The sequence below is a fragment of the Algibacter mikhailovii genome (assembly GCF_014651495.1).
Taxonomy (GTDB): domain Bacteria; phylum Bacteroidota; class Bacteroidia; order Flavobacteriales; family Flavobacteriaceae; genus Algibacter_E; species Algibacter_E mikhailovii.
This window is the reverse complement of the sequence record NZ_BMWZ01000001.1, coordinates 692,059-807,401: the sequence shown is the minus strand read 5'-3', so window position 1 is coordinate 807,401 and position 115,343 is coordinate 692,059. Positions and strand designations below refer to the sequence as shown.

The following is a 115,343-nucleotide window of genomic DNA, read 5'->3' as shown; positions in this document are numbered from 1 at the left end:
AATTGTCTGGCTCTGCCTCCAATAGTGTTGTTTTTTTCAAAGATGGTAACGTCATAGCCGTCTTTAGCTAAGTAGCAGGAAGCGGCTAATGAGGAAAAGCCAGATCCTATGATATGCACTGTTTTTTTCATATTATTGAGTAAATAATTTTGACTGGATAACTGCAAACGGATTTAAATTGTTAGATGTGCTCCATCAAATTTTTTATGGATGAATATGTACTAACCTGTTTTGGTAAATCACCTAATTCAATGGTTTCAAGTTGTCTACCAAGAATTTGTAATCTTGTATTAGTATTCTGAAGTAAAAGTTCATTAAAGTCATTAATATATTCGATAAGCTCATCTTTTAGCGGGTATACTGTGAAATAAGAAATGAACGTAACATCCTCAAAAAACTCTAATAAATCAGTTAGACTAGCCATGGGAACACTTTCTCCCAAAAATATGGTATGATAACCTTTACTTCTCAATTGGTAATTGATAAAAAGTAACCCGATATCATGAATTTCATTGTCCGGAAGAAAAAGAACAAACGTTTTAGATTTGGGTTTAGGCTCTAGTAGTTGAAGGCGCTCAATATTAATGAGAAGTTTTTGCTTGATGTGAATAGATAAAAAATGCTCATGGGCAGGTGTTATCGTATCGGTTTGCCACAATAATCCAATTTCGTTTAGTAGTGGGAGAAATACATCGTAGAAAATTTCACTAAAGGTTTTGCTTTCTAATAAGTTGTTATAGGTACTGTAAAATAAGACTTGGTCAAAGTTAATCATGGCCAATTTTAGGGCATTGATAGAATGGTCTTCAATCTTTGCTCTAGAAGCTATTTCCCGCACTTTAATAGGGATTTCTTCCTCCTTTAATTGTGCGATTTTTGAAATTTTTAAACCATTATTATTTAAATAGGAAATATTTAATAGTTTTTGAAAACTGACAAGGCTGTAATTTCTAATGTTAGTATCACTTCTATTTGGAGAGAGTAAATTATAGCGTTTTTCCCATATTCTTATGGTGTGAGCTTTTATACCGGTAAGATTTTCTAAATCCTTAATGCTAAAACTTACTTTTATATTGTTCATGGTTTTGTGAATTATATTAAACAAAAATACGTATAATATTTAAATCCGCAATGTTAATATCCCTAAATGCTTAACTTTACTGTGTTTTACGTCTGATGGGGCTTTTTTTATTGTTTAAACAATATTTAGATATAGTATACGAAATTGTCCTAAAAAGGAACATATTTAGACGTCTGAAATACAATTTTGACTTGTATTTCAATGTGTTACCAAGGAATTGATAAAGCGAACGCTTTTTGAAAAACTACAGCTAATCATGATATAAATAGGGGTTTTATTTAATGACCATATGGCTAATTAATAAACTTAGTTATTAAGGGGGGTAAAGTCATAAGTTTTATTTAGAAGAGTTAATTTAGGTTTTGACATCAAAGCATAGTAGTAATTTCTTACTCTAAAACGCTTCTTCTTTCTCAACAAAGAAAGAACCCTGTAATAGTTACAAGTCTATTACGACAATTATATAGTCCATTGAAAAAATTAAACTCAATAGTAATTTCAAATGACTTACTTAAAGTGCCTTATAACTCAATAAATTAATCCTCTAAATTATAGGTGTTTAAAACGTGTTGTAAGTCTTTAGCAAAACCTTCAACAGCTGGTTGAAAAAACATATCAGAGTGATTACCCGGAACCATATGCTTTCTAATGCCTTTCGATGCAGCACTTTGCCAACCCAAATATTTATAATCGTGTGCAAAATATATATCTTCAGTAGATCGAAATAGATCCACTTTAATATCTTGAGCATCTAGATTATATTTGGAAAATGCCAAACTTTGCATTTCATCAATTTTTGCAGTACGATTAAACTGCATTTGGTACTGTTTTTCTTTACCATGCTTAAACCTTAATTTCAAACCTGTAAATTTTATTTTTAGCAAATCATACCTCCTGTTAAAATTCTTTTTACTGCTAAACATGTTAAAAAGCATAAAATTTAATTGGCAAATATTATACAGTTTTCTAATTGATTTTTTAACTAATGTATTTTTGTAATAGTAGTGTGGGTAAACATAGCTGTCAAAAAGTGCCAGGTTTTTAACCGTTTTTCCCTGAGCTCGCAGCTGTTTGGTCATTTCAAAGGCGATAATACCCCCAAAAGAAAAACCGGCCAATGCATAAGGACCTTCTGGATTTATAGTTTGAATTTCTGTAATATAGTGAGCTGCCATGTCTTCAACAGAACTATGAGGTTCGTCTTCCCCACTAAGTCCTTTAGCTTGGAGCGCATAAACAGGTTGGTCTTGATCCAATTTCTCTGCTAAATTCTTGTAAATTAATATGTTGTGATTTGCTCCGTGCACTATAAAGAGAGGTGTCTTGGTGCCATGGGGATGTAAAGGCACTAAGGAATCCCAGGAAATAAAATTTTTGTCCATATAGGCCGCTAATTTTTGTACCGAGGGTTGCTCTATCAAAGAAGCTAGAGGTAATCTGTTACCCGTTTGTTTCTCTAATATTGACATTGCTTTTACCGCTAACAATGAATGACCTCCTAATTCAAAAAAGTCACTGCAAATATCTATTTTGTCAATTTTCAAACACTCTTGCCAAATAGCAGCAATAATTTGTTCTGAATTAGTTTCAGCCTCATTAAATTCTTGCTCCTTTTGATTTATTGATAAAGAATTGGTTAACGTTTTACGGTCTATTTTACCATTGAGTGTCTTGGGGAACTCGCTTAACAAATTGAATTGCTGAGGAACCATATGAGGAGGAAGTTGTGTTTTCAAAGTATCCTTCCAAGCCCGTATTTTTTCTTCATTTTGATTTTCTAAGTCCGAAGGAATGAGGTTGGCTACTAAATTATCTTTATAGAGCACTACGACTGAAGTTTGAACCCCAGGTAGGGAATCTAAAGCCTCTTCTATTTCTCCTAACTCGATACGATGGCCTCTAATCTTTATTTGTTGATCGATACGTCCTAAACATTGTATTTCTCTCGAAGGTAATAGTTTAGCAAGATCGCCGGTACGATATAGTATGGGACCTAATTCTTGTTCAAAAGGGTTATTGATGAACTTTTCATTGGTTAAGTCTTCCCTGTTCCAATAGCCTTGAGCAACACCATCCCCCGCAATACATAACTCTCCAGTCTTGCCTTGCGCAACCAGATCATTTTGTTCATTAATAATATATATTTGAGTATTCGCAATTGGACGACCAACGGTTATCAAATCATCAGACTTAGAAATTTGTTTCACAGAAGACCAAACGGTTGTTTCTGTTGGGCCATACATATTCCAAAGCTCATCGACACGTTGTAATATGTTTTTTGCTAATACCATGGGTAATGCTTCACCACCACATAAGGCCTTTATTGGTAATGCTTCTTCCCAGCCAATATCTAATAGCATTTGCCAAGTAGTAGGGGTAGCCTGCATAATAGTTATGGCCTCATCTTTCATTAAATCTAACAATAGACGACTATCTCTAGCGGTCTCTTCATTGGTCAATACCAAAAGAGCACCTTTTAAAAGGGGAGTGAATAACTCTAAACCAGCAATGTCAAACGAAATGGTGGTTATGGAAAGCAGTTTGTCTGATTCCTTTATTCCAGGCTCTTCTATCATGCTGTAAAGGAAGTTGACAAGATTCTTATGAGTTACGGGTACACCTTTAGGCTTGCCTGTAGAACCAGAAGTATAAAGTAAATACGCTATGTCATTATTACTAACCGCTATATTTGGTTGTGAATTTGGATATTCTGATAAATTTTCAAATACCTCTTCAAAAAGTAAGATTTCGGAATTTGTATTTAACGAAGACAATAGATTTTTACCAGTAATTAAATATTTGGCATCTGAGTCTTCTAACATAAACTCTAATCTATTGCTTGGGTACTTTGGGTCTAATGGCAGGTAAGCAGCGCCGCATTTCATTATCGCAATTAAAGTGACTACAAGCTCTATTGATCGGGGCAAAGAAACACCAACATAATCACCATTGCCAATCCCTTTTTCAATTAAATAAAGCGATAATTGGTTTACTTGTTTTTCAAGATTTTCATAAGTAATTTGAGAATCACCAATTTTTATGGCATGACTCTGAGGAGTGACAAGGGCTTGATTTGAAAGTAACGCGTGCAAAGGTGCTCGCGGATACGATACCACGGTTTTATTCAATTCAAGGTAAGCGGAATCATCTATTTTTATAATATCCCCAATCTTTACATTGGGATTACCCACTATGGCCGATAAAACTTCCTCAAAAGAAGTCATCATCTTTTTTATAGTTTCAGGTTTAAATAGTGCGGCGTTGTAAGACCACTCAAAAAGGAGTTCATCATCTGTCCCTGTTGCATTTAAGAAAATCTCAAATGTTTCACATGATCTTCGATTACTTTCTTTCTTAAAGGATAAACCAGAAAAAGAAACTTTATTAGTCATGCCCATCTCAATATTGAATACAATGGGAACTAGTGGTACTCTCGAAGGATCTCTCGCTATTGATAATTTTTTTAATAATTGACCAAAACTAAATTGTTGGTGATCGTAGGCATCAAATAGCTCTGTTTTTCTTTTTTTCAAGTATTCAGTAAAAGAACTTTCCGTATTAAGTTTGCTGCGTAATGGCAATAAGTTAACGCAATGCCCTATTAATCGCTTTTTTCCGTTTATAGATTGACCAGCTGATGGTAAGCCAACCACGAGGTCGCTTTGACCTGTTTGACCGTATAAAAATACTTCGAATGCAACTAAAAGTGTGGTAACAAAACTACAACCCGCCTGAACCCCTGTTTTTTTCAAGGCGTCTGCTAAGACACTATCTAAGCTGAAATCTAAACGATCACTCTTAAAAGTTCTTAATTGAGGTCTAGTAAAATCAGTAGGTATATTTACCTGGGGTACTGAGGAATTATATTGCTTTAACCAAAATTGTTCGGTATCTCTAGATGCTTCACTTGAAACAAATTCTAATTCATCATCTGCAAAAGAACTAAAGGTTTCCGCGTCAGGTAAGACATGTTCTTTTCCTTCTACATGTGCAGAATAAAGACTACCCAATTCCTCAAGCATTACACCAAAAGACCAACCGTCACAAACAACATGATGGGCTGTAAGTACAAGTCTATGTTCTTGATTTGAAAGTTTTAGTAAACCAATTCTTAATAAAGGGCCTTTTTCTAAATCAAAAAGGGAATTTGCATCTTCAGACAGGTAAGTATTTACGGTTTTATGTTTCTCTTTTTCGCTGAGTTGCGAAATATCTTTTATAATAGGATTTGGCGAAAGCTCTTTAAAAACAATCATAAATCGTCCATCCGCACTAAAAACAGACCTCAATGATTCGTGGCGTGCAATCAATTGTTTGAGCGCAGATTCTAAAGCCAATAGGTTAAGGTCTCCATCAAAAATTAGAGAAATAGATATATTGAAAGCTCTATTCGCGTCCTCTCCGCCTAGCTTACAAGCTGCCCATATTTCCTCTTGGGATTTAGTGGTATATACTACTTTCTGAATCGAAGGGCCTACAAAAGGATCAATCAAATTTTTAGTTTTAATCATGATTCAAACTTATAATTGAATTATTAGGGCTGTTTTAGTGTTTTGCTAATCTATAAAATTGGTTTGATTTCTGGCAATTCAATTTTAATGTACTCGCCGTCGTTTTCTTTACAAGGTATAAACCAAGCTGGATTTCCAGATTCGTCCATGCCTAATCGGGCGCCTAGGACTGGTGGGGTATTTAGTTTTTCTGTAGGCGATTTTTCAACTTGGGTTATACGATTCTTTATTTCTGATTCGGATGTTGGATTTACAACAGGTTTTAAACCATTAACTATGGGCTTCTTAATTAAGCTTGAATCTACGTTAGCAGCTCTAATCAGCTCTAACTCTTTTGATAATAATTGAATCTGTTGTGCTATTAAATCTAGAGTCAAATTATTATTATGTGAGGTCGTATTGAATTCTTGGGAATTAATAGGTACGCCATGATGTCCATTATGTTTCGCTATTTCGGGCGTTGGATTAATTACCGGAATAATCGGTGCAAAATGCTCTGGAGCCAATGTTTTGTCTAAATAATGTGCTAAAAGTTCTGGTGTATTAAACTCAATATTTAGCTGTCGAAATGTGATAGGTATTTTAAATTCGTTTTTACAAGTAATGGCCATTTGAGTTAAAACCAGGGAATCAAGACCAAGCTCCAGGAAACTGTTTTTGTAGTCAGATGATTCTAACTCCATTCCTGAAGTGTTTATAATAATCTCTGATATTTTTTCCAATATAATGGTTTTCCGGTTAGGGTTAGATACATTATTCATTGGAGTTAAAGCTTGGTTCTTATTTGAGGCCTGTGACTTATTAAGATGTTGGATAGAAGTACCATTTAAAGTCTGGTCATCAAGAGGCTGGTCTAACCAACATGGTTTCCGATCAAAAACATAAGCTGGCAGTATTATTTTTCGTTTAGACTCTTTATAATAAAAGGCGTTCCAGTCTGGTTCTATACCCTTAAGCCAAAGATTACCTAGGGCAGTTAATACGGTATGAAAGGCATTTTCATTATCACCAGGAATAACCAAACTAGAAATAGAACTAGCTGATTTGGATTTCTTTTTTTGTTGTGATAAGGTTGTGAGCGCGCGACCAGGACCTACTTCTAGTAAAACAATATCTTCTAAGGCAAGGGCTGTGTCCATGGCCTCAGAAAATCGTACTGTGGCCCTTAAATGATTGCTCCAGTATTTTGGATCAATAGCTTCTGCTTCACTTAGCCATTTTCCTGTTACTGAGGATACAATAGGTATGCGAGGTGCTTGTAATTTTAATTTTTTCACTTCAGCTTCAAATGCATCTATCACAGGGTCCATCATTGTAGAATGAAAGGCATGACTCGTTAAAAGTATCCTATGAGGAATTTCCTTTTGTTCGAGTACTTTTGCAAAGGCTTCAATATCTTCATCTTCACCCGATGCAACGCAAAGCTGATCAGAATTTACGGCAGCTATGGATAACTTTTCTGGTAGCAGTTCAGTCAAAATTTGGTATGTTGTCCTAACGGATAACATACTACCCCCAGGCAGTTGACTTACCAATTTACCGCGTACCGCAACTAATAACAAGGCATCTTTTAATGCAAATATACCGGCTAAATGAGCTGCCATAAACTCTCCAATACTATGCCCACAAAGAAGTGTAGGTTGTATGCCCCAACTCATCCAAAGTTGTGCCAAGGCATATTCTATTACAAATAGGGCCGGTTGGGTGAATTGCGTATCTTTTAAACGTTTTTCTGCAGCGGGATTTTCCTCATTGGGGTATATAATGTTTCTAATATCATATTGGTAAGCGTCTAATAATATTTCAGCACATTCATCAACCGCATCTCGAAAGACATCCTCATAATCATAAAGCGCCTTTCCCATTTGTAAATATTGGGCGCCTTGTCCTGGAAATAGAAATGCAAGATTATCAGGTAAAACCTTTAAATCAGAAGACTTTATAGAGGCAGCCTCATCACTAGAAAGTTCCTTTGCTGCATTTTTGGAGTCAGTCGCCAAGGTAAAACTACGTTTATTAAATACATCTCTTGTCGCGCTCAGTGAATAAGCTACATCTGCAATATTAAGGTCATCTGAGGAGGCTGTGAATTTTCCTAATGCTGCTTTATAACCATCAAGACTCTTATCGGTTTTTGCCGACCAAGTTAGTAGCTGTATTGGTCTATTATCAAATGAATCGGGCTGCTTTCTGTCAAATTCCTCAACTACAATATGTACATTAGTTCCTCCAACACCAAAGGAGCTAATACCTGCTCTTCTTTTGCCTTCCCAATTCCAATCTCTAAATGTATTATTTACATAGAAAGGACTGTTCTCAAAATTAATGGCGGGGTTTGCTTGTTCGTAACCTAAAGAAGCTGGTATTTTTTTATGCTTTAAGGCTAATATTGTTTTTATAAATCCTGCAACTCCGGCAGCAGCTGTAAGATGTCCCATATTACTTTTTATGGAACCTATTGCACAATAATTATGTTTGTCTTGTTTTCCGAAAGCTTTATGGAGACCTTCCATTTCTATGGGGTCACCTACAGGTGTTGCAGTACCATGAGCTTCAATATAACTTATTTCAGAGGGTTCAATATCGGCATCTTGGAAAGCCTTAAAAATGGCTCCGGCCTGTCCTTCAACACAAGGGGCAGTGAAGCTACCTTTATTCCCCCCATCATTATTTATTCCGTATCCTTTAATAACACCATGAATAACATCACCATCCCTTTTTGCTTCTTCTAAACTTTTAAGAAGGACTGCACCAGCACCATCACTAAAAACAGTTCCATTGCCGTCTTTATCAAAGGAACGGCAGCTGCCATTAGCACTGAGCATGGAACCTTCTTGGTATAAATGCCCGCTATACATTGGAGAAGTAACACTTGCACCTCCGGCAATAGCCACATCACATTGCCCGCTTCTGATAGCCTCAACGGCTTGTCCAATAGCAAGCAAGGACGTTGAACACGCAGAATGTACACTTACAGCAGGTCCTTTAAGATTAAGGTGATAGGCCGCTCGTGTAGCTACATACCCCTTATCATTGGCTATGTTTACTAGAAAGCTTCCCAGTTGATTTATGATGTTTTTATTAGGAATGACATTATTGGTGTAATACGAATTAGCACCACATCCTGCGTAGACCCCTACATTACCTTTGTAATGTTTGGGCAAGTACCCTGATTGTTCTAAAACCTCCCAAGCAACTTCTAAAAAGAGTCGTTGTTGCGGATCCATGGCCTCTGCTAATTTGGGATTTATTCCAAAAAATTTAGCATCGAACCCTTTTGCAGAAGGAACAATGCCTCTAGCTGCTACATAAAGGGGATCGTTACGTAAAACTTCTGGGATACTTTTATCAAGTTCTTCTTTGGAGAAGAATGAAATGGTTTCCTTACTAGCTTTAAGAATATCCCACAATTCTTGAATGGAATCTGCACCAGGAAACCTGCCTGACATGCCTATAACTGCAATATCATTAACGGCTCTTTTCTCTTTCTTTTTAGTCGTTTTTAAAACATCAGCTATGGGTTCTTTTAGCTTTAAAAACTTAGATATATCCGCTATAGTAGGGAATTCGTAAAGTTTTATAACTGGGATTTCTAAATTCAATTGAGCTTTTAAACGTGCGGATACTTTTTGTGTCAATAATGATGTTCCACCCATTTCAAAAAAGTTGTCGTCAATACCAACTTCTGTTATACCTAAATATTCAACCCATATTTTAGCGATTTCCTTTTCTGTTTTATTCCTTGGTTTTCTTAATATTGGAGAAGAATCAGGTCTAAGGACAATGGGGTCAGGAAGGTTTTTTCTATCAATTTTACCATTAGGTGTTTTCGCGAATTCATCAACAATAATGTATAATAAGGGTACCATGTATTCCGGAAGAACTTCCAATAGTTGTTCTCTTAGAGATAGTTGTACATCGTAATCTTCTATATACTGAATGTATGCCACAAGGCGTTTTTCTTCTACATTAAAGTCACTCGCTACAACTACAGCTCTTTTTATACTGGGTAATGCGTTAAGGGCAGATTCTATTTCGCCCAATTCCATCCTATATCCGCGAATCTTTACTTGATCATCTTTACGTCCAACAAACTCAATATCTCCATTTGCTAGCCATTTAGCATAATCTCCAGTTCGGTATATTTTTTTCTTCGAGTCAAATGGGCTGGTAACAAACTTTTCAGCGGAAAGCTCAGATAGATTCATATAACCTCGTGCTAATCCATGACCTTCAATACATAATTCTCCAGTCTCACCTATAGAAACTAATTCTAGGTTTTCTGATAATATATGCACTCTAGCATTTCCAATGGGTGTACCAATGGATAGCGTGTCTCTGTCTTTGTCAGCTTCAGAATATTTATGTAAAGTTGTGGTTACGGTTGCCTCAGTAGGACCGTATTTATTATAAAAATTGCACGTATTTCCTAATTTGGCCGCCAATTTTACAGAACAAACCTCACCCCCAGCTATAATTCTCTTAAGACTTGAAAGTTCAGAAAGGTCGGGTAATGTTTCTAAGTAGCTTGGCGTTGCATGTAAATGCGTAATCTTATTCTTAGCAATAAATGACGGAAGCACATGGTTTGTTAAGGCTTCTTTACCAATAATATATAATGCTGCGCCATTTAGTAAAGACAGGAAAAATTGTTCTACAGAAGCGTCAAAAAAATAGTTAGAGAACTGTAATATTCTTTCTGATTCATTAATTTGAAACAATTGCGTTTGATAATTAATAAGATTGATTACCGACTTATGTTCAATCATCACGCCTTTAGGTGTGCCCGTGGTACCTGAAGTGTATAGCACATACATAAGGTCATTAGCCTTTAGTTTTACGTCTAAGGGTATATGCTGGGCATATGAATCTTTTTTTGTTTTAAAGTTATCAATGACAGCCTTATCTATAATAATTTTACAATGACTATCTTGCTTAATATAGTCCTTCCTTTTTTGCGGATAATCAGTTGATATGGGCACATAAGCTGCACCTGTTTTTAGGATACTTAATATTGCTATTGCTAACCACTCACTACGATCAATCATAAGACCTATACAGTCTCCTTGCTTAATATTAAAGGTGTCAATCAAATAATCTGCAAATTGGTTAGTACAGCTGTCTAGCTCGCCGTAGGTTATTTCACAACTTTCATAGACCACTGCAAGGTTATCAGGACTCTTTTTTACTTGGTCAAGAAATAAATCAATAACTGATCTGTCTTCATTACATTCAGCTATATCTTTATTAAATGTATTAAGTAGAAGTTGTCGTTCTGCGCTTTTTAGATAGTTCATTATTTCAACACTTTAGTTTGGGTTCTTCTTCACTTCAGTTAAAAGATTTTTGTCATCTCTACTTATAATCTATTCATCCAATAAACTCTTCTGAAAATTACTAATCCTGTCGTAGTAAGTTAATTTGTGCATTTATAATCAAATTAGTTGGTTATCAAGATTTCGTGCCATGAATAATAATCACAGTTTCAATTGTTAATTTGTTATTATAAGTCAAATTGATTTTAATTGAGGGAAGATAATTTAACAAAACAATGATAATACATATGAGAAGGGAAATCAGCAATTTTTCTATTATTTACTCTTAAACTCGATGAAATACATTTTTCATAAAATTGGTAATATTAAAGAATATGACTACAAAAAAACTATTTTAAAAGGGGTCATATAGGTGTTTTTATTGTCAATATATTGCCCTTTCGAAGAAAGACAACTTCTATTAAATATGAACCTGTTTATGTATCCAACGGCATTGAAGTGCCATTGTTCTAATTTGGTTGCAAGGGCTTAATTAAAATGAAATTGGAAATGGTAAAATGGTGTTGCATTTCTCGATTTAGCTAAACATAAAAAAATAAAAAGAATTAAGCTAAGTTATGTGAAGAGTATGCCAATGACAGTGCTATGAAAAGTGTTCATAATTTAAAAGTGCGCACGAGAAGATTCGAACTTCCACATCCTAAAACGGATACTGGCCCCTCAAGCCAGCGCGTCTACCAATTCCGCCACGTGCGCTTTTTTCAGCGCGTAAATATACAGAAGTTTTAAATTTGACAAGCTGTATTTCAATCTTTTTTACAAGGGTAAGCGCGTTTTGATAAAGAACGATTTGAAAATTTATGGCGATAGGGCATATCTGTATTTTCTCAAAGTTTAAAAAACTATAAACTAAAGTAGTTCTATGAATTTTCTATTTTGGAATCTGTTTTTGTTCTGAGTGTGATTTAAAATTTAGAAAAGATTGTTTTCTAGTTTGAAATTTGGCAGTATTTGAAGGGTTTTTTAAATTGAGACAAAAGCTTTGTAATTAAATTTAAAACTATAAAAAGAATTCAATTAAAACTCTCAGTTTTATGTAAAGCCTTAATTGTTGGTTGCAAAACTGAATTTAAAAAAGAGGCAGCTGATGCCATCGGTATTTCTAATATAACACGTTCGATTGAAAAAGGAAAAAGGCAGATTTAGTAATATTGGAAAAAAATCTTTTTGACATGCAACCTAACAAAATATCAACGGTAGAAGTACTTTCAACAATGCTTAATGGGAAATATACCCATCAATTAAATTAGAATTTAAAAAAAAATATTTTATATTAGGGATTTAGAATGTAATTCCTGCTTTTCCTGGGCCTCCAAGGTAGCAGTCTGACCAAAAAAATAGAATAATATAAAAAACGAGATGACCAATCTCTGTGACATTGCTTAAGGGGTTTAGAAAAATTTTATCTTCTGCACAATGATTACAAATAAACAAAATAGTTCTTAATATAAAACAGTAAAATCAATGCATATCCCAACCTAACAAAAAGCATTTGTATATCTTTTTTTTCGTCAACAAATTTAAAAAGGGCATTATTTAGTGTTCTGAGTAGGCCTTAAAAAAACCTTTTAATATTAGTAAAAGGTTTTTTTCCAACCACTGAAGATCAGAGTTTATGTATCATTCAAAAAAAATATTATCGCATGTCTGTTTTAAATTTTTGCCCACCTATTGAAGCTTCGTACATTAAGCCCCCTTTAGCATGAGTAAAAATTAATAACCCATCACTATAATCAACATCAAATGAAGCCCCTGCTGTTAGAGCAACAGCTGTTGCTTGTGCAGAAAATTCAAACTTATCCCCAGTAAATCTATCAAAAGCACTTTTATTTTGAAAAAATATTATTTCAGAATATGATTGACCTCCCGCTTGAAGACCAATTGTTAACTGAGACATTTTACAATCTCCAACAACTGAACCTCCCCTATAAACCGTTCCGTTTCCTGTTGCTCCACCAACACCTAACCCGCCTTTACCTATAGACGGAAAAACCGCGTAACCATAGGCGCTTGAAAAATATTTGTTGATTTTATTGTTTGTTTTCTTAAATTCTGATATGGCTTCAACTGATTTGCTTGAAACATCTTTTTGAGCAAAAGAATTTAAAGAAAAGGCTACTAAAAGTAGCAGCATAATTGTAGTTTTTGTTTTCATCATAAATTTATTTTAATAATTATTACTAAATCATTTTAATTTTAAAGTTCAAGATAACTAATATAATGCATTTGAAATATAAATATTTATTTTCATAAAGGACTATTTGGTACTGATTATCAAAGTCTTATAGGTTAATCAAAAAAATATCAATTTTTATTTAGGGTTTTTCGAGGGTCTTTGCCCTGTTATATATGAAGGGCAAAATATAATAAACAGAACCTTTATAAAACAAAACATAAAAATTTAATAATAACTAAAATGAAAACAATTAAAAAATTATCAATCGCAGCATTAATCGGAGTAGGAGTTTTAAGTGCATTTACATTACCCAACGCAACAGATTTAACTAAAGACAACAACACAATGAAATCAGAACACGTTATTCGTAATAACCACGAATGGGATCAATTAGAAGAAGTGGTAGTAGGAAGATGGGAACAAAACTCATTTAACACACCTGAAGTAAATAAAGATTTAAAAGATTTCTTTCCTTATATAACAGACGCCTCTTTTAATTATATGAAAAAAGCAGAAAATAAACCATTAGCTGAAGTCTATCCAGAGGATGATAAAATGTATCATGAAGAAACTGAAAATTTGGTTAAAACATTAGAAGGTTTAGGTGTTAAAGTAAGAAGACCAGATGAGATGGAATTCTCTGTAACCGCAACAACACAAATATATTCTCGCGATCCAATTGTAACCATAGGAAACAAATTCATATTAACAAATATGTATGCAGAACAACGTAGACAAGAATCTGCTAATTACAGAAGAATTGCTTTAGATCTTGCAAAAAAATACGACGGAGAAGTGATTAGTATGCCAGCAAATAAACCTGGATACCATAAAGACAATGTATACTTAGAAGGCGGAGATTTATTTGTAGATGGTTACAATATTTATGTAGGTGTCAGTGGAAATGCATCTAATGATAAAGGCATTGCATGGTTACAAAACGAACTTGGAAACGAATACACCGTTCATAAAATTCCATTACATAAAAATGTTTTACACCTAGATTGCGCTATGATGTTGATCAATGAAAAGCAAGGTATTATTTGTAAAGAAGACTTCGTAGACTTTGAAAATGTACCTGATGGTTTAAAAAATAGAGAATGGGTTGAAGCTACACCAGAAGAAGCACAAATTATGGCAACTAACGGCGTGGTAGTAAATAAGAAAACAGTAATCTTATCTGATGCTTTCCCTCACATTGCTAAAAAGGTAAGAGACATGGGAATTGAAGTACACGAAATTCAATACAAAAAAGGAAATTACTTTGGCGGAGGATTAAGATGTAGTTACCAACCAATAACAAGAAAATAAAAAGTGAGTTGGATATTTTAAAAAGTCCCTTCAAATATTTGAAGGGACTTTTTTTGGTTTAGATCATTCTCTTAAACAACTACAAAACAGAGTTTAAAATTTTTTAAAAAAACAATTAGGGTTTTTGAAGGGTCTTTGCACTGTTATATATGAAGACAAATAATAAACTAGAGAAAATTAATAATATGAGAACTTTAAAAACTTTAATAATCGGAATTTTAATTACAATATCATATTCTGCACATGCACAAATGCAGGGAAGTCTAACGCCTCCAGGCTTAGGAGGTGGTACAAATGCAAACGCTGCTGTTTATTCAGGCGATGGCGTAACTCTAGGTACTATGGGCATGTTTACAAGTAAATATAATTGGACTGGAGCAGTATTAACTTGGAATACGGGATGGGATTTTTTAGGAGGAAAATATTCTATGGGTATTTCACAACCTGTAGTTTTTGATGCAGAGTTTAAAACAGCTATCAATCCTGCTACCGGATTCAATCCCATTCAAATCTCATGGGATTTAAATCAATTAAAATTGCAAGGAAACTACACCTTTTTACTAGGGAACAAATTACCTTTAAACGGACACAATTTCACACTTAGAGCAACACAATATCTGAAAAATGGAGGATATTCTTTAAACGGAAGTATGGTTTATGAAGTAAGAATAGAAAAGGGAAGTGCTGATCGAGAATATGGAAATGCTTTTGTACTAGAAGGTAACTTTTCAAAACATTTTAAAAAGGGACAAACTGCAGGCCTAATAGGGCATTATAATAGTAACGTTACTCCTGAATACTTTGGCGGAATAGAATTGTTAAACGATAAATCAATGACAGCCGGAATTGGTTTGGATGCAAGTACCCCAATTGGAAAAAAAGTATTCTTAAATGCTAAATATGTGTACGATCTATCTCCAAATGATGTCATAAGAGCAAACAAAGCCGTACTGGGGTTGTTCTATAAATTTTAGAATCAATTAAGTAATAAAAAAAAGCCTTATATAAAACATATAAGGCTTTTTTTGTTTTGTAAATAGCTGAAAACACAATTCTTACCAATTAATCAAAAAAATATCAATTTTTATTTAGGGTTTTTCGAGGGTCTTTGCCCTGTTATATATGAAGGGCAAAACTTGGTCTTCTTAAATTCTAAAAACACTATTAAATTATTCATTACTAAAAAAAAATATTATGAAATCAATTAGCAAAAAACACTCAAAGAAATCACGATTAGATGGTTTAAAAAAAGTATTCGCAATTATGATGACTGTACTTATTCTATTGCCGCAAAATGCATCAGCATGCTCCTTTTTCTTTTTCAATACACCGCAAGGAAACCGGATTGTAGGTAGAACAATGGAAGGCCCTATTAGAATGGATGAAAACATATTTATTGCACCTAGAAACCATAATGACTTTAATGGTGTTACAGGACCTTATGGTTATGTTGGAATTCGTCACGGAGAAACAGAATGGGTTTCTACAGGAATTAACGAGCATGGGTTAAACGTTGAGTCATTAGGCCTTGGAGCAAACGGTGGTATTACTAATTATTTACCTGCGGGCGAAGGCGATTATAATCAACAAAATTTATTACCTTTTATTTTAGCAAATGCTAAAACGGTTGATGAGGCTATTGCTTTAGTTAAAAAAACCAAAGTAGAAACTTCAGAACTAGAAGTGGCGCACAATATAGAAGTTGGTTTGCACTTTTCAATTACAGATTTAAATAAGGCGATTGTAATAGAATACGTTGACGGTTCTGGATACCCTGTAATTTATGAAAACAAATTGGGTGTAATGACTAATGAACCTGAATATCCAGTACAAGAAGCACTAGCTTCAGATGTTATTGGAGGGGAATCATATGATGTTGCTCATGCTAAATATTCCGATACTGAATTCAGACCCTTTTCAAGAACTTCAACAGGGCGTTTTCAGCACTTAGTATCTCTGAATTATGTTGCTGATTACACAAGAGTACAAAATGATTTTCAAGCTGTAAATTACGCTTGGTCTATGTTAAATACGTTAGATATTCCACAAGGTGTGTTGTACTGGAAATGGTTAGATGAGAACCCTCAAATGGTAGGTTATTCAAATGTGGTTGATTTAAAAAATAAAATTTACTATGTACGTTCCTATGATAATCAAAGTATTCAACAAATAGATTTGAAAAAAATTGATTTCGCTAAGACAGAATACAAAGAGGTTTCAATTTTTGATCAAGCAAACCAATATAATGAAGTGGCTTTGTAATAATCAAAAACAATTAGTACTCATCTTCTTTTATCCTTAACAAGAAGTAAAATAATAGTAAGTTTTTCATATAAAATGTTTGGTTAGTTTAACCGCTCAGTCCTCTAAAAGATTGAGCGGTTTTTTTTGTATTAAAAACTAATTACGTGTATGATTACAAATATTTAAAATTTTAATTAGGGTTTTTTAGGGGGTCTTGCCCTGTTATAGATGAAGGACAAAATATGATGTTCTTAAATTTTAAAAACACTATTAAAATAAACAATTATGAAAACTAGAATAACAACCTTTTTAATCGCATTTTTATTCATCCTAACAGCAACTGCTCAAAGTATACTTGTTAATAAAAGTGATGGTACTTCAGAAAACATAGCATATAATCATAAGACCCTTTTAAATAAAGGTTTGCAAAATGATAAAGGAAGTATTATCAACTTTCAAGAAATTAGCGCCATTAGTACTTCAGATTTTGATGCTTACGATGAAATATTAAGAAAAACCCAAAGAAGAGCCTCTCATGTAAAGGTTGAGTTTACAGGAGATATGAATAAGTATTCTGCACGTTTAGAAAAATTAAAGCGTAATAGAGACGGTGCAGATGTAACTCGTGGGGTAGGCGGTATCATGTCAATCATTGGCGTTTTATCTGGAGACAGGGAGCTAACGGCAGCAGGCATCGCTGTTAATGGCGTAGGAAGTATAGCAAGAGACATCAATGATGATAGGACTGCAGATACACAAACGGCAATGTTAAATGAGCTTGATAATCGTACCAAAAAGCCAGAAAAACAGACGGAATCGGAAGAGGATCAATTACGTAAAGATTATGGAGAGGAAAACGTTGATGGATTAAAAGAATTAATTAGTCGTAATTATGAAAAAGCAATGGCTTATGCCAATGTAGGTGAACTTTCAAAAGACGCCAACCATAGATTAGCTGCGATGTGGTTAAAAGCTATGATTGCTACCGATCAAAATCTAGAGGTTGCAGCAAACAAAGAGTATAGCAAAATAGTCACGTTTGATCCTGAAATAAAAGACATAAAGGACGCACAAAAGGAAACAACGCATTTATTGAATGAACTAGAAACATTGAGAAGATAGTGTTGAGCAATTACTAAGGAAAAACTTAAAAAACAGTTGGTTTGTTTGAACCGTTCAATCTTCTCAAAGATTGGGCGGTTTTTTGTATTGAAAATTTAAAAACTAGTTTTAAGATTAAAAATATTTGAATTTTAATTAGGGTTTTTACAGTGCTTGTACCCTGTTATATATGAAGGCACATTAGAAGGTCTAAAAACTAAAATAATAATCATGAAAACAATAAAAAATTTAAAAACTAAAATAGTAAGCTTATCAATGATGATGGTATTAAGTATTGGAAACATATCAAACGTTTTTGCAAACAACATGGATCCTGTACTAACGACTAGCAATATTAAAGAACCGGTAAAACTGAATGCGTCCAACTTAATTCAAAGTGCCAGTAAAGCATTAACTTATACCATTAAGGCATCAAAAGAAAGTAAAGATTCAAGAATAAAAGCAGACAATAAAGATGCAGCTCCATATTGGCAGGCACTTAAAAATTTAAATAGCCAACTAGACAAAGCAGAACGAGGTGCTATGTTAAAAGATGAATCCTTTTTTTTAGCAATGGCAGCTGCAATAACCACCTCTGAGGAGCTAAAAATAGCTTATCAAATGACCAATGTTTCTGATAATAAAATTCAGGAAGGGATCACAAAAACGTCTGATGCCATTCAATTACTATATGTTAACTTCTCAAAAGAAGGGCAAGATAAAGACGCAAACAAACCGCTTAACAAACAAGAACGTGAGCAACTGGAAAAATTAAAAGAGAAGCAAAAAGAGTTACAAGTTAAGCTGAATGACATGGAGAAAAAGATGGGTAAAAACTCTAAAGGCGTAAAAGAATTGCGCGAAAAATCTAAGGAATTAGAAAATGCAAAAAACAACCGTCACGATTATTTCTGGGCGATGCATTCATTCCATATGATGCATGGATGGATGATGGGATGGCACTGGTATTGGGGCCCTATGGGCGGATGGTGTTCAGGGTTTTCCGTAGTCATTTTTGATAGCTATTATGACTATTATGCTTGGGACAGTGGTTATGACTGGGGTTATTTGGATGCTGTAGTAGACATTGAATATGAATTAGAAGTAGAGTTAGATGATTTGGAAGTGGAATTGTATGATGATTATATTAATGATTATGAGCTTATTGAGCAGGATTATATGGATACTTATGATATGCCAGAATCTTTAAATGACACGTATGACAATGGTGGTTTAGATGTACAGTCTATGGATTTGGAACAAGATAATTACGAACAGTATGATCTTGACATGCCAGAACTTGATTATAATGACCTTGACTGGTAAAATTCAATAATAAATGAGTTCGCAATAAACGGCTTCGTCATTCATTTGATGAAGCCGTTATTTTTAGGTGTAATAAATTTTAGCCTAAAAACGCTTTAATTAAAAAAAGTTGTAAAACAATTAGGGGTTTTTGAGGGGTTTTGCCCTGTTATTTATGAAGGACAAAATGAAAACAAATAAAACCTTTAAAAATAAGTCTAAATAATAAAATCAAATAATCATGAAAACACTAAAAAGAATAATCAAAAATGTAATTGCAATTTTATTTGCAGTGCTGTTTTTAGCAACCAGCATAGCTGCTAAAGCACAAAACCCTTCTTATTCTCATGAAGAGCTAGCATTTATGCCCGCAACCCAATTAATTGAACTTTACAAACAAGGTGTCGTTTCGCCTGTAGATGTGGTTAACGCGCAAAAAGCGCAATGGGTAAAGACTAATGGCACTATAAACGCTACAACTTTTGTTCACTTTGATGATGCTTTGAAATTAGCAAAAGTATCAGAGAAAAGATATCAGAAAGGAACCAACAGAGCTCTAGAAGGCATTACAGTGGGCGTGAAAGATGAGCACCACGACAAAAACTGGGTGGTTACTTTTGGATCTAATGTACATAAGCATGATCCGGGAGCAGAAGATGCCGATCCTATTGTTGCAAAACTTAAAGAAGCCGGTGCAATTCCTATGATTCAAACAACGGTGCCAGAATTGTATTTAAATTTTGTGACCTCAACAAAAGCGTGGGGAACTACACGTAATCCATGGAATAATGAGTATGCAGTAGGTGGTTCTTCAGGAGGGTCAGGAGCAGCTTTAGCAGCAGGATATTGCACAATTGCAACAGGATCAGATATGGGAGGTTCTATTAGAATTCCTGCCGCATTTAATGGGGTTTATGGTTATAAAACTACACCAGGAGAATTACACACAGGGAACCCCCATAGTTATTTTGCAGCTTCAGGGCCAATGGCACGTAATTTTACTGATATGACTTTAATGCATAATGTGATTGCTGGACCAGGAAAATATTCAACAAACGTATTCAAACATCAGCCACTTGCTACTGAATATGAAAATCTTGAAGGTGTTAAAATTGCATATGTTGGAGGTATGGGTATTGTAGAGCCAACACAAGAGGTGGAAGATGCTATGCAAGATGCAATAAAAACGTTGCGTGAGGCTGGTGCACAAGTTGATGTGGTTAAATTAAATATTGGATTAACACCAGATGAAATTGCACATACCATTAGCAGTTTGGCCATTGCAGGTCCAATGGGAGGTGGTTTCTCAGCATATGAAGAGTCAATCCCTGAAATGACAACTTACGGCGGTCATTTTATTGCCAAATCGTTAAAAGGTGAGTATACTAATAAAGATTTGTTACAAGCGGAATTAAAAGTTAAAGAAATGTATAAGAATATTGTGGATCAAGTATATGAAAAAGGCTATGATATCATTTTAACCCCTACAATGCCAACAAGTCATATTCCTGCCGATTACGATTTCACACAAGGAAACTTAACGGTGGATGGCACTGAATACCCTGCTTTTATTGGAATGCAATATACGTTACCATTCAACTTTTTAAACTGGATGCCAATAGTAAATGCACCAGCAGGAATTAGTTCTGAAGGGATGCCAATAGGCATGCAAATTATTGGAAAACCTTATGAAACAGAATCGGTATTCAAAGTGGCTTTTAACTATAACAAATTGGGAATAAAACTTTTTCAAGGTAAAGATATGCCAGTAACAAAATAACCCCAAATTGATTAATAGTGATTAAACCGGAGCGTAAAGCTTCGGTTTTTTTGTTGCAAATTTTGCCATCAGTTTTCTGAAAGAAATTTATAAGCTCCTTGGGGAAATATTACGATTGCAAATAATATTATGTACGCATAACTTCATGCGCTTTTACTAGCCTGAAATGCAAAAAAAAAAGATTCAATCAAAATAATTACTAATACATTAATAATAAGGAGATTAAATTGTGTTTTTAAATACAAATTATAATGTTCTAATAAGATGATTTTTGTTTTGTTTTCGGTAATTTCGTAAAAGATTATATTATTTTAATACTTCATAAGGGTTTAGTTCATTTTACTCCCTTTTACTAATAGATTAAACATTATGAAAATAATACAATTAGTACTTACGGTCGTATTATTAACGGTACTAGTTGCTTGTAAATCAGAAGCGAAAAAAGAAGCGGCTGATACCGTTTTTACTAACGGAAAAGTATATACCGTAAATGACGCTCAGCCCTGGGCAGAATCTGTGGCAGTAAAGGACGATAAAATTGTTTTTGTTGGATCTACAGAAGATGCACAAGCTTTTATTGGCGATCAAACTGAAGTGGTTGATGCTGGAAACCGATTGATTTTACCAGGATTAATAGATACCCATTGTCACTTGCGTATTGCAGGTCAAGCCAATTCAGTGATGTTAAATTTATTTGAATCCATGACTGAAAGCCCGGAGGTGGTTAAAGAAATTATCCGAAAACATGCTGAAACTTTAGGGCCAGATGATTGGGTTTTAGGAACAGGTTGGGGGAAAGCCCAGTTTCCTAACCCTACAAAAGAGGAGTTAGATGAGCTAACTGGAGGACGCCCTGCTATTTTGGCTGATGATAGTCAGCATAACGGTTGGTACAATACAAAAGCTCTAGAATATTTCGGTGTTGATAAAGAGACACCAAACCCACATGGCGGAATAATTACGCGTGATGCTAATGGAGAAGCCACAGGATATATGGTTGAAAAAGCACATATATCATTAGGTTTTGGCGAAGTGCCAAGGCTGTTTACAAAAGATCAGCAGGAGTTAGCCGTAAGAACAGGAATAGAATTAATTAATCAACAAGGTATTACTTCAATTATTGAAGCGGCTTCTATTACAAAAGATGGCGGAGATGATGTTTATAAACGTGTTTTTGAAAAAGGCGAATTAAACGCACGCGTTTCGGTAAACGCTGTACACCTATCGCCTTTAAGTGATGAAGATAATGCGAAGGCACTTGAAGGTCGTCAATTTGATGAAGGTGAAATGTTGAACCTAAGAACAGTTAAATGGGCTGTAGATGGTATTCCAGGAACCATGGCATTCATGTCTGAACCTTATTTGGATGGCACACATCCACCAGCAAATTATTCTCAAGAGGGTTTAAATCAAGAGGTTGAAAAATAGACAGAGCAGGGTTACAGAATGATGTTCCATGCTCAAGGAGATGCCGGAATTGAACGCACAATACAAGCTTTAGAATATGCCAATACCAATGGAAACCCTTTAGGAGAAAATGCTCGACATATCATTACGCATTTAGATCATGGAAATAGTGGTCAATTTGAGCGTATGAAAAAGCTAAACATCATTGCTCAGGTACAAACACATTGGCCTGCACCAAATGATTATAACAGGGCCAGTTTATTCAAAAATGTAAATCAGAAATTAGTAGATGGTATGTATAATTTCAGAGGTATGTTAGATACAGGACTAATGATTTCAGCTGGGGCCGATTGGCCAACGTCGCCAGAATGGACACCTTGGGAACTTTTTCAGATTGGTGCTACAAGAATGAACCCTAATGGCGAACATGGTGTATTTCCAGGAGAAGTATTAACTCTTGAAGAAATGATTCCAATGATGACTATTAATGGTGCTTATACCATATTTAGAGACGATATTATAGGGAGTCTTGAAGTGGGTAAAAAGGCAGATTTGATTATTTTAGATAGAGACATTTTCGAATTAGAGAAAACCAATAAATTAGACATTCACAATACAAAAGTGGTCTTAACTTTAATGAATGGAGAAGTTGTTTGGGGCGGTGCTAATTTTGAAAAAACAGTTGAAGGAAGTTCTGCAACTGTTGAATACGGAGACTATGTTGAAAATGAGCATATCTGTTTACCAGGAACTTGGAGTTTAAAAGAAGAAGAATAAAAATTATTAAAACAAAATCATGAAAAAAATTCAATTCACGCTTTCAGTATTATTTATTACCCTTTTAATCGGTTGTAAATCAGAAACTAAAAAAGAAACTGCTGCAGATTCTGTTTTCACTAACGGTAAAGTATATACAGTAAATGAATCGCAACCTTGGGCAGAAGCGGTAGCTGTAACAGGAAATAAAATTGTATTTGTTGGCTCAACCGCAGATGCACAAGCCTATATTGGAGAAGGCACTGAGACTACAGATTTAGCAGGAAAAATGATGCTTCCTGGTTTTGTTGATTCTCACAATCACTTAATCGCAGCAGATTGGATTGGTCAAGGGATTTTGTTGTACGATGCAACTAATAAAGAAGAAACTTTAAAAATGGTTAAGGATTACGCTGATGCTAATCCTGATTTGCCAGTTATTTATGGTGCAGGCTGGGCAACACCTAAATTAGGAGGTTTGCCAACAGCTGAAGATTTAGATGCTATTATTCCAGATCGTCCTGTTTTATTAATTGATTATACAAGTCATGAAGCTTGGATGAATTCAGCTACAATGAAAGATCAAAATATAACTAAAGATACCCCAGATGCCATTCCAGGCACTACCTATTGGGTACGAGATGATGCGGGTAATCCAACAGGTGTCGCTATAGAATTTCAATGGTTGCAGATTTATTTAGGATTAGGACTTTGGCAACCTGATACAATGATGAAGGAAAGTATCCTTAAATTAATGGGTGAAGCCTCATCCTATGGTACTACATCCGTATTTGGTCCTGGTCTGCTGAGTCCAACCTTAACTATTGTAGATGAGATGTTAAAAGATTATGAAACAGCTATGGAAGTCATTGACCAACTCATTAAGGATGGTAAAATGCCATTAAGAAGCTTTTCAATGCCTGCCTTTAAAACAGAAGATGCCACACCAGATGTTTTTATTTCATTTACTAAGCGCATGAAAGAGAAATATAATTCGGATATGCATGGTGTAACTGGAATAAAGATTCATCCAGAGAGTGGCATTATTAATTATGGTGCGCCGCTTTTAAAACCGTATGAGGGTACTGATTCAAAAGGTGGATTTGGGGTCACTCCTGAAAGAACAATGGAGTTAGTTATGGCAGCAAACAAAGAAGGTTTAGACGTAGCAATTCACACCGAAGGTAGTGCTTCTACAAGAGCAGCAATTGATGCTTTTGAAGCTTCAATCAAGGCTGGTAATACAAATGTTAGAAATCAATTACATCATTATATGTTAGTACATCCAGATGATCACCAACGTGTTATAGACAATAAAATGTTGGTTAATGCCACACCAAGTTTTACAAATACCTTCGGAAATCAAGACAAGGATTATGAAAAAGTATTAGGAAAAGAACGTATTAACGAAATGATGGGTAGATATCCTGATTTAGCGCATGCTGGTTTACCTGTTGGTTTGGGTTCAGATTACCCAGGTACGCCTATAAGTATGCAAGCCCCACTTCAAAACATTCAAGCTGCAGTTACCATGACAGATCCATCAAACCCTGATGCGGTAGCTTACCCAACAAATAGAAAACCAATGACTTTAGAGCAAGCTATCCGTTCATTTGCAATTGATGGGGCTTTATTCATGCATATGGAAGATAAAATTGGTTCGATTGAAGTTGGGAAATTGGCCGATTTAGTGATTCTTGAGAAGAACCTCTTTGATGTAGACAAAAGTGAAATTCAAAATGTAAAAATAATGGCTACTATTTTGGATGGAAAGTATATGAACAGGGCAGATTAAAAATAATAAGAAATGTCATTAGGGATTAAGTTCATTTTAAACCCTTTTACGAATAGATTAAACCTTATGAAAAAAATACCATTAGCACTTACGATCGTATTAGTAACATTACTGGTAGCTTGTAAATCGGATACGAAAAAAGAAACAGCTGAAGCCATTGACGTATTAACTTCTGAAAAAGTTGAAACATTGAGTGAGGCTCAAATAGAAGCAGCAGTTTTGGCCGCGGCACATGAATCTTGGGAAAATGCTCGTAAAGCCGATTTGGACGCCATGCTAGCACCCATGATACCTACCAACAAGGGCGCCTATGGTATGCAGGGGGAGATGCTGTGGACCACAGAAGCCGTAGCAGAAAGTTATGCAGCTGGGTTTGTCGGTGTTGCTAAGCAAGACATTGAAATGGAGCGAGAAGAAATAACCGTGCTGTCGTCTACCAGTGCTCTTTATGCAGGGTACGGACTTTTTCGCCAGTACGATAGTGCTGGGGAGCTTTTAATAGAATCTCCTCAAGCCATATCCATAGTATACGTGCTGGAAGGCAATGCATGGAAAATACGCCATATGCACCAGTCTTTTCCTGGTTCATCTTCGGTTAAATAATAGATAAAAATATTGGGCACAATGCTCAAATTCATAATAAAAAATAAAAAATAGATATCATGAAAAAGATTCAATTCATCCTTTCCTTTTTATTAGTTGGCCTATTGATAGCTTGTAATTCAGATGGAAAAAACAACAGTGCTTCTAGTGCAGCTGAAATAGTTGTGGCAGATAAAGTGCTTCAAAACGGTACTATTGAAACTATGAATCCAGATCAGCCTACAGCAGAAGCTGTCGCTATGAAAGATGGAAAAATAGTATTTGTAGGGTCTAACAATAATGTGAAGGATTTTGTGGGTGATAACACAGAGGTTATTGACTTAGGTGGTAAATACGTAACACCAGGCTTCATTGACGCACACACACATGTTATTGCATCTAGTTTTACAACATCAGGAGTAAATGTTCAAGCCGCGCAATCTATAGATGAGATGCTTGCAATAATTAAAGAATATTCAGATAAAAACCCAGATTTAAAAGTGGTACAGGCTGTAAGCTATCGCCCTGCTGCTTTGGGTAGAAACCCAAGTGCGGCCGATCTTGATAAGCTTGGACTAGATAAGCCAGTTGTAGCATTAGGGAACAGTTCTCATGATGGGGTTTTTAATACCGTGGCATTAAAATTGGCTAAAATTGATAATAATGTTAAAGATAATGTTCCGGGAGTAGTGTATTGGGAAAGAGATGCTAGTGGTAACATTACTGGTGCAGCCATTGAGACGCAATGGATGCAAACCTATGTAGATATTGGGGCATGGATTCCAGAAATTATGGTGCCAGAAACCATGAATTATATGCAAGGCTATTTGGCTAGTCAAGGAGTGACATCAGTGTTAGTTCCTGGTGTTATCACACCTAATTTTGGGATTAGTTCTGAAGCAACGCGCCAAGATTTTGAAGATATCATGAAAATTCTAACCACTAGAATAGAATCTGGAGAAGCTAAAATGCGTATTAATACCATGCCATTTATGAAATTACTGGATGCAGATCCTGATGACTATGTGCCATTTGCAGTGCGCATGAGAGAAAAATACAATAACGATATGCTACGTGTTAATAGCCTTAAAATGCATGCAGATGGTCATTATAACGACCGTGCCATGAGCATGTCTGAACCGTATAATAAAGATGAAGGCGATGATCTTCCTTATTTAGCACCTTTAGCAATGAGTGCAGATGTGATTCATGCTACGATTATGAAAGCCACATCAGAAAACATAAATGTGGTTTTACATGCCGATGGAACCCGAGTGATTCAAACCGCAACAAATTCTATTATTGCATCAAAAAAGGCATATCCTGAGGCAACAACACGTCATCGTATGGATCATATTAGTTTTATAAATCCTGAGACTGCAGCTCAAATTATGGAGTACAACATTCCTTTAAATGCGACACCTATTTTTACAAATGCGGTAGAAAACGGAAAAGACGGTGAGGCTGTTCTTAAAAAATATTCAAAAGAAACGGTTGAACGTACCATGGGATTATATATGGAAATGGCTCAAAATGGAGCGAATGTTTCCTTGGGTGGAGATCCTCCAGGATCTGTAGTTGAAGAAGCGTATCCGGTTTGGTTATTTCAACAAGCTATGACACTAGAACAACCAGGACGTCCTGAATTAGGTGCATTCCCACAAAACAGAAAGCCATATACTATAGACGATGCGCTTAAATCTATGACGGTTAACGCAGCTTGGCAATTACAAATGGAAGACAAAATTGGATCTATAGAGGTTGGAAAGTATGCTGACTTTGCAGTGTTCAATAAAAGTCTTAGAGATATTAAACCTGAGAATTTAGTGGAAGAAGCTAAATGTGTTGGAACCATGCTTTATGGAGAGTATACTCATAATGATGGGATGTAATTATTTTATTTAGGGTTTTTCGTTAATAATTGCCCTGTTATAAGTAAGAGATAAAAAATAAAAAAGTATCATGAAAAAAATTCAATTAACACTTTCAGTATTATTTATAACTTTACTTGTAAGTTGTAAGTCTGAAACAAAAAAAGAAACAGCCGATATGGTTTTTACCAATGGCAATGTCATTACCGTTAATGAAGGACAACCTTCAGCAGAAGCAGTGGCTATAAAAGATAATAAAATCGTGTTTGTAGGGTCTTCTGAAGATGCTAAGGCCTATATAGGCGAAGGTACAGAAACTAGAGATTTGGCAGGTAAAACTATGATGCCAGGCTTTGTTAGCGGGCATGATCACATTATCGCCTCACAATGGACCAAGCAAGGCCTTGATTTAAACGGAGCTACTAATAAAGAAGAAACATTTGCATTAATTAAAAAATATGTAGAAGATAATCCAGACATGGAATATTATACCGGAATGGGATATAATAAAAACTTGATGGGTGGCTTTCCAACAGCAAAAGAGTTGGATGAAATTATTCCTAATAAAGTTGCTATTTTCCTCGATTTTACTATTCACGATGCTTGGTTAAATTCAGCAGCGATGAAGGCTGGTGGGATTACAAAAGATTCACCTGATGACGTTCCTGGAGTAACCTACTGGGTAAGAGATGCCACAGGAACCCCATCAGGTGTTGGAGTAGAATTAGCCTGGTTTCCAACCTATGCGAAAGTGATGTGGAATCCTGAAAACATGATAGGAGATAGCCGCGAGTTTCTGCATAGCAGAGCCATAGCAGCTGGTTATACTACAATACTGACTCCTGGAGTAGTAACCCCAAATTTTAGTAATACGGATGGGATGTTTGATGATTTAGAGGTTACTATGCAAATACTTACAAAACTTGATAATGAAGGGAAATTAGGTATCCGGTCATTCGTCCAACCCGCTTATAAAGATGCCAATTCTGATCCTGTAGATTTTTGCAAACGTGTTAAAGAATTTGCTAATAAGTATAATGGTGATCATTTAAGGGTTCATGGTATTAAAATCCACCCTGAAGGCACATGGAGTTCAGGAGGTGTGCTTATGGTTGAACCATGGGAAGGTACTGATGATTATGGCGCTTCGGCTACTTCTCCAGACCGAATGAAAGAAGTCCTTCTGGCAGCTAATCCTCTTGGATTGGATGTATTTACACATGTTGAAGGATCAGGTTCTGTAGCTGGTAAAATTGACGCTATTCTTGCTTCAAGAGAAGCCGGTAATACCGATGAAAGAAATGCGTTACATCACTTTCAAATCGTGACCCCTGCTGATTTACAAAGAACCATTGACCATAACATCCCTGTGAATGTCACTCCAATTTTCTCGACAGATTGGGCAAGTCAGGATAAGGACTATCTAAGAATGTTAGGTAAAGAAAGAACAAGTACGCATGTGGCAAGATATGCTGATGTAATAGGTGCTGGGAACAAAGTGAGTATTTCAGCAGATATACCTTCATCACCTGTAGAAAGTGTGGGCGCTTTAACACAAATTCAGACCGCCGTAACTTTCAGAAATCCATTAGATTTTGAAAATTCTAAAAAATTTCCAGCTGATGCTAAAACCCTAACAGTAGCCCAAGCTATTCAAGCGGTTACAATTAACCCGGCATGGCAAATTAGAATGGAAGATAAAATTGGTTCCATTGAAGTTGGAAAATACGCAGATTTTGTAATCCTAGAAGCAAGTCCTTATGACGTGGATGAAACTAAAATTAAGGACATTAAGGTTATCGGTACTATTATGGATGGTAAATACACTTATGAAGCAGATGATAGACAAGCCGTATTGACAACAGAACCTGAGAATTTTGTACCTATGCCAGCAGCGCTAAAAGGTTGTAAACATGGGTCTCATTTATAATAGAACACGACCCGGTTATGAATGAGGGTAATTAAGATTCAAACTAAAATTAACAAAACTAACTATGAAAAAATTACAATTAACACTTTCAGTATTATTTATAACCATACTTGTAGGTTGTAAGTCAGAGGCAAAAAAGGAAGCCGCAGATATGGTTTTTACCAATGGTAAAGTTTATACGGTTACTGATGCTCAGCCTTGGGCTGAAGCGGTGGCTATAAAAGGTGACAAGATTGTTTTTGTTGGATCAACAATTGATGCTGAAGCATATATTGGCGACAATACAGAAACTACAGATCTTGCTGGTAAAATGATGTTACCAGGATTTGTAAGTGGGCACGATCACTTAGTCGCCTCTAACTGGACCAAAGCCGGTGTCAATCTTTTTCCTGCGAAAAATAAGGAGGAATATTTGGCATTGATCAAGGCCTATGCAGATGCTAATCCTGATGAGGAGTTTATTTATGGATATGGTTGGAATTATACGTCTTATGGTAGTGAACGACCAACGGCTGCCGAATTGGATGCCGTAGTGCCAAATCAGAAGGCCATATTATTTGACTTTACGATACACGATGCATGGTTGAATAGTAAAATGTTAGAGGCCGGAAATATTACAAAAGAAACTGAGGATAAACAACCTGGATTTAGTTATTGGGTTAGAGACGATGCAGGGAACCCCACAGGCAACTCTGTTGAGCTTTCCTGGATGGATGCCTACATAAGCGCTGGTGCGTGGGACAAAGATGTTTTATTAGTAAATAGCCAAAAAGAATTATACGATAATGCTGCAAGCCAAGGTTGGACTTCTGTATTGAATATAGGATTAGTGACTCCCAATATTTCAACTTTTGAGCAGTACATTGAGGATAATGATTATGCGATGAAACTTTTAAAGGACTTGAATGACAAAGGTGAACTAAAGCTTAGAACATTTGCACATTACCTTTTTAAGAATGGAAATATTCCGGTAGAAGATATTATTGCAGAAGCGAAAAAATTTCAAGCCACATATAATTCTGACATGATCCGAATGCAAGGCATTAAAATTCACCCAGAGGCCAATTGGGGTACGCATACTTCATTAATGCTAGAACCTTATACAGATAGACCAGACTACGCAGGGATAGATGGAGTAAGTCCTGAGATTGTACAAGATATGATTGTTAAGGCTAATGAGCAAGGATTAGACGTATCAATACATGCTGATGGCAGTGCCACTATTAGAACTACTATTGATGCTATTGAGTTCTCCAAAAAAGCAGGACACGCAGATGCTAGAAACTCATTGCAGCATTTCGCCGTGGTGCATCCTGATGACATGAAACGAGCAGGAGAATTAGATATTCCAGTAAATCTTACACCTATTTGGAGAACAGATTGGGGAAATACCTATGCCTTGGCTCAAGATAAATTAGGACAGGAAAGAACTGAAAATTATTATCAGCAAATAAAAACAGCGTTCGATATTGGCCTCAAGGTTAGTATTTCGGCTGATGTACCTTCTACACCTTCCAATGAAGCCGGAGCGCTTTTTCTAATTGAATCTGCGATGACAAGGATGAATCCTAATGATCCAGATTCAAAACCCTTCCCTCCAGCATCTCAGGCTATTACCTTAGAACAAGGGATTAAAGGGGTTACTGTCTTTCCTGCTTGGCAAGTCCGAATGGAAGACAAAATAGGAACTATTGAAGTAGGTAAATATGCAGATTTGGTTATTCTTGAGAAGAACCTTTTTGATGTGCAATCAAACGAAATTGCTAAAGTTAAAGTGGTGTCTACAATGATGAATGGTAAATACACACATAAATCAAACTAGTACAATTCAAAAAAGGAGCAAACCTTTTAAGTGGTTTGCTCTTTTTTTGAAATTTAATTAGGGTTTTTATGAAGGTCTTGCCCTGTTACAGATAAGAGACCATAAAATCATATTAAATTAAACAAAATTAAAATGAAAAACTTAAAACTATTAGTATTTGTAATTGCAATGTCTAGCTCCTTTTTAACCTTTGCTCAGGATGATGAGCAGTCAAATACAAATGAATCCACTGAAACTTTAGACACCTCTAAACCCACAAACTTTTATTCTTTTTTGGATAATACTTTGGAATATTCAAGTCAAGAAAATCAAAATGTATATGGATATAGAGGCAAATTAACCTTAGCCCTATCTGAGGCACATATGGTATTAGTTGAGGCACCATTATTATATAACGATAGGACTTCAAAATTTGGACTTGGAGATTTAAGAGCAAGATATTTCTTTCTACCTTATAAAAATTATGATAAGACTATAGGTGCTTTTGGAGCGTCTATTGATGTTTTTGCACCAACAGGTAGTTTTGAAAACGGATTAGGATCTGGACGCTTTATTGTATCTCCGGGACTAACAGTGGGTATTATGGCAGCAGATTGGATTCAGTTTTTTCCAATAGCATCATACCAATATGCTAGTAAACCAACTTATAATAATCCATCTCCTGCGGCTGATGTAGCAACACACGGATTTTCTTTTCAAGTGATTACACCAATAATATTCTCTGAAAAGTTTTTTATGCAAGTAACGCCAGTCCTTAAGCTGAATAATTTTAATGATGAGCGTCAAGACCGGTTTGAGCAAGAAGTTTTTGCAGCCTATACTTTAAATCCAAAAATGCAGCTTACAGCTTTTTACAGTGGTAAATTTGAAGATAAAAACCACACCGTAAGTGCTGGGTTATCCGTTTTCTTTTAATCAGATGACATCATAATAAAATATAAAAATGCTTCCCTGTTATATTAGACTCGGAAGCGTTTACATTCAAAAAACCAAACTATTTAAGTTATGAAATTGAATCTTTTTATCATTGTATTTGTATTAATAGGTTTTACTAAAGTAGATGCGCAAGTGGTTTCTGGTCATTATGGACCTGGATTATTTGGATTAAGGTCAGCACATGGGTTTCCTATGGATTGGTCCTATGTGAATGTGACCCATATTTACTATGCTGCAGAAATGAAAGATAATGATGGTAATATTTCAACACTTTCAAAGCCTATTAACGTTATCGCCAATATTAGTGGTGGAATTTGGGGAACTAAAATAGATAAGATAAAAGCGAATTATAATGCCGCTGTTATTCTGCCATTTACCAATCTAGCGCCGAACCCCGAAACTTTAGAGCTAGATCCTGATAATATTGGTCTGGGTGATATCAAAGTGATTCCTTTAATGCTAACCTGGAATTTTAAACAGTTTGCGATAAATACCAGATATGCATTTTGGGCACCAACAGGTAGCTTTGATATGAATTCAAAATCTAATAAAGGTAAAGGGTTCTGGTCACACAATATTGGACTTGGAGGTACTGTATATTTAGATGCTAAAAAATCATGGAATGTAAGCTTAATGAATACGTTTGAGTTTAACGGAAAACAAAAAGGCACTAATATTAACCCAGCATCTACTCATGTCATGGAATATGGTATTGGGCGTACTTTTGACGAGGTTTTTAATATGGGGATTATTGGGTATAGAACCAAACAAATTGGTGACCAAAAAGGAGTAACTCTACCTGCAGGTTTAAATGATTATGAGGTGAGTGCCGTCGGTATGGAGTTTAATTATCGTACCAAAAGTAATTGGGCTTTTATTACCCGTTGGTATTTAGAGTATGATGGCGTAAACAGACCAGAAGGTTCGGCTATTCGTTTTATTTTCTTAAAGAATTTTTAATCTATGAAATTGAAATATTGTATATTTTTTTTAGCAACGTTTAGTTTAATTAGTGTATTTGCTCAAGAAGGGGAAGAAGGCATGGTTGAAAATAATATGAAAGCCATTTATGATAAAAAAGATCAAGAAGAAATTTCAGAATTAAAAGATCGTTTTGACAAATGGGCCTATTCGAATAAAAAGCATGCACCTTTCGTGTATTTTTCGCCTATGTATCAGTATGGTACAGGATCTTCAGCTAGTGCGAATAATTTGCATAGTGATTTAGGTATCATATATAAATGGCGCGCTATTAAGAAGGAAAAATGGAAGATGAATATTCACGGTTGGCTAGAACAAACAAGTTTTTGGGCAGGAGAAACCACCAGTGATTTTGCTAAAAAACTGAATATGATAACCACACCCAATGCATCTTCAGAATCTGATCATGATTTGAGCCTTGAACAATTGATGGCTGAATTCTTCTTTTTTAATCAAAAATTAGATGTTTCATTCGGTAAATTTGACCCTTTATTTTTAACCACCTTTACGGACTATTCGGGATGGGATAAGTACAATTACTTTATGAAAAGTGCGGCGTCAGATCCTGTTCCCGATATAAGTGCAGGCATGGGAATCTATTCAGAATATCATTTCACAGATAATTTTAGTTTTGGTGGGATAATTTCAGATAATGATGCTCGAAATAATTATTTGTATATACCAAAATTCAGTAATACTTCTTGGAATTACATGGGGTTTTTACGATTTAAGATTGGCACAGGAAAAGGATTATATTCCAGTCATAATTTAGTTTATTATAGTCAGGATGCAAAAGAAGGTCAACAATCAGGGTCTGGTTTTGTTTATACAGCCAATCAAGGGCTAACTGATAATTTAATTTTAGTGCTAAAGGCGTCAAACGGAAGTGGTCATATTGATAAATTGAATTCTACATTTGTTGCTGGCCTGACTTTTAAAAAGCCGTTAAATAGAATTCAAGACCAAGCGGGTTTTGCTTTAGTCATGAATGAAAAATCTGGGAATTATGAGTACGGCATAGACACCTACTATCGTTATTTCATTAATGAATATATTAATGTCGCTCCCAATTTTCAATTAATTAGTACTGTTAATGACAAAGTCAACACCGTGTTTGGTTTACGATCATTTATTATGTTTTAAAAAAATAGTTAAATTTTAATGTTATGTTTTTAAATAGTAAAAATTATAAAATAAGCCTCTTACAAGTACAATTACTAGTGTGTTTTTGTATTCTTTCAAATGCTTTAACCGCACAATCGTTTAAGGAAAACTTTATTTCTGAAGAAGATGGGGCCGTTGATGTGAGCGGCTTTCTGAATTCAACAACTGGCTTTCTACCCGTACCCATAATAATAACAGAACCTGCAGTAGGTTTTGGAGGCGGATTGGCTATAGCCTATTTTCATAAAAAGAGAGATGATAAAGAGGCAAAAGGCTTATCTCCTACAGTAAGTGTTTTAGCAGGTGCATTAACGGATAATGGTACTTGGTTGGCCGCCATAGCGCATCAAGGGTCTTATGCTAAAGACAGAATCCGGTATTTAGGATTTTTAGGATATGTAGCACCTAAACTGTCCGTTTATTTTGGTCCTAATGATATACTGGAAGGTAAATTTGATTTTGAAATGAATGGATTGGCTACTATGCATGAATTTTTGTATCGCATAAACAAAGACGTGCCATTTTTTGCTGGGTTAAATTATAGTTTTTTTACAAATAATATAGCATTTGAAACAGGTATAGATGACCCTGACTTTAGTTCTTTAGAGACAGACACGAATTTAGGAGGCATCAATGCTTCATTTTTGTGGGATAGTAGGAATAATTCATTTACCCCTACAAAAGGGATTATGAGTGGTTTGGAACTGGGTAGGTTTGCGACTTTCTTGGGCGGTGATACTGATTTTTGGAATATTTCCTCAAGAACCTACGCGTATTTGCCAGTTGTAAAAAATAAACTATTTTCAGGATACCGTTTAAGTATTGAGTCTAAGTCTGGTGATGTTCCTTTTTACGCTCTACCAGATATAAGTTTAAGAGGCATACCTATGTTAAGGTACCAAGGGCCCAATACATATACCGTTGAAACAGAATGGCGTTGGAATTTTTATAAACGTTGGAGTCTCATTGGTTTTGTAGGGATGGGTGAAGCTTTAAATGATTTTAGTGATTTAGGTAAGGAGATTAAAGCCGCTGGAGGGGGTGGCTTTAGGTATTATTTGGCGAAAGACTATGGCTTACATGTAGGAATAGATGTTGCAAGAGGACCCGAGATTTGGGCATGGAATTTAACAATTGGCAGTAATTGGTTTAGATAGTATGGTTGTACAGAGGGAAGTATTAGAACGTATTGAAATAAAAGGACTAAGGGCTGGTGTTTTTGCCAATATATTGATGTCTGTTGCGGGTTGGTATGCCTATTCTATTACCAATTCAGAAGCCTTATTGCTGGATGGTAATTTTTCGTTTATCGCAGCTATTTCCACTTGGGTCGCCATCTTGATTGTAAAAATGAAACATAAAAAAACTCATGTGTTTCCTTTTGGTAGATATTTTCATGAATCCTTTTTTGTGTTTTTTAAGGGCTTACTTATTTTAGGAGTTACTATTGGTGCCTTATTTCAAAACGCCATAAAAATCATTGACTATATAAATGGTGAAAAATTTCAAACCTTAAACCCTAAACCTATATTATATTACAGTGCTGTAATGGGGGTTATTTGTTTTATCCTAGCGTTTTATTACAACAAGAAAAACAAAGAACTTAATGGGATGAGTTCTATTTTAAATGTAGAAGGTAAAACGGCTATGATTGATGGTTTTCTTTCAATAGCGGTAGGTATTGCTCTGTTTTTAACAACATTAGTTCCAGCAGAATCACAATTTAGTTTCTTATTATACATTGGAGATGCCATAGTCGTTCTTATTTTGGCACTTTATCTTTTGGGCATTCCCGTAAAGGTGATTAAAGAGGCCTTTGTTGAAATGGGAGGTGGAGTCATTCAAGATAAAGCTATTAAATTGGATATTTTGAATGTACTAGAACATAATTTACCGCCTGAGTTTGAGATGACCGCCCAATACATAAGTAAGACGGGGAGTGGATTTTTTGTAGTGATGTATTTAAACCCGAATTCAGAAATGGTTTCCGTAACTAAAATAGATGCCGTAAGACGTTCTATTCTAACAAAACTAAGGGACAAATATCACAATGTTGAGGTAGAACTTGTTATTGGACAAGAGGCAACCTAATTAAATATAGGACTTAGATATAAGACTAGGCGTTTGGGAAAGGTTAGCCTTTAATCTGTTTTCTACACACTATTTTTTTTCGAATTCATAATGTCATTCTGAAGTTTTAGAAATAGAACATTGCTATCCTAAATTATTTTTTCTTAGAATTTGGCTATACTGTCATTCAATTTTGGCGTGGTTCAAAACGATAATCAATAATTCAAAAAATCAATAAGTCTTACCAGACTAGTTTGAAGGTGATTTTGGCCATTAGTCCTATGATTTAGTGTTTTTGTTCTATCTAAGTGCAGCAATCCATTTTATCTTTATCATTGTTAAACAGGTTGTTTTTTTAGTTTATAAAGCAATAAATTTTAAATGGATATAGAATAAACATGGGTAAAAAATTACACACTAAAAAGCGATATAATATTTTGGCCATGCTTTTTATTACAGTGGTCATAAACTATTTAGACCGCAGTAATATTTCTATAGCAGCCCCAGAATTGAGAAAAGACCTCGGTATAGATACCATTCAAATGGGCTATATTTTTGCTGCTTTTTCTTGGACTTATGCTTTGTTACAAATACCTGGAGGAATTATAGCTGATAAAATAAAATCAAGGGTATTATATGCTTTTGTATTAACCTTTTGGTCCATAGCAACTCTACTACAAGGTTTTGCTAATTCTTTTGTTTTGCTCATTGGTTTGAGAGGAAGCATAGGTGTTTTTGAGGCTCCATCCTATCCCATTAATAACTTGGTTGTGAGTAGGTGGTTCCCTGAAAATGAACGTGCTTCTGCAATTGCTATTTATACCTCGGGACAGTTTTTAGGTTTAGCTTTTTTAACACCACTATTAGCGGCAATTCAAAATTATATGGGGTGGAGAGGTTTGTTTATTGTATCAGGTATTATAGGTATTGTATGGGCGGGTATTTGGTATTATTACTATAGAGATCCTAAAGATCATAAATCTGTAAGTGAAGCAGAGTTAAATCTTATCCTTGAGGGTGGAGGGATTACAGAAACGAACAAAAAGCATCAAAACGCTGAAAAATTTAATTGGGGTGATTTGAAATACGCTTTTATCTACAGAAAGCTATGGGGTATTTATATTGGTCAGTTTTGCTTAGGTGCAACAACTATGTTTTTTTTAACATGGTTTCCAACCTATCTTATTGAATACCGCGGATTAAATTTTTTAGAAACCGGATTTCTGGGTTCCATTCCATTTCTAGCCGCTTTTTTTGGCGTACTTTTATCTGGTTTTACTTCTGATTTTTTAGTAAAAAAAGGATTTTCTGCCGAAATTTCCAGAAAAGTGCCGATCATATTTGGGATGCTGCTTTCCACTATTATAATTGGTGCAAATTATACCAGTGATACCTTTTTTGTGATACTGTTTTTGGCCCTTGCTTTTTTCGGCAATGGGTTAGCTAGTATTGCCTGGGTATTTGTGTCGTTACTAGCACCGGCAAAGCATTTAGGGCTAATAGGTGGTACGTTCAATTTTATTGGTGGACTTTCTGGTGTTGTGGTATCTATAGTTATTGGATTTTTGGTTGAAGATGGCGATTTCAGACCAGCCTTATTCTTTGTAGGGGCCATTGCCCTATTAGGGTTTTTGTCCTATACATTTGTTGTTGGGAAAGTTGAACGCATTGAAATAAAAGAATAACAGGTTTAAATAGTATACAATATGAAGATTACTAACATTATTCCTTATCCTATTAATGTGGGCTCAGGAAGTCAATTAGTGGTAAAAGTAGAAACCGATTCAGGAATTTATGGTTGGGGCGCCTCAGGATTATCGGGACGAGAACTTGCTGTAGTTGGCGCTATCAATCATTTTAAGCGTTTTTTAATTGGCAAAGATGCCAGACAAATTTCGGCCATTTGGCAAGACTTATATAGAGGTCAGTATTTTGAAGGTGGCCGGGTCCTTACTGCGGCAATATCCGCTATAGACATCGCATTGTATGACATTAAAGGTAAAGATCTTAATGTACCTGTTTATGACTTACTAGGTGGCAAGCAACGCGATTATGTTGAATGCTTTGCCTCCGTAAGATTTACCACGCTTGAGGAGTTGATTGATTTATCTAAAGGCCTTGTAAGTAAGGGATGGGACATGTTGCGATTGGCACCAGCTGAATTTGAAAGTGCAACAGGCAACAAAACACTTTTTAATCCAAGAACCTCCATCTCAACAATAGCCAATTGGGTGACAAAACTTCGTCAAGAAGTAGGTACAGAAATAACTATAGGTATTGATTATCATACAAGGTTAAGTATTCCGGAAACTTATTCGTTTATTAAGCGCATGGCTCCTGGTACTATAGATTTTATTGAAGAACCCATACGCGATGAAAACCCTGAAGCCTATCAAGAATTGAGAAAGCTTATTGATGTACCTTTCGCCATCGGTGAGGAGTTTTCTAGTAAATGGCAGTTCTTACCTTTCTTAGAAAAAAACATTACCCAATACGCTAGAATTGATGTCTGTAATGTTGGCGGTATAACAGAGTCTATGAAAGTAGCAGCCATGGCTGAAGCTCATTATATTGATTTAATGCCTCACAACCCATTAGGTCCCTTATGCACAGCTGCAACGATTCATATTGCGGCTGCCTGTCCTAATTTTAGCTGGTTAGAGGAGGTTAATACTGGGGCGCATGTTAACACCAATGATCCAAAATTTTATCCCGTGCAACCCAAATTGGAAGGGGCACGATATCCAGTACCAGATACTCCAGGGCTTGGTGTTGAAGTAGATGAAGCGTATATTAAAACTCAAGTTTTTAAACCTGTGGAAATACCAAGGTTAAAAAGAAATGACGGTTCTTTTACTAATTGGTAACCCTTTAATTTTCAAGCTCCTTTGTTATTAAAAGATTCTAGTTTAAACATATGTTTTAATGAATAAGTCATAAGTATTAATAAAACACAGAGGTAAGTCAGATATTTGATTAATCAAAACATGAAGTTTAAAGATTAAATAAACACCATAGTGTAATTTCTAAAATATGATTAATAAGTTTTATATCGTTCTTGTATTTATTGTTTTTTGCTCCTGTCTTTCAACAAAGGAAGAAACGAAGAATACACCACCAAATATTGTGTTCATTTTTACTGATGATCAGACTTATTCCTCGATACATGCCTTAGGTAATAATGAAATCATTACACCAACTTTAGACAAACTTGTTCATGAAGGGACCACGTTTACCCATGCCTATAATATGGGGTCTTGGAGTGGTGCCGTATGCGCTGCCTCAAGAGCGATGATGATATCAGGCCGATATGTATGGCGCGCAAATGCATTTCGGCAAAATTGGATTAAAAATGATTCTATTGATAAGACATGGGGAAAAATTCTTGAAAAGCACGGTTACGATACTTACATGACTGGTAAATGGCATGTTGATGCTCCGGCGGATAAGGTGTTTGAAAATGTGGTCCATATTAGACCAGGAATGCCGAGTGATGCCTGGGATCATGAAACAATGGTGGCCAAATTTGATGCCCTTCCTGAAATTAATAATGCGAATTCAGAAGCCATAATGCCCAATGGTTATAATAGACCAAAGAGCAAGGATGACCATTCTTGGTCACCTACTGACATGTCCAAAGGCGGTTTTTGGGAAGGAGGTAAGCATTGGAGTGAAGTTTTAAAAGATGATGCCATTAACTTCATTGACCAAGCCAAAACTAAAGCAGAACCGTTTTTTATGTATTTGGCGTTTAATGCGCCACATGATCCTAGGCAGGCACCCCAAAAATATATAGATATGTATCCACTAGAAAACTTAACTGTTCCTAAGAGTTATGTGCCTGAATATCCATTTAGACATGATATAGCCAATGGAAATGATTTGAGAGACGAAGCCTTAGCCCCATTTCCCCGTACTGAATTTGCTATAAAAGTGCATAAACAGGAATATTATGCCAGCATTTCACATGTTGATGCACAAATAGGTTTAATTCTTGAGGCTTTAGAGCAATCTGGAAAAATGGATAATACATATATTTTCCTCTCTGCCGATCATGGCTTAGCTATGGGAAGACACGGTTTATTAGGGAAACAAAGTTTATTTGATCATAGTATGCGACCTCCTATGATATTATTAGGACCGGATATTCCTAAAAACAAAAAAATTAATGCTGATGTATATTTACAGGATATTATGGCAACATCCTTGGAACTCGCTGGAATAGAAAAACCTAAATATGTTGAATTTAATAGTTTTTTGAAATTGGCCAAAGGCGAATCACAAGAAAGTTCTTATGACGCTATTTATGGCGCTTATTTAAACGTACAACGTATGATTAGAAAAGATGGCTATAAGCTCTTAATTTATCCAGCCATTAATAAAACGCTTCTTTTTGATATGAATAATGACCCCGAGGAAATGCATGATCTTTCAGAATTACCTGAACATAAGGAACGCCTAAAATCATTGTTTAAGGATTTATTGCAACTGCAAAAAGATATGGATGATCCGTTAGATCTAAACCAGTTATTTCAAAATTTATAAAAAAGGAACATGACCATTGCTTCTTAACTTATAGGTTGGGACGGGTATAATTTAAAAAATCAATTAGAATGTCTAAAATAGTTTCTATTATTATCATAGTGTTTTCCATAAGTTTATGTGCTCAAACTAATGACTGGGAAAACCCCCATGTAAATCAAATAAACAAACTTCCCGCAAGAGCTACCTTTTATTCCTATAATTCTGCGGAATTAGCGCTAGCTAACATAAGAGAAAACACAAGTGATTATAAATCCTTAAATGGGGATTGGAAATTTAATTGGGTTGCAAAACCAGAAGAGGCTTCTAATAATTTCCAAGACGAAAATTTTGATGCCTCAAAATGGGATGTGATAGATGTACCATCCAATTGGGAAATGAGAGGTTATGGCAAACCCATTTACACGAATTCTACATATCCATTTTTTAGTGATTTTCCATACATAAATCATAATGATAATCCTGTAGGTCATTATATAAAAGTTTTTGAGTATGAAGAAGCTTGGAAGGATAAGGACGTTACTTTGCACTTTGGAGGGGTGTCTTCGGCATTTTATGTTTGGGTGAATGGGAAGTTTGTAGGTTACAGCGAAGATACGCGGTTGCCATCAGAGTTCAACATAACGAATCATCTTAAGGAAGGGACTAATACGGTTGCTGTAAAAGTGTATCGCTGGGCGGATGGTAGTTATTTGGAAGCGCAAGACCATTGGCGTTTAAGTGGTATAGAACGCGAAGTTTATCTGCAAGCCCTACCAAAAGTTAGAATTTCAGATTTTGCTGTAAGAACGTATTTAGATAAAAATTATGAAAATGCATCGCTCCAAGTACGTCCTGAGATAATGGTGAATATTACTGATAAATATATAGAGAAAGTAGGCCATTTTGGAAATGCCCCATTGAAAACAATAGTTGATAATTGGACGCTTTCTACACAGTTATTTGATGCAAATGGAACTCCTGTTGGTGAAGAAAATTCTATAACATTAGGAGCGATTTTAGGAGAGAAATATCCACAGCGTGATAATGTGCGGTTTGGTCTTATGAAGACCATTGTAGAGCATCCCAAAAAATGGTCTAGCGATGCCCCTTATTTGTACACCTTGCTATTTGAACTTAAAGATGACAAAGGAAAGGCAATACAGTATACGAGTACTAAGGTGGGATTTCGGGAATTAGAAATTGATGATAGAGGTCGGTTTTTAGTTAATGGTAATCCTGTAAAAATGATAGGTGTCAATCGTCATGACCATCATCAAACCAATGGAAAAGCGCTATCAAGAGCTGACATGGAAGCAGATGTCAAACTATTGAAACAATTTAACTTTAATGCGGTGAGAACGTCACATTACCCAAATGATCCTTTTTTCTATGATTTATGCGATAGATATGGGTTGTATGTTATGGATGAGGCTAATTTAGAAACCCATGGTGTTCGCGGGGAATTGTCAAATGTTCCAGAATGGGGAAATGCCTATTTACAACGGGCCATAAGAATGGTTGAACGAGATAAAAATCACCCAAGTATTGTGTTCTGGAGTTTAGGAAACGAATCTGGTACTGGGCCAAATCATGCTGCGATGGCGGCATGGATAAAAGATTTTGACCCCACACGTTATATACACTATGAAGGTGCTCAAGGCATGCCTACTCACCCGGACTATAAAGAAGGGTATTTTAGTCATGGCACAGGAAATCCTTCTGATAAACCATGGGTGGATATGGTGAGTAAAATGTACCCAAGTACCGAAGAATACCAGAGTTTAATTGATCAGACAGGGGAAGTTGATAATAGGCCGGTTATCATGTGTGAATATGCACATTCTATGGGTAATTCAACAGGGAATATGAAAAGCTATTGGGATATAATTTATAAAAACGACAGAGCTTTGGGTGGTTATATTTGGGATTGGATTGACCAAGGCCTAATCAAGACTGATAAGAATGGCAAAACGTTTTTGGCTTATGGCGGCTCATATGGTGATACACCAAATGATGGGAGTTTTTGTATTAACGGGATTATTGCCTCTGATAGGACACCAAAACCAGCTATTTATGAATGTAAAAAAGTAAATCAGCCCGTAGTTTTATCCACAAAAGATCCGTTAAGTGGGGTCTTTGATATTCTAAATCGTCATCATGCTACGGATTTGTCTCAATATGATATATCTTGGAACATGACAGAAAATGGTAAAATTGTGCAAAAAGGGGATTTAGGTTCATTAAATACAAAACCATTTGAAACAAGCCAATTTAATCCTAATTTTAAAACGCCTAAACTCAAGGCTGGAAGTATATATTATTTAAACATAACAGGAAAACTAAACAAAAACACATTATGGGCCAATTCAGGTTATGTCGTTTTTGAAGAACAGTTTAAATTGAATTACAATATAGAATCCCCCGCTTTGTTAAAGAGCAGTAAGGCTTTAAATGTCATAGATAGCAATAATAAAATTGCTATCAGCAACCAGACTGTAGTAATGGAAATAGACAAGTCAACGGGCTATATTATGGCTTATAAGCATAAAGGGGTTTCTCTTTTAGAGTCAACCTTGAAATTGAATTTTTGGAGAGCTGAAACAGAAAATGATTTAGCCTACCGAAAATCTTTAAAATTACAATCAGAATTAAAATGGAGGCATGCCGGTGATCATTTGAAGGTTGATGATTTTTCAGTGAACACTGAGCAAAAGGGCAAAGTGGTGGTTTCGGTTAAAGGACATATTGAGAGTCCGAAAACTGAAATTGTTCTAAATTACACCTTGTTAGGGGGTGGGGAAGTGAAAGTAGATTGTAAAGCCGTTATTGATAAAAGCGCACCTAATGCGCCTAGAATTGGTATGCAGTTTGACATCGCTAAAACTTATGGTAAACTGACTTATTTAGGAAAAGGGCCGCATTCCAATTATGCCGACAGAAATTACGGATCGCATATCGGGCTATATTCAGGAAAGCCGGAAGTTCTTAATTACATGTATGTTTTTCCTGAAGAATATGGGAACCATACAGAAACAAGCTGGTTTAAACTCACCAATACTGCTAATAAAGGAATTCTTGTAAAAGGGGAGCAGCCACTAAGTTTTAGTGTGGTGTCTTACAGTATTGATAATTTACAAGAAGCTAATTTTACTAACGAGCTTGTTGAACGGGATATTTACTCAGTGAACATTGATTTAAAACAGCAGGGTGTAGGCGGAGACGATACTTGGTCTAAACGTGCACAAGCTTACGAGGAATTCACAAATAAACCAGGAACTTATGACTATTCTTTTTATTTAGTTCCCTCTAATTCAAAGGTACATGCAGAAAAGATTAGGTTTTAATCAATACGTCTTGACATCTTGAAAAAGTACAAGCTAAAGAAGAGGATTAGGGGTATAAGTAAGGGGCTAATTTGAGAACAGCTAGAACACATCTAAAACCCAATATATCTATTAATAATAGCATTATGATAATTGGGCAAATCTATGTTTTTAGGCTATAGGGCAACTTGTATAACTTGTTTGTTTTTCTTTTTTATTGAAATAGAGTCTACTATTACTTTTTGAGACCCTTCGCCAACTTCAATGAGGTAATTGCCGTTATGAATAACTTTAGGTTGATAGGTGTTTCCTTTGATTCTAATGGACGAAATAACCGCCTTAGTATACTTGTCTTTTACTGTTACCACTTGGTCTTCCTTGGATATTTTTAAAGTTGGTAATTGAAAACCATCTGCAATTGTAAAATTATCTTCTTGGGATATTGTTATAGGCCAACCAGGATATTGTTGAGCATTTGGTGCATGAATATCAACATTTCTTGCCCAGGCTTCAAAGGTGATTTTTCTACTTGGTTTATTATAACGAATAACTCCAAAACCTGCAGCTCTAGTAGATAAATAGCCTCCTTCTTTAATTTCTGGTAATGTTGGGTTTGCAACGGCTTTAACCGTTATTTTGTTATGAAAACCATCTAAGAATTCGCCTGTATAGGTTGGTGAATTTTTCGCTCTGTTTTTACCCGGTATTTTTGGTTGCCACCAACGTAACCAATAATTTGCTATTGCTGGAGTTGTAAAATTATATCCAGCATCACCCCAATTATCAATTCCCATTTTAGTAACGGCACCTAAATGTGTATCTCCAGTAATTGTTGGTGAAAAACTTTTTCTTATAACTTTTAAAGCCTTGTTTCGTCCTGATTGTGGCCACCCGTTTGAATCAAAATCAGCAATAAGCTCTCTATCATATTTACCGGTATAATTATCTACCATAGCCAACGCAGTTTGAGATAATACCGTTTTCATTTCTGCATTTTCCCAATCGGTCGTCCATGCTTCCAGAAATTTTAATTGTTTATCTCCAAGTAATTTAGCGCCTTCCATGTCAAATTGTTTTGTGTCTACTTTCGAATTGAAAATGGCTTCATAAGGGCCTTTAGGAAAAACATCGGGATGCGCTTTTGCAAGTTTTGTTAAACCTGTTTTAAATTTTCTATCTTCTATAATAGCAAAACTAATACCACCCCATGTCAAATCAGTATAATAAACTCCAATTCCACGTTCAATTGGTGTTGGGTCATAAGGGTCTGGAAGGTGACTCGTTTGTGCTCTTTCTACCTCTTTAATATATTCTATAGGCATATAATAACCTCCAGAAATTCCTCTTCTAGAATCTGCTTTTTTTCCATTTTCTCCCCAATAATTGCCTTGCCCAATGTCGTGATCATCGGGCGTTATTACAACAGGCGTATTTCTAAAAATTTCAGAAAATTCTCTGCCAAATTTTAACCAAGCTAAATAATGCTCGCTATGTTCATATACCTGATCTCCAGAAAAGAATATTAGGTCGGGGTCTAATTTTAGAATATTTTTTACAATATCGTCTTTAGGTAAATCACCGCCATGTTCTGGGTACATAGAATTACATGTTAAAGCCACTAAAACAAATTCATCCTTGTCAACAGGATTTTTTTTGATAATGCCTTCGTAAAATGCTTCATTATTATAAGCTATACGATATTTTTGGGCTTTCGTGTCGTCCCAGTTGTCGATTCTAAAAGGCGCTGTGTAACCCGGGTAAATGATATCCGATTCAGCTTTTTTTACCCATTCTCCATTTTCCTCTATTTCTAAAGTTGCAGAAAACGGGGAGAAATTTTTTATTGGATGAAATTGAGCCGTTATTTTTACGGTATTCTCATGCACGGTATACATTGCAAATGCAATACGGTCTTCTGGCTTAATATTATCGGGTAACCGTATAATACTTTGATCTTGTGCAATACAAACAGCATTATATAAAAAAAGGATAATTGCTATTGTGTTTTTTAAAACTTTCATTAGAAATAATTGTTTTGTGAGGTATAACATTAAAATCATAAAAAATAATGCTTAGCAATAAAGAAGCATTACTGAATAAAAAATAATATATATTACAAATGATAATACATTAGCTTTTAGAATAGTTTAATTGATGGTTACAAGAAAAGGAATATTAATTGAATTAGACTTCGTGAATTTGGTTTTTTAATGCCTGTTTAGTTTTTGTCAAGTGTAAATAATGTCTATTAAATTCATATCTATATTTAACCTCAAATTCAGTGTTTAAGTCAAGGTTTTGTGATAATACTTGTGACTGCCTTTATGTCTTTAAACGGATGGTTGACAGCCGTGGAATGAGTAAATACCAGAGTTAACTTGGCACGTATTTCAAACTGAAAATCCGCTAGGATATTCAGAAGAGGGCAAGAACTAGCCATGACCTTAAGGGAATGTTAGATGGCGATTACTTAGAATCAATTCTTATTAAATCTAAATCTTGGAAATCAAAACTAAAGTCTATATTAGGTGATATCCCTTTCATTTTTATACGTTGCGCTTTACCTTCTTCATTTAAAGAAAACATTACAAAAGCATCAGCATTCATGTCTTGATATTCCCACTTAACGGCAAATGTATTTGCTTTATAAAAAAACATTTCTCCATTAAGTTTTGGAGATTTATGTGATTTCAACCACAGCTTATCACCTTTTAAAAAAACTTCCACCTGACCAAACCAAGCATCTTTATAAATACCTATATAATCCTCGTATTTTACGTTTGAGTCTTTAGCACTGTCAACCACTTTCCATACTTTTTGAGTAGCAGCATCTCCTTTTTCTTTTCTCCTTTTAAAATATGCAACATATCTATCAATCCACCCAAAATCATTTAAACCTAAATAGCGATCTACAATTGTATTTGAAACGGCACTAAAAATACCCGCACCATCATCACTTGTGTTGGTTAAGATAACAACACCTAATTTAATATCAGGAATCATAATTGTTTTTGATAACATGCCTGGCAAACCACCTGTATGTGAAACACTCATATTGCCTTTAATATCAGTTAGAAACCAACCTAATCCATAACCAGAAAAATGGGAATTGTAACGTGGGTTTCTGTCAACATCAGTTACCGTGTGTATTTTCCACATTTCACGTTGTGCTTCTTGTGTGTACAGCTTGTTTTCTAGACTATCGCCATACTTTCCATTATTTAAATGCATTAGCATCCAATTTGAAATATCATCAACATTGGAATAAATTCCACCCGCAGCACCATTTATCATTTCTTGATAATCGGGGAGCACCTTTAATTCTCCTGAATTCGCATCATGAGGTTTTGCTAAGTTTTTTTTATCTTTTATTCGATCAAAAGAGGCGTATGAATTATCCATATGTAGCGGATTAAAAATTCGCTCTTTAATAAAATCTTCCCATGACATACCCGATACACGTTTAATAACTTCACCAGCGACTAAATACAATAAGTTATCGTAATCAAACTTTGTGCGGAAAGCAGATACTGGTTCAAAATATTGAAAACTAGTTAATATATCATCTAGCGTAAAACTTGAGCCGTCAGGAAATATCATTAAGTCGCCAATACCTAAACCAAGTCCGGATCTGTGGGTTAGGAGGTCTTGAATATTGAAGTGTTCAGTGACATAGGGATTATACATCTTGAACTCCGGTATATAATCCTTAACCTTGTCTTGCCATGTTATTTTTCCTTCATCAACTAAAATAGCCAGTGCTGCGGTAGTAAAGGCTTTACTGTTTGAAGCAATTGCAAAATTAGTATGATTATTTACAGGGCTTTTTGTGACAGATGATGTGATACCATAGCCTTTTGAATGGATAATATCTCCATCTTTTACTATGGCAACTGCTACTCCGGCAACATTGAATTTGTCCATAGCATCGCCCATAATAGAATCAATTTGTTGGGAGTTGTATTGACCATAGCAAATAGTAGAAATGAATAAAGAGAATAGAAGACTTTTAAAGATTGTTGTTTTCATAGCGCGTTGGTTTTTATAGGCCTCTAACATCTGAGTTATGACTAGTTGGTGCTTAAACAACTAATTTAGCAAATGCCGACCAATTAGAAAATCAGCGAGGATTTTGTCTTAGTAGGCTAAAACTAGTAATAAATTATAGATGGAGCTATGAATCGTTATTTTATTTCAATTATTCTTTCCTCAATATTTATGATTTCTTCAGCGGTTATTTTTTTCGTCTCTATACTATATATAATCCAACCTGTTTCTCCGTGAATTCTAGATGCCGTATTGGTTTCATTTGATATTGAAGGGAAATTATTTCTTGCTGGCAATTTGTCACCAAATGTTCCTAATTGTTTTAAATAGTTATAAGTGGCATCAGTCAATTCTTTTGAATTTATGACTTCGTTAGATCTTAATATTGAATTACCATCAGTTTCATTTATGTCGTCCAAACTGTATTGAACATTGGTCTCAAATGGTTTTCCTCCATAGTTATTTGCGGTTTCTACTTGTCCTGTTAAGCTTTCTCCAAGTTTATATTTTACACCGTGAAATTTATAGAACTGTAAGGCATCCTTAATTGCATTAGCCTCTATGGATGCTTTACTAGAGTATACATTCATAACATTTGCAATTATTTTTATACATTGTTAGTAAACGTTTTAGGTTTTTAGTGGCTTTTATTATATTGTCTAAGTCGTACTTTATAGTATCGAGAGTTACCATTTATTTTTTCAATATATCCCTCATTTTTTTTGTTTAATCTTAATCTATAATATTTAATATAAGACTTAGAAGAAGTTGTTATCATAGAATATTTGTTGGTACTATTTTCAATATAGATTTCTGATTGACTTGTACTTGGGATTATTAAATCTATTCTTGAACTCTTTTCTAGTTTATGTATTTTGCCATTTACAGTTACCCGTATTGCATTTTTTGTTTCATTTTTGGACTCTCTAAATAAAACAATTTTAGCTGAATCCTCATCGATATTATTTTTACGTTGTGAATTATTTTTAAATTTTCTAGAATTATAATCGTTGATTAATTTTAAAACTATTGGTAACTCCCCTTTTTTTTTAATACTCTCTAACTTTTTAAGAGCTATTTTGTCATCAGAAATCACTTTTTCTAGAATATCTCTATTTGAGAGTGAATAGTGTACCTCACGCATTCCAAAATGAGTGTTTCCAACTCCAGAACTAAAGACTTTTTCAAATAAAGAATCTTTCTCAATAAACCAGTGTGCGTATTGAGTGTCAGTACCATACGTTGTATTACCAGCAGCAATGAAAGAAGTGCCATTCTTTAAACTTCTGAACAGTTTAATATCTCCTTCTATAATAAGTTCGGCAAATTCTTTTTTGTTTTCATAAAAGGCATTCTCTTTCTCGCTGTAGAAGCCTTTTATTTTATCTAGTTCGATTTCAATATTTTTTTTTGAGTTAACAGGTTTATACTCAAATTTGCCTTTTGAAATAGAAAAAAAATTAGTGTATACGGTATCATTTTTTTTAGTGACAAAAAAGGATTGGCAATAAATATTTAAGGACATAATTAGAAATGTCCAAACTGAAAATCTTAATCTCATATTTTCTTAATGTTTGCTAACTGGTTATATCCTAGAATTATATACTGTTTATCGTCTTCAGCTTCCGGATAAACGTAATAAGGGATTAGATTTTACTAACCGCAAAAACAGTCATCATAATTAGGTTAAATTACATGCTCAAATATATCCAATTACCATGTTTTTTAATATTATTCTTACGTTTATTTGAGGTAATTTACCGTTCATCGAACAAATGATTTTCTGATGAGCTTTGTAGGATTAAGCTAATAGCTTTCCACTATGGTTTTTCTTGTTCTTTATTTGAAATTAGGGGTTTTCAAGAGGTTTTACAAAACTTCTGATTCTCATGCCGTTACTATATAGTTCTTTTTAGTTAGGAGTAATTTCAGGGGAGGGGAAATTTGAATTTTATGATAAGAACCCCAAATTCGTATCCTAAATAAGTATAATTTATAATACATCTAGGATACGGAAAGCTAAAATTAATTCATAAAAAAAAAGACTGCCTTTTTAGACAGCCTCTTTATAGTTTTCTTATAACTAATTTCTAATACTTTTAAATTTTTACCCATCTGTGAGTTAAATATTGATAACACAAATGAAAGTGCTATTCTAGTTAAAATAGTATTGAATCTAAATAGTTTGGATTAAATCTTATTTTATGTACTTACAACATTGGTTAAGTTAAAACAAGCTATTGTTTGTAGAAGATGTTATGCAGAGTTATTATTAAAAAAGGTAGTAATTTCTTCGACAGTTTGTTTCGCAGTTTTTCCAACACCGTAAATAGTGGCTGATGCAAAACCAGTCCAGTTACCATATCCAACTAGCCAGAGTCCAGGTTCACTAATCGATTTGGTATTTTGTGTTTTAATCCTATTGTTTTGGGTGATTCCTAACTTTTGTAAATGTTTTAAATTCGCCTTAAAACCAGTGCACCAAATCACTACATCGAAGGATTCTTTTGTATCATCACTCCATATAACCCCATGTTTATAAAATGCTTTGAATGGTCTATAGTCCTTGTAAACACCATTTTCTAAACCTTCTTTGACACTTTGAATTTGAACGATATTACTCAAAGAAACTTTTTGTCGATATTCTTTCGTTTCTTTTTTGAAGTAACTATTATTCGCTTGGACAAATAAATAACGACCATCAATATGTTCTGGTAAGAAGATTGGAGGTTCAGAAGTAACCCATTTTGTGGTTGTAACTTTTGAAACTTCAGCTAAAATTTGCGCTCCAGAATTTCCCGCACCAACTATGAGTACTTTCTTATTATTTAAGTCATTAGTATTCAAGTAATCTACTGAGTGTATTTGTCTTCCATTAAATTCATTAGAGTTTGGATATTTCGGGATATATGGAGACATTGCTGTGCCAGTAGCACTTACTAAACTTTTGCATAAATAATTACCGTTATTAGTTCGTAATTCAAAAACATCTTTTTCTTTTGAAACTTGAATTACGCTAGTATCTCTTTTAATGGGAAAGTCATATCTTTTTTCATATTCTGATAAATAATTGATCAACTCTTTTTTTGTAGGATATTCATTTTGACTAGATGGCATTTGCCAGCCGGACAGTGAGCTATATTTTGCAGGTGAGAATAGTTTCAAACTATCCCAAGTGTGAAGCCAGGCGCCTCCGGGTTTTGATTGATTGTCTAAAATTAAATAATTCAAATTGGTTCTTTTCATAAAATAGGCAACAGATAGGCCTGCTTGACCACCACCAATAATGATTGTATCATAAATTTAAAGTGCTGATTTTGTATCCATCTTTAAAAGTTTATTGAATTTTCTTTATGTTGACTCCTGAAAAATGGCTTCAGGATAAAATTAAGATTAAACCGATTTTTTGAACCCAGTGTAAGGTGTTTTATAGTCTAAAGATAAATGTAATCTTATTTTTTTTGTATCGATTAACTACATTTTTCTATCTGGTTTCTTTTCTGTTGCAGTATCAAAGGTTTGTCCCAATCCAAGAAGAATTATGATTAAAAACTTCTACTTTTTCTAATTTTATCAACATCTGAAATGGTAATGGAGTCTTTATGCCCAGTAACTTGGCGAATAAAGTTTATTAGTGTTTTTATTTCTTCATTTGTAAGTCTATCAGCAAACCCAGGCATGACATCATTATATTTTACCTCTTGTACTTCAATTTCTCCAGACATTCCAAAAAGTACGGTTTCTATAAATTTCTTCTTGTTAGCGACTGTCTTAGAATTTGTTAGTGGCGGGACAAAATTAGGAATGCCTTCACCTCTTTTCATATGACAGGATGCACAATAGTTTAGGTAAAGGATTTTTTCAGGCGAACTCTGAACATGCATCTTAGTAGGTATTTTATCTTCAGTAAACACAGTTAAATGCGCGTATTTTTCCTCTTCATAATCTTTCAATACTGAAATTTTAAGGATACGGTCATTACCGTCCTCAGGCACATTATCATACATCCATTTGTATCTAGGAATATGCCAATCAGAGTTACTTGTAATCAAATAAATGTCTCCATTAGACGATACGCACAGATCTCTTAGACGACCGAACTGTTTTTGCAAATAGATTTTTTTATTGACAATTTTATCACCGGCTTCATTAAGTTCAAGAAGCCATAACGCACAGCCTTTTAACGTTGTTAGCATTAAGTGATTTTTCCATTCTGGGATGTCTGTGTGGTTATAATAGTCTAACCCAGCTGGAGCGATAGTAGGTGTCCATGTATAAATAGGTTCAGTAACCCTTATTGAGTCACAGAAAACCTTTTCCTTATCCGTGTCGCAGAAGCCTTCAACAAATGGCCAGCCATAATTGCTCATGGGCCTTATTAGGTTGATTTCATCATCGTTGTCTGGTCCATGTTCTGACGCATAAATTCTCCCATTAGCTTCTACTAGGCCTTGCGGGTTTCTGTGTCCCATTGAATAGAGGTAGCTTTCAGGAATGGGGTTGTCCTCCGGAATACTGCCGTCAAGATTTATTCTAAGGACTTTTCCTGGAAGGGTAGAAGTGGATTGCGCATTTTTAAAATCCATAGAATCGCCTAATGCAAAAAGTAACTTGTTATCGCTACTGATGGTTAATCTTGAACCATTATGGGCTCTATAACCTGGAATATTTGGCAAAATTGATTCTGGATTAATAAGCGTGTCTTTCTGAAAAGAATATTCATACCGCATGACCGTAGATCTGTAAATATTAGTATTCCCTCTAAAATCCAACAAACTTGTATCAGTTGAGTCTATGTATGTATAATGCAAGTATAGATGTGGGCTGTTCTTGAAATCTGGATGCAACACCATGCCCAATAAACCAGGGGTTAAGCCTTCAGAATAAACTTCTTTTATATGAAGTACCGTTTTGACAACTCCGGTGATAGGATTCATACGCATGATATTTCCTTTTTTCTCGGTAAACCAAAGATGTTCATCTTGTCCCCAGGTTATTTCCCAAGGTTCATCTAAATCACGCATAACTTCACTTACAAGCAGTTGTGTATTGTCTAGCTTAATAATTAGTTTTGGTTTTTCTATTAAAGGACGTTTTTCGTGTTTTGAACTTTCACAACCTAGAATTGAGCAAAAAATCAGAAGTAATATTTTATTCATAATTAAATAATCAATTCATGGACAGTTCCATAATTGGTGAAACTTAACACGTTCTTCACTTAAGTATTATCCTATGGTATTCAGCCCCAGGTCAAAAGCTATTCAATATAGCCTAATTTTTTTATAATATACATATATAATTTTCTTTAACTTTCGCTTTACCAAACTTATCTTTTAAAGATTTTCAGTTTGAAAGCTTCTGAATACTGTTTGTTACTTTGTCATTTCTGTACATAATGTCTAAAATTATGTAGCCTTTATTAAGGACGGGTCAGTATTCCTGGTATGGGTGTTAAAACAGTCTTGTTTTTAATAGTTGTAACCGATGGATTTAAGAAGTTTGAAACAGCATCACAATTATGTAGTTATGTAGGAATCACACCAACCATACGAGCCTCGGGTACCAGCGTAAGAGGGCGCAGTCGGATAAGTAAAGTAGGTAATAAGAAGTTAAGGAATCTATTATTTCTATGTGCCTTTTCGGCCTGTAAACATAATAAGGCCTACCGAGAAATTTATGAACGATTAGTGGCGAAAGGAAAGAGTAAAAAATTAGCCTTAATAGCCGTGGCAAATAAGTTATTGAAACAGGCATTTGCAATTGCAAAAAGCGGTTTGCCTTATGATGAAAACTTAGTTTCAAGAATAGCTTAAAATCACTTGTTTTTAACTCAGTTCTTTGTTATCCAACGTTTTTTATTTCAGTCAACTTTCCATACGTGATGACTTATATAGTTTATCTTTAACTAAATAAGAATGCTTTTTAAATCGTAAATATTAATGAAACTCTATATAAAATATATGGTAAGCTTAAGATGTAAGCTTTTTGTCAAATATGAGTTAGAGAAACTGGGCTTACATCATACAAGTGTTGAGCTTGGAATGATAGAAATAAAAGAAGATATTTCTGAACTTCAAAAACAAGAATTAAAATCAAATTTAGCTATATCAGGGTTAGAGTTAATAGATGATAAACGAAGTATTCTTATAGATAAAATAAAAAACGTGATTATAGAAATGATTCATTATTCTGATGAAGTTCCAAAAGTTAATTATTCAGATTATATAGCACAAAAATTGAATTATGATTACACGTATCTATCAAACTTGTTTTCTGAAGTAAAAGGAATTACGATTCAGCATTTTATTATTAAGCACAAAATAGAAAGGGCAAAAGAATTGATTCTTTATGATGAACTTAATCTCACTGAAATTGCCTATAAATTAAATTACAGTAGTGTAGCTCATTTGTCTAACCAATTCAAAAAAGTTACTGGACACACACCTTCATTTTATAAAAAAATAGGAAAAAAAAGAAAGAGCAATTTAGAAGACCTGTGACATGTGTAAACATATATGTCTGTTCTGTAACACATTTCGGGGTATTAGTCCTCATCTTTGTGATAGTAGTACAATTAAGCACTACTTTAAATACATAATTATGGAAACCAAGAACAAAGAAGGTGAGAAAAAGACAAGTGAGCTATTTAAATTTAGTGGTGATTGGGACAAACAATCAAAAGCATTGAAAGTAAAATATCCAAAATTATCTTCTGAAGATGTAAAATTTGAAAGTGGTAAAGAATTAGATTTAATCAAGAGATTAGAAAACAAGTTACATAAGGAAAGAAATGAAGTTATAGGTATCTTGAAATCAAATTTTAAAAGCGTTGCAAGTGCATTCTAAAATATAAGTTGAGTCTACTCATTAAGAACAGTTTTTTAATAAACTGTTTTTTTTATTTGCAAACTTTAAATCAGTGATTTATGTAACTATCGCAAAAAAGTGTATAACAAATTATATTAACTCATAGTTATCTTTGTAAGGCTATTAATCAGTCAGGGAAGTCCAGATGATTTATTTATCTGGAATTAGAAAAGCAGACTTAAAGGTCTGCTTTCTTGTTTTGGTTAAACAAATGATGCATAAAACTGTCCTTGTCAATTAAATAAACTATTACTTGTTATTATTTAATATTTAAAAATTATAATCATGTCAAAAGAAAAAAGTGGTAAAGCTAAAAACAGCAAAACAGCACCAACTAGGACAGCTAAAGAAAAGAAACAAGCTAAAGCAGAAAAGAGACGAATCAAAAATAACGAGTAAATAGAATTTGTGTTATGAAGAATTATGAATTTGAAAACCTTAAGGCATTCAATATTAGCGATAAGCTGAAATATGTTTCAAATACTATAATTGTTAGACACATCTTAAATGAAAAAACAGGCAATATAATGGCCTTAGCGTTGGATTATGGCAAAGTTTATAAGCCTAAACAAACACCTTTTTCAACATTTGTAAATGTAATTGAAGGAAAAGCAGAAATTGTAGTAGACAACATATCTACATATTTACAAAAGAATGAATCTATTATTATTCCTGGTCATGTTTTATATACAATAGAAGCAAATGAAAGATTTAAGATGCTTTCAATTATTTTAAAAAGTGGTTATGAAGATTTAGAGCCATAGAGCAAAATCAAAAAAGATAAGTAATTTATTTAAATCAGGTGATATAGTGTGTGCAAAAGTTAATCCTACAAAATCTCTAAAAGTTAGAATTTTTGCAAGAAAAGTATAGTATTGTGATGTATATAATCATCCAGAAGAAAAAGAAGAAGTTTATTTTGAAAGAGAAATTGAATTTTATAATAATAAAAACTAGAAAGTTGAATTCGTAACGTTCTTTTGGTAATGTTGGGTAACGTTGTTATATATGGAAAGTTGCGTGTTTCCGTGCGAGGATTTTCCGAAGGAAAATCAGACGTAACAAAACCGCAACGATCTTTGATTAAGCATAATGTAGCAATTATTTTTATACATCTTAAGTTTGTCTTTCACTATCTTTTTTTGTTGATGAGCTTTCAAAGCATATTTTTTATTCATTAGCGGACATCATACTTATAGTTGAGTTATCAGTAACCACTCCTCGGACGCATATTTTTTTAGAACACATAAGTGTTTTATTAAAACTTATGGCGCTATTCATTATTTCAATTATATAAACATATGAAGATTAATTCAGACACTCTACAGGGTGAAAACCGTATCACTACAGTATTATTATTAGCAGCAGGGCGTGGGAGTCGACTTTTACCGCTTACCAATGAGTCTCCAAAATGTTTAACACTTGTAAACGAAGTTTCCATACTTGCTAGACTTGTCGAAAATTTATCCTCTCAAGGAATAAAAAAGTTAATTGTAGTTACAGGACATCTTAGTACTTCTATAGAGGAGTTTCTAGGAGATACATATGACCATATTAGCATAGAGTATATACATAGTCCACTTTACAAAACAACCAATAATATATATTCTTTGTGGATGGCTAGAGAAATTGTGAAGGAACCATTTATTTTAATAGAAAGTGACCTTGTTTTTGAGCCTTCACTTTTAAATGAAATGATGTATCCTGATAGAATGGCGGTTGCTGGAATTAAGGATTGGATGAATGGAACTACTGTTACCATGAATAAAGACAAAAAAGTATTAGGTTTTAAGACTGACACTACTTTTAGTAATGATGCTACAAAATACAAGACTGTTAACATATATAGTTTTTCCTTGTCTTCATGGAAAATTATAAGTGAAAGGTTAGATACACATATTAAAGAAGAAAAGGTAAACGGATACTATGAAACTGTTTTTTCTGAATTAGTTGATGAAGATCTTCTTTCTTTAGAGGCTGTTTCTTTTGACGAAAAACCATGGTATGAAATAGATACTTTAAAAGATTTAACAGAAGCGATGAAGTTATTCCCTATAAAGAGATTATTAGGAGAAATTAATAATATAAAACCAGCCTATGCCATCGGATAATACTATTATAACTAGAAAGGAGAATAAGAACGCACTAGAGGCTCATAAACTTAAAGAAGCTTTAGCAACTAGTCAATTAAGTATGTTCAGGTTTATTTTTGATTTACCAAATATAGTTACTCTTTTAGGACTATTGAGTGCTTTGTTAGGTATTTATGCTGCTATATTAGGTGAGATTTATATAGCTGCTGTATTTGGTGCTTGGTCGGTAGTGTTCGATTGGTTAGATGGTTTAATCGCTAGTAAAATGAAAAATAGAACAAATGCTCATAGAGTATTTGGAGCTCAATTAGACTCTTTGATTGATATGGTTAGTTTTGGTGTTTTACCAGCCATTATTTTAATGAGTTACTCCGATTATAACCCTTGGTATATACCAGGAGCATTTGTTATTATTTCAGCTTGTGCTATACGGCTTAGTTATTTCAACATTTACGGACTTACTGATGGAAAGACCTATACCGGATTAGCGGTCGACTATAATGGACTTGTAGTGTCCTTATTTTTTTTAATTGAAAGTTTTTTTGGATTTAGTTTTTTTCCAGAAGCTCTATATCTTCTTTTGTTTCTTGTTGCTTGTTTAAATTTATCAACTATTCAAATTCCTAAGTTTCCCAAAACAATATTAATCGGAATAGTAATATATGTTATAACATTGACTATAAAGTTAGTTTACGTATAGTAATTAAAATTGTTTGTAATATGAGGCATGTTTTTAAGGTGAAAAACCATGAAACCTAACGTGTTTGTGTAAGGATAGTTGCGTGATTAAGGAACTAACTTAATAAAAATAGAGCGAACCAGAGGAAAATCCGCAGGATTTTCCGAGTAGGCAATAACCAAGAAATTGTTTTTAAACGGTGTTGGAAGTAGTTGTTGTTTTAATACCTTAAATTTTCTATTACCTTTGAACTTACCCAAAAGATATCTACATTTTCAAAATCTTTTGAACCTACATTTCTACTAAAGAAAAGGTGTTTGCCATCGGGAGTTATGCTTGCAGAAGCTTCCCAAGCGTTGGTGTTTATTTTATCTCCCAAATTAATACCATTACCCCAAGTGCCATCTTTTTGTTTAAAACTTATATAAATATCAGATTCACCAAAACCATCTTCCCTTTCAGCATCAAATAATAAATACGATTCATCAGGAGCTATAAATGGATGGCTTAAAAAAGTTCCTGTGTTGATTGCCTCGGGTAAAGCTATAGGTTCTTCATGCTGTCCATTTATCAACCGTGAATAGCGAATTGGAAAAGTTGAATCATTCTCTTTATAAGTGTCAAAATAATATGTACCATTTGCAGATGACGAAAGACGCATAATGTACATAGAATCATTACTTATAGTAGGTGGGGCAAGATTATGTAGTTCAGACCATCCAGATGCTGTCCTTTTTAGAAATCTATCACCTAAATGCATTGTTTCTCCATCAGGAGCTATTACTGGTCGTCCTATCCAAGGAGATGCTATTTCTGATTTTTCCCATGTTCTATTAATTTCATTGTATTTGTATTCATAAAAAGCTGATTCCTTATTTTTTTCTCCTCTTCTAATAAAATAAAACGCCTTCATATCAGGGGTGAAAGCACCGTCGTATTCATAAATTTCTGTACATACAAGACCTGGAGCAAATGGTATAGGTTTTAATCCTGGTGGTTTTTGACCAAGATAAGGATTTTGTATGTTCAAAGAATCATGTCCTATTTCCTTGGATTTCTCAGTTTTACAAGTACTTAAAAATACTAAGGATAGTAATACGGAAAAAATATTCATGATTTTTTTCATTTCTTAGATTAATTTAACTACTTACAACCGTCTTATGTATGGTTCTGTTACATGGTTTAAAAACTAAAATTAGCAAATAAATCAGAGATAAAAAAACCGGGAGAACTTTTGTAAACAAGCTATAAATAGCAATATTTATACACTTTGTTACCGGCAGCACGTACTATTAATTCAGTTTAAAGGTGTATTCACCTAACTTTTTCCAAATATCATAAAATTGACCAGGGCCTTTTTCATCATCACTATTTGTATTTCGTATTAAATATCTCCCTGTTTTGGTTTCTTTATCAAAAAACATAAAAGATACAACTCCAGCATCTCCTCCTGTATGACCAATATACCCTTTGGCACTAAAGCCCATAAAAATGCCGGTGTTATACTCATCGTTATAAGGGTTTTGTTCATTACGGGTATCGAAGTTATCTTCACTTAAATAGGGCGTAAATAATGCTTTGTAATTTTTTTTGTTGAGCAGAGTGCCATTACCTGAGTATCCCTTAATTAATTCTGTTAAATATTTTGCCATGTCATTACTGGAAGAAATAAGCATTCCGTCTGGATAAGTTATCGCCGCATAAAATGGTAATGGTATATTCAAATCATAATACAATCTTGAATGCTTGGATATATCAACGTCCTCTAATGCCCAACCTGTAGCGTTCATTTCTAAGGGTTGAAGAATGTATTTCTTTGTAAATTCATTAAACGGTATCCCAGTTGATTTCTCTATAATCAAGGCAGCCAGAGTTGCTCCGATATTAGAATATTCAAATTTTCCACCAGGTTTGTTCTTCAAAAAACCATTTTCTTTATCATAATATTTGCCTTTAACCGTAAGAAAGTCTTTCAAAAAACGCTCCATTGATATTTCTGTAGTTGAAGGATTTAAACGCTGATATGGATAATTTTCATAGACATTTGATAAATCTTGATTAGGTGCTATTATCCAAGCATTTTCCATATAATGTTTTGTGTCTACAATTGTTGACGTATGAGTAGTTAAATGTTGTATCGTAATCTTTTCATTGGGGTAATTAGGATTTGACACATCAAATAAAAGGTATTTGTCTATAGGGTCATCTAATTTTAATTTTCCTAATTCGTGTGCCTTCATTAATGCTAATCCGATAAAGGTTTTAGAAATAGAAGCAATATGTTGAATTGTATTTTCGGTATAAGCAATATGATTTGCTTTATCAGCCCACCCAAATCCATTGCTATACAATGTTCCTTTTTCATTAACTATAGCAACTCCAAAACCGTTTGTGAGTCCTTGTGCATAAATATCTTCCAGTTCTGTTGTTAGAGAATCTCTAACGATTTGCATAGGGTCTAACAACTCATTTGTATGACGTTTTTTTTTATTACAGGAAATACAAATATGCACTCCTATAATTAATATTATAATTTTTTTCATTTTCTTTAACTTTACTTGCTTGTAAAGTGTTTTTGTAGAGTTAGTTGCGAGTTTGTGTGCGAGGATTTTCCGAAGGAAAATCAGAAGCAAGCAAACGAGCAACTAACTTTGGTTTAGCTAAAACTAGCAATTTTTTATGTACGGTGTTGGCAGTTGGAGTTTTTCTACCGTAACGCGGTTTATTATTTTAATCCAGTCCATAAAAATACGCTTGTTAAATATATCCAAAATATCGTAAATACGATGTGGATTGTTGTTTCAAAGGTCTTGCCTTTCCAAAGTTTTGTTGAATACACAAAGAGTTGAAAAATTAATCGGGTTGCCCAAAAAAATCCAAGTCCGAGTGCTATTGTTCTTCCAAATTTGGTTTGAGTTAAGTCTGTTGCAGATGTCAGACAAAGTAAGCCCATTAGAAATACCACAAAGGCAATGAAAAAGGTATGAACTGTCATCATTTGTCGGTTTATCAAACTCAAGGATTTTAGTTCTTCTTTCCAGCTGAAATATTTTGGAAAAAAGACGTGAATTGACGCTAAAGCCATTAATAAAACTCCAATAATTTTTAAGTGTACCTCCATTGTTATTTAGACTCGAAAATTGACATAAACGGTGTGAATTTTGTTTCGTTGATTGATGTAAAACCAGCTTCTTTGAACGCCTTAACCCAAGTTGTTTTTGAAAAGAAATGTGTAAAGCCGATGGTAAAAGCAAAAAAGTTAGGTAAATCCCTTAAATGTTCTACCATAATTACATTTCCATTGGGTTTGCAAACCCTTCTGCATTCTTTTAAAAACTGTATTTTTTCGTCTTGTTTCCGTATTTCGTGGATAGCTGAAAGTAAAAAAATGTTGTTAACCGAATTGTCTGATAGTGGAATTGTATTTGATTTTATTTGTTCGGTGTTTGGATAGACCAAACTGACTTTTCTTGCTCTGATTATTGCAGGTTCTGTATGCTGTTTGGCATTGTAAAAATCATAAACTTGTAATTCTGATTTAGGCAAAACGTTTTTTATGATATAGCTTGTTTCATCAAAACCGGCATTGATATTTAGATTAAGATTTTGTTTTGAATCGTCAAGATTTATTTTTTTTAGCCAGTCGAAATGATAGAAACCTGAAAAATCGTAAACGTAGGCGGAAACGATTAAGGGCATTGTAAGACCGTAGATAAACCCACAAATGACCAACCAAAACAAGTTATTATTCCAGTTGAAAATATATTTGCTTCCAATAATTAGCACCAAAGCAATTAGTCCAAACACGTAAAAATGCCTGTTGAAACTTAAGATATTAAGAACTCCCTGAAATTTTCGTCTGCTTATTTCCATTTTTCAATTTTACCTTTTTCCCAATGATATGGTATATTCTTAATCTCAAAAGCATTTGCCAGAACTATGTTTTGAAGTTTCAAACTGTTCAGAAAATCAAAATGGTAACTTTCCACTTTTACAGGTTCGGGTTTCCAATTTTGTCGAACGCCCAAAATAGTAAGTATGGTTTTATCTTTTTTGTTAACGGTAAAAGTATGAGGCAAAGGACCTGCAAACTTTCGAGCATCCTTCCAGTCGGTAAACGGGGAGTTTTCAGGGATTTTTATTTCGTTGTTAGTTTGTTCAACTGAAATTTGAAATTTTGATTGTTCGGATTTAATGGTTCGTAAATTTCCGTTTGTTGTTTTTGTGATGTCAGTTGTAGTGTAATTGTAATGTGTGAATATATTACCAAATAATTCCATTTTCTTTTTGTCAGTTTGCGATTTGATGATGTACAAACCTCTTAATCGTTTTCCCGCGTTGTTGGTGTAGCGGACAAAAATTCGATAACCGATTAAGAAGAAATCATTACCCATAAATTTTGGAAAGCCCTTTGGTTTAAGCCCTTTTGTCTGAACCATTGCAATTGCTAAAAAAGCCCATTTGTCTTGAAAAGTGTCTAATTCCAAACATTTAGGAATGAAATTTTGAAGTTTTTCTTTGGGCACGGCAAAAGTCATAACCAACGAACTTTCAAAAAATGCTTCAACGGCAAACGGATGGTTTTTTAGGAAGTTCATATTGTGATAGGTGAGTTAGGTTTTTTGTTTAAAACAAATTCGTTGTAGTAAACAAGTCCGATGAATAGGAAAGCAAAAATAATATTTAGTTTTCCCCAGAGAAGCAAGTCAGGAACAGCAATAAATTCAATGATGTTCATTGTTGCAACAACTACCATTTGAAATATGGCGTTTAGTTTTGATTTAAATTTTGTCAAAATCCAAATTGCCATTACAATTTCGGCAAGTCCGATGAGAATTGTTAGTAGTCTAGAATAATCGTTTCCTAAAATTCGGGCAACAATTTCTTCGTGTCGGGGAACGAGGTTTAACACTTTGCAAAAAAGCCCGTTCGCTATCCAAATGGCTGCAATAAGATAAATCAGTATTCTACTTTTTTTTTCGTTTGTCAATGTTTTTCGGAGTTTTCCTTCACACTTACTGCCAACGGTTAGTATATGAAAAGTAGGGCGGTTGATAAGCAATTACTTTCAGTTTTGTACGTAGCCATACTTTTCATTTTATTTTTATCTTTTCGTTTTCTAAAATACAAATTAAAAATATGGCGAACTTTGCAAATCAGCACAAACCTTTGGTTTAGCACTTTTTGCCCTATTTTTTATATACATTGTTAGCTTGCGTTTTTCTTCAGCTGTTCTTTATTTACTAAAATCAAAACTCCTCCAATAATAAATCCGCTTATTAGTCCTCCAAAATGGGCTGCATTATCAATACCGCCTAAAAACCCGAATAATAGACTTACTCCTGCATAAAGTCCCAACAACATCCAAGTCATTCCTCTCATATAATTTGGGTAAATTTTGAAAACTGTAAACGCTAAAATCAGTCCATAAAGTCCAAAAATTGCTCCAGATGCTCCGACACTAACTGTGTTTTCGTGCCAATAAATACTCGCTAAACTCGCGAGTATTCCGCAAATAACATAAATAACTATCAGCTTTACTGAACCGAGTACATTTTCTAATAAACTACTTCCAAGCCCAAGACCTATTAAGTTCATAAACAAGTGTAAAAGTCCACCGTGAATAAACATAGAAGAAAATAACCTCCAATACTCGCCATTCATAACTTCAAATCTTCTATTACCTCCAATTTCGAGTAATTCTTTTGGTGTAGGCGAAACTATGTTTAGTCCGTCAAATGTCATAATTAGAAAAACAATAATATTTAGAAGCAATAAAATTGCTGTGGCTTTATTTTCGCCCATTGGATTTAAAAAGCCAATCATATCTTTTAAATCATCTTCCTTTAGTGGTTTGTTCTTTTTAAAATCGTTTAATTCCTTTTCGTCAATTTTTGGAATTACTACCATTAACAAAAGAGCTAATGCTCCAATTCCAAAAGACCCAAAAATCCAAGGAAATGAATTGCCGAGTCTTTCTTCAAAAACATCATTTTTAGGTACAAGTATTATTTGTTCCTTTTCGTTTAGATTAGCGTTTCTTTCTTTTATTGCTTCTATAAATCCATCTCTGTCGTCTGAATATCCTAGCCGTTCAAAATATTCTACATCTTGAAAATTATAGGTTTTAAATTCTTGTTCTGATTTGTTTAAAAAAGTTCTGTATTCTGAATTTTTCCTTTGTTCATTAATACGATTACTTAAATTCTTTTTATACTCAACTCCGTACCAAACAGAGCTCGTTTCTTCAAACGGACAAGCGAGATATAAGTAAAAGTTCAGATTATCATTATTTCGACCAGAAGTTCTAGCAGTTACATAAGGAAGACTTGAGTTATGGTCAATATTAAATGAGCTTATTTTAAAATATTTTTCGTTTTTTAATTCTTTAATTTTTGAGATTGAAGATATTTCGTTTAAGTCAAAAGAACTTTTCTCAATGTAGTTTTGACTTATTATTATTGGTACAGCCATTGCTGCTGCCATAGCAAATTGATATCCAAAATACCCATTACCTCTTTTGCCTCTAACATTTAAAATTCGAATTCTTCTTCGTAACCAAATAAGTATTGGAATCCAAGGAAGAGCGAAAGGAATCCAAAAATTCAATAAGTTTTCTTTTAAGGGTAAAATTCCGAGTTTGATATCTAAAGTCCAACGAAAAATGTTGTAAAAAAGAATAGTTCCTATCGAAACTATTAAAAATGGAATATATACTTCTTGTAGTTTTGTTTTAATATTGTTCAATTCTCGATGTTGGTTTTAAATGCAAGCTAACTGGTTATATCCTAACATAATATACTATTTGTCGGCGTCAGTTTCCAGATAAACGTAATCAGGGTTTGGTTTATCTAATTACAAAAAGGTACTTCGACATTAGGTTAAATTACATGCCCAAATATATCCAATTACCATGTTTTTTAATATTATTCTTACGTTTATTTGAGGTGATGTACCGTTCATCGAACAAATGATTTTCTGAATAGCTATATAGGATAAAGCGAACTGGTTTCAACTGTTGTTTTCATGTACTTTCGTTGAATTTAAGGGCTCTTAATGGGTAGAACCTCTTAGTTTTGTGAAGTTTCAATGTAGTTGCCTGTATATTACGGTTTTATTGATGGCATGTAGTGCTAGGGATTTAATGTTAAGATACCCAAATACGTATCGCGAAGAAGTATTGCACTTCAAGGAAGTTAAACCTGCATATTTTTTTGTGAGCAGCTATTGGCAAAATCACGCTCTGCACATATATAAAAATAAAAAACCTACAATTTTCATTGTAGGTTTTTTTGCGGAGAAAGAGGGATTCGAACCCCCGGAGGTGTGACCCTCAACAGTTTTCAAGACTGCCGCATTCGACCACTCTGCCATTTCTCCTTGAGTGCCTCATCAGGCTATTTGCCTGAATGCGGGTGCAAATATAAAACCCTTTTTTAATTCATTCAAATAAATCTTCACTTTTTTGTAAATAATTTTGGTAGCCTAGCTACGGTCTATTTTTTTCCTTCATTCTACTTAGAATCCAATTTACATCCCTTATTTTTGCAGGGTAAAATTAAAAAGAACAATGGATACCATCAAGCAGCTTAAATGGCGCTATGCTACAAAAAAATTCAATGCTGATAAAAAGCTTTCACAAACTCAGTTGGATGTTGTGAAACAGGCATTTAATTTGACAGCGACCTCTTTTGGCTTGCAAACCATTAAGCTCATCATTATTGAAGACAAGACTATTAGGGAAAGTTTGGTGCCTCATTCCTATTATCAAAAACAGGTTTTAGAGGCGTCGCATCTATTGGTATTATGTATTCAAAATGACGTCATTAAGGAAGATGTAGAGGCCTACTATGATAATATTCAGGAAATTAGACAAACTTCTGTTGCCATATTAGACCCCTACAAACAAGATTTAATTAAAATGATGACGAGTATGACACTTGAACAGCGTCAGCAATGGTCCACCAACCAGGCTTTTATTGCATTGGGTAATTTAATGACAGTCTGTGCTTTTGAAGGTATTGATTCTTGTCCAATGGAAGGATTTGTGCCTTCTAAGTATGACGAGATACTTCATTTGGAGGATAAAGGCCTGAAGTCTGTGTTGCTTTTGCCTATAGGGTATCGTGCTGATGATGATATGTTTGCCGATTTTAAAAAGGTTAGAAAACCCTTAAAAGAAGCGGTTATTGAACTTTAAAATATAATTAATAAAGCGTTAGAGCCAATTTAGGTGCCCGGTGTGTTTCAAGCAAAGTGCATAAATTAGCATTAAGGTCAGCGCTAAAAAGGATACAATTAAAATAAAATATAAAAATTATGCCAGGATTTGAGTTAATTGGAGATTTAGAAAGAAAAGAAGTAAACGATGTGTTAGATAATGGTGTTTTTATGCGCTATGGATTTGATGGTATGCGTAACGGTCACTGGAAAGCTAAAGAACTAGAGGCTGAAATAGGCAAGCAATTGCAGTCTAAACATGTGCAGTTAGTGTCTAATGGAACGGCGGCGGTAACTGTTGCTTTGGCAGCTTCTGGAGTAGGTGCTGGTGATGAAGTTATTATGCCTACATTTACTTTTGTGGCTAGTTTTGAATCTATAATGATTCTTGGCGGCGTACCTGTATTAGTAGATATTGATGATACCTTAGGTTTAGATCCAAAGGCGGTAGAAGCGGCTATCACGCCCAAAACCAAAGCCATTATGGTCGTGCAGATGTGCGGTAGTATGGGACGAATGGGTGAGCTTAAAGCCATTGCTGAAAAGCATAATTTATTGCTCATAGAAGATGCTTGTCAAGCTATTGGGGCCACATATAACGGTAAGCCATTAGGGAGCATTGGTGACGTAGGGTGTTTTTCTTTTGATTTTGTAAAAACGATTACAAGTGCAGAGGGTGGAGCCGTGATTACAAATAACGAGGACTTTTATGTGAATGCCGATCATTATACCGATCATGGTCATGACCATGTTGGCAATGATAGGGGGGCAGAGACGCACCCATTTTTGGGCTATAATTTCAGAATTTCAGAACTGCATGCAGCTGTTGGTTTGGCGCAAGCCAGAAGATTGCCAGAATTTCTTAGTATTCAAGAAAAGAATTTCATGATAATTAGAGAGGCATTAGCAGAAATTCCTGAAGTAACCTTTAGAACGGTTCCTGAAGGCGGCGTTGAAAATTATGGGTTTTTAAGTTTCTTTCTGCCAGATCTAGAGACCACAAATAAAGTTGCAGCTGCGTTTAAAGACAGTGGGGTAGATGCCTGTTTCCATTATTATAATAATAACTGGCATTATATCAGACGTTGGGATCATTTAAAAGAACTGAAATCCTTATTCCCAATTAGTAAGGAAGTTAAAGACGGGTTGGCCTATCTTAAAACTGCTGAATATCCACAATCTGACGACTATATTGCAAGAAACATTTCTTGTTTAATAAAGTTATCTTGGACGGAAGAACAGGTAAAGGAGCGTGCTGCTAAAATGGTAGAAGCTATTAAAAGTAGTTTGTAACCCGAAAGCACATTAGTAAAGGAATAAAAAAGCCCAAATAAGTCTATTATTTTAGACTTATTTGGGCTTTTACTTTTAAGTATATAACTATTGTATGTTTATACTTTAGAAATACTGCATTTCGAATGCATAGAGAGATACATAAGGTTTTCCCCGTTAATAATTAACGTATTCTACAATTTCTAAGCCGTAACCTATTAAACCAACTCGCTTTGTCTGTTTGGTGTTAGATATTAAACGAAGTTTGTGGATATTAAGGTCATGTAAAATCTGTGCACCTATTCCAAAATCTCTATTGTCCATATTAATTTTGGGGGCTTTCACTATGTCATGAGCAGATTGATTATCTTTTAAAAAGGCCAGTCTACTTAAGATATTCATAGATTGAGATTCCTGGTTGATAAAAATAATAGCGCCTTTGCCTGCATCATTGATTACTTGAAACATATCATCAAGTTGCTTATCTGCATTATTGGTTAAAGTGCCAAGAATATCATTATTTACTAAGGTCGAATTTATACGCGTAAGTACTTCTTCTTGCTCACGCCACTGTCCTTTTGTTAGAGCTATATGTATTTGATTATTAGTGGTTTGCTTGTAGGCTCTTAATCTAAAGCTTCCAAAACGTGTTTTGATTTCAAAATCTTCTTTTTTCTCAATTAAGGAATCGTGTTGCATTCTATAAGCCACCAAATCTTCAATAGAGACAATTTTCAAATCTAACTTTTTAGCTACTTCAAATAATTCAGGCAGACGTGCCATACTACCATCTTCATTCATGATTTCAACAATAACGCCTGCTGGATTTAATCCTGCTAAACGCGCAAAATCAATAGCCGCTTCAGTATGTCCTGTACGTCTTAAAACACCACCTTCTTTCGCTACTAGAGGGAAAATATGACCTGGGCGCGCTAATTCAAAAGGTTTGGTGCCATGATCTATTAAAGCTTTTACTGTTTTAGCTCTATCACTGGCTGAAATACCTGTAGTAACACCATTACCTCTCAGATCTACCGACACGGTAAAAGCAGTCTCCATAGGATCGGTATTGTTGCGCACCATCATGTTTAATTCTAACTCCTTACATCGGTTTTCCGTTAGAGGAGCACATATAAGGCCTCGGCCATGCGTGGCCATAAAATTAATCATCTCGGGGGTTACCTTATCAGCGGCTGCTAAAAAGTCTCCTTCATTCTCACGGTTTTCGTCATCAACAACAATAATAACCTTACCGTTTCTAATGTCATCAATAGCCTCGCTAATGGTATTTAGTTTAAACTCCTGAGTGCTTTTTGTAATCATAGTATTTGCTATCATGTTGCAAAGATATTGCTTATTTTAAAACATTCTTAATAATTAACTCTTAAGTCTTCCTTAATATTTTTCATTAAGAACAAGTCTGGTTACAGATTCTAAATGGCGAAATTAGTTTTGAGCAGTGCTTCCTTGTATAAGCCTTAATTGACTCTTTTGACGTTGTTAGTCTTCTTAAGTATTAGCTTTCCGTTTTATCAGCTAGATGAATGTTTTTGTTTGCTTTTCTCATTTGGATGATATACACAACAAAATTTAATGGCAAGCCAATCACGATAAACAAAACTGATTTTGTTAAGGAATCTTGACCTATATGTTTGTTGAATATAGAGCCACTTATAAACGATCTTAAAAAGGCAAAGAAATATATTACGCCAAATCCGATGCTTACTTTAAATAAGGGGGTGCCAAAAGAATCATAATAATTGTTTTCTAGAATTTTTCCAGTGATAGCCAGTATTGCAAAAATGGTGTATAGGATTAAGGCAAGTTGGGAGTCCTCCATGAAGACATTCTTTAACCTTAAGGCTTCTTCGTATTTCTGGTTTGTAAAATGTCCAGCAAATTTTAACTGTTGGTTCGTTATTCCTCGGCTATTTAGTATTGTTAACGCTGTATTTTTATAGGTTATTGAATAATCATATTCCCTATAGTTTTTTATGATATCTATAAGTCTGTTATTGTCAAAATTATCTAATTCCAGATAGTATTCGGTTCCTGGTTGGTAAAAAGAAACATCTGGATCGATACTTGCTTTTTTCAATCCCAACACTTTTTTAAGCGGTTCAAAAATACCTTGTCCTTCAAATAATCCACGATCGGCAGTTGCTCTTTTCGTTAAAAACACACCTAGTGGGAGCATGATTAATGTTGAGAACCAACTGGCAAGAATAGGATTGAATCCGTCACTTTTAGCACTATTGGTGGCAAAAATACCAATGAAATGATAGGTTAAAAATAAAACTATTGCAATAACCATTGGTAGGCCTATCCCACCTTTTCTAATTAAAGCGCCTAAAGGAGCACCCACAAAAAATAGAATGATACAAGCAAAACCTAAAGCAAATTTCTCATGAAAAGAAATGATATGACGGTTAAGCCATGCCTTAGCATTTTTAGTTGATGTTTCTTTAGATTGTAATATTTGTTTTGAACTTTTTAAACTTTTCAGACCAAGGTCTACTAATTCAATTTTGTTTTTAGTTTTAAAAATATCAATAAGCTCACCGGAATAGTCTTTTTTGGGTTCAATGGCTTTTCGTTTTTCATTTTTGCTTATTGGAGATTCGGCATTAAATCTTAAAAAGCCAGACCGTTGAAACAAGTTCTTAGAAACAGATTTATGGTCATTTTCACTGCGCTTAACCAAGGAATCTATGGTGTAAGTTAACCCTACAACACTCAGCATATTGTATTTATCGGTTTGAGATTGTTCATCGAAATCGACGTCGTTTAATTTTGATAAATCGATATTAATAATCTTTTTTTCAAACGAACTTTTTATAAAGGGTTTTTTGATTTTGTCTTTTGTTTTCTTAGGCACTAACGCACTATACTGATAACCATCAAGTAATATAAGTTTTAAAACATTGGAGTCTTTTTCACTTGCCAGTTCACCGGTTTTAGATTTAATAACGGTAGTATTGGTTCTGCCGTCGGCACCTTTAACGTGTATAGTGACATCTTTTAAAAATTGATCTCGATCGCCGCTTTTATCTGCAAATTTGATGTTATATGTGCCCACCTCATTAAACTGCCCTTCAGCGAGTAACATAGCTGGTTTTAATTTGGCGATATTCCGTCTTAGGTTATACGAATTAAGTTCAGCCCAAGGAATGACGTTGTTTGAAAAGAAAAATGTGACAATACCCAACAAAACAATGAAGAGGCTTAGACCCGTCATGGCTCTCTGTAATGAGATGCCGGTAGATTTCATAGCGGCAAATTCATAGTTCTCAGCAAAACTACCAAATACCATAATGGAGGCCAACAAAATGGTTAAAGGCACAACTAAAGGAATAAGTTTTGGCATGAAATAAACCAAAAACTTTACAATAACGATTATGTCTAAATCTTTACCCGCAAGCTCCTTGATATACAACCAAATGGTTTGCAAAATGAATATCAGCATAAGTATTAAAAATACGCTGATAAATGTTTTAAGGTAAGAGGTTAGTATGTAGCGGTCTAAGATTTTCACACCTAAATTTAGTCAAGATTATTAATGTAATAATCTGCATATTTATTCGCGTCAAAAGTAAATAAAGTTTCAGGTAACGGTTGATTTGTTTCAAAAGAATTAACAGTTAATGTTGTCTTGGTACCGTTTTTACCAATTTGAATTAAGTTATAAATGTGTTTGGTCTGCGCATCTATACCCAATAGAAGTTCTTTGATTTCAGAGTTAGAGTCAATGGGAATAAGTTTGACATATTGTATTTTTCTGCCCTTTATATCCTGTTCTATATCCAGTTTATAGGTGTAGCCATCTTCATAAAATGATAACATGCTACTTGGTGTTATTGCATTGCTGTCTTCATCAATATTCGTGGTGATACTAACTTCTTCGTCTTCTGTACTAATATTATACAGTGTTTTGCCGTCAAAAAGTCTTGTGATACCAAGAATGTTTAGCCTATACTTATCGCCTTGCATGACCACATCGCCTTTTGTCTCTTGTTTGATATTTTCAGCGGTGTTTTCCAAGGTATATTTAAAGTCTAAAGCAATATTATCATAACTTTTTACTTTTGAAGAAACTTCATTTAAAAGGGCTTTAGCCTTGTCCTGAGCCATGAGGTTTGCAGAACAGGCAATGATTAATAATAGAGTTAGTATTTTTTTCATGTTTTTAAAATTAAATTTCATTTTCTAAATGCTGATCTAAGGCTATTAAATCTGGAATTAAAACTTGTCTAGCTTTACTGCCTTCAAAAGGGCCTACAATACCTGCAGCTTCCAATTGGTCAATTAAGCGTCCAGCTCTATTATAGCCTAGTTTTAATTTCCGTTGTAATAAGGACGCCGACCCTTGTTGCGCGGTAACCAATACAATAGCGGCATCTTTAAAGAGTTTATCGCGATCAGAAATGTCTACATCAAGACTTGTGCCACTCTCTTCACCCACGTACTCAGGGAGTAAATAGGCATCTGGATAAGCTTTCTGTGAACCTATAAAATCGGTTATTTTTTCAACTTCAGGTGTGTCAACAAACGCACATTGTACACGAATTAAGTCATTGCCTTGGGTATACAACATATCACCGCGGCCAATAAGTTGGTCTGCCCCTGAGCCGTCTAAAATGGTGCGAGAATCAATTTTAGAGGTTACTCTAAAGGCTATTCTGGCAGGGAAATTCGCTTTTATAATACCAGTAATAACGTTAACAGATGGACGCTGGGTTGCAATTATTAAATGAATACCAATGGCTCGAGCTAATTGTGCTAAACGGGCAATAGGCGTTTCTACTTCTTTCCCAGCGGTCATAATTAAATCTGCAAACTCATCAACTACAAGTACAATGTAGGGTAAAAATTGATGCCCGTCATTTGGATTTAATTTTCTTGATTTAAACTTGGCGTTATATTCCGCAATGTTTCTACACATGGCATTTTTAAGCAGTTCATAACGGTTATCCATTTCAATACAAAGGGAATTCAAAGTATTGATTACTTTAGTATTGTCAGTAATAATAGCATCTTCACTATCTGGTAGTTTTGCCAAATAATGACGTTCTATTTTATTGAATAGCGTAAGTTCAACTTTTTTAGGGTCAACCAAAATAAACTTAACTTCCGCCGGATGTTTTTTGTAAAGTAATGAGGTTAAGACCGCATTTAATCCAACGGATTTACCTTGCCCAGTAGCACCGGCCATTAGCAGGTGGGGCATTTTTGCAAGGTCTACTACAAAAGTTTCATTACTAATGGTTTTTCCTAAGGCAATGGGTAATTGCATTTCAGAAGTTTGAAATTTCTTAGAAGCAATGACAGATCGCATGGATACAATAGTAGAATTCTTATTAGGAACTTCAATACCTATGGTTCCTTTTCCTGGAATAGGCGCAATTATACGGATACCTAATGCCGATAATGATAATGCAATATCATCTTCTAAGTTTTTAATTTTCGAAATCCGGATACCGGCCTCAGGTACAATTTCATATAAAGTGACTGTTGGCCCAATAGTCGCTTTAATACTCGCAATACCTATTTTGTAATTGCTTAGCGTGTCAACAATACGATTTTTGTTTTCTTCAAGTTCCTCTTGATTAATTTTTATGCCTTCTGTATCGTATTTCTTTAATAAGTTTAAGTTGGGAAATTGGTATTTCGCCAATTCAAGCGTGGGGTCAAATAGCCCAAAATCTTCTACCAATTTATTGGCTAGATTATTAGTTTCAGAAGTTTCCTCTGTAACATCTTCAACTTTAATTTCTAATTCTGGCTCCGCTTCAATTTCAGGTTCTATTTCAATTTGCGGTGTTTCAACCGTGATTTTTACAGGAGCAGGTTCTGTTTTGGGTTTTACTTCCTTATTTTCCTGTTTTACTTCTGGTTTATCTAATGGGATTTCAAATGCTGATTTAATAGCTTCAGCTTCTTCAGATAAGTTGTTGTCTAGGGGAACAATAAGGTCATCTTTTAACTCTGTAAGATCTGTTTTAATTTCTCTTTTAGTCGATTTAAAAACCTTGATGATACTGTCAAACGTAACGTTGAAACGCATGGCCAAGTAGGTAATAAGACCAAACAATAATAATAGTGCGGTTCCAATTTTGCCCACGTAGTCTTGCAGGTAGGTATTCATTTCAAAACCAATAGTGCCACCAAGAATAGCACTTTGATTTCCAAAAAAGCCAAAGAACAAAGACAGCCAAATGATAATCAAAATTCCCCAAAACCAATGTTTGAGTAATTTGGCTTTATTTAAATTCATTAAAACATAAACTCCGGATAGAAAAATAAGTCCCGAAAATATAAAAGAGGCAATACCAAAGCTACGTTGTATGAAAAAATCACTTAACCAAGCTCCAGATTTACGAAGCCAATTTTGAGTTTTAATTTCTCGCGAACCAAATTCCGTTAGTGTACTTTGATCGGCTTCGCCTGTAAATAAAAAGGAAATGAAGGATATAAAGAGTAGTAAACCAGCAAGCACTAAAAAACTACCCATTACAAGTTTTTGTTGACTTGATAGCTTAAAACTAGGTGCTTTTAATTTTTTTCTAGGTGCTTTTTTAGTTTTGGGTTTACGCTTGGCCATTAATGGATTGTTGATTCAAATTAAGATGCATAAAATATGTTCTTGATTGAATTGTTTTCACAATGCAACAAAAATACAAATTACAAACGTTTATCCTAAAGTAATAGTATTTTAAAAAATCTTGGGGAGGTATATAATAAGCCCAATGATTGAAGCAAATACAGAGGCTATAAAAACAGCCCCTGCAGCTATATCTTTGATTAAACCTATTTTGTTATGACGTTCTGGATGGATAAAATTGGCAATTTCTTCAATGGCGGTATTCATACCTTCCATACTCATCACCAAACCAATGGCTAAAAGTTGTAAAATCCATTCATTTGAAGAAATTTGGAAATAAAATCCTGCAGTAATTACAATCAGTGAAATAACCAATTGCACTTTAATGCTGGCCTCAGTTTTTAAAAGCAAAAGCGCACCTTTAAAGGCGTACCCTACACTTTTTAATCGGTTAACAAAAAAAGGTTCTTTTTTATGCATTGTAAAGCGCTTCTAAGGCAGCTTTATAATTTGGCTCTTCACCAGTTTCGGGAACTTGTTCTGTGTAGATTACTTTGCCTTGGGCATCTACAACAATAACGCTTCTTGAAAGCAAACCGCTAAAACCACCGGTTTCAAAAATTAAACCATTGTTTTTTCCAAAATCGCCAGTTTTAAAATCAGATAGCATGATAACATTATCTAAGCCTTCGGCAGCACAGAATTGATCTTGAGCAAAGGGCAGGTCTCTCGAAATACATAGTACTTTAGTGTTCTCTAATTCACTCGCTTCTGTATTAAACTGTCTTACCGATGCCGAACACACTCCAGTGTTTACACTTGGAAAAATATTTAAAAGCAATTTACCGCCTTCAAAATCTTTTAGTGTTTTGGTAGATAAGTCAATAGCAACCAATTCAAAGTCTTGTAATTCAGAGCCTATTTTAGGTAATTCTCCTGATGTTTTTACGGGTGTTCCTCCCAATGTGATATTAGCCATAGTATATTTTTTAAGATTTTAAAAGTAGCAATATTTATTTGATTCGAAAATAATTTAAGAATAGTTTGATTGTTTTTTTTAACATTGGGCTTACTTCCTTTAAAGACTAAAAGATTGGAATATCCATTTGGATTAAAAAACAGATGTTATGCCTTTGATTTTAAGGCTAGTTAATCATCGAAAAGCAGCAATTGCTTTTTTGAATGCAATAAAAATGTACCAAGATTAGGATTTAAAGTTATCTTGGAAATAGCCCTTGGATGTCTAATAAGCTGGATATAAATTCATTAGATATTTCGGAATCAAATAGTTTATCAATAATTTCTTAATTAACAGAGATTTAACTATTTTTAAGCAGATAGCTCGCCCTTTCTTCTACTTTTTTGAGATTAATGTAAACAGGTTTTCTTGACCTTATTGATTATGTTTTTGCATTATTAGTCGTGTATTTTAACCAACTATCAATAAATATTTTTTAAATTATGAAGACAAAATTAGTATTAGTAATGCTTGCAATTGCTCTAACCGCTTGCCAGCAGCCAAAAGAACGTTACACGCAACAGTCACCTGAAATAGATGTTGTTAAAACGCTTATAAGCGAATATAACGCCAAGAATTACGATTTCAGTGCAATGGCTGATACTTGCAAAACCTACTTCAATTCAAAAACCAAAGCCATGTCTAATGACGAATTATTGGCATATCATAAAGGCAATGAAGCTAATTATTCAAGTCGTAAATTTTTAGATAAGGATCAGGAATATGAAATGGTTGTAACAGATGACGGTGAGACCTGGGTAAATTGTTGGCTAGATTGGCAATGTAAATTAAAAGGAAGTGAGCAGGTTGTGGATGTTCCTGTACATTTAACATATCGATTTGCCGAAGGCAAGATTGTACGACAAGTAGGCATGTGGAATAGTTCGGAGGTTATTGCCGCTATGCAAAAAATGGCAAGTGCATCTTCTGGGAATTCCGCAAGCGCTGGAAGCGAAGAGAGTGACAGAGCACAAGTGCAGCAAGTTTCTGAAATTAAGGAAATGCCTAAAGCAAGCATGTCTGATAGTGCCAAAAAAGACGAACAAGACTTGTCAGAAACTATTGGTGAGTTGCTTCGTAATCCTGATTTTGCTGTAGATGAAAATTCTAAAGGTCAAGTGAGATTAACGGTGAACTCTGCTAACCAAATTATTGTTTTAGGCATAGAAACTGAAAATGCAGATGTTAAAAAGTTTGTTCAAGACCGACTTAATTATCATCAACTTGATTTTGATTTTTCTGAAAAAATGAAAGTGTATACCATAGCTGTGAAAATACAATCAAGTTAATTTAATAGAGAATCCTTAGAATAGGTTATTATATTGGATATCTAAGACCTATTAAAATTGAAATTATAAAAGTGCTACTTTATAGGTAGCACTTTTTTTAGGTTTAGTAATAGTCTGTTTTTTTATTTCATAAATATTATCAATTGGCAAATAATGTTAAGAAATAGAGAATTGTTTATTCGTGACTATTAAATGATTAAATTTAGTTCATTAAGAAATTTAAAAACATTATAAGATATGGATGATAAACATAACGGCCAAAATGGCGATTTAAGTAAATGTCCTTTTTTTTCTGGTAAACAAAAGGAAACCGCAGGTAGTGGAACAAGAAATAGAGATTGGTGGCCCAATGAGCTTAAACTTAATATTTTAAGACAGCATGATATAAGTTCTAATCCTATGGGGGAAGATTTTGATTATGCTCAGTCTTTTAATAGTATTGATTTTGATACTTTAAAGCAAGAAGTTATTGATTTAATGACCGATTCTCAAGATTGGTGGCCTGCTGATTATGGTCATTATGGACCGCTTATGATTCGTATGGCTTGGCACAGTGCCGGAACCTATCGGGTAGGAGATGGTAGAGGAGGAGCAAATACAGGAAATCAACGTTTTGCACCTCTTAATAGTTGGCCAGACAACGGAAATTTAGATAAGGCGCGTTTGCTGTTGTGGCCCATTAAAAAGAAGTATGGTAAAAATTTGTCGTGGGCAGATTTAATGATACTGGCGGGTAATTGTGCTTTAGAGTCTATGGGATTTAAGACCTTTGGTTTTGCTGGAGGACGCGTGGATGTTTGGGAGCCTGAACAGGATGTATATTGGGGGTCAGAAACAGAATGGTTAGGAAATAAAGATCGATTTGAGGAAAAAGAATTAGAAGGACATTTGGGTGCGGCACATATGGGTCTTATCTATGTGAATCCTGAAGGTCCTAATGGATCATCCAATCCGCTTGGTTCAGCGCAACTCATGCGTGAAACGTTTGGCCGAATGGCAATGAACGATGAAGAGACGGTGGCATTAACGGCTGGCGGACATACTTTTGGGAAAGCCCACGGTGCAGCAAATCCTGATGAGTATGTGGGTGCGGAACCTCAGGGTGCTCCTATTGAAAACATGAGTACAGGATGGAAAAATAGTTATGGCTCTGGTGTATTAGATGATGCTATTACCAGTGGACTAGAGGGGGCTTGGACGCCAAACCCAACAAATTGGGATCATGATTATTTTGATGTATTACTGAATTATGATTGGGAATTAACAACAAGTCCAGCAGGTGCCAGTCAATGGACACCTACGCAAGCTTCTCAAGCTAAAATGGCTCCAGCGGCTGGAGATGCTTCAAAACGACAAGCCTTAATGATGACCGACGCAGATATGGCTTTGAAATTAGACCCTGAATATTTAAAAATATCAAAGCATTTTCACGAGAATCCAAAAGCGCTTGAGGATGCATTTGCCAGAGCATGGTATAAATTAACGCATCGCGATATGGGACCTATCTCTAGGTATTTGGGACCAGAAGTACCTGAAGAAGAATTATTATGGCAAGATCCTATTCCTGCGGGTAATGCTGCTTTATCTAACGCCGATATAACTTCATTAAAAGGGATGATTTCAGCTTCAGAACTTAGTGTTTCTCAGTTAGTAAAAACAGCTTGGGCATCAGCATCAACATTTAGGGGGTCTGATATGCGTGGTGGCGCAAATGGTGGTCGCATTCGCTTGGCGCCACAAAAAGATTGGGAAGTTAACAACCCGTCAGAGCTTGCTGTGGTCTTAGAAGTTTATGAAGGCATAAAGAAAGCATTTAGCGGGGAAGTATCTATAGCAGATTTGATTGTGTTAGGAGGATCTGTTGGTGTTGAACAGGCAGCGAAAAATGCCGGTCATGCCATTGAAGTGCCATTTACACCGGGAAGAGGAGACGCTTCACAGGAACAAACCGATATAGAATCTTTTGGTTATTTGGAGCCTATAGCAGATGGTTTTAGGAATTATATGAATGCTAATCTAAATGTGGCGGCAGAAGATGTATTGGTTGATAAGGCCAATTTAATGACGCTTTCTGTTCCAGAAATGACTGTTTTACTTGGTGGTCTACGTGTTTTAGGGACAAATTATGATGACTCTAATTATGGTGTATTTACACAAAACAAGGGGAGTTTAACAAACGACTTCTTTGTTAATATTCTTGATTTTACATATACTTGGAGTGCTACTTCAGAAGATGATAGCTTGTTTGAAGGTCGTGATCGAAGAACGGGGGCATTAGCATTTACAGGAACACGTGCTGATCTGATTTTTGGTTCGAATTCAGAACTGAGAGCAGTAGCCGAAGTATATGCAGCAAACGACGGACAAGATAAGTTTGTTAATGATTTTGTTGCGGCGTGGACTAAAGTTATGAATTTAGACCGTTTTGATTTAAAATAAATAGATTAATAAAAAGGGGTGCAGGTTTAATATATGCATCCCTGTTTTATTTAAATGACTTTATGAACGATAGCGCTCTCTTTTTTAATACCATACAATCTGGAAGTCTAGAACAACTTAAAGCCCAACTAGATAAGACCTCAGGACTCATTAAGGTTAAAGATACAAGGGGGTTTACTCCTTTAATTTTTGCTGCTTATTTTGATAAAGAAGCCATAGTCAAAATTTTAATAGCACAAAAGGCGCCTGTAGATGATGTAGATGCTATGGGTAATACAGCTTTAATAGGTGTGTCTTTTAAAGGGAATCTCCCAATTGCCAAATATTTGATAGAACATGGAGCCCAAATAAACGCACAAAACAATCTGGGATATACCCCCTTAATTTTTGCTTCCATGTATGACCAAACTGAAATGGTAGCCTTATTATTAAAACATGGTGCAGATAAAACAGTGACCGACAAGTCCGGTAAAATAGCAGTGGACTATGCAAAAGATAAAGGATATCAAAAACTTATTGGTCTTTTAGAATAAAACCGGCTAGTTTATTTTTTTTTAAATTCAATGACTATGATTTTTATACAGGTCAATATATTTTTCGTCTAACTCAGGAGCGTCTTTATATTTTAGCCTTAAGTCTTTTAATTTATGTTTCAATTCCGCAACGATATTCGCATACGCAGGATTATTATATTCATTATGCATTTCTTGTGGATCTTTCTTTCTATCGTATAGCTCCCATTCGTCAACATCATAATAAAAATGCGCTAATTTGTATGCTTTGGTTACCATGCCATAATGACGCTTTACCATATGCACCGAAGGATATTCATAGTAGTGGTAGTAGACCGCGTCACGATTCCACTGTTTGTCATTGCCCCGCAGTAAAGGCATTAAGCTTTCTCCTTGCATATCTTCAGGTGCTTCTATTTGAGCGGCCTCTAAAAAGGTTTGGGCAAAGTCTAAATTTTGTACCATTTCATCATTCGTAGTTCCTGGTTTTATTTCATTTGGCCAACGAATTAATAATGGTGTTTTAAAAGATTCATCGTAGATAAAACGTTTATCAAACCAACCATGTTCCCCAAGATAAAAGCCTTGGTCTGAGGTGTATACAACGATGGTGTTTTTTGCCAACGCACTGTCATCTAAATAATCTAAAACCCGACCAACATTATCATCTACAGAAGAAATACAACCGAGATAATCTTGCATATAGCGCTGATATTTCCACTTCATTTTTTCTTTATCATTCATGGTAAGCCAATGGGTTTTGAACCGGCTATTGATGGAATCAATTATAGGGTCATATAATTCTTTTTGTTCTTTATTGGCTCTACCATAAGGTCCTGTAAATCCATCTATTTTACCCCATTTTATTGGCGCTACGTATGGCTGAACCGATCCCATGGCTTCAATGGTTTCTGGTCTTATTTTTGAATCATGTCCGTAAGTCATGTGGGTGAGTAAATTCATCTCAGCAGTTTTAGCTGCAGTCCCTCTATTGGAATAATCATCAAAAAGTGTGGCAGGTTCAGGAAATGTTTTTTGGGTGTATTCTTTAAATTTTTCAGGACTTGGCCACCAAGGTCTATGTGGTGCTTTATGTAAATACATCATCATAAAAGGCTTGTCCTTATTTCGCTTTTTGTCGAGCCAGTTAATGGTTAAATCCGTAATTATATCCGTAACGTAGCCCGTGATAGTAGTATCACCATCTTTAGTAATAAACTTAGGGTTTATATAATTACCCTGCCCGGGTAATATCATAAAATCATCTACACCTTTCGGGTTATTTCCAAAATGTAATTTACCATACATAGCCGTTTCGTATCCTGCATTTTGGAAGAGCTGCGGAAACGTAACTTGGGTAGTGTCAAATGGCATTTTATTATCAATTTTTCCATTTAAATGGGTATGTTTACCGGTAAGAATCGTTGCTCGCGATGGCGCGCATATGGAATTGGTAACACAGGCATTTGTAAATAAGATGCCTTCATCAGCAATTCGGTCAATGTTTGGCGTCTGAATTAACCTATCTGAATATGCACTGATAGCTTGGTATGCATGGTCATCAGACATGATAAATAGGATATTAGGTTTTTTGCTTTTTTTGGACGCTTGCTCATAATCAGCAGTTTTTTTACAAGAATGTATGAAAGCAAGTATAAAAAAGCATACAATAAATGGATTAAGGTGTTTGTTGTGTGTCATGGTTCCGTGGTATTTATTGTCCTAATAGTATTCTTTCCAAGTGTGTATTATCAGTGCAATAGAATCTATTCTGGAGAAAGTTATGGATAATAAAAACAAAAAACCACTTTGCATACACAAAGTGGTTTTTTTAAGATCCATTTTTCTTTTTCAATTATGTATCTATTGAGCCCATAACTCTGCCCATAAAACTATTTAATGCTTCTTTTTTAGGCGTACCATCTTTAGTCATTTTGTTAACTTCAATGGCGCCATACATATTAGAGATAAGCTCACCAATAACGTCTAATTCTTCATCCTTAAGGGATGATACTTCTGTTAATGCTTCCAGAGTTTCAATAGTTTCAACTACAAAATCTTCGTCATTATCGTCAATAAATTGCGTTAAATGCTTAATTACTGGTAACTTCATTTACTAAGTCTTTTAAAACATCAAATTTATTAGTCTGAACTTGGTTTACAAATGCCCCATTTTTAAAAGTGGCAAAAGTTGGTAAATTATCTACCGTAGCCAGTTTTCTGCTTTCAGGAAATTTTTCCGCATCAGCAATGATAAAAGTTACGTCTTCTAACTCAGACGCCAACTTTTTTACTTTTGGTTTCATGATTCTACAATTACCGCACCATGTTGCTGAATATTGTACAACAACCGTATCATTATCAGCGACTAAGCTTTGTAGATTGTCTTCGTTTAATTCTTTAACCATAACTTATATTTTATTGTCATTGCGAGAGAAATGAAGCGATCTTACTAAAATTGAACAGATTGCCACACTTTGCCCGCAATGACCTTTAGGTTTTTAGTTTGCATGAGCTGCTAAATACTCAGCCGTAGCTTTTGCATTTGCATTCATAGCACTTTTACCTTCTTCCCAGTTTGCTGGACAAACTTCTCCTTTTTCTTGTACGTGCGTTAAAGCATCAACCAAACGAAGGTACTCTCCAACGTTTCTTCCTAAAGGCATGTTGTTTATACTTTCGTGTTGTACAACACCATCTTCATCAATAATATATGTAGCTCTGTATGTTACATTATCGCCTTCAACTTGAACTGTACCAGTTTCTTCATCAAAAGTTTCGTTTGTAATATCAAGGATACCTAAAACACTTGATAAATTTCTGTTGCTATCTGCTAATATTGGATAAGTAACACCCTCAATACCACCATTATCTTTTGCTGTACTTAACCAAGCAAAGTGCACCTCTGGTGTATCACAAGAAGCACCTATAACAATAGTATTTCTTTTTTCGAATTCACCTAAAGCCGCTTGAAAAGCGTGTAATTCAGTTGGGCAAACAAAAGTGAAATCTTTTGGGTACCAAAACAATACTACTTTTTTCTTATTGTTAACAGCTTCTTCAAGAACGTTTACTTTAAAAGTATCGCCCATATCATTCATTGCGTCAACGTTTAAATCTGGAAATTTTTTTCCTACTAATGCCATTTTTATATCTTTTTTAATGTTTGTAAATTTCGAATGCAAATATAGAACTCAGTGTTAGTTTTGGCAGAAATAGAAATTTTAATTTCTTATTAATCCATAGATTTTGTTTATCATGATTGCAGGATTGAATAATATGAATTGATTCTTAAAATAATTCTATAATCTGTCAATATAATGGGGTTAAATTTTCATTTTACTTAAAATTGATGTTATGTTCGAGTCACAAGACATTTGAAAATAATTCAAAAAAAATCAGGCTTCCAAAGTATGTTATGAAGGCCTGATTTAATTAATACGTTCTATATTACCAAAGCATGATACTCACGTTGGCACCAAATGAATAGGAGTCGTAATTAGTGGTTTTACTTTCTTTAGGAAAATAAATTGGATTTCCATTATTAAAGTCGTCCATGTAGGTTACATCATATTTTACATCAGCCCAAGCATAATCAAAATAAGCGCCAACAGATAAGTTTTTATTCAGTACGCGTCTATAATAAATACCTGTGGCGTAACTAAATGAACTTTTTGGGTCATAATCTGCATAAACATATTCCTGTGGTGCATCTTCCTTCAAGTCAAAAGTTTCTTGGTTTTCTCTAACAAAAATTTTGGTATTAGGACCTGAAATTAGCCCAGCATGCAGTTTTGTTCCAACGATATTCTTACCAAATGGAATTTGATAATACGGACCAAAGTAATACAGTCTGTTACCTGAGGATTGTGGCAGTACCTCAAAACCTTCATCAGCAAATTCTTGTTTTAAAGCGTCACTTATCGTATTGGGGAAACTTTGAAACCCTATCTCACCACCAACACCTAAGTTTCTATTAAAGAAATAGGCCCCTTCAAATGATATTTTAAAACCTTCTTTGGCTTCTAATCCAGGTTCATTTCCATCGGTAGAATTTACTAAACTGGCATAACCTACTTTAACCCCTAGGAAAGACGGTTTGGATTCATTAATGACTCTATTGGTTTCTTCAATCTCGTTAATACCTTTCTCTTTCCACCAGCCATCATTCAAAAAATAGGCAAGTTCTGTTGTTCCAATACCAATACCTGCACCAGCAAAAACATCAGAAATCCAGTGTCTGTCGTTTAATTGTCTCATAACACCTGTAAAGGTTGCTAAGGTATAGGCTGCAATACTATAAAATGGGCTTCTGTGCTTATATTCTTTATGAAAGATATGCGCTCCCATAAAAGCAGTTGCTGTATGTCCTGAAGGAAAAGAATTATTACTAGAACCGTCTGGTCTTGGCTCTGCAATACTATACTTTAAACCTTGTACTACAATTAAATTTATACCTATTGCCGTACCAATGGTTGATATTTTTCTATATGTACTATGTTGACTTTTTATACCAGCAGCATCTAGAGCAAATACTGCAGCGTAAGGGATGTATTGGGTGTAATCATCAATCGCATTATGGAAATCTGGCAAATAGCGATTGATTTCATCTTTAACACCTACTTTAAAATCGGTATTAAAGTGCATAATAGTACCTGCAGTAATTAAACCACCTGCTATAATTAAAGACGTTCCTGTATCTGTTTTGTACCATTTTTTCTTAACCGCTGTAGAATCTTGATACATCATGTAGCTGTGAGATGATGTGTTTAAGTTTGAATTAGCGGCGCTAAGATCGTTGTTTTGGTAATTGCCATTTTCATCTAAATATAATTGAGAGAAATTTACCTTTGGGGAAGGTAGTACATTTGTAGTTACACTTCGGTAGTTAGAAGCATAACTATTGGCATGGTTTGGGCTTACGGCATATTGTGCAAAACCAGTGGTTATGGTTAAGACAAATATAAAAGCTAATGATATTCTCATGATTGAAGTTTTTGTTTGGTTTAATATCAGTAATTTCATGTATTTAGACTTTTGAATCTAAGTTTAAGCGTTAGTTTTTTTCTTTGGTGTTTAAGCTTGAAAATTTCCCCACTAGTATAGCTACAATAACGGCTACATAAAATTGGCCTGTTACCGCAATAAGCATAGATAAGGACTGCGCCAATGGCAATTGCGGGGTAATATCGCCATACCCAGCTGTGGTTAAGGTAATCATAGTATAGTATACCAGTTCCATTTTAGAATCAGCAGTGCTATTGTAGGACCCTGGAGCATAAAGGTCAACAAAAGCAACAAGGCTACAAAACATTAAGCCTATGAGCAAATAACCATTAATAGCATCGACTAAGGCATATATGTCCACCTCTTTTCGGTGCAATAAATCCAAGATTACCCGAATAACAATATAAATAAAAAAAATATTTGTAAAAAGTTCTGCAAAATAATTAAGATAAATAAAATCTGTTGCACTCGTAGAGAGTTCAACCAAGATGGTGGCAATAGCAACCTGTGTCACTCTTGTGCTTATGGAATAACCGGCTAAGAGAATGATTGCTGACAATAATACAACCGAAATTATATGGGCTCGGAAAGTAAATAGCGGTATCAAAAAAATAAAAACAGCAAGACATAGTAACAATAGCACAGAGGATATGGATTTGTTATTTATTATATCACGCATGTCCTTCATCAGAAATGAATTCTTAAATTATATTACAAAGGTGGTCATTTGATTGCTTTAATCCACATGTTTTTTTCTTTTATTTAGTATCCATATGAAAAATGGTGGCAGTACAAACCAGGCCAAAGTCCAAACCATAGGACCCACAAAAGCTAATCCTATATTAACAACAGCAGTGGCAGGTTCCATAAAATTACTGCGTGTGATATTGTTAATATCCTCTTCAGTCAAAGATTCATTAATCATATTATTTTTTGAGGCATAAATCCAAGACCAAACGCTAATAAAACCAGCTAATGCCAAACTTGCTGCTTGTAGTGCCGGTGATGAATGTGTTTCTAAATCGGGGTCTGCAATGGCGAAAAATACATAGAGACAAACTAAAAATAGTTGAATAAGTGAAAGCGCCACATGGGTACCGTTAGTTTTAACTAAATTTTTAAATAAGCCGTTATTTTGATTCCAGTACATCAGTGCGAGGCCAGCACCAATAAAAATCCGTAAAAGTTCATTGGAACTGTCTGCCATATGCGATAATAGGCCATATTCTTTATGCGTCCATTCCATATCTTCTATTAGTGGAAGATAATTGGTTATCATATGAAAAAAAATAACCGCATAAACGATATCAATAAATCGTCTTAATCGATTTAAGTAAATGCTGTCTGGTAATTCTTGTAGCTGGTTAACCATAATATTTATTATTATAATTTCTATTCTATATACGTCTAAAACACAAATTCTACTAAAAAGCGCAGATCGTAAACCGTTCCTTTTGTTGGTCTTATCACATTCTTAAAAAATTGGACGCCCGTATTAAGGGTAGTTGTTTTTCCTAAAGGAAATTGGTACTGACCACCACCACCTAGTGGAAGGTAAACCGCTTCACTTGATGGTTTATTCCAATATACTGATACCCCATAAGGCATATAAATCAAATCAAAACGTTTAGCTATGTTATAGACTATAAAGGGTTTAATCATGAGCATGTTTACATCTTTACGTTCAGATGAACCGGCGAAAGACCAAAGTTGAAGTGCAATTGCTCCGGCAAATAATCGGCCATTTTCATATTCGTAATCAAAACTAGGCCCAATAGACCATTGCCCACTTCCAAGTGTTGGGTCGGCAGCGGTTGGTAACTGAGCCGCAAAACCTAGGGCTAAATGATGTTTACCATGATGTGCCTCCCTTTTGGTAAACCAAAAGCCCATAAGTAAATCATTAATACCATCTACGGCCTTGATATTTCCGCCTTCAATAGGGTTACCAACAGGTTGTCCAGGAATGGGTCTTGGATATTGATTGACTTCAAAATAAGAGATGTTCTTTACATTATACTTGCCTACTTTTAAAGTGCTTTCAAATTCTAAACCCAGAGTGCTGGCGTCATCTCCTGGGTCATTTAGAAAGCTGAAAAATGGCCATGTACGCTGAGAGTCTAATTTATAAATGGGTTGGTTACTTTCATGCGCATCATGTACTATCTCATGGTTTTCCTCTTGGCCCTGCAAAAATGAGCTAGATACTAACAGAAAAAAAAGGAATCGGAGAATGGATTGGAAAGTTTTCATTGGTGTTCGGTTTGCATTATGCTTTTGCCTTATATCCAGTATATAAATATAAAAAGCTTATTTTTTTCCACTACTAAATGGCATGGTATACGTAAAGTTTAAGCGGAAAGAATTTTGAACGGCTGGACCTTCCCAACTATTATATATGGCACTGGTTTGGTATTCGGCATAGGCATTAATAGAGCCTTTATCTAAAACCCAAACCTTACCAAAACGCAACCCAATGGGTAAATAGAAGCTTTTGCTACTCCAGTCATATTGGGCTACCATATCTCCATTTCCAGCATACAACCCAGAATCTCCAATTCTATAGTTCAAAAAGGGCGCTATGCCTAAAGGATTGGTAGTAGACGAGCCTGCTGGTAAAGTACGTGGGTCAATAGACCGCCATGATTGCGTTAATAATACCCCGTAAAACCAACGTCCAGAACTATTAACCAAGGCGCCTGAAAGCCCATATCCCCATTCATCTCTGGCAACTTTTTTATTACCAGGTAAGGTAACCATGGGACCAATACCGGTACGTCCTGTGCCCCAATCAAAGCTTTTAGGTATGATTAAAGCAAATATTTCTGTGTTTCCAAAACCATTATCACCCGTGTTTACATTTTCATAATGTCTTAGCGTCACTCGAGGTAAAATGGTTAGATTTTTTAATGGAATTGGTGCTACAATACGCAATTGGACATAATTATCTAAGCCCGCTGTTCTAGGAGCACCATTTACTATATCACTATGATAATCGGGCATGGATTGGTAAGCAAATTGAAAGCTCCATTGTGTGGCGGTAGCATCTAAAGCTTTGGTCGTGTCATCTTGTCCAGCTTCTTCGGTATTTTCTTCCTGCGAAAATGATATTAGAGATGAACAAAGTAAGAAAGTAAGTAAAAAATGTTTCATAATTATAAGCGTTAATTTTTAAGTTGTTTTGCAGATTTATTCCATCGGTATTGATAGGTTAGTGTCAAGGCGTCAAAATCACTGCCTCTTTCAAATCGTATTCCAGATACATAACCTATTTTAAAGGCATGCTGATTAAATGGTATAGCATAGTGTAAGCCAAAGCGCATGGCTGATATTTTTGAATCGCGATCTATATCGTTTACTATAACACGCCCACCTATACCATAACCTATATTCGCCGATATCCACATATTATTGGGTAGGTCTCTAATGAGGTGAAATTTAAATGTGTATAATGGTTTTTGTCCTAATTTGTTCCCATTTACATAGTTGTTATTGTTGGTAAATAGCCATATGCTGGCATAGGTTTCAATATTCCATTGGTCAAGTGATTTTGCAAAACCCCACTGTGGTTTAAAGGCAAATCTATTGGAGCCTAAGTTTACCAATTCATTAGGGTTATATTTTCCTGTTGGTATAATCACTTGTACACTAAATCCAGAAACCGCGTTAGGTTTATAATTCGCAAATTCTTTTACAGACATGGCTGGCGAATTCAAAAAGTTAAAGGATAAACGAATTCGTAAATCACCAAAGCCGTCTTGAGAAAACCGATCTGGTAATCCAACCACTTCACCATTCCAATCCCCAAACACATAGGGCAGTACAGCATCAATTTTAGCCGATTGACCAAAAAACTTAATGGATCTTATATAGGCAAAAACAAAGCTGTTTAGTCTAGCGTCTAAGCCATCAATGGGTAGGGAAGGGTCTAATAGGATATTACCGCTCGTGTATGCATAACTGCCTAAAAGAAAATTAGTCCCTACAGGTAAATTAGTAATCGCTCGGGGTTCTAAATCTTGCCCTAGCAGTGGTGTCCAAACAAAAAGGAAACAGAAAACAGAAATAAATAACTTAAAGCCTTTCATAACTCCTGTATTTTTAATGCTATAAAATTTTGTTTCCACACCGTTGTTATTGAAACAAAAACCGAATAAGAGAATATCCGGTTTTTGTTATATTCTTGATTAGAATTCTAGCAATGTGACTTATTTATCTCCCGCGCCTCTTGATACGGCTTCCATCACCTTGTCTAGGCTAAAACTTCCAGGTTTTTGCCTTGGTGGATATTCTTTGAAACTTTGAAGCCACTGGCCCACATAAGCAGCCGATGGTGCAATCATAAACATATGATCTACCCACCATTGCTCATAACCAATAGATTCTTCATGTGCTTTTTCAAAAGGATCCATTCTTAAATTGGCTACCATTGGTGCTCTAAGTGCCGTATAAGGGTTTCTCCAAACATCAATACCATCAGCATCTTGTTGTAAGAATGTAATTTTCCAATTGTTATATCTAAATGCAGCACAGCTACCATCGTCAGTCCAGTATAAAAACTCTTTACGTGGCCATTCAGCTTCACCTTTAAATGCAGGTAATAAGTTATAACCATCTAAATGTACTTTATAGTTTCTACCATTCACTGTTCTACCTTTTAATAGGTCTTCTTTCACACTCGTGTCTCCAGCAGCAGCTAATAATGTAGCCAGCATATCTTCATGTGCTCCAATCTCATTAATTACTGTGCCAGGTTCAATCACCCCAGGCCAACGAATAACCGTTGGTACACGGAAACCACCTTCCCATTGTGTTGCTTTTTCACTTTTAAACATGGTTGTTCCTCCATCAGGCCATGTAAAAACTTCAGCACCATTATCTGTAGAATACATAACAATTGTGTTATCCTCAATACCTAATTCTTTCAGTTTGTCCAATAATTGACCTACCATACCGTCATGTTCTACCATACCATCAGCATACACACCTAATCCCGTTTTTCCTTCAGATTCTGGTCTTAAATGCGTGTTTACGTGCATACGTGTACTGTTCCACCACACAAAAAATGGTTTATCAGCTTTTGCCGCCTCATCCATAAAACGCAAAGCTGCATCAGTAACTTCTGTATCCACAGTTTCCATACGCTTTTTTGTTAATGGTCCTGTATCTTCTATTTTACCATCAGCGTAAGAGTGAATAACACCTCGTGGTCCAAATTTTTCTTTAAATGGTGTGCCATCCGGAAAAACAAAATCATTAGGGTAATCAGGGTGTTCTGGCTCCTCTTCAGCATTTAAATGGTAAAGGTTTCCAAAAAACTCGTCGAAACCATGATTTGTAGGAAGCATTTCATCTAAATCACCTAAATGATTTTTTCCAAATTGCCCAGTTGTATACCCTCTAGCTTTTAATAATGTGGCAATAGTAGGGTCTTCTTTTTGCATCCCTTCTGGCGCTCCTGGTAAACCTACCTTGGTAAGTCCTGTTCTAATAGGAGATTGCCCTGTAATAAAAGCAGCACGACCAGCAGTACAACTCTGTTGGCCATACCAATCGGTAAATACAGCGCCTTCTTTTCCTATACGGTCAATATTAGGTGTTTTATAGCCCATCATACCCATATTATAGGCACTTACGTTAAATTGCCCAATATCATCACCCCATATCACCAAGATATTAGGTTTTTTGTTTTTTTGAGCAAAAGATCCAAAAACCATACAAAGGAGCATGGCCATAGATAAACTTGTTTTTTTCATAAAATTGATTTTTAATATTAATATGATTTAAGATAAATTATATAATGTGATTATTTGCTAATAACCTTAATATTTTTTTGACATTTTAGTTCGTTGCAATTTATGGTTTGGTAATCATAACCGGGCCCATAACCCCAGTAATGTATATTCTATCTTCATCAATTGGGATAAATAATCCTCCAGCCGTGTTAAAAATTGGATTATTACCCAAATTAGTAGTAGAGATTTCTTTACCGGTATCCCAATCCACGGTTTGTAAGGAATAATTTCCTTCTTCAGCAATAGTAAGTGTTACCGTATTGGCCGAAGCAGAAACAGGATAGAGTGCCCATTGCAACCCACGTTGTATTGTCCAATCGCTTTTTAGACTGTAGGTTTCCTTATCCCAACTCCATTTTTCTACGCCAGTAGGAGGTTGTCTAGTCACACCTGCAGTTAAAACCGTTTCAAAAATTGCTAGTTTGCCATGTTCATCATAGACAGGGTCTGGCCAAGCAGAAGCCATCATCATCACGCCATTTCCGTAAATATGTGGCGACCACTCAATAGTTGCAGGAACATCTATTTTAAGTTTTATCTGGTCTGCAATTCGTCTTGATTTGGTGCCTTCTTTTTGTTTGAAATCTTCAGGGATGTCATCGCGCCAAAATGCTACCGCACTAATATCATCTCCAGCATCGGCAACAAAAACTAAGTGGTCTTCATCGGGGCCATACCCCATTAAAGATGGTGTATTTCCTGAGCCTCTTGAAAGTGCTTTTGGATTGGGAACATAATCGTATTCTGATTTCCATGCGCCATCTTCTTCCTTATCCGATATTTTTTTACCATCCCATACAATCTTCCGCATGTACTTTGAGGTTACACAATAAATCCCCCCTTTATCATCGATACTAATACCATTATCTACTGCTTCACCTTCAAGAATAACATATTGCATATTTTCAAGGTTTCTGTCTAAAACCGCTATAATACCCGGCATCGCCACAGCAATATTACCATCATAGGTCATCCCTAATGCAAATATTCTACTTATTTGTTTGGCTTCTTCTGGTGTAACACCATCTTTGACATCAAATGCTTTTACAATTTCAATTTTAGAATTGATATCTCCAGGTGTTTTATCACTAACCTTGAATATAGAGGTTCCGAATCCGCAGAAATAGTTCCCTTCATGGTCCATCATGGTATATATACCATTTCCAATATTTGCCGAACTTTGCTTAATCGCTTTAACATGTTTTGCATAGGGCGGTAGGTATTTAGATTCATCGGTTCCACCGGAGATCATCTCATTAACGGTTGCTTCTATTTCGTTCTCAGAGGGTACGTCATAGTCATAGCCAGGCACCACCACTTCATCAACCCATTCAAAAGCGCCATTAGTGATTTTGATTTTTCCAATTTTATTGGTTCCAGAAACAAACAAAGCTTCCTCACCATTACCATAAGGACGATGTACTGTACCTATGGAAGTTACCCACGGTAACCATTGTGTGTTTTCTGCCTTAATGGCTATGTTTTCATTCCAAGTTGCCCATTTGGTAACGTCGCTTTGGGCAGGGTTTGAATGTACTGACGGATAACTACTATTCGCAATTAAGAAGGGATTAGTAGGAGGGAGTTGATAGCTCAATTCATTTGAAGTATTTTCTATAACTTTTTCTACCTTTTTACCGCTCTCATTTTTTTCTTTTTTCTGTTGTTCTTTACAACCTATAAAAGTGATTATTACAGTAAGTAATATTACTGATAAGTACTTGTTAAATTTTGAATTCATTTTTTTTATTAAGTTGTTAATTTTTGCTAATTGCTTGATACAAGAAGAGGTCAGTTTTAGCAAACTTCTTCTTCATTTTAATCTAATTTTGAAAAGTCTTTAACTTTATTAATAGTTGGAAATTTATAGGCATCATTAAAAAAATCTTTCTGAGCTCCATAGGCTCTCATGTAAGGAAACCACCCTCTACCTGACAATGTTTGTACATAATTGGCTTCCCAGCCTTTTGGTGGATCTCCAGGACCTAAAAGCATGGTGTACGATCCATCTTCATTGATTCTCAATCCTTCTGTTTTACTGCCTACTGTTGCTTTCCCGCCGTGCGCTCCTTTGCGATTATCAATGAGACATCGTGTATCTGTATCATATATCACAGTCGACCAAAATAATTCTGCCGGTACTGGTCCATTGATTTTTATAATATAATTGTTTCCACCTTGCAGACGGTTGCCTTCTTCATCCTCAAATTTCCCAATATAAGCCTGCGCCTTACCTGGCGTTGGTATGGTCATAGCGGGAGAGGTCGTAACAGCTTCATAATTGTACCTTGCTCTAGGATCAAATGTGTCATAATGTTTCATTCTCTGAGTGTTCTTTATACCATCGCCCCATTCTCCGCCAAGAATCATTCTCCAGTTATTCTGACGTAAAACACCTTCAAGTCTCTCATCGTAAACCAACGTTTTTGCCATTAGTTCACCAACCTTAGCTCCATCTTCAAGGATTTCAATTTGTTCAGGACTAGGATTAAAAGGTTTTCCTTTTTCAATTCCCAGATTTCTTAACCAATACATAAAGAATCGATCGCGATCTTGAACTTCTTCATTATTTATTGCCATATGTAGCACTTTCCAAAAATCGAGACCTCTTTGTTGATAATTCGCAAGAAATTTGTCATTTCCTTGGATTACTTTTTTTGGCTTCTTACTGCCATAATTATAAATTTCAACCTTGCCAATAAGTTTCTGAACTTGATCTGGTGCACCGAGCAATCTCAAAAGATAAAAAACCTGATTGGTATTTACTTTATGTAGAATCTGTCCGTCCTTTGTCTCGGGAATTAATTCAGGCGGTGTATTTGGCCCTATGAATACATGAGTACCGCCATTACCTGAGTTGGGCCCAAACAAACCAAGGTCTGTTATTCCCTGCTGCCACATGTCATCTACCAAACCAACCGCTAGTCCTTCAGGTATTTCTACAATAACAGCACCATCTTTTGTATTGGAAGCACCAAAATAATAATCAGTAGTTTCGTTTGCTGTAAGAAGTCCTCGTCGTTCATTAAATGTTTTTACAGAAAGAAGATCATTATAACCACAGCCATAAACTTCTCTATTACCCTCAATCCATGTGGTCATAGCGACAATTGGTAAACCCCATAGATACAGTTGAGAAGCTCTCTGATGATCCATAAGTTTAAATATTTTATCGCCTTCCCCAACTGCTGGAAAACTGTGATCAAGCTCATAATCACCGAAAAAAGTTTCGACGGTTCCTGTTACTGGCATTAAACTTTGGAATTCTTCTTCTGTTTGAATAACACTTGTCTTTTGTTGAGCAAAAATCGGTAACGAAAAGATAACTGCTGAAATGTAAATTAATATAGTTTTATTTTTCATATTTTTCATATTTTTCTAGAGTATATTCATTTCTATTTCAAGGAAACAACAAGCCTGTCTAAATTACCTGTGAATTTATTTTCACGGGTGAAGTGCTTTGAAACAGGCGTGCCTGTATCTTGTCCAACGTCAAAAGTCTCAGAAAGCGAGTATTGACCGGGGTGTGTGCGGTTTACCGGACCTTGGCCCACTTGTTCACCGTTTACAAATAGCGTTACTACTGCGGTCTTATCCTCATTAACTTCATAAACAGCTTTTAATACCACTTCACCTTTTGGAAGGGCAGTATTGGATTTAATAGTGAATCTGTCCTCGTTATAGGCATTGTATTCGTAAACTAAGCGGTTGTCTTTTACATATAACGTATAACCGCCATAAAGGCCACCAGCAGCCACAAGTACGCCACTTGCACCTTCTTTTGGCATATCGACATAGGCGGTTATGCTATGGTTTTTGTTTTTCACAGGAGGAGAATATGGCTCCGAAATTCGAACAGCACCTGGAGGATAGAATATGAATTCTTTACGCTGAGGAGCATATATTTTGGCCACATTAGAAAACCGCGCTCCTAAATCATCATATAGTGGGAATACATTATATTTCCAAGCTTCTTCTTCCCATGCCGCTTTTAAATCTTCCAGTTTCTCAGGAAACTTTTGGGACAAGTCGTTGGACTCTGTGAAGTCTTCTTTCACATTGTAAAGTTCCCAAACATCATCATCAAAAGGGTATGTTCCCGCAAAATCCCAAGGCATACGATTGCCATGAATGGTTACTGCTTTCCAACCATCCTTGTAAATGGCTCTATTACCATACATCTCATAATACTGGGTGGTGTGTTGGTCTGGGGCATCTGGTGCATTAAAGGAATAAGCAAAACTGCCACCGTCTATAGGCATTTGCTTAATACCATCAATCTCTTCCATGAAATCAAGATCTAGTACTTCTAAGATGGTTGGTGCAATATCAATGATATGGTGGTATTGATTGCGAACTTCTCCTTTACCTTTTATTCCAGCTGGCCAGTGAACGATTAATGGATCTTTAATCCCACCGTTATGAACCGTTTGCTTAAAATACTTAAATGGGGTGTTTCCTGCCAATGCCCAACCTGCGTGGTAGTGATTATCTGTTGCTTCTGATCCCCATTCGTCATAGCGGTCTAGGTTCTCTTCAAGGCGCGTTTGTTGGCTGTTAACAATGAGCATTTCGTTATGCGAACCTGATAAGCCGCCTTCACCACTAGCGCCATTGTCGGAGGTTAGAATGATGAGGGTGTTATCTAGTTTCCCTATGCGTTCTAGAGTAGCTAGCATGCGGCCAATCTCCATGTCTAGATGTTCTAGTTGGCCAGCAAAGGCTTCCATCTGACGCGCATACATGCGTTTTTCATCCGCGGTCAGTGAATCCCAAGCGGGGATTTCTTTATTACGTTCTGTTAGGGCAGACCCTGCTGGTATCACCCCTAATTCAAGCTGGCGTTTGTGTATTTTTTTTCTGGCTTCGTCCCAACCCATGTCAAACTTGCCCTTGTATTTTTCTATATATTCTTTGGGTGCATGATGCGGAGCATGCATACCTCCCGGCGCCCAAAACATAAAAAATGGTCGGTCTGGATCAATAGAAGCTTGTCCTGTTAAATAATGTGTTGCTTTATTTGAAAGGTCTGTAGATAAGTGATAATCTGGATTCCCACGAGAGGGTTCTATAGGCTCATGACCGGCATACATCACTGGGGTAAAGTTATTGGCATCGGCAGCCATAAAGGTGTAGGTATGATCGAAACCGTCATTCGTTGGCCAATACGTATATGGACCTATCTGGTGGGTTTGAAACCCTGGGGTATGGTCCCATTTTCCAAGAGCATAGGTTGTCCATCCGCCTTTCTGAGCGATTTTTGTGACCTCTTGTGCCTCCATAGGCACACGACCTGCATAACCAGGGAACCCCATAGCACTTAGGGCGTGGGAGCCCATTCCGATGGAATGTGTATTCCGTCCCGCAAGAATAGCGGCTCGCGAAGGTGAACAAAGTGCTGTGGTATGGAAGTTGTTGTAAAGCAAACCGCCTTTAGCAAGCTTGTCTATGTTAGGCGTTTCAGTTAAACCGCCGTAAGGGCCTAGCTGCCCATAACCCACATCATCCAAAAGAATGATAAGGACATTAGGGTCTTTACCTGTAAAGGTTTCCACTTCAGGCCAGTCTTCTACAGAGTCCTCAAAGGTCTTCGCAATTTTTCCTTTGAATCCCGCCATTCTTGGATCTTCTTCTTTTGAGGTTTCTTGCTTAGTTTGGCAAGAGAAAACCAAAAATGCGCTACACAGTAAGATTATATAGTTTTTCATTTTATTGTTATTCTTTATTGATAGTTTTAAATTGCTTTAGTTGAAACACTAGCTATGGTTAGCTACGATTATGTACTTAACCACCATGCTGAAGCATATGCTTGAGTAGCTCTTGTGATGGCCTGCCCGTTTCTAGTAGGCCGTACTTATTTTCATAGAGGCGTATGGCATTTTCTGTGGCGGGTTGCATTTTACCATTAATGTCGCCAGGATCAAACCCCATGCGCATTAATGATTTTTGTATTTCTAGTACCGTGCCAGATTCGAAATTTTCTTGCTGTTCCTCTTGTTTTTTTAAACGTTCCATTTCGGCTTTTTGCTGGGCTTTTTGAAGTCTTTCACGTTCAGCTTGTTGTCGCGCATAAGCTGCCTGTTGTGCTTCGCGTTGTTTTTTCTCTTTAGCACCTTGTGCAAGCCCCACCACACCACCAATTATAGCGCCTGTTTGAGCACCATCACGTCCTCCAACTAGTGAGCCAAGTGCGGCACCACCTAAGGCACCTCCAAAAGCTCTACCTAATGCCTGAGCTTGTACTGCTGATTGAAATATAACCCCACAAAGCAGGAAGGTTAACGTAACAATGATTCTTTTTTGTTTTGTTTTCATGGTGCTACCTTTTTACCGTTTTTCCATGTTTCTTCTTTTGTTTTTCCATTCTTAAGATTAAAAACAATGATGCCGTCTGGCTCTCCGTTAACAAACTGACCTGTAGCAACGTCACCATCAAATGCAGTAAAAACACCTTTTCCATTAGGTTTTCCGGCCTTAAATGCACCTTCATATTGATCACCTTGAACAGTTTTTAACGTTCCAGTACCTTCCGCCAGTTCATTTTTAAATTGGCCTATATAAGTATCGCCATTAGGAACTAACAGTGTGCCTCTTCCTTGGCGCTTGCCATTTTGAAAATCACCATAATACTCTTCGCCTTCAGGCGTTATTTGATGACCTTCGCCATGAGGCAGGTTGTTTTTCACTTCGCCTTCATAACTACTTCCATCGGCAAGTGTTGCTTTTATGTAGCCATTCATATGATCGTTTTTGAAGTCGCCTTCAGCGCGACTCCCGTCAGGGAAAATGAGTAATCCGCGACCATGCATTTCACTATTTTTAAAATCACCGTTGTATTGCGCAAAACCATCTTCTACTTCAAAATAAAGTTTACCCATACCTTCTGCTTTGCCATTAGCCATAGTTCCTGTAAAGCGTCCTACTATTTTGCCGTTTTCAAGCCAAACAAGTACACCGTTCCCAGAAGCTTTACCTTTGTCATCGCAGGTTCCAGACCAGCTGATGCTTTCGTTTTCTGTTGGTGAAGAATTCCAAATACTACAGCCGGTAATGGGGTCTTTAAGCCAGACGCCTTCTTCACTAGATTTGTCCTTATCCTGTGCATTGCCATGAGGTATACAATACATGGTGAACACAAGGGTAATAATAACTATGAGCTTTTTTTTCATAATATAAATGCCATTGAAAACAGCCTACTAAAAAGCAGGCTGTTTTTAGTTGTTTTATTCTCCAACCAAGACCGTTAATTTTTGTAAGGCCGTGTTTTTAAATGGTACTGCGTAGGTATCTTCTATAATAGGAGATCCTGTGTCTTGACCAACATCAAAGGTTTCCTCTATACTATAGGTGGCCGGTATGGTTTTAGGAATTTCTACTTTCCCCACACTTTTTCCGTTTATGAAAAGTTCGGCATCGCCTTTAAACTCACCTGTTTTTGTAAATACCATTTTTAATTCTGATTTACCAACAGGAACATTCTCAGAGGACATGAGTACCGTTCTGTGCCCTATATAGTTATAGATATATATTAATTGATTATCTAAAATCATGAGTGCATATCCAGACGTACGGCCGCCAGCTGTGACTAGCATACCATCTGCACCAGAGGCAGGAATTTCCATTTCTGCAATTAACTCATGAGATTTGTTTTTCACTGGAGGTGCCACCGACTCATGCACACGAATTGCCGCAGGCGGCCAGTACACCAATTCTTTTTCTTGAGGAGCTGCTTGCGCTTGCATTTTTGCTAAACGCGGCCCTACATCGCCATCTATAGGTAATACATTGTTTTTGAGTGCCTCTTCTTTGAAAAGCGCTCTAAGTTCAGCGAGTTTTTCAGGATACTTATCGGCAACATCATGACTTTGAGAAAAATCCTCTTTTAAATTATAAAGCTCCCATTTATCATCCTCTATAGATCCCGTGGCATTAAGTACCCATGGTCTTTTGCCTCTGTGCAGCGTTACTGCTGTCCAACCATTGGCATAAATAGCACGGTTACCAAATAGCTCATAGTACTGCACATTGCGGGTGTCTTTTGCTTTTGGTTTATTAAACGAATAGTTCATAGGCACCCCATCAAAAGGCATTTGTTTTACCCCATCAATAACCTCTGGAGCTTCAACACCTGCAGCTTCAAGAATGGTAGGGGCAATATCAATAATGTGATGGTATTGTTCTCTTACTTGTCCGTTATTTTCTTTGTCAATACCCTTTGGCCAAGAAATAACCATGGCATCTGCATTACCACCTCTATGAGCAGATTGTTTGTAATATTGAAATGGCGTGTTTCCCGCTTGGGTCCATCCAGCAGTGACGTGCCAAACACCCACTTTATTACCCCATTCATTGATATATTGGCTATTGGTTTCATAAGGAATATTAGGGACACCATTAAAGAAACCATTTTCATTAAAGGTACCGTGTAAACCACCTTCTCCAGAGCCGCCATTATCAGATGTAAAAATCACCACGGTATTATCAAGCTCTCCAATTTTTTCAAGATATTCTAAAACACGACCAAACTCATAATCAGTATAGGCTAACTGACCAGCAAAAGCTTCCATCTGTCTGCCATATAATGCTTTTTCTTGATCATTAAGCGTTTCCCAGGCAGGAATGGTTTCGTCTCGAGGCGACAATTTAGTGCCTTTAGGTACAATACCCATTTCAATTTGGTTGGCCAATATCAGTTCTCTTGCCTTGTCATATCCCATACTGAATTTACCTTTAAACTTTTCTACCCAGTTTTTTGGTGCTTGGTGTGGGGCATGAACTGCGCCAGTAGCCCAGAACATACAGAAAGGTTTTTTGTGGTCTGATGCTTTTAACATTGAAATCCAATTGATTGCTGTATCCGCCATATCTTCATTGACGTGGTATCCGGGTTGGTCATAATTGGGTTGCATAGGGGTGTGGTCTGTCCACATGATGGGATTGAAATTATTCATGTCACCAGACATAAAACCATAAAAGTGTTCCCAACCATCACCAGAAGGCCATCTGTCAAATGGTCCTGCAAAGGTACTTTCCCATTGCGGGGTGTGATCCCATTTACCAATAAACATGGTAGACCAACCTTCTCGTTTTAAGATTTCTGAAAATCCTTTAGCCGATTCAGGTGGGTGGGCATTGTACCCTGGAAACCCCATAGCTGTTAAGGAATGTGATCCCATACCAATATTATGGTGATTACGCCCAGCAGCAATGGCTGCTCTTGAGGGCGAACATAATGCCGTAGTATGGAAGTTATTATAGCGCAAGCCATTATTAGCCAATTTTTCTATTGTCGGCATGGGTGTTAATCCGCCAAAGGCACTAGAATGTCCGTAGCCCATATCGTCAATTAACCAAATTAATACATTTGGAGCTCCTTCTGGAGCCGTCACTGGATCTGGCCAATATTCTTCTGAATCGGCTAGAGTGGTACCAATTTTACCTTTAAATTCCTTATCCTGAGCATCAATTTTGCTAAAAATTAAAAGCCCAGTAATAAGAAGAAATAGTTTAAATGATTTCATACTGTTGTTGTTTATTGTTTGATTTTAATAGTTTGTTCCTGTTTTAAGTGTTTGGGGCGTCAAATGGTTTGGTTTCATAAATAACAGCCTCATTTAAATGGCCTAATACTTTTACAGCCCCAATGAGATTCTCATAAATAGGACTGTCTAGGTCTTGCTGCATGTCGGTTTTATTAGACCACTGCTTGACGAACTCAAAAGATTTGGTGGGAGATTCTATACGCGAACCGTAAAGTGTAAACATGGGCCATTTAACTAACCTGCCCATGGCAATATCAAACTCGTAAAGCTTGTCTTTGTGGATTTCGAACTGTAAAAGCAGCATGTACATCTTGGTTGATGGTTTGGTTATGGCCATTCAATGGCAAGTTGCGTGCCAAGACGAAATGTTAAAGAATGTTAATTTTTAAGTATCTGATAATTAGCTGCTTATAATTTGTATTTTTATTTTTATCAATTTTAGAGATTTGTTATATACCGTTTAGCACGACATATCGTGACTTTATATCGTGTTTTTTCGGTGCAAATGGTATTATAAACTCGGGGGATTTATGTTTAGTATTGATGCGCTAAGCGAAGCTAAAAAGGCCTGTGATGGATGTTTTGGTATTCGATAAAAGCGGTTTAACTTTGTTTCATAATCTCTAACTTTTTCATTTTAGATCGCAATGTACTGGCTGGAAGATTTAGTATTTGAGCAGCGCCATTTTTACCTGAAATTTGCCAATTGCAGTGTTCTAAGACATGTATGATATGCTTGCGTTCGCAATCTGCTAGAGTGTCCAGCGTTGCATTTTCATTAGAGCTTTGGTTGGCAACATGGTCCTTATGTTTTGGTAGGGCTTCAGCTAGCTTTAATTTGCTGCCATCGGAAGTGATTATTGCGCGTTCAATAATGTTTTTTAATTGCCTGATGTTCCCCGGCCAACTATGGTTGGTCAAGTCGTCCATTAATGTTTGTGATATTTGTTTAACCTGCCTTGTATATTTTCTATTAAACAAATTAATAAATGCGTCAATGAGCAATGGAATGTCTGCTTTTCTATTTCTTAGTGGCGGAATTGTAACAGGGAATACATTAATACGATAGTATAAATCTGATCTAAATTGTCCTTTTTCAACAAGTGTTGCTAAATTCAAATTAGTGGCGGCAATGATACGCGTATCAATTTTAATAATTTTCTCAGCGCCCAGACGTTGTATTTCACCTTCTTGTAAAACCCTTAAAAGCTTGGGCTGAAGTGCCAGTGGTAATTCTCCAAATTCATCCAGAAATAAGGTGCCTGTATCAGCCAGCTCAAACATGCCGCGTTTTAATTTGTCTGCCCCAGTGAATGCTCCTTTCTCATAACCAAATAATTCACTTTCAATTAATTCTTTGGGAATGGCAGAACAATTTATTTTTATAAAGGGTTTGTCACTACGTTTACTTTTTTTATGAATTTCATTGGCAAAGAGTTCTTTTCCAACACCTGTTTCGCCCTCCAGAAGTACAGGGACATCTAATGGAGCGACATCTTCTATACGGTTCATGACATAATTAAAATTCGGGCTTTCTCCAATAAGTTGATTTGAATCGTTTAAGAAGGTTGACTCATTTTTGAGTTGAATGTTTTCTTCCTGCAGTTTGTTTTTTAAGATTTCTAAATCTTTATTAGCAATACGCAGGTTTTCCTCTGTTTCTACTAGAGAGGTGATGTCTTGACCAAATAAGTATATATAACTGTGTGCTTTTGAAGTATGTGAAGCTTTCACTTTTACAAAGGACCATGCAATAGACACTTCTTTATGCTGTTGTGTGCATTTGGAAATAATATTGCCGGTGATATTGTTTTCATTAAACACCTGTGCTTCAAAGGCATCGCTAGTATCTCTAGAAATGAGTTTTTTGAAGTTGGTTGTTTTTATAAGGTCCTCAGTAAGGAAAGAACTTTTAAAAAATGTATTTGCGTACAGGATGTTTCCGTTGAGATCAATAGAGGCCACTATGGTATTGGTTTGATCTAGGATGCAATTTAGATTGTTTTTATAAAACTGTATTGACTTTTCAAGCTTCGTTTTTTCCAAGTCATGAGAAACCAAAATAACCAATTGCGTGCCAATAATAAATACAGGAAACAAGTCTAAATAGGTAAAACTGAGTACCTCGCGCCAAGGTAAAGCATTACCAAAATAATTATAGAGTATTTCTTCGGTAACAAATAAGGTGTAATAAATGGTTACAAAAACCAGAGGGTATACTATTTTTCTTGTGGTTTTTAGCATGTTTTTTAAGGCGAGGTAGCAACATGTTATGGTTAATATGTAGGCCGTATAACTGAATACATATTGAAGGCGAAACCATCCGAATTGGATACCAAAAAAGGTGGTGATATAGTAACAGAGCCCGAGAAAGGTGATGCCCCAAAGCAGGGGTTTGTTTCTATATTTTGCTTCATAACTAAAATACCAGGGAAATAAAACAAACATGCAAACCGCAATAAGTAATGTGAGTTTACCGGATATCTCTGTAGATTTAAGTATGAAATAGACCCCAGCAGCTATAGCAAACAGGCCAAAAAATAAAGTAGACTTATAATTGCGTTCAACCAACCCAAGCCATAAATAGGATATCCCTGTGGTAATGGCGAAACCTGCGAAAAAAATAAAAATATAATCAGACATTTATTTTAGCTTTTATCAAAGAGAATGGATGGGTTGTTTAAAATATTTAATATTAAGGGTGTACGATGAAACATGTTAATAGCTATTCTATTTTGATACTATGAGTTTGATTTTGATTCGTAAGGCGGCAAATAATAAGGTTGTAAAAGGACTCAACCAATTGAATATGGCATAAATAAAATACTCGCCCACATCTACGCCTAATACGCCAGACTGGTAGGCTCCACAGGTATTCCAAGGAATTAATACAGAAGTAACAGTTCCTGAATCTTCAAGGGTTCTACTTAAGTTTTCTGGGGCTAGGCCTTTATCTTCATAGGCTTTTTTAAACATTTTACCTGGGATAACAATAGCTAAATATTGATCGGAAGCAATAGCGTTTAGTCCTAAACAGCTAATTACAGTACTAGCAAATAATCCAAAAACAGAAGAGGCTACAGCCAATAGCGCGCTTGTGATTCTAGAAAGGGCACCAATACCATCCATAATACCGCCGAAAACCATAGCGCAAATAATTAAAAGGATGGTCCAAAGCATGCCCTTTATGCCGCCAGCGGCAAACAAATCATTCAGTTTTTCATTATCTGTAGTTATTTGGGTATCTGTAAAAATGGATGTTATTACAGCAGATAATTGGGAATCTCCTAAAGCATTTAAAATCTCAGGTTGAAAAATAAAAGCGAATAGAGCTGCCAATAGAACACCCGCACTTAAGGCTAAAAGTGGTTTCGTTTTTAAAAGAATTAAACCAATCACGCATAGGGGGACTAAAAACAACCAAGGTGAAATATTAAAAGTGGCATCTATGGTGTCTAATAAATGACTTAAATCTGCACTGCCTGAGGTGTCAATGGTAAAGCTTAAAACAGAAAAAACCACCAAGGTTACCAGTATCGTTGGAACCGTAGTAATGGTCATGTATTTGATATGGCTAAATAAATCGGTGCCAGCCATTGCAGGAGCCAGGTTTGTAGTATCACTTAAAGGAGACATTTTGTCGCCAAAATAAGCCCCAGATATTACTGCTCCAGCAATCATACCGGGATTAATACCTAAAGCATTCCCAATACCAATAAGCGCAATACCTACGGTGGCCGATGTGGTCCATGAACTACCTGTTGCGATTGAAATGATAGCAGAGATGATAACCGATGCTGGCAGAAATATCTCCGGACTTAACACTTGAAGGCCATAATAAACCATGGCCGGAATAACGCCACTAACCAACCAAGTACCACCCAAGGCGCCAACTAAGCACAAAATGAGTATGGGAATAAAAACGCTTTTTAAGTTTTCCCAGATTTCAGAACCCATGAGGGTTAGCGGTACTTTATTATAAAAACCTACAACCGCTGCTATGGCACCACCAATGAGTAAAATAAATTGATTGGAATAATCGCCTAATAAAGCACCCTCAGCAAACATGATATTGTAAAATAGGAGGCCCATTAATAAGACAACTGGCAATAGGGCTTCTGAGAAACTAAGCGCTTTATTTTCAATAATAGTTTGTTGATTAGCCTTGAACTCAGAAATATTCTTTTGATCTTGCATTTAGAAATAAATTGGTCTCGTAATGTTACGATTTTCAAGCAATGTATGCAAATGAAAATAGTTCCTTACTTTTGCTGCTCATCAAAAATCAAGGATGGATTCAATAACCCAAATTGTTCTAGGCGCGGCTTGTGGAGAAGCGGTTTTAGGAAAGAAAATAGGAAATAAGGCATTACTATTTGGTGCTATTGGGGGAACCATACCGGACTTAGATGTCTATGTGGGGAATTTGTTATATGGTAATGCCATTGATGCCATGCTTTTTCATCGTGGATTTATGCACTCCATATTCTTTTCTGTTATTGCAGCTTTGTTACTTGGTTGGGTGGTGCATAGATTATACAATACACGGCAGAGGCGGGGTAATACCACAAGGCAGGATTGGATTGCCCTGTTTTTTTGGTCGCTTTTTACCCATCCCATATTGGATTGTTTTACACCCTATGGCACCCAGTTATTTGCGCCTATAAGTCATTATAGAGTGGCATTTAATAATATAGCCGTTGTAGATCCTTTATATACGTTGCCTTTTTTAATCTGTATGATTGCCGTGATGTTTTTTAATAGGACATCACCTAAGCGGAAAATTTGGTTAAAATTGGGGCTGACTATGAGTTCGCTGTATATGCTTTTTACGGTAGGAAACAAACTCTATATTGACGCCTTATTTAAATCATCAGCCGAAGACAGTCAAATAGATTATATCCGGTTTAGTGCACAGCCTTCTATTTTTAATAACATATTGTGGTATGGCATTGCGGAAACTGCAAACAGTTATTATGTAGCAGATTATTCCTTATTTGATACCGATACAAAGTTTTCAACATTTACTAAAGTAGCCAAACATCGTGATTTAAAGCCAGCTGAATTTGAAGATGTTGCAAATCTTGCTTGGTTTAGTAATGATTACTACAGTGTTTATAAATTGGATGACGAGACCTATCGCTATAATGATTTACGCTACCCGCTTTTAGATTTAAATGACCCAGATTCATCGGTATTTAGTCTTATCCTTTATAAAGAAAAGGAGAGATTGAATATGAAACCTTTTAAGCCCAAATTTGGTAAACTTAGTGATGCTCTGGCCACACTTTGGAAGCGGATAAAAGGTATTTAACGTGAGTTATGTACAAGCTATCCAATACCTTTTGCAGGTTTTTTTATTGTACATGAGATGCCATAGTTTCTTTTAAAACACCTATGCTTAGCATACAGGATTTTATGGTGTTATAGGTACGTTCAATATCGGCATCTAGACCTATGGAAAAACGGATAAGCCCATCAGTTAATCCCATGTCTTGTTGCTCTTCTTTAGGGATTTCAGAAGATGTAGAACTTCCTGGTGCGCTAAATAAGGTTTTGTAAAAACCCAAACTCACCGCAAGATATCCTAAGTTTTTATCCTGCATCATTTCCATGAGTTCATTGGCTTTGTCTAAGCTGCCCACATCAATAGTTAGCATGCCTCCAAAACCATAGGCTTCATTCATCATGCGCTTAAAGAGTGTATGTGAAGGGTGTGATGGAAGCCCTGGATACACCGTTTTTAAGCCATCTGATTCAAACTTTTTAGCTAGAAACATGGCATTTTTACTATGCTGTTGCATTCTAATATGTAAGGTTCTTAAATTTTTTAAAACAGAAGCTGCTCTTAAACTATCCATGGTTGAACCTAAAAGCATGGATGCACCATCATTCACATTGCGCAGTGCATTGATAAAGTCTTGGGTACCGCATGCTACGCCACCAACGGTATCACTAGTTCCATTTATGAATTTAGTCAAACTGTGTATCACCACATCAGCACCCCATACCGCTGGAGAAATGGAAAGGGGAGAAAACGTATTGTCTACCACCAGTTTTAAGTTGTGCTTTTTTGCTATTTCTGCCAAGGCCTTAATATCGGCAACTTCTAGAAGCGGATTACTCACAGATTCACAATAAATGATTTTAGTCCGGTCGGTAATTAATGCTTCAACTAAATCCAATTTAGTAATATCCACAAAATTGGTGTGGATATTAAATTTTGGCGTAAAGTTTTTCAAAAACGCATAGGTACCGCCATAAATGGTTCGACTAGAAATAATATGATCTCCTGCACCGCATAGTTGTAAAATTACTGGAGTAATAGCCCCCATACCTGAAGCTGAAACATTAGCTGTTTCTGTGCCTTCCATGGCTGCTAAAGCTTCACCAAGATACAGATTGGAAGGTGAGGAGTGCCGCGAGTATAAATAACAACCGTCGGCATTGCCTTCAAAGGTATCAAACATTGTTTTTGCTGATAGAAAGGTATAGGTTGAAGAATCAGAAATGGACGGGTTGACACCTCCAAATTCACCAAAGTATTGTAAATCTTGTATGTTGTTTGCGGGTTTAAAAGCCATGGTATCTATTGTGTTTATGCTATTCAAAATTCGTGATAAATTGAATATTAATCAATACAAATCCTATATTGTAGAAAATAAAACTGAATTTATTATTAAATTTAGATTTAATATCTGATATGGCTCCAATAAGGCCCTTGCTGATGAAAAATGTTCCTTTTATGGGGTGTGATTCTATCTATAAAAGGGTCTAGAATATGGATGTGGAACGCTTTAATAAAGACAATTATTAAATAAATTTTGTTCGATGATAGAACAATCTTGTTTGGTTTATTAATAAGACGTACCTTTTTAATGTGCTAATAATGAAAATTTAAGGATATCATTAAGCGCAGTGTTTTTGTTATTTGGGGAATACATATTGTGTTGTTTGCTTTTTATAAAACAACGGTTTTAATTGGTGTAGTTCGCCTAAAATTTGATTAAAATTATAGTTATGAAACATCCTATTCTTTTCCTTTTAGGTTTATTTTTTACAGGCGTATATAGTCAAGAGCGGATCTTAACCTTTGCCTCAAAAGATTCTATAAATGGACAGGCTCAATTTAAAGGCAGTTTTGGTGCTAACATAAAATTAAACGGGTATTATGATGTTTATGGGGGCTTACAGGATAGTGAAACCTTTAATGTAGGCGCCATAAATGTATTTGGCACTGATGATTCTGATAGTTTCAAAGTAGATATGTATCAAACACAAATGAAATTTGAATCTACCATAGTCACTAAAAATGGAGATGATATTTATGCGGTTGTTGAGTTTGACTTTTGGGGTGGTAACGGCAAAATGCGGTTAAGAAAAGCCTATGTAGAATTCAATCATTGGCAAATAGGTCAGGGTTGGGCCTCTTTTGGAGATGAAGCACTATGGCCAAATATATTAGAATGGGAAGGCCCACCTTCTGGGGTTTGGGTGCGTAGCCCGCATATTAAATATTTCAATACCCTTGGGAGCAATCCCAATTGGCGCTATATAATTGCATTAGACGCTCCAATAACAGATTATAATAGATATGATGAGATAGAACCATTGATTGGGGATGCGTATCAAACCACCCCCGACCTAATTTTAGGAATTAAACATGAAAAAAATTGGGGCCATTTAAGAATGGCAACTATTTTTAGACATATCAATTACGAGTACGATAGTGAGAAAAGTTCATTTTTTGGATATGGCCTCTCTTTTTCTGGTAGACTGGCTAAAGCACAAAATAATTTTCAATTCCAAGGCACTGTAGGAAAAGGGATAACCTCATATATTACTAGTATAGCAGGTTTTGGCTATGATGGGTTCCCTACAATTAATGGAGAATTAGATGCAACACCTTCTTATGGTGGCTGGATGGCTTATGAGCATTTTTGGACCCCCAAATTACACACAAACCTTGTGCTGGGATATACTAGATTCTTTACAGATGATGTTTCTAGAGTATTGGTAGCTCAAATAGAGGATGTTGATACCGTTGTGCTTAACGGCAATATAAACCATGTGCATACCTATGGGATTGTTAATATTATGTACGATCATTTTACCAGAATGACCTATGGTTTGGAGCTTGATTTTGGTACCAAAAAATTAGATATTGATGGTACAGTAAATGATAACCAATTGGTTTTGACTAAAAAAAGAGATGCCATGCGTATAAGTTTTGGCTTGATGTTCTATTTTTAAAACGCTAAAGTTGTTTTATACAAGGCCTTTTTTAAACGGTTAAACAAGGTTTAGCTCATAAAAAAGGGTTTGGGTTTATAAATTAGATATGGAGCAGTTAAAACTGGCAGATTCATCAAAGTACTGCAAATGTTGGATTTGATTTTAAATGTATTGTAAGTTGAATATTAATCAGTTATAATTGTTTATCGTAGAAAATAAAACGGCATTTGTAAATTTCTTTAGATTTAAAATTGTAATTTTCCTTTGATGAAGTCTCAGCATACAAAAAAACAATTATGATATTTGATTCCACTGATAAAAAGTTGTTGGCCTATTTACAACAGGACAGTAAGCAAACCAATAAAGAACTTTCAAATAAGTTAGAACTTTCTGTTACGGCTGTTTATGAACGTATAAAAAAGTTAGAAAAAGCAGGGTTTATAGATGGTTATATAGCCATCGTTAACAAAGAAAAAATAGACAGGAATTTTGTGGTGTTTTGTCATATAAAACTGGTAAAACATAGTCAAGATTTTGTGATTAGTTTTGAAAAGGAAGTGAATAAAATTAGCGAGGTCTTAGAATGTTATCATGTTAGTGGTGAATATGATTATTTACTCAAAGTTATAGTTAAAGATATGGCTGCTTTTAGAACCTTTATGGTTGAACGGCTCACCACCATTAATCATATTGGGAGTACCCAAAGTATGTTTGTGATTAACGAAGTAAAACATGACACCGCTATTACATTATAATATGAATACACTCAAATACAAAAACCTAGAGTGCCTTATTATTTTTGTAATCATTCCTATAAGCTTTGTTTTTAACTATTCGCCTTGGGTTAAATTGGCGGTAGGTGTTTTAGGATTTGTTTATGTAATCTATGTGATAACCGCAGTAGAAAAACTACCCTTTAAAATAGCAAAGCGGATCCATTGGATGCCCTTTGTGAAGTCGGTCTGCATTAAATTTATAATAATCGCCGCAATAACCACAGCATTTGTTTGGGATGCCAATAAAGACTTACTTTTTAATGTGCTGGTTAATAAGCCCAAATTATGGGTGTTTATAGTGTTTGTTTATAGTGTGTTTTCTGTATATCCCCAAGAACTATTATATAGAACGTTTTATTTTAAAAGGTATCCCAATCTTGTTGAAAATAAGGTTTTATATGTGGTATTGAATGCCTTTTTGTTTGCACTTGCGCATTTGTTTTTTAAAAACATGTTGGTTTTAGTGCTTACTTTTTTAGGCGGTATTGTATTTGCTTTAACCTATCAAAACACAAAATCAACGCTATTGGTCACTATAGAACATGCTATTTATGGCTGTTGGCTATTTACGGTTGGTATGGGGGATATGCTAGGTTTTCCTTCTTAAGGTTTGAATGTATTCTTACAATAAAAAAAAATACTATATTAGTTGTCCTATAACTAAACCCAATTAACCATGAAAAAATTACCTTACATTATTTTAGGTTTTGCTGTTGGAGCCCTTTTAACCTATTATTTTTGTCCGCGCCCAGAGGATTCTGAGGCTACAGAAACCGCTGCGGAAAAAGGCATTGAAGCACAGGAAGCACCAGCGCTTGTTAAACCTCGAGGCGTGATTACTGTTAAAGAGGCCATAGCATTAAATGACAACTGGACCAAATTTAGAAAAAAAGCGGTAGACTCGGCTTCTAAGAAAGAAGGCAGAGCTATAGACAGGCGTTCTGTTGGCTGGGCAGTTAAAGACATTAGAGATTATCTTAACTGGGCAGAGGCGGAATCTGAAAATCAAGGCTATGCAATGGATAGTATTTATGTCTATCTTGGGGTGTATGGCAAAAAAGCACCAAAAAAGAAAGCGAATTACACCACCATGTTTATAGCGCCTAAAGGCCATAAACTTACCGCTGAAGCCAGTAGTTTCCCTCTAATGAGTCTTCAAGTACCTAATATACCACCTTTAAATGAAGGCACAGGAAGTGGAGGTTACCCATGAAAAAAGTTTATTTAAAGTAATAATGTAGTTATGCAAATAGGTGTATTATATGTTATTACGACACATTTTGTAGAGTTTTTAGCGGCGTTTACAGGATTATTTTTTTACTCTAAATTTAAACCTTATCCCGCTAAATACTTTATTTGGTTTTTATGGTATTTAAGTATTTGCGATTTATTAAATGTATATGTTTATTTTGCGCATCCAGACCGGTTTTTACATTTTTTAATAGGCACTGGGCTTGAAAAAAATTATTGGTGGACAACAGTGTATTGGAAAATTGGCGCCATTTTATTTTTTAGTTTTTATTATTATAAAATTTTGAAAACTAAGCGGTTAAAAAACGGTGTGAAGTTTGCTGGTATTTCTTTTTTTGTGTATGCTTTAGTTTGTATTGTCTTCAATTGGAATGATTTTTTTATAAAATTTTTTCCTTCAATAAGTGTTTTTGGTGCTGCCATTATTTTTTTGTGTACCACGTTTTATTTTTTAGAAATTCTTAATAGCCCATCCATATTAACTTTTTATAAATCGATTAATTTTTATATTAGTGCAGCCATTTTTATCTGGTGGCTCATCATAACACCCATTGTATTTTTTGATATTTATCTTGTTTATGATATAGAAACGTTGAATCAAGATTTAGATTTTGTATTTGTAAGAAGACTAATTTATCTTTCTTCTAATGTTATCATGTATTTAACCTTTACCTTTGCTTTAATATGGTGCAGACCGGAGAACGATTAGTGAGTACAGCCGCAGAGCGTTATTTATTGGTGTATATGGTCGTGGTTTTAGTGGTCATTACGGCACTGGTTATTGTGTTTTTTGTGGTGTTTCAAAAACGTAAGAATAAATTATTAGAAGAACGCTTAGCGCAAGAAAAGGCCTTTGAGGCCGAAATAGCAAAGGCACAAACAGAAAGCCAGGAGCAGACCTTGAAAAATATTGGTTGGGAGCTTCATGACAATATTGGGCAGTTGCTGTCATTTGCTAGTATGCAACTCAGTATTTTAAAAATGAATGTTGAAGATGAGGTTAAAGAAAAATTTGCGGACACCTCTGAAGCTTTAAAAGAAAGTTTGGCTGAAGTTAGGGCCTTATCTAGAACGCTAAATCACGAGGTTGTATTGAACAATGGTTTTGTACCATCCATTAGAACTGAAATGAACCGTTTAAAAAAGATGAAATTCAAGTCGGCTGAGCTTATAATTCAAGGTGATACGGTGCCTTTTTCCGATAGAAAACATGAAATAATACTCTTTAGAATTATTCAAGAATTTTTGTCTAACTCTGTCAAATATTCTGAGGCTCAAAATATTAGTATTGTATTAGATTACCGTCCCGAATCTCTAATGATTACCGCCAAAGATGATGGCAAAGGATTTGATCTAGAAACGCAAAGCAAGGGTTCTGGATTAATTAATATGGAAAGCAGAGCGGCTTTAATTCATGCGCAATTCCAAATAAATTCTAAACCTGATACCGGGGTTGAAATGGTTTTAGATTATCCGTTAAATTAAAACGTTTTTGTCATTTCGACGCCAGGAGAAATCACATAATATAGGGAACAAACCGTTCTAAAGGGCATTGTAATGCGATGTCTCAATCGTACCTCATTTCGACATGACTAAAGGATTTATTTATATTAGTTAAGTCATTTCGACGTTTGGAGAAATCACATAATTCATGGTACAAAGCGTTCCAAAGCGCATTGTAATGTGATGTCTCAATCGTGCCTCATTTCGACATGACTAAACGGTTAATTAGTAAGCGGTAAGTCATTTCGACGCCAGGAGAAATCACATAATACAGGGTACAAAGCGTTCCAAAGCCCACTGTAATGCGATGTCTCAATCGTGCCTCATATCGACATGACTAAACAATTTATTAGTATTAGTTAAGTCATTTCGACGCCAAGAGAAATCACATAATACAGGGTACAATGCGTTCCAAAGCCCACTGTAATGCGATGTCTCAATCGTGCCTCATTTCGACATGACTTAAAGATTTTTTGTATTAGCTAAGTCATTTCGACGCAAGGAGAAATCACATAATACAGGAAGCAAAACGTTCCAAAACTCATTGTAATGTGATGTCTCAATCGTGCCTCATTTCGACATGACTAAAGGATTTATTTATATTGGGTAAGTCATTTCGACGTAAGGAGAAATCACATAATATAAGGAGTACAACGTTCCAAAGCATACTGTAATGCGCTGTCTCAATCGTACCTCATATCGACATGACTAAAGGATTTATTTATATTGTGTAAGTCATTCCAACAAGACAAAAGATTTATTTATATTACTTAAGTCATTTCGACGCCAGGAGAAATAACATAAGGCAAGGAGCAATAACAACATATTATCAGGAAAAATTTAATATTCATTTATGCAAAATACTTACTATGTATATATAACCACAAACCAATATAGAACAACGCTATACATAGGATTTACAAATAATATACAAAACAGATTATCTCAACACTATTTTGATAGTCAGAACGCTAAAAAGTCGTTTGCAGGAAAGTATAATTGTATTTATTTGGTCTACTATGAAACTTTTGAATATCCAAAATTAGGAATTTCAAGAGAAAAGGAATTGAAGAAATGGCGTCGTGAAAAGAAAAATAAATTAATCTCTGATTTTAATCCAAAATGGGAAAATTTAAACACCCAAACCTTTTAAGAGATATCACGCCAGTCATTCCGACGTTAGGCGAAATCACAAAATACAGGGAGTAAAGCGTTCCAAAGCGCACTATAATGTGATGTCTCAATCGTACCTCATTTCGACATGACCTAAAGATTTTTTATATTAGTTCAGTCATTTAAACGCCGGGAGAAATCACATAATTTAGACAGCAAAGCGTTCCAAAGCGCATTGTAATGTGATGTCTCAATCGTACCTCATATCGACATGACTAAAGGATTTATTTTTATGAGTTCAGTGTCATTTCGACGCAAGGAGAAATCACATAAAACAGGAAGCAAAACGTTCCAAAGCGCATTGCAATGCGATGTCTCAATCGTGCCTCATATCGACATGACCAAAAGATTTATTTGTATTAGCTAAGTCATTTCGACGCCAGGAGAAATCACATAATACAGGGTACAAAGCGTTCCAAAGCGCATTGTAACGTGATGTCTCAATCGTACCTCATATCGACATGACTAAAGGATTTATTTTAATGAGTTCAGTGTCATTTCGACGCAAGGAGAAATCACATAAAACAGGAAGCAAAACGTTCCAAAGCGCATTGCAATGCGATGTCTCAATCGTACCTCATATCGACATGACTAAACGGTTAATTAGTAAGCGGTAAGTCATTTCGACGTTAGGAGAAATCACACAATACAGGGTACAAAGCGTTCCAAAAGCGCACTATAATGAGATGTCTCAATCGTGCCTCATTTCGACATGACAAAAAAATTATTTATTTGTATTAGTTCAGTCATTTCGACGTTAGGAGAAATCACATAATACAGGATACAAGGCGTTCGCAAACTCACTGTAATGCGCTGTCTCCATCGTACCTCATATCGACATGACTAAAATATTTATTTATATTAGTTAAGTCATTTCGACGCCAGGAGAAATCACACAATACAGGGAGTAAAACGTTCCAAAGCCCACTGTAATGTGATGTCTCAATCGTACCTCATTTCGACATGACTAAAGGATTTATTTATATTGGGTAAGTCATTTCGACTAAAGGAGAAATCACATAAAGCGCATCAGTTAAAATGAACCATGCGATGTATCAACCATCCCTGTTTTTGAAGAAAATTTATCCAAAATACTTAAAGACTTTTTTAAGTAAATTCAATTTTCCTTTATATGGTGGATATCGAAACGATGGGTCGATCCAATTACCACGTTTCATCATGGCTTTATCATGCGAAAAGGCGTCAAACCCATGTTTTCCATGATATTTTCCCATGCCACTAGTTCCTATACCGCCAAATGGCAATCTATGATTGCCAAAATGAATGAGTGTGTCATTAACAACACCACCACCAAACCTATAGGTATTAATGGTATTTTCAATAAAGCCCTTGTGATTAGAAAAAATATAAAGGGCTAATGGCGTGTCTTTGTGTCCAATAATTTGCTCTATATCTTTCTCGGTATTATAGGTTAAAATGGGTAAAATAGGTCCAAATATTTCTTCGCTCATCAAGGGGCTATCCAAAGCAGGCTCATCTACTATAGTAGGCGAGATATAGCACTGGGCTTCATCAATGTCACCACCATAAACAATATTGACATCCACAAGTAGTGCGGCAAGCCTAGTTGTGTTTTTTTTGTCTATAATTCTAGGAAAGTCGGCAGAGGTTTTAGGGGTCTCGCTATATCTTTTAATTATTTCAGCTTTTAGGGCCGCTATGAGTGCCTCTTTTTTATTCGATTTTACTATAATGTAATCTGGCGCAATACAGGTTTGGCCACCATTGAAAAACTTGCCCCAAACAACGCGCCTAGCAACTAGTTTCAAATCCATGGAATCATCAATAATGCACGGGGATTTTCCGCCAAGTTCTAAAACAACGGGCGTTAGATTTTTGGCAGCAGCTTTTGCAATAATATGACCAACTTTTGTACTACCGGTAAAAAATATAAAATCCCATTTTTCACTCAAAAGTTTTGTAGCAGTTTCTACACCGCCTTCAATGGAAGTCGCTATGGTTTCTGGGAATACTTTTTTGATAATTTGAGTGAGTATTTTTGAGGTATGGCCTGTTAATTCACTAGGTTTTAAAACCACAGTATTTCCTGCAGCAATAGCCATAATTAAAGGTTCCATAGCCAGCAAGAATGGGTAATTCCATGGGGCAATAACCAGCGTAGTACCATATGGCGTTTTATAGATGTAATCTTTAGAAGGAAAGGTTAGTAGAGAAGCGCGGATACGTTTGGGTTTAGACCATGACTCAAGGTTGTTGATGACTAAGTTTAACTGCGAAAGCACCAAGCCTACTTCACTAATAAAAGCTTCAAATTGAGATTTTTTAAAATCCTTATGTAAAGCATCATAAATAGCCTGTTCTTGAGATTCTATTTCGAATTTTAGCGCCTTTAGTAGTTCTAATCTAAAGGAGACCGCTTTAGTTTGTTGCGATTTAAAACAGCTACGCTGTTGTTCAATAATGTTTGCTATGGTATCCAATACATGTTTTTTATAAAGATATTATAAATTATGATACACAGGCCTTCCATATCGGATCATGGGGTACAGGGGCACTAACCGAAATAGGTTCTTTTTTCACGGGATGTGTAAAGGTAATATGCCTGGCGTGCAAACTGATACTTGCATCTTTGTTGCTTCGGTTAAATCCGTATTTTAAATCTCCTTTAATGGGCGAGCCAATAGAGGCTAGCTGTGCCCGAATTTGATGATGCCGTCCGGTTTCTAAATTTATTTCAAGTAAGGCATAAGTATCCAGTTTTTTAATCAGCTTATAATGCAGTATGCCTTTTTTACTATCGGTTACTTCTTTGAAATGGGCTAGAGATTTATTGTTTTTTGGATTCTTTTTTAACCAATGAATTAAGGTATCCTCTTTTTTTGCTGGTTCATTTTTAACCAATGCCCAATAGGTTTTCTGGATGTCTTTTGAAAGAAACAATTTATTTAGCCTAGGTAGCACTTTGCTGGTTTTGGCAAAAATAACAAGGCCAGATGTTGGCCTATCTAGGCGGTGTACCGTACCTAAAAAAACGTT

General features: G+C 35.4%; 85 protein-coding genes, 2 tRNA genes and 2 pseudogenes (2 of these 89 only partly in view). 40 read left to right on the top strand and 49 right to left on the bottom strand.

Annotated elements, in window-relative coordinates; all coding sequences use genetic code 11:
- From crtID to IE051_RS03265, 6 genes are all read right to left on the bottom strand, one after another.
- A protein-coding gene (gene crtID, locus IE051_RS03290; protein ID WP_189359330.1) for a bifunctional phytoene desaturase/3,4-desaturase crosses the window boundary here: on the bottom strand, window positions 1–131 show its beginning. The gene continues 1,342 nt to the left of window position 1, outside the view; only the first 131 of its 1,473 coding nucleotides appear in the window; the start codon lies at window positions 129–131; the stop codon falls past the left edge of the window.
- Window positions 132–181: 50 nt separating this feature from the next.
- Window positions 182–1,081 (bottom strand): MerR family transcriptional regulator, encoded by a 900-nt coding sequence (locus tag IE051_RS03285; RefSeq protein WP_189359329.1) that lies wholly within the window; start codon window positions 1,079–1,081, stop codon window positions 182–184.
- Between the two features lie 536 nt (window positions 1,082–1,617).
- Window positions 1,618–5,592, bottom strand: coding sequence for a non-ribosomal peptide synthetase (locus IE051_RS03280; RefSeq protein WP_189359328.1), 3,975 nt, complete (start codon window positions 5,590–5,592; stop codon window positions 1,618–1,620).
- A gap of 50 nt (window positions 5,593–5,642) precedes the next feature.
- The gene (locus tag IE051_RS03275; protein WP_189359327.1) at window positions 5,643–10,889 is read right to left on the bottom strand and encodes a polyketide synthase; all 5,247 of its coding nucleotides are present in this window, start codon (window positions 10,887–10,889) and stop codon (window positions 5,643–5,645) included.
- A 649-nt stretch (window positions 10,890–11,538) separates the two neighbouring features.
- Window positions 11,539–11,624, bottom strand: a tRNA-Leu gene (locus IE051_RS03270).
- A 940-nt stretch (window positions 11,625–12,564) separates the two neighbouring features.
- A complete protein-coding gene (locus IE051_RS03265) occupies window positions 12,565–13,086 on the bottom strand; it encodes a lipid-binding SYLF domain-containing protein (protein ID WP_229796708.1) in 522 nt (173 codons plus the stop codon).
- A gap of 258 nt (window positions 13,087–13,344) precedes the next feature.
- Between IE051_RS03265 and IE051_RS03260 the strand changes: the two genes are divergently transcribed.
- From IE051_RS03260 to IE051_RS03155, 21 genes and pseudogenes are all read left to right on the top strand, one after another.
- Window positions 13,345–14,415: a dimethylarginine dimethylaminohydrolase family protein gene (locus IE051_RS03260; protein ID WP_189359326.1), complete on the top strand. Its 1,071-nt coding sequence runs from the start codon at window positions 13,345–13,347 to the stop codon at window positions 14,413–14,415.
- A 185-nt stretch (window positions 14,416–14,600) separates the two neighbouring features.
- Window positions 14,601–15,389 (top strand): transporter family protein, encoded by a 789-nt coding sequence (locus IE051_RS03255; protein ID WP_189359325.1) that lies wholly within the window; start codon window positions 14,601–14,603, stop codon window positions 15,387–15,389.
- Between the two features lie 220 nt (window positions 15,390–15,609).
- Entirely contained in the window at window positions 15,610–16,677 is a 1,068-nt protein-coding gene (locus tag IE051_RS03250) for a linear amide C-N hydrolase (RefSeq protein WP_189359324.1), read from the top strand.
- Between the two features lie 267 nt (window positions 16,678–16,944).
- A complete protein-coding gene (locus IE051_RS03245) occupies window positions 16,945–17,781 on the top strand; it encodes a hypothetical protein (RefSeq protein ID WP_189359323.1) in 837 nt (278 codons plus the stop codon).
- A gap of 210 nt (window positions 17,782–17,991) precedes the next feature.
- Complete coding sequence (locus tag IE051_RS03240; protein ID WP_189359322.1) at window positions 17,992–19,086, top strand: coiled-coil domain-containing protein; 1,095 nt, start codon at window positions 17,992–17,994, stop codon at window positions 19,084–19,086.
- A gap of 220 nt (window positions 19,087–19,306) precedes the next feature.
- Window positions 19,307–20,845, top strand: coding sequence for an amidase (locus tag IE051_RS03235; RefSeq protein ID WP_189359321.1), 1,539 nt, complete (start codon window positions 19,307–19,309; stop codon window positions 20,843–20,845).
- Between the two features lie 369 nt (window positions 20,846–21,214).
- Window positions 21,215–23,029 (top strand): annotated as a pseudogene (locus IE051_RS18555) (amidohydrolase).
- 19 nt (window positions 23,030–23,048) lie between these two features.
- Window positions 23,049–24,803 carry an amidohydrolase gene (locus tag IE051_RS03220; protein WP_189359318.1) on the top strand — a complete coding sequence of 585 codons (1,755 nt, stop codon included), beginning with the start codon at window positions 23,049–23,051 and terminating at the stop codon, window positions 24,801–24,803.
- Window positions 24,804–24,815: 12 nt separating this feature from the next.
- Window positions 24,816–25,406, top strand: coding sequence for a nuclear transport factor 2 family protein (locus tag IE051_RS03215; protein ID WP_189359317.1), 591 nt, complete (start codon window positions 24,816–24,818; stop codon window positions 25,404–25,406).
- A 59-nt stretch (window positions 25,407–25,465) separates the two neighbouring features.
- The gene (locus tag IE051_RS03210; RefSeq protein ID WP_189359316.1) at window positions 25,466–27,277 is read left to right on the top strand and encodes an amidohydrolase; all 1,812 of its coding nucleotides are present in this window, start codon (window positions 25,466–25,468) and stop codon (window positions 27,275–27,277) included.
- 70 nt (window positions 27,278–27,347) lie between these two features.
- Window positions 27,348–29,186 carry an amidohydrolase gene (locus IE051_RS03205; RefSeq protein ID WP_189359315.1) on the top strand — a complete coding sequence of 613 codons (1,839 nt, stop codon included), beginning with the start codon at window positions 27,348–27,350 and terminating at the stop codon, window positions 29,184–29,186.
- Window positions 29,187–29,250: 64 nt separating this feature from the next.
- Window positions 29,251–31,008: an amidohydrolase gene (locus tag IE051_RS03200; protein ID WP_189359314.1), complete on the top strand. Its 1,758-nt coding sequence runs from the start codon at window positions 29,251–29,253 to the stop codon at window positions 31,006–31,008.
- A 132-nt stretch (window positions 31,009–31,140) separates the two neighbouring features.
- The gene (locus IE051_RS03195; protein ID WP_189359313.1) at window positions 31,141–31,923 is read left to right on the top strand and encodes a transporter; all 783 of its coding nucleotides are present in this window, start codon (window positions 31,141–31,143) and stop codon (window positions 31,921–31,923) included.
- 90 nt (window positions 31,924–32,013) lie between these two features.
- Window positions 32,014–32,904 carry a SphA family protein gene (locus IE051_RS03190; RefSeq protein WP_189359312.1) on the top strand — a complete coding sequence of 297 codons (891 nt, stop codon included), beginning with the start codon at window positions 32,014–32,016 and terminating at the stop codon, window positions 32,902–32,904.
- 3 nt (window positions 32,905–32,907) lie between these two features.
- Window positions 32,908–34,068 (top strand): hypothetical protein, encoded by a 1,161-nt coding sequence (locus IE051_RS03185; RefSeq protein WP_189359311.1) that lies wholly within the window; start codon window positions 32,908–32,910, stop codon window positions 34,066–34,068.
- A 23-nt stretch (window positions 34,069–34,091) separates the two neighbouring features.
- On the top strand, window positions 34,092–35,246 hold the full coding sequence (locus IE051_RS03180) for a BamA/TamA family outer membrane protein (protein WP_189359310.1): 1,155 nt from the start codon (window positions 34,092–34,094) through the stop codon (window positions 35,244–35,246).
- On the top strand, window positions 35,224–36,180 hold the full coding sequence (locus IE051_RS03175; protein WP_189359309.1) for a cation transporter: 957 nt from the start codon (window positions 35,224–35,226) through the stop codon (window positions 36,178–36,180). Before IE051_RS03180 ends, IE051_RS03175 begins: the two co-directional genes overlap by 23 nt.
- 377 nt (window positions 36,181–36,557) lie before the next feature.
- A complete protein-coding gene (locus IE051_RS03170) occupies window positions 36,558–37,844 on the top strand; it encodes an MFS transporter (RefSeq protein WP_189359308.1) in 1,287 nt (428 codons plus the stop codon).
- Between the two features lie 21 nt (window positions 37,845–37,865).
- Complete coding sequence (locus IE051_RS03165; RefSeq protein ID WP_229796707.1) at window positions 37,866–39,026, top strand: mandelate racemase/muconate lactonizing enzyme family protein; 1,161 nt, start codon at window positions 37,866–37,868, stop codon at window positions 39,024–39,026.
- A 166-nt stretch (window positions 39,027–39,192) separates the two neighbouring features.
- A complete protein-coding gene (locus IE051_RS03160; RefSeq protein ID WP_189359307.1) occupies window positions 39,193–40,704 on the top strand; it encodes a sulfatase family protein in 1,512 nt (503 codons plus the stop codon).
- A gap of 68 nt (window positions 40,705–40,772) precedes the next feature.
- Window positions 40,773–44,027 carry a glycoside hydrolase family 2 TIM barrel-domain containing protein gene (locus IE051_RS03155; RefSeq protein ID WP_189359306.1) on the top strand — a complete coding sequence of 1,085 codons (3,255 nt, stop codon included), beginning with the start codon at window positions 40,773–40,775 and terminating at the stop codon, window positions 44,025–44,027.
- Between the two features lie 155 nt (window positions 44,028–44,182).
- Here the strand turns inward: IE051_RS03155 and IE051_RS03150 are convergent, their stop codons facing one another.
- The 6 genes from IE051_RS03150 to IE051_RS03125 all read right to left on the bottom strand — a co-directional run bounded on the left by IE051_RS03150 (window position 44,183) and on the right by IE051_RS03125 (window position 53,212).
- Window positions 44,183–46,027 carry an alkaline phosphatase D family protein gene (locus tag IE051_RS03150; protein WP_189359305.1) on the bottom strand — a complete coding sequence of 615 codons (1,845 nt, stop codon included), beginning with the start codon at window positions 46,025–46,027 and terminating at the stop codon, window positions 44,183–44,185.
- Between the two features lie 445 nt (window positions 46,028–46,472).
- Window positions 46,473–48,035: a serine hydrolase gene (locus tag IE051_RS03145; RefSeq protein ID WP_189359304.1), complete on the bottom strand. Its 1,563-nt coding sequence runs from the start codon at window positions 48,033–48,035 to the stop codon at window positions 46,473–46,475.
- Window positions 48,036–48,190: 155 nt separating this feature from the next.
- Complete coding sequence (locus tag IE051_RS03140; RefSeq protein WP_189359303.1) at window positions 48,191–48,643, bottom strand: hypothetical protein; 453 nt, start codon at window positions 48,641–48,643, stop codon at window positions 48,191–48,193.
- A 47-nt stretch (window positions 48,644–48,690) separates the two neighbouring features.
- Window positions 48,691–49,614 carry a hypothetical protein gene (locus IE051_RS03135; RefSeq protein WP_189359302.1) on the bottom strand — a complete coding sequence of 308 codons (924 nt, stop codon included), beginning with the start codon at window positions 49,612–49,614 and terminating at the stop codon, window positions 48,691–48,693.
- Between the two features lie 695 nt (window positions 49,615–50,309).
- Entirely contained in the window at window positions 50,310–51,341 is a 1,032-nt protein-coding gene (locus IE051_RS03130) for an ArsO family NAD(P)H-dependent flavin-containing monooxygenase (protein ID WP_262891377.1), read from the bottom strand.
- Window positions 51,342–51,598: 257 nt separating this feature from the next.
- Window positions 51,599–53,212 (bottom strand): PQQ-dependent sugar dehydrogenase, encoded by a 1,614-nt coding sequence (locus IE051_RS03125; RefSeq protein WP_189359301.1) that lies wholly within the window; start codon window positions 53,210–53,212, stop codon window positions 51,599–51,601.
- Window positions 53,213–53,485: 273 nt separating this feature from the next.
- On the opposite strand from IE051_RS03125, the pseudogene IE051_RS03120 reads away from it, so the two are divergent.
- From IE051_RS03120 to IE051_RS03095, 6 genes and pseudogenes are all read left to right on the top strand, one after another.
- Window positions 53,486–53,866, top strand: a pseudogene (locus IE051_RS03120) (transposase); the annotation flags it as partial.
- 126 nt (window positions 53,867–53,992) lie between these two features.
- On the top strand, window positions 53,993–54,553 hold the full coding sequence (locus tag IE051_RS03115; protein ID WP_189359300.1) for a helix-turn-helix domain-containing protein: 561 nt from the start codon (window positions 53,993–53,995) through the stop codon (window positions 54,551–54,553).
- A 100-nt stretch (window positions 54,554–54,653) separates the two neighbouring features.
- A complete protein-coding gene (locus tag IE051_RS03110) occupies window positions 54,654–54,899 on the top strand; it encodes a hypothetical protein (RefSeq protein ID WP_189359299.1) in 246 nt (81 codons plus the stop codon).
- A 434-nt stretch (window positions 54,900–55,333) separates the two neighbouring features.
- Window positions 55,334–55,684 carry a cupin domain-containing protein gene (locus IE051_RS03105; protein ID WP_189359298.1) on the top strand — a complete coding sequence of 117 codons (351 nt, stop codon included), beginning with the start codon at window positions 55,334–55,336 and terminating at the stop codon, window positions 55,682–55,684.
- 537 nt (window positions 55,685–56,221) lie between these two features.
- Complete coding sequence (locus IE051_RS03100) at window positions 56,222–57,031, top strand: phosphocholine cytidylyltransferase family protein (protein WP_189359297.1); 810 nt, start codon at window positions 56,222–56,224, stop codon at window positions 57,029–57,031.
- Entirely contained in the window at window positions 57,018–57,713 is a 696-nt protein-coding gene (locus IE051_RS03095) for a CDP-alcohol phosphatidyltransferase family protein (protein ID WP_229796706.1), read from the top strand. Before IE051_RS03100 ends, IE051_RS03095 begins: the two co-directional genes overlap by 14 nt.
- Window positions 57,714–57,912: 199 nt before the next feature.
- Here IE051_RS03095 and IE051_RS03090 read toward each other — a convergent pair whose 3' ends face one another.
- The 8 genes from IE051_RS03090 to IE051_RS03055 form a co-directional block, all read right to left on the bottom strand.
- Complete coding sequence (locus IE051_RS03090; RefSeq protein WP_189359296.1) at window positions 57,913–58,818, bottom strand: TolB-like translocation protein; 906 nt, start codon at window positions 58,816–58,818, stop codon at window positions 57,913–57,915.
- A gap of 166 nt (window positions 58,819–58,984) precedes the next feature.
- The gene (locus tag IE051_RS03085; RefSeq protein WP_189359295.1) at window positions 58,985–60,235 is read right to left on the bottom strand and encodes a serine hydrolase domain-containing protein; all 1,251 of its coding nucleotides are present in this window, start codon (window positions 60,233–60,235) and stop codon (window positions 58,985–58,987) included.
- A gap of 182 nt (window positions 60,236–60,417) precedes the next feature.
- Window positions 60,418–60,813, bottom strand: a complete 396-nt coding sequence (locus IE051_RS03080; RefSeq protein WP_189359294.1) for a hypothetical protein — start codon at window positions 60,811–60,813, stop codon at window positions 60,418–60,420.
- Between the two features lie 2 nt (window positions 60,814–60,815).
- Entirely contained in the window at window positions 60,816–61,565 is a 750-nt protein-coding gene (locus tag IE051_RS03075) for a class I SAM-dependent methyltransferase (protein ID WP_189359293.1), read from the bottom strand.
- On the bottom strand, window positions 61,556–62,290 hold the full coding sequence (locus IE051_RS03070; protein ID WP_189359292.1) for a DUF2071 domain-containing protein: 735 nt from the start codon (window positions 62,288–62,290) through the stop codon (window positions 61,556–61,558). The genes IE051_RS03075 and IE051_RS03070 overlap by 10 nt, the downstream gene beginning before the upstream one ends.
- A complete protein-coding gene (locus tag IE051_RS03065) occupies window positions 62,287–62,682 on the bottom strand; it encodes a DoxX-like family protein (RefSeq protein ID WP_229796705.1) in 396 nt (131 codons plus the stop codon). Before IE051_RS03065 ends, IE051_RS03070 begins: the two co-directional genes overlap by 4 nt.
- A 218-nt stretch (window positions 62,683–62,900) precedes the next feature.
- Window positions 62,901–64,439 carry a rhomboid family intramembrane serine protease gene (locus IE051_RS03060; protein WP_189359291.1) on the bottom strand — a complete coding sequence of 513 codons (1,539 nt, stop codon included), beginning with the start codon at window positions 64,437–64,439 and terminating at the stop codon, window positions 62,901–62,903.
- A gap of 548 nt (window positions 64,440–64,987) precedes the next feature.
- Window positions 64,988–65,072: transfer RNA gene (locus IE051_RS03055), tRNA-Ser, on the bottom strand.
- Between the two features lie 190 nt (window positions 65,073–65,262).
- Between IE051_RS03055 and IE051_RS03050 the strand changes: the two genes are divergently transcribed.
- Together IE051_RS03050 and IE051_RS03045 are read left to right on the top strand one after the other, a co-directional pair.
- Window positions 65,263–65,892, top strand: coding sequence for an NAD(P)H-dependent oxidoreductase (locus IE051_RS03050; RefSeq protein ID WP_189359290.1), 630 nt, complete (start codon window positions 65,263–65,265; stop codon window positions 65,890–65,892).
- Window positions 65,893–66,011: 119 nt separating this feature from the next.
- On the top strand, window positions 66,012–67,205 hold the full coding sequence (locus IE051_RS03045) for a DegT/DnrJ/EryC1/StrS family aminotransferase (RefSeq protein WP_189359289.1): 1,194 nt from the start codon (window positions 66,012–66,014) through the stop codon (window positions 67,203–67,205).
- 156 nt (window positions 67,206–67,361) lie between these two features.
- Here the strand turns inward: IE051_RS03045 and ribB are convergent, their stop codons facing one another.
- From ribB to tpx, 6 genes are all read right to left on the bottom strand, one after another.
- Window positions 67,362–68,522, bottom strand: a complete 1,161-nt coding sequence (ribB, locus tag IE051_RS03040) for a 3,4-dihydroxy-2-butanone-4-phosphate synthase (protein WP_189359288.1) — start codon at window positions 68,520–68,522, stop codon at window positions 67,362–67,364.
- Between the two features lie 178 nt (window positions 68,523–68,700).
- The gene (locus IE051_RS03035; RefSeq protein ID WP_189359287.1) at window positions 68,701–70,719 is read right to left on the bottom strand and encodes an LptF/LptG family permease; all 2,019 of its coding nucleotides are present in this window, start codon (window positions 70,717–70,719) and stop codon (window positions 68,701–68,703) included.
- 8 nt (window positions 70,720–70,727) lie between these two features.
- The gene (gene lolA1, locus IE051_RS03030) at window positions 70,728–71,366 is read right to left on the bottom strand and encodes an outer membrane lipoprotein periplasmic chaperone LolA1 (RefSeq protein ID WP_189359286.1); all 639 of its coding nucleotides are present in this window, start codon (window positions 71,364–71,366) and stop codon (window positions 70,728–70,730) included.
- Window positions 71,367–71,376: 10 nt separating this feature from the next.
- The gene (locus tag IE051_RS03025) at window positions 71,377–73,785 is read right to left on the bottom strand and encodes a DNA translocase FtsK (RefSeq protein ID WP_189359285.1); all 2,409 of its coding nucleotides are present in this window, start codon (window positions 73,783–73,785) and stop codon (window positions 71,377–71,379) included.
- Between the two features lie 111 nt (window positions 73,786–73,896).
- Window positions 73,897–74,265: a diacylglycerol kinase family protein gene (locus tag IE051_RS03020; protein WP_189359284.1), complete on the bottom strand. Its 369-nt coding sequence runs from the start codon at window positions 74,263–74,265 to the stop codon at window positions 73,897–73,899.
- The gene (gene tpx, locus IE051_RS03015) at window positions 74,258–74,764 is read right to left on the bottom strand and encodes a thiol peroxidase (protein ID WP_189359283.1); all 507 of its coding nucleotides are present in this window, start codon (window positions 74,762–74,764) and stop codon (window positions 74,258–74,260) included. Before tpx ends, IE051_RS03020 begins: the two co-directional genes overlap by 8 nt.
- Window positions 74,765–75,246: 482 nt before the next feature.
- Here tpx and IE051_RS03010 point away from each other — a divergent pair, with 482 nt between their 5' ends.
- The 3 genes from IE051_RS03010 to IE051_RS03000 all read left to right on the top strand — a co-directional run bounded on the left by IE051_RS03010 (window position 75,247) and on the right by IE051_RS03000 (window position 79,064).
- The gene (locus IE051_RS03010) at window positions 75,247–76,092 is read left to right on the top strand and encodes a nuclear transport factor 2-like protein (RefSeq protein WP_189359282.1); all 846 of its coding nucleotides are present in this window, start codon (window positions 75,247–75,249) and stop codon (window positions 76,090–76,092) included.
- Window positions 76,093–76,329: 237 nt separating this feature from the next.
- The gene (katG, locus tag IE051_RS03005) at window positions 76,330–78,531 is read left to right on the top strand and encodes a catalase/peroxidase HPI (RefSeq protein WP_189359281.1); all 2,202 of its coding nucleotides are present in this window, start codon (window positions 76,330–76,332) and stop codon (window positions 78,529–78,531) included.
- Window positions 78,532–78,593: 62 nt separating this feature from the next.
- Window positions 78,594–79,064, top strand: coding sequence for an ankyrin repeat domain-containing protein (locus tag IE051_RS03000; RefSeq protein ID WP_189359280.1), 471 nt, complete (start codon window positions 78,594–78,596; stop codon window positions 79,062–79,064).
- Window positions 79,065–79,091: 27 nt separating this feature from the next.
- On the opposite strand, the gene IE051_RS02995 is transcribed toward IE051_RS03000, so the two are convergent.
- The 20 genes from IE051_RS02995 to nhaC all read right to left on the bottom strand — a co-directional run bounded on the left by IE051_RS02995 (window position 79,092) and on the right by nhaC (window position 103,584).
- On the bottom strand, window positions 79,092–80,744 hold the full coding sequence (locus IE051_RS02995; RefSeq protein ID WP_189359279.1) for a sulfatase family protein: 1,653 nt from the start codon (window positions 80,742–80,744) through the stop codon (window positions 79,092–79,094).
- A gap of 154 nt (window positions 80,745–80,898) precedes the next feature.
- Window positions 80,899–81,156 carry a DUF6952 family protein gene (locus tag IE051_RS02990; protein WP_189359278.1) on the bottom strand — a complete coding sequence of 86 codons (258 nt, stop codon included), beginning with the start codon at window positions 81,154–81,156 and terminating at the stop codon, window positions 80,899–80,901.
- On the bottom strand, window positions 81,137–81,451 hold the full coding sequence (locus IE051_RS02985) for a thioredoxin family protein (RefSeq protein WP_189359277.1): 315 nt from the start codon (window positions 81,449–81,451) through the stop codon (window positions 81,137–81,139). Before IE051_RS02985 ends, IE051_RS02990 begins: the two co-directional genes overlap by 20 nt.
- A gap of 93 nt (window positions 81,452–81,544) precedes the next feature.
- Window positions 81,545–82,189 carry a peroxiredoxin gene (locus IE051_RS02980; RefSeq protein ID WP_189359276.1) on the bottom strand — a complete coding sequence of 215 codons (645 nt, stop codon included), beginning with the start codon at window positions 82,187–82,189 and terminating at the stop codon, window positions 81,545–81,547.
- Window positions 82,190–82,493: 304 nt separating this feature from the next.
- Window positions 82,494–84,029, bottom strand: a complete 1,536-nt coding sequence (locus IE051_RS02975; RefSeq protein ID WP_189359275.1) for a phosphatase PAP2 family protein — start codon at window positions 84,027–84,029, stop codon at window positions 82,494–82,496.
- Between the two features lie 70 nt (window positions 84,030–84,099).
- Window positions 84,100–84,609: a potassium channel family protein gene (locus IE051_RS02970; protein ID WP_189359274.1), complete on the bottom strand. Its 510-nt coding sequence runs from the start codon at window positions 84,607–84,609 to the stop codon at window positions 84,100–84,102.
- Between the two features lie 177 nt (window positions 84,610–84,786).
- On the bottom strand, window positions 84,787–85,422 hold the full coding sequence (locus tag IE051_RS02965) for a TMEM175 family protein (RefSeq protein ID WP_189359273.1): 636 nt from the start codon (window positions 85,420–85,422) through the stop codon (window positions 84,787–84,789).
- 35 nt (window positions 85,423–85,457) lie between these two features.
- Window positions 85,458–86,303: a hypothetical protein gene (locus IE051_RS02960; RefSeq protein ID WP_189359272.1), complete on the bottom strand. Its 846-nt coding sequence runs from the start codon at window positions 86,301–86,303 to the stop codon at window positions 85,458–85,460.
- A 57-nt stretch (window positions 86,304–86,360) separates the two neighbouring features.
- Window positions 86,361–87,203: a hypothetical protein gene (locus tag IE051_RS02955; RefSeq protein ID WP_189359271.1), complete on the bottom strand. Its 843-nt coding sequence runs from the start codon at window positions 87,201–87,203 to the stop codon at window positions 86,361–86,363.
- An 11-nt stretch (window positions 87,204–87,214) separates the two neighbouring features.
- Window positions 87,215–88,177 (bottom strand): transporter, encoded by a 963-nt coding sequence (locus tag IE051_RS02950; RefSeq protein ID WP_189359270.1) that lies wholly within the window; start codon window positions 88,175–88,177, stop codon window positions 87,215–87,217.
- Window positions 88,178–88,258: 81 nt separating this feature from the next.
- Window positions 88,259–89,806 carry an arylsulfatase gene (locus IE051_RS02945; protein WP_189359269.1) on the bottom strand — a complete coding sequence of 516 codons (1,548 nt, stop codon included), beginning with the start codon at window positions 89,804–89,806 and terminating at the stop codon, window positions 88,259–88,261.
- A 100-nt stretch (window positions 89,807–89,906) separates the two neighbouring features.
- Window positions 89,907–91,586: a hypothetical protein gene (locus IE051_RS02940; RefSeq protein ID WP_189359268.1), complete on the bottom strand. Its 1,680-nt coding sequence runs from the start codon at window positions 91,584–91,586 to the stop codon at window positions 89,907–89,909.
- A 77-nt stretch (window positions 91,587–91,663) separates the two neighbouring features.
- Window positions 91,664–93,208, bottom strand: coding sequence for a DUF1214 domain-containing protein (locus IE051_RS02935; protein ID WP_189359267.1), 1,545 nt, complete (start codon window positions 93,206–93,208; stop codon window positions 91,664–91,666).
- Between the two features lie 32 nt (window positions 93,209–93,240).
- Window positions 93,241–95,553, bottom strand: coding sequence for an arylsulfatase (locus IE051_RS02930; RefSeq protein ID WP_189359266.1), 2,313 nt, complete (start codon window positions 95,551–95,553; stop codon window positions 93,241–93,243).
- A 76-nt stretch (window positions 95,554–95,629) separates the two neighbouring features.
- The gene (locus IE051_RS02925) at window positions 95,630–96,160 is read right to left on the bottom strand and encodes a peptidoglycan-binding domain-containing protein (protein ID WP_189359265.1); all 531 of its coding nucleotides are present in this window, start codon (window positions 96,158–96,160) and stop codon (window positions 95,630–95,632) included.
- On the bottom strand, window positions 96,157–97,014 hold the full coding sequence (locus tag IE051_RS02920; protein ID WP_189359264.1) for an MORN repeat-containing protein: 858 nt from the start codon (window positions 97,012–97,014) through the stop codon (window positions 96,157–96,159). Before IE051_RS02920 ends, IE051_RS02925 begins: the two co-directional genes overlap by 4 nt.
- A 54-nt stretch (window positions 97,015–97,068) precedes the next feature.
- Window positions 97,069–99,366: an arylsulfatase gene (locus tag IE051_RS02915; RefSeq protein ID WP_189359263.1), complete on the bottom strand. Its 2,298-nt coding sequence runs from the start codon at window positions 99,364–99,366 to the stop codon at window positions 97,069–97,071.
- Window positions 99,367–99,409: 43 nt separating this feature from the next.
- Window positions 99,410–99,724: a hypothetical protein gene (locus IE051_RS02910; RefSeq protein ID WP_189359262.1), complete on the bottom strand. Its 315-nt coding sequence runs from the start codon at window positions 99,722–99,724 to the stop codon at window positions 99,410–99,412.
- 266 nt (window positions 99,725–99,990) lie between these two features.
- The gene (locus IE051_RS02905; protein WP_189359261.1) at window positions 99,991–102,030 is read right to left on the bottom strand and encodes a sigma 54-interacting transcriptional regulator; all 2,040 of its coding nucleotides are present in this window, start codon (window positions 102,028–102,030) and stop codon (window positions 99,991–99,993) included.
- 87 nt (window positions 102,031–102,117) lie between these two features.
- Window positions 102,118–103,584: a Na+/H+ antiporter NhaC gene (gene nhaC / locus IE051_RS02900; RefSeq protein WP_189359260.1), complete on the bottom strand. Its 1,467-nt coding sequence runs from the start codon at window positions 103,582–103,584 to the stop codon at window positions 102,118–102,120.
- 94 nt (window positions 103,585–103,678) lie between these two features.
- Here nhaC and IE051_RS02895 point away from each other — a divergent pair, with 94 nt between their 5' ends.
- Entirely contained in the window at window positions 103,679–104,701 is a 1,023-nt protein-coding gene (locus IE051_RS02895; protein ID WP_189359259.1) for a metal-dependent hydrolase, read from the top strand.
- Between the two features lie 43 nt (window positions 104,702–104,744).
- Here IE051_RS02895 and IE051_RS02890 read toward each other — a convergent pair whose 3' ends face one another.
- Window positions 104,745–105,971 carry an aminotransferase class I/II-fold pyridoxal phosphate-dependent enzyme gene (locus tag IE051_RS02890; RefSeq protein ID WP_189359371.1) on the bottom strand — a complete coding sequence of 409 codons (1,227 nt, stop codon included), beginning with the start codon at window positions 105,969–105,971 and terminating at the stop codon, window positions 104,745–104,747.
- Window positions 105,972–106,407: 436 nt separating this feature from the next.
- On the opposite strand from IE051_RS02890, the gene IE051_RS02885 reads away from it, so the two are divergent.
- The 7 genes from IE051_RS02885 to IE051_RS02855 all read left to right on the top strand — a co-directional run bounded on the left by IE051_RS02885 (window position 106,408) and on the right by IE051_RS02855 (window position 112,305).
- A complete protein-coding gene (locus IE051_RS02885) occupies window positions 106,408–107,640 on the top strand; it encodes a DcaP family trimeric outer membrane transporter (RefSeq protein WP_189359258.1) in 1,233 nt (410 codons plus the stop codon).
- Between the two features lie 278 nt (window positions 107,641–107,918).
- Window positions 107,919–108,377: an Lrp/AsnC family transcriptional regulator gene (locus tag IE051_RS02880; protein WP_189359257.1), complete on the top strand. Its 459-nt coding sequence runs from the start codon at window positions 107,919–107,921 to the stop codon at window positions 108,375–108,377.
- A gap of 1 nt (window position 108,378) precedes the next feature.
- Window positions 108,379–109,005, top strand: a complete 627-nt coding sequence (locus IE051_RS02875) for a CPBP family intramembrane glutamic endopeptidase (protein WP_189359256.1) — start codon at window positions 108,379–108,381, stop codon at window positions 109,003–109,005.
- A 69-nt stretch (window positions 109,006–109,074) separates the two neighbouring features.
- Window positions 109,075–109,611 (top strand): hypothetical protein, encoded by a 537-nt coding sequence (locus tag IE051_RS02870; protein ID WP_189359255.1) that lies wholly within the window; start codon window positions 109,075–109,077, stop codon window positions 109,609–109,611.
- 30 nt (window positions 109,612–109,641) lie between these two features.
- Window positions 109,642–110,358, top strand: coding sequence for a hypothetical protein (locus tag IE051_RS02865; RefSeq protein WP_189359254.1), 717 nt, complete (start codon window positions 109,642–109,644; stop codon window positions 110,356–110,358).
- On the top strand, window positions 110,334–111,134 hold the full coding sequence (locus tag IE051_RS02860; protein ID WP_189359253.1) for a sensor histidine kinase: 801 nt from the start codon (window positions 110,334–110,336) through the stop codon (window positions 111,132–111,134). The genes IE051_RS02865 and IE051_RS02860 overlap by 25 nt, the downstream gene beginning before the upstream one ends.
- Before the next feature lie 871 nt (window positions 111,135–112,005).
- Entirely contained in the window at window positions 112,006–112,305 is a 300-nt protein-coding gene (locus tag IE051_RS02855) for a GIY-YIG nuclease family protein (protein WP_189359252.1), read from the top strand.
- Window positions 112,306–113,407: 1,102 nt separating this feature from the next.
- Here the strand turns inward: IE051_RS02855 and IE051_RS02850 are convergent.
- Window positions 113,408–114,787, bottom strand: coding sequence for an aldehyde dehydrogenase (locus IE051_RS02850; protein WP_189359251.1), 1,380 nt, complete (start codon window positions 114,785–114,787; stop codon window positions 113,408–113,410).
- A 28-nt stretch (window positions 114,788–114,815) separates the two neighbouring features.
- A protein-coding gene (locus tag IE051_RS02845; protein ID WP_189359250.1) for an RluA family pseudouridine synthase crosses the window boundary here: on the bottom strand, window positions 114,816–115,343 show its 3' portion. It continues 171 nt past the right edge of the window; only the last 528 of its 699 coding nucleotides appear in the window; its start codon lies off the right edge, out of view; it ends in the stop codon at window positions 114,816–114,818.

Coding starts and splice junctions, on each gene's coding strand:
- IE051_RS03285 (WP_189359329.1), bottom strand. CDS start 1,081: ATGAACAATATAAAAGTAAGTTTTAGCATTAAGGATTTAGAAAATCTT.
- IE051_RS03280 (WP_189359328.1), bottom strand. CDS start 5,592: ATGATTAAAACTAAAAATTTGATTGATCCTTTTGTAGGCCCTTCGATT.
- IE051_RS03275 (WP_189359327.1), bottom strand. CDS start 10,889: ATGAACTATCTAAAAAGCGCAGAACGACAACTTCTACTTAATACATTT.
- IE051_RS03265 (WP_229796708.1), bottom strand. CDS start 13,086: ATGATGAAAACAAAAACTACAATTATGCTGCTACTTTTAGTAGCCTTT.
- IE051_RS03260 (WP_189359326.1), top strand. CDS start 13,345: ATGAAAACAATTAAAAAATTATCAATCGCAGCATTAATCGGAGTAGGA.
- IE051_RS03255 (WP_189359325.1), top strand. CDS start 14,601: ATGAGAACTTTAAAAACTTTAATAATCGGAATTTTAATTACAATATCA.
- IE051_RS03250 (WP_189359324.1), top strand. CDS start 15,610: ATGAAATCAATTAGCAAAAAACACTCAAAGAAATCACGATTAGATGGT.
- IE051_RS03245 (WP_189359323.1), top strand. CDS start 16,945: ATGAAAACTAGAATAACAACCTTTTTAATCGCATTTTTATTCATCCTA.
- IE051_RS03240 (WP_189359322.1), top strand. CDS start 17,992: ATGAAAACAATAAAAAATTTAAAAACTAAAATAGTAAGCTTATCAATG.
- IE051_RS03235 (WP_189359321.1), top strand. CDS start 19,307: ATGAAAACACTAAAAAGAATAATCAAAAATGTAATTGCAATTTTATTT.
- IE051_RS03220 (WP_189359318.1), top strand. CDS start 23,049: ATGAAAAAAATTCAATTCACGCTTTCAGTATTATTTATTACCCTTTTA.
- IE051_RS03215 (WP_189359317.1), top strand. CDS start 24,816: ATGTCATTAGGGATTAAGTTCATTTTAAACCCTTTTACGAATAGATTA.
- IE051_RS03210 (WP_189359316.1), top strand. CDS start 25,466: ATGAAAAAGATTCAATTCATCCTTTCCTTTTTATTAGTTGGCCTATTG.
- IE051_RS03205 (WP_189359315.1), top strand. CDS start 27,348: ATGAAAAAAATTCAATTAACACTTTCAGTATTATTTATAACTTTACTT.
- IE051_RS03200 (WP_189359314.1), top strand. CDS start 29,251: ATGAAAAAATTACAATTAACACTTTCAGTATTATTTATAACCATACTT.
- IE051_RS03195 (WP_189359313.1), top strand. CDS start 31,141: ATGAAAAACTTAAAACTATTAGTATTTGTAATTGCAATGTCTAGCTCC.
- IE051_RS03190 (WP_189359312.1), top strand. CDS start 32,014: ATGAAATTGAATCTTTTTATCATTGTATTTGTATTAATAGGTTTTACT.
- IE051_RS03185 (WP_189359311.1), top strand. CDS start 32,908: ATGAAATTGAAATATTGTATATTTTTTTTAGCAACGTTTAGTTTAATT.
- IE051_RS03180 (WP_189359310.1), top strand. CDS start 34,092: ATGTTTTTAAATAGTAAAAATTATAAAATAAGCCTCTTACAAGTACAA.
- IE051_RS03170 (WP_189359308.1), top strand. CDS start 36,558: ATGGGTAAAAAATTACACACTAAAAAGCGATATAATATTTTGGCCATG.
- IE051_RS03165 (WP_229796707.1), top strand. CDS start 37,866: ATGAAGATTACTAACATTATTCCTTATCCTATTAATGTGGGCTCAGGA.
- IE051_RS03160 (WP_189359307.1), top strand. CDS start 39,193: ATGATTAATAAGTTTTATATCGTTCTTGTATTTATTGTTTTTTGCTCC.
- IE051_RS03155 (WP_189359306.1), top strand. CDS start 40,773: ATGTCTAAAATAGTTTCTATTATTATCATAGTGTTTTCCATAAGTTTA.
- IE051_RS03150 (WP_189359305.1), bottom strand. CDS start 46,027: ATGAAAGTTTTAAAAAACACAATAGCAATTATCCTTTTTTTATATAAT.
- IE051_RS03145 (WP_189359304.1), bottom strand. CDS start 48,035: ATGAAAACAACAATCTTTAAAAGTCTTCTATTCTCTTTATTCATTTCT.
- IE051_RS03140 (WP_189359303.1), bottom strand. CDS start 48,643: ATGAATGTATACTCTAGTAAAGCATCCATAGAGGCTAATGCAATTAAG.
- IE051_RS03135 (WP_189359302.1), bottom strand. CDS start 49,614: ATGAGATTAAGATTTTCAGTTTGGACATTTCTAATTATGTCCTTAAAT.
- IE051_RS03125 (WP_189359301.1), bottom strand. CDS start 53,212: ATGAATAAAATATTACTTCTGATTTTTTGCTCAATTCTAGGTTGTGAA.
- IE051_RS03115 (WP_189359300.1), top strand. CDS start 53,993: ATGAAACTCTATATAAAATATATGGTAAGCTTAAGATGTAAGCTTTTT.
- IE051_RS03110 (WP_189359299.1), top strand. CDS start 54,654: ATGGAAACCAAGAACAAAGAAGGTGAGAAAAAGACAAGTGAGCTATTT.
- IE051_RS03105 (WP_189359298.1), top strand. CDS start 55,334: ATGAAGAATTATGAATTTGAAAACCTTAAGGCATTCAATATTAGCGAT.
- IE051_RS03100 (WP_189359297.1), top strand. CDS start 56,222: ATGAAGATTAATTCAGACACTCTACAGGGTGAAAACCGTATCACTACA.
- IE051_RS03095 (WP_229796706.1), top strand. CDS start 57,018: ATGCCATCGGATAATACTATTATAACTAGAAAGGAGAATAAGAACGCA.
- IE051_RS03090 (WP_189359296.1), bottom strand. CDS start 58,818: ATGAAAAAAATCATGAATATTTTTTCCGTATTACTATCCTTAGTATTT.
- IE051_RS03085 (WP_189359295.1), bottom strand. CDS start 60,235: ATGAAAAAAATTATAATATTAATTATAGGAGTGCATATTTGTATTTCC.
- IE051_RS03080 (WP_189359294.1), bottom strand. CDS start 60,813: ATGGAGGTACACTTAAAAATTATTGGAGTTTTATTAATGGCTTTAGCG.
- IE051_RS03075 (WP_189359293.1), bottom strand. CDS start 61,565: ATGGAAATAAGCAGACGAAAATTTCAGGGAGTTCTTAATATCTTAAGT.
- IE051_RS03070 (WP_189359292.1), bottom strand. CDS start 62,290: ATGAACTTCCTAAAAAACCATCCGTTTGCCGTTGAAGCATTTTTTGAA.
- IE051_RS03050 (WP_189359290.1), top strand. CDS start 65,263: ATGGATACCATCAAGCAGCTTAAATGGCGCTATGCTACAAAAAAATTC.
- IE051_RS03045 (WP_189359289.1), top strand. CDS start 66,012: ATGCCAGGATTTGAGTTAATTGGAGATTTAGAAAGAAAAGAAGTAAAC.
- ribB (WP_189359288.1), bottom strand. CDS start 68,522: ATGATAGCAAATACTATGATTACAAAAAGCACTCAGGAGTTTAAACTA.
- lolA1 (WP_189359286.1), bottom strand. CDS start 71,366: ATGAAAAAAATACTAACTCTATTATTAATCATTGCCTGTTCTGCAAAC.
- IE051_RS03025 (WP_189359285.1), bottom strand. CDS start 73,785: ATGGCCAAGCGTAAACCCAAAACTAAAAAAGCACCTAGAAAAAAATTA.
- IE051_RS03020 (WP_189359284.1), bottom strand. CDS start 74,265: ATGCATAAAAAAGAACCTTTTTTTGTTAACCGATTAAAAAGTGTAGGG.
- tpx (WP_189359283.1), bottom strand. CDS start 74,764: ATGGCTAATATCACATTGGGAGGAACACCCGTAAAAACATCAGGAGAA.
- IE051_RS03010 (WP_189359282.1), top strand. CDS start 75,247: ATGAAGACAAAATTAGTATTAGTAATGCTTGCAATTGCTCTAACCGCT.
- katG (WP_189359281.1), top strand. CDS start 76,330: ATGGATGATAAACATAACGGCCAAAATGGCGATTTAAGTAAATGTCCT.
- IE051_RS03000 (WP_189359280.1), top strand. CDS start 78,594: ATGAACGATAGCGCTCTCTTTTTTAATACCATACAATCTGGAAGTCTA.
- IE051_RS02995 (WP_189359279.1), bottom strand. CDS start 80,744: ATGACACACAACAAACACCTTAATCCATTTATTGTATGCTTTTTTATA.
- IE051_RS02990 (WP_189359278.1), bottom strand. CDS start 81,156: ATGAAGTTACCAGTAATTAAGCATTTAACGCAATTTATTGACGATAAT.
- IE051_RS02985 (WP_189359277.1), bottom strand. CDS start 81,451: ATGGTTAAAGAATTAAACGAAGACAATCTACAAAGCTTAGTCGCTGAT.
- IE051_RS02980 (WP_189359276.1), bottom strand. CDS start 82,189: ATGGCATTAGTAGGAAAAAAATTTCCAGATTTAAACGTTGACGCAATG.
- IE051_RS02975 (WP_189359275.1), bottom strand. CDS start 84,029: ATGAGAATATCATTAGCTTTTATATTTGTCTTAACCATAACCACTGGT.
- IE051_RS02965 (WP_189359273.1), bottom strand. CDS start 85,422: ATGGTTAACCAGCTACAAGAATTACCAGACAGCATTTACTTAAATCGA.
- IE051_RS02960 (WP_189359272.1), bottom strand. CDS start 86,303: ATGAAAACTTTCCAATCCATTCTCCGATTCCTTTTTTTTCTGTTAGTA.
- IE051_RS02955 (WP_189359271.1), bottom strand. CDS start 87,203: ATGAAACATTTTTTACTTACTTTCTTACTTTGTTCATCTCTAATATCA.
- IE051_RS02945 (WP_189359269.1), bottom strand. CDS start 89,806: ATGAAAAAAACAAGTTTATCTATGGCCATGCTCCTTTGTATGGTTTTT.
- IE051_RS02940 (WP_189359268.1), bottom strand. CDS start 91,586: ATGAATTCAAAATTTAACAAGTACTTATCAGTAATATTACTTACTGTA.
- IE051_RS02935 (WP_189359267.1), bottom strand. CDS start 93,208: ATGAAAAATAAAACTATATTAATTTACATTTCAGCAGTTATCTTTTCG.
- IE051_RS02930 (WP_189359266.1), bottom strand. CDS start 95,553: ATGAAAAACTATATAATCTTACTGTGTAGCGCATTTTTGGTTTTCTCT.
- IE051_RS02925 (WP_189359265.1), bottom strand. CDS start 96,160: ATGAAAACAAAACAAAAAAGAATCATTGTTACGTTAACCTTCCTGCTT.
- IE051_RS02920 (WP_189359264.1), bottom strand. CDS start 97,014: ATGAAAAAAAAGCTCATAGTTATTATTACCCTTGTGTTCACCATGTAT.
- IE051_RS02915 (WP_189359263.1), bottom strand. CDS start 99,366: ATGAAATCATTTAAACTATTTCTTCTTATTACTGGGCTTTTAATTTTT.
- IE051_RS02910 (WP_189359262.1), bottom strand. CDS start 99,724: ATGGCCATAACCAAACCATCAACCAAGATGTACATGCTGCTTTTACAG.
- IE051_RS02905 (WP_189359261.1), bottom strand. CDS start 102,030: ATGTCTGATTATATTTTTATTTTTTTCGCAGGTTTCGCCATTACCACA.
- nhaC (WP_189359260.1), bottom strand. CDS start 103,584: ATGCAAGATCAAAAGAATATTTCTGAGTTCAAGGCTAATCAACAAACT.
- IE051_RS02895 (WP_189359259.1), top strand. CDS start 103,679: ATGGATTCAATAACCCAAATTGTTCTAGGCGCGGCTTGTGGAGAAGCG.
- IE051_RS02890 (WP_189359371.1), bottom strand. CDS start 105,971: ATGGCTTTTAAACCCGCAAACAACATACAAGATTTACAATACTTTGGT.
- IE051_RS02885 (WP_189359258.1), top strand. CDS start 106,408: ATGAAACATCCTATTCTTTTCCTTTTAGGTTTATTTTTTACAGGCGTA.
- IE051_RS02880 (WP_189359257.1), top strand. CDS start 107,919: ATGATATTTGATTCCACTGATAAAAAGTTGTTGGCCTATTTACAACAG.
- IE051_RS02875 (WP_189359256.1), top strand. CDS start 108,379: ATGAATACACTCAAATACAAAAACCTAGAGTGCCTTATTATTTTTGTA.
- IE051_RS02870 (WP_189359255.1), top strand. CDS start 109,075: ATGAAAAAATTACCTTACATTATTTTAGGTTTTGCTGTTGGAGCCCTT.
- IE051_RS02865 (WP_189359254.1), top strand. CDS start 109,642: ATGCAAATAGGTGTATTATATGTTATTACGACACATTTTGTAGAGTTT.
- IE051_RS02860 (WP_189359253.1), top strand. CDS start 110,334: ATGGTGCAGACCGGAGAACGATTAGTGAGTACAGCCGCAGAGCGTTAT.
- IE051_RS02855 (WP_189359252.1), top strand. CDS start 112,006: ATGCAAAATACTTACTATGTATATATAACCACAAACCAATATAGAACA.